General features: G+C 60.5%; 97 protein-coding genes, 2 tRNA genes and 4 pseudogenes (1 of these 103 running past the window's edge). 40 read left to right on the top strand and 63 right to left on the bottom strand.

Translation table 11 applies throughout. From position 1 onward, the window contains the following. The 3 genes from BSU04_RS47065 to BSU04_RS12960 form a co-directional block, all read right to left on the bottom strand. Positions 1-244, bottom strand: the start of a protein-coding gene (locus BSU04_RS47065) for a glycoside hydrolase family 108 protein (RefSeq protein WP_218827270.1). It extends 1889 nt beyond the left edge of the window; 244 of the gene's 2133 nt are visible here — the first part of the coding sequence; the start codon lies at positions 242-244; its stop codon lies beyond the left edge, outside the window. A gap of 303 nt (positions 245-547) precedes the next feature. Further along, positions 548-2890 carry a type VI secretion system Vgr family protein gene (locus BSU04_RS12965; protein ID WP_256982633.1) on the bottom strand — a complete coding sequence of 781 codons (2343 nt, stop codon included), beginning with the start codon at positions 2888-2890 and terminating at the stop codon, positions 548-550. Positions 2891-3199: 309 nt separating this feature from the next. Next, on the bottom strand, positions 3200-3469 hold the full coding sequence (locus BSU04_RS12960) for a hypothetical protein (RefSeq protein WP_256982628.1): 270 nt from the start codon (positions 3467-3469) through the stop codon (positions 3200-3202). A 480-nt stretch (positions 3470-3949) separates the two neighbouring features. Here BSU04_RS12960 and BSU04_RS12955 point away from each other — a divergent pair, with 480 nt between their 5' ends. The 9 genes from BSU04_RS12955 (at position 3950) to surE (ending at position 15214) form a co-directional block, all read left to right on the top strand. Beyond that, entirely contained in the window at positions 3950-5176 is a 1227-nt protein-coding gene (locus tag BSU04_RS12955; protein ID WP_089160969.1) for an MFS transporter, read from the top strand. 229 nt (positions 5177-5405) lie between these two features. After that, complete coding sequence (locus tag BSU04_RS12950) at positions 5406-6224, top strand: TetR/AcrR family transcriptional regulator (protein WP_256982626.1); 819 nt, start codon at positions 5406-5408, stop codon at positions 6222-6224. A 111-nt stretch (positions 6225-6335) separates the two neighbouring features. Then, positions 6336-8840: an acyl-CoA dehydrogenase gene (locus BSU04_RS12945; protein WP_089160967.1), complete on the top strand. Its 2505-nt coding sequence runs from the start codon at positions 6336-6338 to the stop codon at positions 8838-8840. Between the two features lie 36 nt (positions 8841-8876). Next, positions 8877-10307: a 3-oxoacyl-ACP reductase gene (locus BSU04_RS12940; RefSeq protein WP_089160966.1), complete on the top strand. Its 1431-nt coding sequence runs from the start codon at positions 8877-8879 to the stop codon at positions 10305-10307. A gap of 2 nt (positions 10308-10309) precedes the next feature. After that, on the top strand, positions 10310-11227 hold the full coding sequence (locus BSU04_RS12935; protein WP_256982624.1) for a MaoC family dehydratase: 918 nt from the start codon (positions 10310-10312) through the stop codon (positions 11225-11227). Positions 11228-11360: 133 nt separating this feature from the next. Then, positions 11361-12674: an acetyl-CoA C-acetyltransferase gene (locus BSU04_RS12930; RefSeq protein WP_089160965.1), complete on the top strand. Its 1314-nt coding sequence runs from the start codon at positions 11361-11363 to the stop codon at positions 12672-12674. A gap of 180 nt (positions 12675-12854) precedes the next feature. Next, the gene (locus tag BSU04_RS12925; RefSeq protein ID WP_256982623.1) at positions 12855-13850 is read left to right on the top strand and encodes a DUF1571 domain-containing protein; all 996 of its coding nucleotides are present in this window, start codon (positions 12855-12857) and stop codon (positions 13848-13850) included. A 196-nt stretch (positions 13851-14046) separates the two neighbouring features. Then, the gene (locus BSU04_RS12920; RefSeq protein WP_089160964.1) at positions 14047-14286 is read left to right on the top strand and encodes a hypothetical protein; all 240 of its coding nucleotides are present in this window, start codon (positions 14047-14049) and stop codon (positions 14284-14286) included. A gap of 124 nt (positions 14287-14410) precedes the next feature. Then, positions 14411-15214, top strand: a complete 804-nt coding sequence (gene surE / locus BSU04_RS12915; RefSeq protein WP_256982621.1) for a 5'/3'-nucleotidase SurE — start codon at positions 14411-14413, stop codon at positions 15212-15214. 69 nt (positions 15215-15283) lie between these two features. On the opposite strand, the gene BSU04_RS12910 is transcribed toward surE, so the two are convergent. The 13 genes from BSU04_RS12910 to BSU04_RS12850 all read right to left on the bottom strand — a co-directional run bounded on the left by BSU04_RS12910 (position 15284) and on the right by BSU04_RS12850 (position 29027). Further along, positions 15284-16675 carry a sigma 54-interacting transcriptional regulator gene (locus BSU04_RS12910; protein WP_089160962.1) on the bottom strand — a complete coding sequence of 464 codons (1392 nt, stop codon included), beginning with the start codon at positions 16673-16675 and terminating at the stop codon, positions 15284-15286. A 144-nt stretch (positions 16676-16819) separates the two neighbouring features. Then, positions 16820-18577, bottom strand: a complete 1758-nt coding sequence (locus BSU04_RS12905) for a TadG family pilus assembly protein (protein WP_089160961.1) — start codon at positions 18575-18577, stop codon at positions 16820-16822. 1 nt (position 18578) lies between these two features. Then, positions 18579-19007 carry a DUF3613 domain-containing protein gene (locus tag BSU04_RS12900; RefSeq protein ID WP_256982619.1) on the bottom strand — a complete coding sequence of 143 codons (429 nt, stop codon included), beginning with the start codon at positions 19005-19007 and terminating at the stop codon, positions 18579-18581. An 11-nt stretch (positions 19008-19018) separates the two neighbouring features. Beyond that, positions 19019-19930, bottom strand: coding sequence for a pilus assembly protein (locus BSU04_RS12895; RefSeq protein ID WP_373452826.1), 912 nt, complete (start codon positions 19928-19930; stop codon positions 19019-19021). A gap of 29 nt (positions 19931-19959) precedes the next feature. After that, complete coding sequence (locus tag BSU04_RS12890; protein ID WP_089160959.1) at positions 19960-20970, bottom strand: type II secretion system F family protein; 1011 nt, start codon at positions 20968-20970, stop codon at positions 19960-19962. Between the two features lie 2 nt (positions 20971-20972). Beyond that, on the bottom strand, positions 20973-21977 hold the full coding sequence (locus BSU04_RS12885; protein WP_089160958.1) for a type II secretion system F family protein: 1005 nt from the start codon (positions 21975-21977) through the stop codon (positions 20973-20975). Continuing rightward, positions 21970-23358, bottom strand: coding sequence for a CpaF family protein (locus BSU04_RS12880; RefSeq protein ID WP_089160957.1), 1389 nt, complete (start codon positions 23356-23358; stop codon positions 21970-21972). Before BSU04_RS12880 ends, BSU04_RS12885 begins: the two co-directional genes overlap by 8 nt. Positions 23359-23361: 3 nt before the next feature. Then, the gene (locus tag BSU04_RS12875; protein ID WP_144021215.1) at positions 23362-24765 is read right to left on the bottom strand and encodes a fimbrial protein; all 1404 of its coding nucleotides are present in this window, start codon (positions 24763-24765) and stop codon (positions 23362-23364) included. Between the two features lie 129 nt (positions 24766-24894). Then, complete coding sequence (locus BSU04_RS12870) at positions 24895-26418, bottom strand: type II and III secretion system protein family protein (RefSeq protein WP_089160955.1); 1524 nt, start codon at positions 26416-26418, stop codon at positions 24895-24897. 123 nt (positions 26419-26541) lie between these two features. Beyond that, positions 26542-27507 carry a Flp pilus assembly protein CpaB gene (gene cpaB, locus BSU04_RS12865; protein ID WP_089160979.1) on the bottom strand — a complete coding sequence of 322 codons (966 nt, stop codon included), beginning with the start codon at positions 27505-27507 and terminating at the stop codon, positions 26542-26544. A 33-nt stretch (positions 27508-27540) separates the two neighbouring features. Then, positions 27541-27960, bottom strand: coding sequence for a TadE/TadG family type IV pilus assembly protein (locus BSU04_RS12860; RefSeq protein WP_256982640.1), 420 nt, complete (start codon positions 27958-27960; stop codon positions 27541-27543). 113 nt (positions 27961-28073) lie between these two features. After that, on the bottom strand, positions 28074-28643 hold the full coding sequence (locus tag BSU04_RS12855; protein ID WP_089160953.1) for an A24 family peptidase: 570 nt from the start codon (positions 28641-28643) through the stop codon (positions 28074-28076). A 213-nt stretch (positions 28644-28856) separates the two neighbouring features. Beyond that, positions 28857-29027 (bottom strand): Flp family type IVb pilin, encoded by a 171-nt coding sequence (locus BSU04_RS12850; RefSeq protein WP_089160952.1) that lies wholly within the window; start codon positions 29025-29027, stop codon positions 28857-28859. A gap of 846 nt (positions 29028-29873) precedes the next feature. On the opposite strand from BSU04_RS12850, the gene BSU04_RS12845 reads away from it, so the two are divergent. From BSU04_RS12845 to BSU04_RS12835, 3 genes are all read left to right on the top strand, one after another. Continuing rightward, positions 29874-31751 carry a collagen-like triple helix repeat-containing protein gene (locus BSU04_RS12845; protein ID WP_089160951.1) on the top strand — a complete coding sequence of 626 codons (1878 nt, stop codon included), beginning with the start codon at positions 29874-29876 and terminating at the stop codon, positions 31749-31751. 539 nt (positions 31752-32290) lie between these two features. Beyond that, positions 32291-33994, top strand: coding sequence for a ShlB/FhaC/HecB family hemolysin secretion/activation protein (locus BSU04_RS12840; protein ID WP_089160950.1), 1704 nt, complete (start codon positions 32291-32293; stop codon positions 33992-33994). 160 nt (positions 33995-34154) lie between these two features. After that, a complete protein-coding gene (locus tag BSU04_RS12835) occupies positions 34155-34628 on the top strand; it encodes a DUF2147 domain-containing protein (protein WP_089160949.1) in 474 nt (157 codons plus the stop codon). Positions 34629-34749: 121 nt separating this feature from the next. Here BSU04_RS12835 and BSU04_RS12830 read toward each other — a convergent pair whose 3' ends face one another. The 5 genes from BSU04_RS12830 to BSU04_RS12810 form a co-directional block, all read right to left on the bottom strand. Next, positions 34750-35229: a transposase gene (locus tag BSU04_RS12830; protein ID WP_089160948.1), complete on the bottom strand. Its 480-nt coding sequence runs from the start codon at positions 35227-35229 to the stop codon at positions 34750-34752. 167 nt (positions 35230-35396) lie between these two features. Beyond that, positions 35397-36494 carry a cell division protein ZapE gene (gene zapE / locus BSU04_RS12825; protein ID WP_089160947.1) on the bottom strand — a complete coding sequence of 366 codons (1098 nt, stop codon included), beginning with the start codon at positions 36492-36494 and terminating at the stop codon, positions 35397-35399. Positions 36495-36633: 139 nt separating this feature from the next. After that, on the bottom strand, positions 36634-38064 hold the full coding sequence (gene lpdA / locus BSU04_RS12820) for a dihydrolipoyl dehydrogenase (protein WP_089160946.1): 1431 nt from the start codon (positions 38062-38064) through the stop codon (positions 36634-36636). A 135-nt stretch (positions 38065-38199) separates the two neighbouring features. Then, positions 38200-39501 (bottom strand): 2-oxoglutarate dehydrogenase complex dihydrolipoyllysine-residue succinyltransferase, encoded by a 1302-nt coding sequence (gene odhB, locus BSU04_RS12815; RefSeq protein WP_089160945.1) that lies wholly within the window; start codon positions 39499-39501, stop codon positions 38200-38202. Between the two features lie 217 nt (positions 39502-39718). Continuing rightward, positions 39719-42577, bottom strand: a complete 2859-nt coding sequence (locus BSU04_RS12810) for a 2-oxoglutarate dehydrogenase E1 component (protein ID WP_089160944.1) — start codon at positions 42575-42577, stop codon at positions 39719-39721. A gap of 409 nt (positions 42578-42986) precedes the next feature. On the opposite strand from BSU04_RS12810, the gene BSU04_RS12805 reads away from it, so the two are divergent. Continuing rightward, complete coding sequence (locus BSU04_RS12805; RefSeq protein ID WP_144021214.1) at positions 42987-44135, top strand: hypothetical protein; 1149 nt, start codon at positions 42987-42989, stop codon at positions 44133-44135. A 214-nt stretch (positions 44136-44349) separates the two neighbouring features. Here the strand turns inward: BSU04_RS12805 and BSU04_RS12800 are convergent. Then, positions 44350-44541, bottom strand: a pseudogene (locus BSU04_RS12800) (translational GTPase TypA); the annotation flags it as partial. Positions 44542-44780: 239 nt separating this feature from the next. Here BSU04_RS12800 and BSU04_RS12795 point away from each other — a divergent pair. Further along, the gene (locus tag BSU04_RS12795) at positions 44781-46754 is read left to right on the top strand and encodes a hypothetical protein (protein WP_089160942.1); all 1974 of its coding nucleotides are present in this window, start codon (positions 44781-44783) and stop codon (positions 46752-46754) included. Positions 46755-47104: 350 nt separating this feature from the next. On the opposite strand, the gene typA is transcribed toward BSU04_RS12795, so the two are convergent. Then, positions 47105-48931: a translational GTPase TypA gene (gene typA / locus BSU04_RS12790; protein ID WP_089160941.1), complete on the bottom strand. Its 1827-nt coding sequence runs from the start codon at positions 48929-48931 to the stop codon at positions 47105-47107. A gap of 425 nt (positions 48932-49356) precedes the next feature. Between typA and BSU04_RS12785 the strand changes: the two genes are divergently transcribed. The 4 genes from BSU04_RS12785 to BSU04_RS12770 all read left to right on the top strand — a co-directional run bounded on the left by BSU04_RS12785 (position 49357) and on the right by BSU04_RS12770 (position 54440). Next, positions 49357-49878 (top strand): MarR family winged helix-turn-helix transcriptional regulator, encoded by a 522-nt coding sequence (locus tag BSU04_RS12785; RefSeq protein ID WP_089160940.1) that lies wholly within the window; start codon positions 49357-49359, stop codon positions 49876-49878. A gap of 133 nt (positions 49879-50011) precedes the next feature. Further along, positions 50012-51550 (top strand): efflux transporter outer membrane subunit, encoded by a 1539-nt coding sequence (locus BSU04_RS12780; RefSeq protein WP_089160939.1) that lies wholly within the window; start codon positions 50012-50014, stop codon positions 51548-51550. A 42-nt stretch (positions 51551-51592) separates the two neighbouring features. Then, on the top strand, positions 51593-52849 hold the full coding sequence (locus tag BSU04_RS12775; protein ID WP_089160938.1) for an HlyD family secretion protein: 1257 nt from the start codon (positions 51593-51595) through the stop codon (positions 52847-52849). 31 nt (positions 52850-52880) lie between these two features. Next, entirely contained in the window at positions 52881-54440 is a 1560-nt protein-coding gene (locus BSU04_RS12770; protein ID WP_089160937.1) for a DHA2 family efflux MFS transporter permease subunit, read from the top strand. Between the two features lie 71 nt (positions 54441-54511). On the opposite strand, the gene truB is transcribed toward BSU04_RS12770, so the two are convergent. From truB to BSU04_RS12720, 9 genes are all read right to left on the bottom strand, one after another. After that, positions 54512-55441, bottom strand: a complete 930-nt coding sequence (gene truB, locus BSU04_RS12765; protein WP_089160936.1) for a tRNA pseudouridine(55) synthase TruB — start codon at positions 55439-55441, stop codon at positions 54512-54514. Positions 55442-55444: 3 nt separating this feature from the next. Beyond that, a complete protein-coding gene (gene rbfA / locus BSU04_RS12760) occupies positions 55445-55870 on the bottom strand; it encodes a 30S ribosome-binding factor RbfA (RefSeq protein WP_089160935.1) in 426 nt (141 codons plus the stop codon). 125 nt (positions 55871-55995) lie between these two features. Then, positions 55996-58995 (bottom strand): translation initiation factor IF-2, encoded by a 3000-nt coding sequence (gene infB, locus BSU04_RS12755; protein WP_089160934.1) that lies wholly within the window; start codon positions 58993-58995, stop codon positions 55996-55998. A 93-nt stretch (positions 58996-59088) separates the two neighbouring features. Next, positions 59089-60564, bottom strand: coding sequence for a transcription termination factor NusA (gene nusA, locus BSU04_RS12750; protein ID WP_089160933.1), 1476 nt, complete (start codon positions 60562-60564; stop codon positions 59089-59091). Then, a complete protein-coding gene (gene rimP / locus BSU04_RS12745; protein WP_031358953.1) occupies positions 60561-61022 on the bottom strand; it encodes a ribosome maturation factor RimP in 462 nt (153 codons plus the stop codon). Before rimP ends, nusA begins: the two co-directional genes overlap by 4 nt. A 427-nt stretch (positions 61023-61449) precedes the next feature. Next, complete coding sequence (rluB, locus tag BSU04_RS12740) at positions 61450-63411, bottom strand: 23S rRNA pseudouridine(2605) synthase RluB (protein WP_089160932.1); 1962 nt, start codon at positions 63409-63411, stop codon at positions 61450-61452. A gap of 100 nt (positions 63412-63511) precedes the next feature. After that, positions 63512-64630, bottom strand: a complete 1119-nt coding sequence (gene scpB / locus BSU04_RS47560; protein WP_256982610.1) for an SMC-Scp complex subunit ScpB — start codon at positions 64628-64630, stop codon at positions 63512-63514. A gap of 436 nt (positions 64631-65066) precedes the next feature. Then, complete coding sequence (locus tag BSU04_RS12725) at positions 65067-66392, bottom strand: pyridoxal phosphate-dependent aminotransferase (protein ID WP_089160930.1); 1326 nt, start codon at positions 66390-66392, stop codon at positions 65067-65069. Between the two features lie 215 nt (positions 66393-66607). Beyond that, the gene (locus tag BSU04_RS12720) at positions 66608-67522 is read right to left on the bottom strand and encodes a LysR family transcriptional regulator (RefSeq protein ID WP_089160929.1); all 915 of its coding nucleotides are present in this window, start codon (positions 67520-67522) and stop codon (positions 66608-66610) included. Positions 67523-67934: 412 nt separating this feature from the next. On the opposite strand from BSU04_RS12720, the pseudogene BSU04_RS12715 reads away from it, so the two are divergent. Both BSU04_RS12715 and BSU04_RS12710 read left to right on the top strand, forming a co-directional pair. Further along, positions 67935-68330 (top strand): annotated as a pseudogene (locus BSU04_RS12715) (transposase); the annotation flags it as partial. Positions 68331-68775: 445 nt separating this feature from the next. Beyond that, positions 68776-69045 (top strand): hypothetical protein, encoded by a 270-nt coding sequence (locus BSU04_RS12710; RefSeq protein WP_089160928.1) that lies wholly within the window; start codon positions 68776-68778, stop codon positions 69043-69045. A 380-nt stretch (positions 69046-69425) separates the two neighbouring features. Here the strand turns inward: BSU04_RS12710 and BSU04_RS12705 are convergent, their stop codons facing one another. Next, on the bottom strand, positions 69426-69740 hold the full coding sequence (locus tag BSU04_RS12705) for a hypothetical protein (protein ID WP_089160927.1): 315 nt from the start codon (positions 69738-69740) through the stop codon (positions 69426-69428). 376 nt (positions 69741-70116) lie between these two features. On the opposite strand from BSU04_RS12705, the gene BSU04_RS12700 reads away from it, so the two are divergent. The 3 genes from BSU04_RS12700 (at position 70117) to BSU04_RS12690 (ending at position 71778) form a co-directional block, all read left to right on the top strand. Beyond that, positions 70117-70773, top strand: a complete 657-nt coding sequence (locus BSU04_RS12700; RefSeq protein WP_306427190.1) for a YdcF family protein — start codon at positions 70117-70119, stop codon at positions 70771-70773. Between the two features lie 284 nt (positions 70774-71057). Continuing rightward, positions 71058-71297, top strand: coding sequence for a hypothetical protein (locus BSU04_RS12695; protein WP_089160925.1), 240 nt, complete (start codon positions 71058-71060; stop codon positions 71295-71297). 217 nt (positions 71298-71514) lie between these two features. Next, on the top strand, positions 71515-71778 hold the full coding sequence (locus tag BSU04_RS12690; RefSeq protein ID WP_031358965.1) for a hypothetical protein: 264 nt from the start codon (positions 71515-71517) through the stop codon (positions 71776-71778). Between the two features lie 86 nt (positions 71779-71864). Here BSU04_RS12690 and BSU04_RS12685 read toward each other — a convergent pair whose 3' ends face one another. Both BSU04_RS12685 and bamC read right to left on the bottom strand, forming a co-directional pair. After that, positions 71865-72152, bottom strand: coding sequence for a putative quinol monooxygenase (locus BSU04_RS12685; protein WP_089160924.1), 288 nt, complete (start codon positions 72150-72152; stop codon positions 71865-71867). A gap of 654 nt (positions 72153-72806) precedes the next feature. Next, entirely contained in the window at positions 72807-74018 is a 1212-nt protein-coding gene (gene bamC, locus BSU04_RS12680; RefSeq protein ID WP_089160923.1) for an outer membrane protein assembly factor BamC, read from the bottom strand. Between the two features lie 511 nt (positions 74019-74529). Here bamC and BSU04_RS12675 point away from each other — a divergent pair. Beyond that, on the top strand, positions 74530-75024 hold the full coding sequence (locus tag BSU04_RS12675) for a DUF2844 domain-containing protein (protein ID WP_089160922.1): 495 nt from the start codon (positions 74530-74532) through the stop codon (positions 75022-75024). A gap of 8 nt (positions 75025-75032) precedes the next feature. Then, on the top strand, positions 75033-76349 hold the full coding sequence (locus BSU04_RS12670; RefSeq protein WP_089160978.1) for a DUF3443 domain-containing protein: 1317 nt from the start codon (positions 75033-75035) through the stop codon (positions 76347-76349). Between the two features lie 81 nt (positions 76350-76430). On the opposite strand, the gene pcaC is transcribed toward BSU04_RS12670, so the two are convergent. The 6 genes from pcaC to BSU04_RS12640 form a co-directional block, all read right to left on the bottom strand. After that, positions 76431-76817: a 4-carboxymuconolactone decarboxylase gene (pcaC, locus tag BSU04_RS12665; protein WP_089160921.1), complete on the bottom strand. Its 387-nt coding sequence runs from the start codon at positions 76815-76817 to the stop codon at positions 76431-76433. Position 76818: 1 nt separating this feature from the next. Continuing rightward, entirely contained in the window at positions 76819-77607 is a 789-nt protein-coding gene (pcaD, locus tag BSU04_RS12660) for a 3-oxoadipate enol-lactonase (RefSeq protein ID WP_089160920.1), read from the bottom strand. Beyond that, complete coding sequence (locus tag BSU04_RS12655) at positions 77607-78992, bottom strand: 3-carboxy-cis,cis-muconate cycloisomerase (RefSeq protein WP_089160919.1); 1386 nt, start codon at positions 78990-78992, stop codon at positions 77607-77609. The genes pcaD and BSU04_RS12655 overlap by 1 nt, the downstream gene beginning before the upstream one ends. Next, complete coding sequence (gene pcaF / locus BSU04_RS12650; RefSeq protein ID WP_089160977.1) at positions 78992-80194, bottom strand: 3-oxoadipyl-CoA thiolase; 1203 nt, start codon at positions 80192-80194, stop codon at positions 78992-78994. Before pcaF ends, BSU04_RS12655 begins: the two co-directional genes overlap by 1 nt. 25 nt (positions 80195-80219) lie before the next feature. Then, positions 80220-80888, bottom strand: coding sequence for a 3-oxoacid CoA-transferase subunit B (locus tag BSU04_RS12645; protein WP_089160918.1), 669 nt, complete (start codon positions 80886-80888; stop codon positions 80220-80222). 135 nt (positions 80889-81023) lie between these two features. Beyond that, on the bottom strand, positions 81024-81728 hold the full coding sequence (locus BSU04_RS12640) for a 3-oxoacid CoA-transferase subunit A (protein ID WP_089160917.1): 705 nt from the start codon (positions 81726-81728) through the stop codon (positions 81024-81026). A gap of 236 nt (positions 81729-81964) precedes the next feature. On the opposite strand from BSU04_RS12640, the gene BSU04_RS12630 reads away from it, so the two are divergent. The 6 genes and pseudogenes from BSU04_RS12630 to BSU04_RS48515 all read left to right on the top strand — a co-directional run bounded on the left by BSU04_RS12630 (position 81965) and on the right by BSU04_RS48515 (position 86501). After that, positions 81965-82780 (top strand): IclR family transcriptional regulator, encoded by an 816-nt coding sequence (locus tag BSU04_RS12630; protein ID WP_089160915.1) that lies wholly within the window; start codon positions 81965-81967, stop codon positions 82778-82780. A gap of 38 nt (positions 82781-82818) precedes the next feature. Beyond that, the gene (locus tag BSU04_RS12625) at positions 82819-83799 is read left to right on the top strand and encodes a LysR family transcriptional regulator (RefSeq protein ID WP_089160976.1); all 981 of its coding nucleotides are present in this window, start codon (positions 82819-82821) and stop codon (positions 83797-83799) included. Positions 83800-83846: 47 nt separating this feature from the next. Beyond that, the gene (locus BSU04_RS12620) at positions 83847-84815 is read left to right on the top strand and encodes a LysR family transcriptional regulator (RefSeq protein WP_089160914.1); all 969 of its coding nucleotides are present in this window, start codon (positions 83847-83849) and stop codon (positions 84813-84815) included. A gap of 120 nt (positions 84816-84935) precedes the next feature. Next, positions 84936-85313, top strand: a complete 378-nt coding sequence (locus BSU04_RS12615; RefSeq protein WP_089160913.1) for a hypothetical protein — start codon at positions 84936-84938, stop codon at positions 85311-85313. Positions 85314-85484: 171 nt separating this feature from the next. Next, positions 85485-85561: transfer RNA gene (locus BSU04_RS12610), tRNA-Pro, on the top strand. Between the two features lie 534 nt (positions 85562-86095). Continuing rightward, a pseudogene (locus BSU04_RS48515) lies at positions 86096-86501 on the top strand (DUF2784 domain-containing protein). A gap of 435 nt (positions 86502-86936) precedes the next feature. On the opposite strand, the gene BSU04_RS12600 reads toward BSU04_RS48515, so the two are convergent. Continuing rightward, positions 86937-87713 (bottom strand): maleate cis-trans isomerase family protein, encoded by a 777-nt coding sequence (locus BSU04_RS12600; RefSeq protein ID WP_089160912.1) that lies wholly within the window; start codon positions 87711-87713, stop codon positions 86937-86939. Beyond that, positions 87710-88954: a D-amino acid dehydrogenase gene (locus tag BSU04_RS12595; protein WP_089160911.1), complete on the bottom strand. Its 1245-nt coding sequence runs from the start codon at positions 88952-88954 to the stop codon at positions 87710-87712. The genes BSU04_RS12600 and BSU04_RS12595 overlap by 4 nt, the downstream gene beginning before the upstream one ends. A 275-nt stretch (positions 88955-89229) precedes the next feature. On the opposite strand from BSU04_RS12595, the gene BSU04_RS12590 reads away from it, so the two are divergent. The 6 genes from BSU04_RS12590 (at position 89230) to BSU04_RS12565 (ending at position 95202) form a co-directional block, all read left to right on the top strand. Continuing rightward, the gene (locus BSU04_RS12590; RefSeq protein WP_089160910.1) at positions 89230-90429 is read left to right on the top strand and encodes a branched-chain amino acid ABC transporter substrate-binding protein; all 1200 of its coding nucleotides are present in this window, start codon (positions 89230-89232) and stop codon (positions 90427-90429) included. Between the two features lie 38 nt (positions 90430-90467). After that, positions 90468-91367 (top strand): branched-chain amino acid ABC transporter permease, encoded by a 900-nt coding sequence (locus BSU04_RS12585; RefSeq protein ID WP_089160909.1) that lies wholly within the window; start codon positions 90468-90470, stop codon positions 91365-91367. Between the two features lie 2 nt (positions 91368-91369). Next, complete coding sequence (locus BSU04_RS12580) at positions 91370-93178, top strand: branched-chain amino acid ABC transporter ATP-binding protein/permease (RefSeq protein WP_089160908.1); 1809 nt, start codon at positions 91370-91372, stop codon at positions 93176-93178. After that, complete coding sequence (locus BSU04_RS12575) at positions 93166-93897, top strand: ABC transporter ATP-binding protein (protein ID WP_089160907.1); 732 nt, start codon at positions 93166-93168, stop codon at positions 93895-93897. Before BSU04_RS12580 ends, BSU04_RS12575 begins: the two co-directional genes overlap by 13 nt. 43 nt (positions 93898-93940) lie before the next feature. Then, a complete protein-coding gene (locus BSU04_RS12570; RefSeq protein WP_256982595.1) occupies positions 93941-94282 on the top strand; it encodes a hypothetical protein in 342 nt (113 codons plus the stop codon). 623 nt (positions 94283-94905) lie between these two features. Next, the gene (locus BSU04_RS12565; protein WP_144021213.1) at positions 94906-95202 is read left to right on the top strand and encodes a hypothetical protein; all 297 of its coding nucleotides are present in this window, start codon (positions 94906-94908) and stop codon (positions 95200-95202) included. A gap of 125 nt (positions 95203-95327) precedes the next feature. On the opposite strand, the gene BSU04_RS12560 is transcribed toward BSU04_RS12565, so the two are convergent. The 4 genes and pseudogenes from BSU04_RS12560 to BSU04_RS12545 all read right to left on the bottom strand — a co-directional run bounded on the left by BSU04_RS12560 (position 95328) and on the right by BSU04_RS12545 (position 98377). Next, entirely contained in the window at positions 95328-95654 is a 327-nt protein-coding gene (locus tag BSU04_RS12560) for an NIPSNAP family protein (protein WP_089160905.1), read from the bottom strand. Positions 95655-95785: 131 nt separating this feature from the next. Further along, a pseudogene (locus BSU04_RS12555) lies at positions 95786-96328 on the bottom strand (MFS transporter); the annotation flags it as partial. Between the two features lie 271 nt (positions 96329-96599). After that, positions 96600-97070, bottom strand: a complete 471-nt coding sequence (locus tag BSU04_RS12550) for a VOC family protein (protein WP_089160904.1) — start codon at positions 97068-97070, stop codon at positions 96600-96602. A 182-nt stretch (positions 97071-97252) separates the two neighbouring features. Continuing rightward, positions 97253-98377, bottom strand: a complete 1125-nt coding sequence (locus tag BSU04_RS12545; RefSeq protein WP_089160903.1) for a Gfo/Idh/MocA family protein — start codon at positions 98375-98377, stop codon at positions 97253-97255. Between the two features lie 214 nt (positions 98378-98591). On the opposite strand from BSU04_RS12545, the gene BSU04_RS12540 reads away from it, so the two are divergent. Further along, positions 98592-98837: a hypothetical protein gene (locus BSU04_RS12540; RefSeq protein ID WP_089160902.1), complete on the top strand. Its 246-nt coding sequence runs from the start codon at positions 98592-98594 to the stop codon at positions 98835-98837. Positions 98838-98981: 144 nt separating this feature from the next. On the opposite strand, the gene BSU04_RS12535 is transcribed toward BSU04_RS12540, so the two are convergent. The 14 genes from BSU04_RS12535 to BSU04_RS12465 form a co-directional block, all read right to left on the bottom strand. Then, positions 98982-99371, bottom strand: coding sequence for a MerR family transcriptional regulator (locus BSU04_RS12535; protein WP_089160901.1), 390 nt, complete (start codon positions 99369-99371; stop codon positions 98982-98984). Positions 99372-99458: 87 nt separating this feature from the next. Further along, positions 99459-99869 carry an integration host factor subunit alpha gene (locus tag BSU04_RS12530; RefSeq protein ID WP_031359001.1) on the bottom strand — a complete coding sequence of 137 codons (411 nt, stop codon included), beginning with the start codon at positions 99867-99869 and terminating at the stop codon, positions 99459-99461. A 47-nt stretch (positions 99870-99916) separates the two neighbouring features. Continuing rightward, a complete protein-coding gene (gene pheT, locus BSU04_RS12525; protein WP_089160900.1) occupies positions 99917-102352 on the bottom strand; it encodes a phenylalanine--tRNA ligase subunit beta in 2436 nt (811 codons plus the stop codon). A gap of 96 nt (positions 102353-102448) precedes the next feature. Continuing rightward, complete coding sequence (gene pheS / locus BSU04_RS12520) at positions 102449-103462, bottom strand: phenylalanine--tRNA ligase subunit alpha (protein ID WP_179258303.1); 1014 nt, start codon at positions 103460-103462, stop codon at positions 102449-102451. Positions 103463-103672: 210 nt separating this feature from the next. After that, the gene (gene rplT, locus BSU04_RS12515) at positions 103673-104032 is read right to left on the bottom strand and encodes a 50S ribosomal protein L20 (protein ID WP_007585475.1); all 360 of its coding nucleotides are present in this window, start codon (positions 104030-104032) and stop codon (positions 103673-103675) included. A gap of 29 nt (positions 104033-104061) precedes the next feature. After that, positions 104062-104259 (bottom strand): 50S ribosomal protein L35, encoded by a 198-nt coding sequence (rpmI, locus tag BSU04_RS12510; protein ID WP_089160899.1) that lies wholly within the window; start codon positions 104257-104259, stop codon positions 104062-104064. Between the two features lie 223 nt (positions 104260-104482). Beyond that, positions 104483-105007 (bottom strand): translation initiation factor IF-3, encoded by a 525-nt coding sequence (infC, locus tag BSU04_RS12505; RefSeq protein ID WP_075583340.1) that lies wholly within the window; start codon positions 105005-105007, stop codon positions 104483-104485. Positions 105008-105057: 50 nt separating this feature from the next. Continuing rightward, complete coding sequence (gene thrS / locus BSU04_RS12500) at positions 105058-106965, bottom strand: threonine--tRNA ligase (protein WP_089160898.1); 1908 nt, start codon at positions 106963-106965, stop codon at positions 105058-105060. Positions 106966-107245: 280 nt separating this feature from the next. Continuing rightward, positions 107246-107322: transfer RNA gene (locus BSU04_RS12490), tRNA-Val, on the bottom strand. A 173-nt stretch (positions 107323-107495) separates the two neighbouring features. Beyond that, a complete protein-coding gene (locus BSU04_RS12485) occupies positions 107496-109730 on the bottom strand; it encodes a RelA/SpoT family protein (RefSeq protein ID WP_089160897.1) in 2235 nt (744 codons plus the stop codon). A gap of 33 nt (positions 109731-109763) precedes the next feature. Then, complete coding sequence (locus BSU04_RS12480) at positions 109764-110117, bottom strand: RidA family protein (RefSeq protein WP_089160896.1); 354 nt, start codon at positions 110115-110117, stop codon at positions 109764-109766. A 48-nt stretch (positions 110118-110165) separates the two neighbouring features. After that, entirely contained in the window at positions 110166-111083 is a 918-nt protein-coding gene (locus BSU04_RS12475) for an alpha/beta fold hydrolase (RefSeq protein WP_089160895.1), read from the bottom strand. Between the two features lie 276 nt (positions 111084-111359). Next, the gene (locus tag BSU04_RS12470) at positions 111360-112001 is read right to left on the bottom strand and encodes a CoA transferase subunit B (RefSeq protein WP_089160894.1); all 642 of its coding nucleotides are present in this window, start codon (positions 111999-112001) and stop codon (positions 111360-111362) included. 2 nt (positions 112002-112003) lie between these two features. After that, complete coding sequence (locus BSU04_RS12465) at positions 112004-112708, bottom strand: CoA transferase subunit A (RefSeq protein WP_089160893.1); 705 nt, start codon at positions 112706-112708, stop codon at positions 112004-112006. A 208-nt stretch (positions 112709-112916) separates the two neighbouring features. Here BSU04_RS12465 and BSU04_RS12460 point away from each other — a divergent pair, with 208 nt between their 5' ends. Continuing rightward, positions 112917-113462: a LuxR C-terminal-related transcriptional regulator gene (locus BSU04_RS12460; RefSeq protein ID WP_089160892.1), complete on the top strand. Its 546-nt coding sequence runs from the start codon at positions 112917-112919 to the stop codon at positions 113460-113462. On the opposite strand, the gene BSU04_RS12455 is transcribed toward BSU04_RS12460, so the two are convergent. After that, positions 113459-113938 (bottom strand): acyl-CoA thioesterase, encoded by a 480-nt coding sequence (locus tag BSU04_RS12455; RefSeq protein WP_089160891.1) that lies wholly within the window; start codon positions 113936-113938, stop codon positions 113459-113461. The genes BSU04_RS12460 and BSU04_RS12455 overlap by 4 nt on opposite strands. After that, positions 113935-114708, bottom strand: coding sequence for an SDR family oxidoreductase (locus BSU04_RS12450; RefSeq protein ID WP_089160973.1), 774 nt, complete (start codon positions 114706-114708; stop codon positions 113935-113937). Before BSU04_RS12450 ends, BSU04_RS12455 begins: the two co-directional genes overlap by 4 nt. A 214-nt stretch (positions 114709-114922) precedes the next feature. On the opposite strand from BSU04_RS12450, the gene BSU04_RS12445 reads away from it, so the two are divergent. Further along, a partial coding sequence (locus BSU04_RS12445; RefSeq protein ID WP_144021212.1) for an NAD(P)/FAD-dependent oxidoreductase occupies positions 114923-115343 on the top strand: 421 nt, incomplete at its 3' end.

Here is a 115343-nt window from a genome sequence, read left to right as displayed (position 1 = left end):
CCGTCACCTGAAACTGGGTGGTCCAGTACGCGGGCTTCTGCCGTTTAGAGTCGTTCGTATAGTCCTCGTAAGCCTGCAGATGCATATACAGGCTATAGAACGTCAGCGTTGTTCCCCTCGGAAACTCCATCGCGTGACGCACCAGCGCGAAGCCGGTGCTGTACGGCGCTGGCGCAGTCGCCTCGCTGTGGGCGCCGGAAACCTCGCTGACCGGATAGGTCTGATTGATCCGGTACGCGATCACGTGCCCGTCAGCGATGCAACGCACGCCCGCATCGAGATCCAGCGTCTGACCCGCACCGGCATCGGTCACGTGGATCCCGCCGTGCCACATCCCAGTCTTGCTTACCAGATAGGAGCCCGAGGGCTCGCGCTCAGCCAACAGTCGGTAGATATCGTGCTCGTCGGTGAATTTTGTGGACGCGTCCGATTTGCCCTGCCCCTTTCGCAGAAATGGAAAGGCGAAAGGCAGAAGCTTTACGCGCGTGTCGGCAGCTTTAGCCGCTGGCGGGGTTAGCTTCGGTGCAGTCTTCGTCGTCATGGGCGTTTATTCCGAGAACGCGAAGTTCATTGGTCCCGGCGAGTTATTCACCGGGACACTGGACCATGAGGGGAACTTGAAGCTGCCGCCGTCTGGATCATTGACGGTGAGATTGCCCTTCAATTCAATTTCCCCGGCCGGACTGCCCAGGACGATCTTGCCGCCAGCCAACTTGATGTAAGCACCCGATCCGTCGCCGAGCGTGACGCCTTTGCGCCCGGTGATCGTGACCTCGCCGTCCGAGGAACTCATCACCATGTCCTGCTGCGCCATTAGCTCCATTCCGTCTCCTTGGGCCTGAATCTGTACCTTGCCCTTTGCGGCAAATATCCGAATACCGAGCTTCGCGGCGAACAGGGAAATCGCCTCGCCCGCTGCAGCGGTGATGCGTTTGAACACGCCAATGTCAAGCCCGCCCCCCGCCGTGATGAACATCTGCTTGCGAGCGGCCAGTTGCATGTGCTGACCGCTCGCGATACCCACGCCTTCCGGCGCAGTGGCCACGATTACCGGCTTCTGCAGGCTCGTGAGCTTTTGATCGATAAGCGCGCGCTGCTGGTCGATCTCGGCCAGCCAAGCCTTCGCCGCAGTGGCCGAATCGTTCAAGGAGCGCATCAGGTCCACGGCCTGCCGAAGCGTTGTGTCTGCATCCTCCATGTCGAGTTGCTGGCCCGCCGCGTTCGGCTGCGCCTGGGCGCTCACGAGTACACCCTGGCTGCCCCGCACGGCAACGTGCCCACCGGTGCACAATTCGGCGCCTAGCCCACGCTTATTGCGCTCACCGTCGACCATATTCCCGAGATTCAGCTGACTAGCCTGGAACGGCGTCATCAGATGCACGTGCTCGTTACTTTCCCTATCTTCCATCCGCATTGTGTTTCCTGCGGCCGTGACAATAAGGTTCCGGGTATGGTTCAGGTTGTTGACCAGATCCGGATGCAGGCTGTCGTGCATTGCGCCGATAATGACGGGCCTGTTTGGATCACCCCCCGTAAAAATAATGGCGACCTCCGCCCCGTCGATCAGCGGGAAGTGGTGCCCGTAGTTATTGCCGCTGTATGGTTTAGCCAGCCGCACCGGCCGGCTTGTGCCACCCGGACTCCACTCGTCAAGGTCGAACGGCAGCTTGATCACATACAAGCCTTCCGGCGTCAAGTACGCACGCCTGTAATCCCCGGGCGAAGTGACTCGCGCCGGCAGAATGCCATTGATGACGGGCCGCTCAGCCGGGTCCACGGGCGTGCGCCAGACACGGTCAGAGGGAATCGCCGAGAACGTATTGGAGTAAGCGTGATCGCGCCCGCCGCTCGACTCCACCGACACAATAAAAAATCCATACGGCGCGTCTTCCGGGTTCCGATCAAGACGCAGCACTTCACCTGGTTCCAACCCGAACGCGTTACCCTTGCCGGTATAGGTGAGCTGCTGTGCCAGATGCGCCTCATGGCGCAGCCGCGCCAGATTCTGGCCTTCCTCCGGCGTCTCGTAGTGCTCACCCCATTGCGAATCGACCGCGTTCGTAGTCTTGTCCTCACGCGCGGCGTTGACCTCGACAAGCAGCGACACGCCTGCCTGGCGATGGTTGTAGTCGTTCAGCTGTACCGCTTCGGGCACACGCCGTGTATGCCGTTCAAGCGACTTGATGGCCTCGGCGCCGGCGCTTTCCAGCCCGGCGTCACGCCGAAACGGCACGATGCGTTGGTTGCGCGCGTACGCGTCGAGGTCGTCACCAAAGATCATGACCTCACGGTCCTTCGTATGCTCGAAGCGAAACCACATGCCAGCTTCAGCCAAGATGCGCTGGATGAACGCTATGGTGGTCTCGTGGTATTGCGTCACGTATTCGTGACGCTTGTATTGCGAGCGCAGCTTGAACGCGAAGTCAACGCCCTCGCGAAACCCCTCGTGCCGCAGCGTGGCGGTGATGATCTCCTGTGCCGACTGCTTCTGGAACAGGCGGCTCTTGACGCCGCGCGCGAGATCAGCCACGCGCGGCACGATCACGACCTTGTAGCGGGTCTGGTCGGCGGAGGTTTCGAACTGGTCGTACTCCGCGACGATGCCGTGGATGGTCAACGCTGCCGGCATGCCGCTGAATTTCTCCGCGTTCTCACCAAACATCTTGCGCAGATAGTCAGCGTTCGGATCAATCGGATCGATCGTGAACTTCGCGGGCCGACCCAACACCTGGTCCATCGCGATATCGCTGATTGAACTTGTCAGCTCAACTTCATAGCGATACAGCTGGCTTACCGCGGCGCGCCCACTGAACTTGAGCACCGAGAGCGGCGCAGGATGCGGCGCCAACTTGATCGCATAGGCCTGGGACGGCATAACCATTGATCCCATGAATACTCCCGTGAACACAAACGACATACGCCGGGGCGCATAGGTACGCGCCCCGAGAAATTTTTCATTCGGAAATCTAACCGTTTAGCAATCCATATAATATGGATCGATCCCGATCACGGATTACTGCGGACTTGCGCTCCTCGCGATGCGGCGTCCCCAGTTGTGTCATCGGACGGAACTTATGCAGTACGCATCGATTGCACATTCCAAATGCTAAAGTTCCGAAACCTCAATCCAAAATCTTTACAGCCCCGTATTAAACATTGCAGTCCTACATTAAGTCAAAGAGTCTTGACAATCTAATAGTCATAAATTGTCGCGAGAGTTCGCGAGGCCGCAGGGAGCCCCGAGCACAATTGCCCCGCTCTGTTTACCGCCTATGGCGAATCCCTGTAACACGCGCAGTTCGGTCAGAAGCCTGCGTCCGATACGATCGCCAAAGTGTCCGCAGATCGGCGCCCCGGCACCGCGTGCGAAGTACCCCGCCGCGTAGGTCCCCAGCGCCGCGATGGTGCCCGCCAGCGGATCGAGATTCGGGAAATATCTTGTTGAATACGAGCGCGGAAGCCGTGCCATAGAGCAGGAAATCGTACTGTTCGATTGCGGTGCCGAGGAAAGCCGAGATGAAGACATAGGGCCATCGGGCACGGGGAGTAGCAGACATGGGGGCTCGGCAGGTCTCGTTTCGATGCAGCCAGTATCAATTTTGACCAGTCAACACACTTGTCCGTAAGTGAACCGATGTCTTGCCCTCAGGTGAAGTTCGAACGACCTGCGCCCCTCGAATCCATTTAATACAAAAATAATTCAATTAACTTTCATTTTCTTTAATTCATCGACTCATTCGAAAGCAATCCGATTGACGCATTGCACAGAAACCGCGAAACCATACCGGGGTTAATACCAGTTTGTGTGATCGCTGCGAGCATCCAATTAAACAGCGGCGTACACTCCAACCTGCCGACACCAGCCGAGCGCCTTATTCGGCGCGGCGCAGAGAAGGCCTCGGTCACGTCGTCATGATTATTCAATTACGCGAATGGGGAGATTACGGTAATGAGCTGGACGCGAGAACAAAGAAACGTGACGATTGCGGCCTATTTAGGCTGGACACTCGATGCCTTCGATTTCTTTCTAATGGTTTTCGTATTGAAAGACATCGCCGCCGAATTCAATACGAAGATTCCGGCGGTCGCTTTAGGCATTACCCTGACGCTCGCGATGCGCCCCATAGGAGCGCTGATCTTCGGTCGTCTAGCCGACAAGTACGGCCGGCGCCCGACGCTGATGATCAACATCGCGATCTATTCGCTGCTGGAAATGCTGTCAGGCTTCTCACCGAATCTCTTGACGCTGCTCGTGTTGCGCTCGCTGTTCGGCATTGCAATGGGCGGTGAATGGGGCGTGGGCTCGGCCCTCACCATGGAAACCGTCCCGACCAAAGCACGTGGCTTTGTCTCGGGTCTCTTGCAAGCGGGTTATCCGAGCGGCTATCTGCTGGCTTCCATCGTGTTCGGCGTGGCGTATCAATATGTTGGCTGGCGCGGAATGTTCTTTATCGGCGTGGCCCCTGCGCTGCTGGTTTTATATGTGCGCGCACACGTGCCTGAATCTCCGGCATGGAAGGCCATGGAAAAACGGCCACGGCCCGGCTTGCTGAAGACGCTCAAGCAGAACTGGAAGTTGTCCATTTATGCAATTGTCTTGATGACCGCGTTTAACTTCTTCTCGCACGGCACCCAGGATCTTTACCCGACCTTCCTGCGCGAACAGCATCACTTCGATCCACACACAGTTGCGCTCATTACCATTGTCCTGAATGTCGGAGCAATCTGCGGAGGACTGTTCTTCGGATCCATGTCGGAGAAAATCGGGCGCCGCTGGGCAATTTTTATTGCCGCTTTGATCGCATTGCCGGTATTGCCGCTCTGGGCGTTCTCAAGTGGCCCGGTCGCGCTCGCCGCCGGAGCGTTCCTGATGCAGATCTCTGTTCAAGGAGCCTGGGGGGTGATCCCGGTACACCTGAATGAGATTTCGCCCGATGAGATTCGCGCCACATTCCCCGGGCTCATTTATCAGTTGGGCAATCTGCTGGCTTCGGTCAATGCCACCATGCAGGCGTCTATCGCCATCAAGAATGGCAATAACTATGGACTCGCCATGGCACTGGTCGGCGGCACGGTTGCCGTAGTGATCGCGGCGCTTATTCTCTTTAGCCGCGAACGGCGCGGTATCGACATGACCGAGTCGGCCCAGCATGTCGGGGCTGCAAGCTCGGCTTGAAGTTTTGAACCCAATGGGGACGCGTTCGCGTCCCCATTGTTTTCACTCGATTCATACCTGTTCGCTCCCTCCCCTCGCACGACCGTTCTCTTTCTAGAGAGCACGCTCCATAAAATGGCTTGTCGATAGCGCTAAAGCTTTTTATCTTGGTTAGAACACCCGTTTTAATTAAAGGCTTTACTCGATCATTCCCAGAATGTGGACCGTTTCAACGGTTCCGGAGACGCCAGTGCCTACCCGTTCCACGCTTAACCCTCCCAGTCGCGCGCCATCGCGCGCGTCCGGCGATACCAAGACTCGCTTGCTCGACGCCGCCGAAGCGATCTTCATCGACGCCGGTTACGAAGGCATGTCGATGCGGCTTATCACTGCTCGTGCCGATGCAAACCTGGCTGCCGTGAACTATCACTTCGGCGGCAAGGACGCGCTGATCCACGCGATGCTCACTCGTCGCCTCGACGGTCTCAACCAGAACCGCCTGGCCTTGCTCGAACGCTTCCAGACTTCGCTGGGTTCGCAACTCACCTGCGAGCACATCCTCGGCGCGATGTTTATCCCGGCGCTGCAGCAATCCCGTTGCCTCGACAAAAGCGGCCCTGCGTTGCTACGCCTTCTCGGCCGCGCCTACACCGATCCGTCGCCGTTCATTCGCAATTTCCTGCGCGGAATCTATGCGGATGTCGCGGAGCGCTTCTTCCGCGCGTTTCAAACCGTCCTGCCGCATTTGCCCCGCGAAGAACTTGGCTGGCGGCTGCACTTTTGCATCGGCTCTCTCAGCGGCATTCTCGCCGCGGCCGATACGAGTACCCTTATCGCCGATTTCACGCAGGGCCAGCGTCTGGAGGACTCGCAATTGATCGGCCGCCTTGCGCTGGTCATGGTGGCAGCGCTCAAAGCGCCCCTGTCTCCTCCAAACGGTGCCTGCCCCTTCGCCTCCATGTTCACTGAGCGCGAACCGGTCTCCAATAGCGCTGCAGCCTTGGCGCCGGACCCTTTGAGCGCGGGTCCGTTCGCGCACCATACCGCGTCGCAACATGCCATTGCCTGAAGTGAGGACGCACGCGCCGGGTATGTAATGTGCTGAACATTAAGCTGCCGACTCACCCCGCCTCCATGCCGTTCCCGCGCACACTATCGAACAACATCAGCAGAGGTCGTCATGACAGCCAGCTTCGTGGTCGCACTGTTTATCGTGAGCGGCGCTTTGCTGTATATGCAAGCGCCCGCTATTGCCTGGCTCGCATGGGCGGTGATCTGGGTGGCTATCGGCTGGTTCGCGGGGGTGACCGGACCGGTTGTCACAGCGCTCCTCGCGATCATCTTCGTGCTGCCCGCACTCGTACTCGCCATCAAGCCGCTGCGCCGTGCACTGCTGACCAAACCTATCTTCGACCTGTTCCGCAAGATCCTGCCCGAGATGTCGCCGACCGAGCGCGATGCAATCGAAGCCGGCACGGTCTGGTGGGATGCCGCGCTGTTCTCCGGGCGCCCGAAATGGGACACGCTCCTCGCACTCGGCGCTCCCGTGCTCACGGCGCAAGAGCGAGCGTTTATCGACACGGAATGCACGCAACTCTGCGATCTCGCGAACGACTGGGAAACGACTGCAATCTGGCAAGACTTGTCGCCGCAAACGTGGCAATTCATCAAGTCGAAGGGCTTCCTCGGCATGATCATTCCGAAGCAGTACGGGGGCAAACAATTCTCCGCCTACGCGCATTCGCAGGTCATCATGAAACTCGCCACGCGCTGCTCCGCTGCAGCGGTTTCGGTGATGGTGCCCAACTCGCTCGGCCCCGCCGAATTGCTGATGCACTACGGCACCGAAGCACAGAAGAACCACTATCTGCCGCGCCTCGCTCGCGGCGATGAAATCCCCTGCTTCGCGCTGACCAGCCCCTACGCGGGGTCTGACGCGGCGGCGATTCCCGACGTGGGCATCGTATGCAAGGGTTGGCATGAGGGCCGCGAAGTGCTCGGCTTTCGCGTGACATGGGAGAAACGCTACATCACGCTTGGGCCGATCGCGACCGTGCTGGGCCTCGCGTTCCGCGCACTCGACCCCGACCACCTGCTTGGTCCCGCCGATGAAGCCGGCATCACCTGCGCGCTCATTCCAACTACGCATCCCGGCGTGAATATCGGCCGCCGTCACTGGCCCCTGAATGCTGTGTTCCAGAACGGTCCGAACTGGGGCACCGACGTATTTATCCCCCTCGACTGGGTGATCGGCGGACGCGAACAAGTTGGCAACGGCTGGCGCATGCTGATGGAATGTCTTGCGGCGGGACGGGCCATTTCGTTGCCATCGTCGAACGTGGGCATGGCGAAGCTGGCCGTGCGCGGAACCGGCGCGTACTCGGCCGTGCGCCGGCAGTTCCGCACGGCGATCGGCAAGTTCGAAGGTGTTCAGGAAGCGCTCGGGCGCATGGGCGGCAACCTGTATGTGATGGACGCGGCACGCCGCTTGTCGGCGCAAGGCGTTGATCTTGGCGAGAAACCATCGGTGATTTCCGCGATCGCGAAGTATCACATCACCGAACGCGCGCGCAAAGTGATCAACGACGGCATGGACGTGGTCGCGGGCAAGGGCATCTGCATGGGACCATCGAATTTCCTCGCCCGCGCTTATCAACAGGTGCCCATCTCGATCACGGTGGAAGGCGCGAACATCCTCACCCGTTGCCTCATCATCTTTGGTCAGGGCGCGATCCGCTGTCATCCGTATGTGCTCAAGGAGATGACCGCTACCCGTGATGCCGATCGTGCCAAAGGCCTGCGTGATTTTGACAGCGCCTTCTTCGGACACGCGAATTTCACGGCGTCGAATGCGGTGCGCAGCTTCGTGTTCGCGTTGGGTGGCAGCGCGCTGATCCCCAAGCCCACCCGCGCCGACACGCGTCTTGTGCCCTACTATCGCGCGGCCACTCGCCTCGCCACGGCGTTCGCACTGCTCGCGGATGTATCGATGTTCGCGCTCGGTGGCGAATTGAAGCGGCGCGAACGCCTGTCGGCGAGACTCGGCGATATCCTCTCACAGCTCTACCTGATCTCGGCCACGCTCAAGCGCTTCGAAGACGATGGCCGGCCTGAAGCCGATCTTCCGCTCGTGCGCTGGGGTGTCGAAGATGCGCTGCATCAAGCGCAAACGGCCTTCGAAGGCGTACTCTCCAACTATCCGAAGCGGCTCGCCGCAGGCTTCGTGCGCGCGCTCGCGTTTCCTTTCGGCATGCCGCATCGCGTGCCGGGGGATGCGCTGGGGAGCGCTATCGCCGAGTTGATGACCACGCCCGGTGACGCACGCGAACGTCTGATTGCAGACTCGTACGCGCCGCCCGTGCATATCGATCCGCTCGGTTACGGCGAGTTGATGTTCGCGCTCAGTCCGCGTTATGCCGAGATCGAGCACAAGCTGCGCGATGCGGTCAAGGCCAGGAAGATCCCGCCGGTGCCGCAAAGCCTGCCCGATCTCGACGCGTGGGCTGCGGCCTGCGAAACGCGCGGTTTGATCGATGCGACCGAACGTCAGGTACTCTCCGACTATGCGCGCTACGGCGTGGAAGTCGTCAAGGTCGATGACTTCGGTGCGGATTTCGGTATGCTCGATGCGCTGCAGAAACGCCAGGAAGCACTGGCGAACGAGCCCGAGGAAATCCATGCGTGATCCTTCACACAAGCGTTAAACCGGATTCAGGCAGGCATGAAAGATCGCTATCTCGACTTCGTCAATTCCCCGTTCGGCGCGAGCGTCGCGCGCTCCATCGGCTTGCCTCAGCCGGAAGTATTGCGGCGGCACGCACAAGGACGCGCGGAATTCGATGGTATAGCAGCGATCGGAGCGGGCCCGTCGCCCACGCTGTTCGAGCCGCTGCTTGCTCTGTTGACTGGCCTCGGCATGACGAGCGTTGCTCACGAAAGCGCACTCGGCTGGTTGCCGGTCGCGGCAAGACATGGCGCCATGAGCGGACGCTTCGAACCGCGCTCGCCCGGCGCGGCACCGAACGATCAGGTGCAGGCGCTGATTTTCGACGCCACGGGTATCACCGACAGCACGCAACTGCATGCGCTCTACGGCTTCTTCCACGATGCCATCCGCTCGGTGGCGAAGAGCGGCCGTATCGTCGTACTCGGACGGCAGCCCCAATCGTGCACCTCGCCGCGAGCATGGACCGCGCAACGGGCGCTGGAAGGCATGACACGTTCGCTCGGCAAGGAAGCGCGCGGGGGTATCTCTTCGAATCTGATTCAGGTCGAGCCAGGCGCCGATATTGATGGGGCGCTGCGTTTCCTGCTCTCGCCGCGCTCGGCGTATGTGTCGGGGCAAGTCGTGCATATCGACACCACACCGGTCACGCAGCCCGCCGACTGGAACCAGCCGCTCGCGGGCAAACGTGCGCTCGTGACGGGCGCGGCACGCGGTATTGGTGCGGCGATCGCGCAGGTCCTCGCCGATCGTGGCGCGCACGTGATCGGACTGGATGTCCCTCAAGCACAAGACGCGCTCGACCAGACCATGCTCGCGCTGGAAGATGCATGGCCGTCGCAAGGGGCACACACGGCTATCGTCGCAGATATCGCCGCGCCCGAAGCGCCTGAGACCATCGCGGCTGCGCTGCTGGCCATGGGTGGTATCGATATCGTCGTGCACAACGCCGGCATCACGCGCGACAAGACGATCGCGAAGATGACCGAAGCCGCGTGGGACAGCGTAATCGATGTAAATCTCTCGGCGCAGGAACGCATAGACGACTTGCTGCTCGATCAGAACGTGCTGCATGCAGGCGGCCGGATCATAGCGGTATCGTCGATCAGTGGCATTGCCGGCAATCTCGGCCAGACCAACTACGCGACCTCGAAGGCCGGCGTGATCGGTCGCGTGCAAAGCATGGTGGAAGCGCTGCGCGCACGGGGCATCACGATCAATGCGGTGGCGCCCGGGTTCATTGAAACGCAGATGACCGCCCGGATTCCGCTGGGACTTCGCGAAGCCGGACGACGCATGAATTCGATGAGCCAGGGCGGCCAGCCCGTGGACGTAGCAGAGACGATCGCGTGGCTCGCCAGTCCCGCTTGCGCCGGCATAACCGGCAACGTGGTGCGCGTGTGCGGACAAAGCCTGATCGGAGCATGACCATGGGCATGCCGCTTCCGTCAGACTCGCCGTCAGGCTCGCCACGCATGCGCACGGTGATCCTGGAGTCGCTGCCGCCACCCGCGAAACTCTATGGCCGTGCGCTGCAGGGTATTTTCAAGCGCGCGGAGGGAGTGGCCGATCTACCGCCGCTGCGCCTCGTGCGCCCAAGCGTGACACTGGATCCCGAACAGATCGGCCGCTATGCGCGCGTATGCGGTTTTATCCCCGAGCAAGGCGTGCCTGTGACCTTCCCTCACGTGATGGCGTTCCCACTGCATCTGATGCTGCTCACCGATCCCGTGTTTCCATGGCCCGCGATGGGTCTCGTGCATGTATCGAACAGCGTACGCCTGCGGCGCACGCTGTACTCGGGACAGGCATTACGCATTGAAGTGGAAAGCGGCGCACTGGTGGCTCACGACAAGGGCCAGGCGTTCACGCTGCATACTCGTATCTATCGCGGCGGTGAAGCGGTCTGGGATGCGGACAGTGTGTATCTGAAGCGGGGTGTCGCGGGTCGCGGTCATGCTTCTGTTGCTCAGGCCGACACCGTGCCGCCCCCACTGGTCCGTGAAGCACGCTGGCAGCTTCCTGCACAACTCGGCCGCAATTATGCAAAAGCGTCCGGTGACTTCAACCCGATTCATCTGCACGCCCTTTCGGCGAAAGCGTTCGGCTTTCCGCGCGCCATCGCGCATGGCATGTGGACGCTCGGACGCACGCTCGCGGCGCTGCAACCGTCGAAGCAACTGGGTGCCGCTGATGTGCAGGGCGACTTCAAGTCGCCCATTCTCCTGCCCGCTGAAACCACGTTGTGGACCGCCGCTTCATCGGCGACGGAACGCGCCTTTGAAGTGCGCGATCTGGCAGGTGAGCGATTGCATCTGCGCGGCCGCTTCGAGTGGGAATTGCCATGATTCGCGCCCGCGCCATGGACGAACGCTGCGATTTGGTTGCCGTCTTATACACAATCATACGGCATCCTAAACTACCGATGCCGGCTGAAACCGATGTTGAAGCGCCCACCGTATCCCTCGACGAGACCTCATCATGACTGTGAGCGCCCTTCCCGCTGTCCGTCGCGTGGCAATCCTCGGCAGCAACCGGATTCCGTTCGCCCGCTCCAACACGGCGTACTCGACGGCATCGAACCAGGACATGCTGACGTTCGCCCTGCAAGGCCTTATTGACCGATACGACCTGCACGGCCTGCGACTCGGCGAAGTCGCGGCGGGGGCCGTGATCAAGCATTCACGCGACTTCAATCTCACTCGCGAGGCGTTGCTCTCCACCACCCTCGCCCGGGAAACGCCCGCCTACGACGTGAGCCAGGCATGCGGAACGGGTCTTGAAACCGCGATCCTGGTCGCGAACAAAATCGCGCTCGGGCAGATCGATGTGGGCATTGCAGGTGGAGTGGATACGACCTCGGACGCGCCTATTGGCGTGAACGAGCGGATGCGCAAGATCCTGCTCGAAGCGAACCGCGGCAAGTCCACGGCACAGCGCATGAGCGCGCTGGCGAAGCTGCGGCCCGCCATGTTGATCAAACCCGCGCTGCCGCGTAACAGCGAACCTCGTACCGGCCTTTCAATGGGCGAACATTGCGAGCTGATGGCCAAGCGCTGGAAAATATCGCGTGAGGCGCAGGACGAGCTTGCGCTCGACAGTCATCGAAAGCTGGCGGCAGCGTACGAGCGCGGTTTTTTCAACGACCTGATGACACCGTACAAAGGCCTTTCACACGACAACATCCTGCGGCCGGATCTCACGGCCGAGCGACTCGCCGCGCTGAAACCCGTCTTCGACCGCGACGCCGGGACGCTCACGGCCGGCAATTCCACACCGCTCACCGATGGCGCGTCGGCGGTGTTGCTGGCATCGGAGGAATGGGCGGCCGCACGAAACTTGCCCGTGCTCGCTTATCTCACGCTCTCGGCAACCGCAGCCGTCGATTTCTTCGACAAGAAAGAAGGCCTCCTGATGGCGCCCGCTTACGCCGTGCCACGGTTGCTCGAACGTGCGGGACTTGAGCTTCGCGACTTCGATTTCTACGAGATCCATGAGGCATTCGCGGCGCAGGTACTGTGCACGCTCGCGGCGTGGGAAGACGAAGAATACTGCCGCACGAAGCTAGGCCTCGACGGCCCGTTCGGGTCGATCGAGCGCAGCCGCATGAATCTCAATGGCGGATCGCTGGCAACGGGTCATCCGTTCGCGGCGACCGGAGGACGGATCGTGGGAACCCTTGCCAAGATGCTGGCGATACTGGCACGGGCGCCCGGCGACACGCGTACATACCGCGGGCTCATCTCCATCTGCGCGGCGGGCGGACAGGGGGTAGTCGCCATTCTCGAAAGTTGATGCCGGCTGGCAGGCCACGCAGGTTTGTCGCTGGAGACCATCTGAGGAATCTGAAGATAAAACGCGTCGCCTGGGAATTTCTGGCCGCGGCGACCCGTTCTAAGACAAGGAAAGGTTTTCGCCGTGAACTGCGCGACGCCAAAGCAGCCAAAGCAGAACGAATGGACCACGGAGAATTTCATGCATCGAGCACGACAGCGCCGCCCAAACCGCATGCCGATCCGCGCAAGTGCTTGGGTCCCGAGTCTGCTGGCTGCCCTCGCCCTGTCAGCCATCTCCATACCCGTGAACGCGCAGGAGGCGGCCAGCACGGCCACGGCCGCATTGCCAACGTCCGCCGCCACCTCCGCGGCCGGTCCGGCGCTCTCCGCAGGCGCCACGAGTACACCGCCGAAAACGCCAGCGGCGCAGGTCGGCAAACTTCCGCTAGATGGCCAGGTCCGCTGGCTGAGCCGCGCCGCACTGAGTGGCATGCTTGCCAACATGAGCGACGCGGCGCTCGTGTCGCTGTTCAAATCGCTTGATCCGCTGGCGCTGCCACGCTATCTGAAGAACGGCCCGAATGGTTATCCGTCGTATGAGTTCACCATGCTGCGGCGTGAGCGTATCCACGGCAACTGGCCGGATCAGGCGGATCACATGCTGGTGCGTGTGACGCGCGATCCGCTGCGGGTCTACGCAAAATGGCTGCCGGACGGCGCACACGCGGGCCAGGAGATTCTCTACGACGAAACCGCGCGCCCCAACGAAATGTACGGCCATCTGGGCGGAGTACTAAAGGTGTTTGCGCTTTGGACGTCACTCAACGGCACGCTCGCGCGCTCGCAATCCCGGCATTCTGTCCGCGATCTTGGTACCGAATACATCACCCAGCAGTTCCTGGCCGAAGGCAAGAAATTCGCCGACGCAGGGGTCACGCGCGCCAACGACATCGAAGTAAAAACGATCGATGGCGCCCGCGTGGTCACCTTCACTTACGAAACCCCTTCTGGACAGCCCGCGTTCTATGCAAAGAAAGAAATTCTTGGACTGGACCTGAGGCGGCCGTATTTCCGGACGGCAGAATCCTTCGACAACGACGGCAAGATCTTTGAAAGCATCGTGTTCCAGAACATCGCGCCCAAGACATTCGACGACGCCGCGTTCAACCCCAGGAACCCCGCTTACAATTTTTAATCTCATCAATCACAATTTTTAGCCTCGCCAATCGTCTCCATAGCAGGCGCACGCGTGGCATTTGGTCTGTTTTAAGTTTCGCCTAAGAGTTGATCGATACCCTTGCCCAACTTTATCGAAACTTCACGCGCCGCTGTAGGGTGCGATCGACGCGCTGCACGACACAAAGACAAAGCATTAACGAAAGGAGTTCGTCATGAACCTCCGCAACGCATCGGCTCCTGTGCGGGCCATCAAACGATTACTCAGCCACCATGAAATCGCCACGCTGCTGTTGCTGCTGCACGCGCCGATCGACGTGATGGCCGCGCCCCCCGACGTTGCCTCGCTGAGCGAATACGGCTACGTGGAGATGGTGACCCCGACCCCGGGCGAGTCCAAGTTCCGCCTGACCGACGACGGCAATGCCGTGCTGCGTGGGCTCGGTATCAAGTAAATCCGGCCAGGCCGCTATTCACGAACAGACCCGTTCACGCTGCCGGTTCACGCTCCACCCCGCATCGCGATCTCTGGAATAATCGATTGAGTGACGCTTTCCTTCAATCGACAGGAGATTTGCAATGCCAACTGCACTACCCGCTTCAATGCCTGGTCCCCGGCCCAGACTTGCACGCGTTCTGCTGACCAACGACGATGGTATCGACGCGCCCGGGCTTGCCGTCCTCGAAGCGGTGGCCAACGAACTCGCGGACGAAGTGTGGATCGTCGCCCCGGAGCACGACCAAAGCGGCACGTCGCATTCCATCAGCCTGCATTCGCCGCTGCGCGTGAGCGAACATGGCAAGCGCCGCTTCGGCGTGCTTGGCACCCCGGGTGATTGCGTGGTGATGGCCGTGCGGCATCTGATGCAGGACGCCCCGCCCACGCTAGTGCTGTCGGGCATCAACCGCGGCGGCAACCTGGGTGTGGAAACCATGTTTTCCGGCACGGTCGGCGCGGCCATGACGGGCTTGCTGCTCGGCTTGCCATCCATTGCATTGAGCCAGACCTTCAGTGACCGCGACAACGTGCGCTGGGATACCGCGCGCGCACTCGCGCCCGGTGTGATCCGCTCACTGCTTGCCATCGAGCATGATGCGCCGACCTGCTTCAACGTGAATTTTCCGGATATAGACGCCGCGCTGGCAGGCCCGCTCACCCCGACTCGCCAGGGTGTGGGACTGGTGGAAGGTATAGACGTCCTGCCGCAAACCGATCCGCGTGGCCTGCAATATCACTGGCTGCGTTTTCAGCGCGGACCGCGTGAGAACGCGGCCGACAGCGAGACATCGGTGGTCGCATCGGGACGCGTGTCGGTGACACCGCTGCAATTCGAACGCACCGACGAACGCACATTCGCTGTGTTGACGAAGGCACTGGCGTAGAAGTCAGACCAAGCGGACAGCGGCGAAAGCATTGGGCGCGTTGGATTCAACACTGCCGCCTACAACGTCTCAACCCACGACGCGCGTTTCAGGCTCTTCGTCGAAGATCTGGAACTTGCGCATTTTTTCCCACAGCACCTTGCGGCTAATGCCCAGGTGACTCGCCGTGTCCTGGCGCCGCCAGCCGTTCGCTTCCAACGCGGCCAGCACACGGTTACGCTCGTTCATGTCCCACTTGCTGCGATCAACCAGCACTTCGGCGCTCAGCTCAGGCGGGACTGGCTGCGAGGTGCGGGCAAGCGCGAGCAGCCGCTGCAACCGAGCGGTGTCCCACGATCCTACTTGCCGCACGGTCACGCCTATGCGCTCCGCCAGATTGCGCAACTCGCGGACGTTGCCGGGGAAATAACTGTCAGCGACAGCATCGGCCAGCCAGTACGGCAACTCGGGTAAGGTCGCGAGCTTTTCCTGCCCCACCACCTGCGCGATGAACGACTTGAACAACGCAATCTTGTCAATCGCCCCGCGTTCCTCCAGCGACGGAATTTTCAACTCGATCACCGCCAGCCGATAGTAAAGATCCGCGCGGAATTCACCGTCCTTCACCAGTTGCGGCAGGCTCTTGTGAGTCGCCGCGACCAGCCGGAAATCCACCTTGACCGGCGTGGGCGAACCAATCCGCGTGACCGCACTGTCCTCCAGCACGCGCAATAACTTGACCTGCTGATAGAGCGGCATATCGCCGATTTCATCGAGAAACAGCGTGCCGCCGTCGGCCTGCTCGAAGTAGCCTTTGTGCGCGATCACGGCGCCGGTGAACGAGCCTTTCGCGTGACCGAAGAACAGCGATTCGAACAAGCCATCAGGAATCGCGCCGCAGTTGACCGGCACGAACGGCCCCTCGGAAAAACGCTTGTGTTGCTCGTGCAGCATCTGCGCAATACGTTCCTTGCCCACACCGGTTTCGCCATGCACGAGCACACTGGTATCGCAATCAGCGAAGGTCTGCACTTCGTGCAGCAATGCCTGCATGCACTCCGCATTCGCGATCAGGGCGCTCGATTCCTGCGCTTGCTCCCCATGCGCACGCAGTTGCTGCGCAAGCTTCGCCACCATCCGGCGCAACTCGGCGCCGGTGAAATCGAGCGGCAGGATGTGCGAATAATCAGTGGGGAAAACGCTGGTGTCGCGCTCACGCGGCGCCGCACCCACCCAGATCACCGGCATGCCGCGATGCGCTTCCCAATCGCGCAACGCGAAGGCGCCCGTGTCTATCACGCTCACACTCACGATCGCGATTGCCTGGCGTTGCGCATCCTGGCCCGCGGCTATCGACATGCCGTCGGCGCGGATCACATCGACTTCGAAACTCGACATGCAGCGCACCACCTGCTCGACGATATCGGCCTTGCCTTCCCACACGTATATGTCGAGGTCATCGATTTTTGTCGCTGGTCTCATTGATCGAGTCTCATGGGTTGCATCTGTTGGCTTGGCAGCCGGTTGCGTGTGTTTATTGGTTGCGTTCGTTACGTGCGTTAGGTGCGTTACGTGCATTCGTTACATTGTTAACGGCGCCGGTTGGCCTTCGGTTCAGTCATGCAATCAATATTGAAGCTGTGACTGGCCACATGCCAGCGACAGGTCATGCACGGTGCTCACCCCGATCTGTGCACCGAGCAGTTGCAGAACAGGCATAAGGACCGTGTCCAGTGCATTAAATACAGGAGTCAGGAGAGGCAGGACGAAACTCAGTAGCGCCTGGCCAACGGGCGAGCTAATGGGAAGCGATGCCCCGAGTACGTTCAAGGTCAGCCCGTTCCCCGCGGACAGCTGCGTAGCGAAACTCGACGTCGCGTTGTACAACACGCCACCCACCTGGTTCGAGTTCGTCGTCTGATAATCATCAGTATTACCAACAATGCCATCAAAAGTCAGAGAAGAGGCACTTTTGACGACGGCGGGAAGCGATGTGGCCATCGTGATCGTGACAATGTTTGCCACATTGACAAGCTTCGCCGGCGAGCAACTGTAAGGGGCCGTCGCCGATAGGTTGGTCGGCGTTTCGCCTATGCAGACATTCGCGATGCCGGTCTGAACGCCCACCACCGAGTTGCTTGCTGACTGAGTCGAGAGGCACTGCGTGGAAACAAGCCACGCAGTGCCGGTTCCCACATAGACGTTGATTGGCAAGATCACTATCGGTGGCGAAAGAAGCCCCAACAGCCCCAACTGCAGCCCCGGCAACCCTCCGAGCGTCACCTTGAGAAACGCCCGCACCTGTGCTGTCGTGGCACTCGTGCGCCACGCGCCTGCCGGCGTCTGCCCGGCCTCGCCTATCGCCAGCACCGGAGGCTGGATAACTTGGACCTGCAATGTCGCCGTCGCCACTCCAAGGTTCAGACCCGTCGACACATTTACAGCAGACTTCCCCGCCTGTGCGATGTCGGCCGCGACGAACAACGCGTCCAGCGGGCTGATGGTTGCAGTGAGCGCGGACTGCGTATCGGCGAGGCTGACTTGCAGCAGGCCCGTTGCGCCATTCACCGCGCCTATGGGAAAGGTCTGCGAGCTGGGAATATTCGCGCTCGCGAAAGCCTGCAGCGCACCAAGTGCGAGGGACAGATTCGCATTGGCAACCCGGGTATTCTGCAACGCGGTGACCATGAGATTGACGAATTGCGCCGCGGTTACGTTCATCGCGAGCAATTGGCTCACTGTGCCCACACCCGCTGCCGTCACAAGGTCCCCGATCTTGATACGCGATTGCGCCAGCCCCGCGTAACCTAACGCCGATATCTGCGCCGTGTTGATATTCGTCCCGAGCAAGGCGTTCAGCAGACCTGTAATGACCGTCGGATCAACGTTTGCCGTCGTCGTGCCGATCGTGAATGCCCCCACGTTGACGGCTTGCGCGAGCCCGGTTGCACTGACTAGCTGCCCTGCTCCCAGGAAGAAATAAGGCACTTGCTTCGACACGGTCACCTGCACTGCGTTGCTGGGCGTAGCGTTCGCTGCATAGTAGTTCGGCCCCGCATAAAGCGTCGGGTCCCAGCGCCCGCAGGTCGTGGTAATCGAGTTGCCTGACGCCGACGCGTTAAAGCCATTCGCGCCCGCGCTGCCGAGCGCGGTAGTCGGGGCGCGCGAGCAGGCGTTGTCGACCACCTGCGCGCCCGCGTTCGCCGCCATGTCCGCCACGCTCTGCAAGACGCGTCGTTGATAAAACACACTACCTACATCGATAGCACCTAGTGCCACGACCGCCACCAGCAGCCAGAAAGCCGCCAACATGCTCGCCACGCCGCGCTGCCGTTTGGGGCCGCGCGGTGTCTGTCTGCCAGGCGATGTCGGAAAGCGTTTCATATCAGTTCGACGTTGCGCCGCCTATCGCGCCGCCGACCGTGCCCACCGACGAATCCAGATGTTCCGGAATCGGATGGTCGAAGGACTTCAGGTAACGCGCGTACGCAGCACTCGCTTCCGCACCCAGCATCGGCTGTGCCGGTGCCGCCAACTGGCCGCTTCGCTGTAACTCGAGCATGGATAGTGTGGCATCGCCAATCAGCGTCGCATGATGGGTCACAGCAACGGTTTTTACCGGAACCGCCGGTTGTGCCTGTGCGTGTGCCTGCTGCTGAATCTCTACCGCTGCCGACGATTCCTGCGACGTCAACGGTGTCTGCGTCTGCGCCGCCGCGCTGGTGGTAATCGCCACCGAGCACACCCTGGCGACCGATCCCGCAGTCAGGGCGATCATCCTGCACGACCCTCGCCTCGTCCGATATTCATTCATGGTTCTTCCCCTCACCGTGCGACCAGTTGCGGTTGTTTTCCCGACATCGCGCCGGATGGATCGATCGTCTGGGTCAGCGGCAATTGCGCGTTGAGCAAAGAATCGACCGTCTCCGGCGCGCGGGCCATAGGAACGCGCGCGTGCTCGGTTGCCGCCGCTGCGACCTCGGCCGCCCGTGCGTGCGTAGCTTGTGTCGAAGCCGCCGCAATGCGCTGCGCATCCGCACGAATCGCCTGCTGCACTTCCGGCGAAAATTTCTGCTGGGCGATCAGCCCCTGCGCCGCGGCGGCCTGACCGTCGGCTAGCAGGAACAGCGCGACGTTGCTGAGAATCTTCGGATTGTCCTGCGCCAACTCCGCGGCTTTCATCAGCGGTACCCGAGCGCCCGCCACATCGCCCAGACGCAAGCGCGCGTAACCCAGATCCGATAGTGTGAGAGCGTCGGTTGGCTGCAGGCGCGTGGCGGTATCTAACGCTTCGGAAGCCTTATCAAATTGCCCTGCCGCTCCAGCCAGCAAACCGAGACCGCGATACCCCCGCGCCGCCAGCGGCGTGTTCAGCAATTTCGTGTAGGCATGGGCGCTGCCTTGAGCCTGGCCAGTCTGGCGCAAGGCGTCGGCACGCAGGAGCGTGGTATCCGGGGTCGGACCGTACTGCTTTTCGTACGCGTCAATATGCGCAAGCGATGCATAGAACAACCCCTGCGACTGCATCCGGTCGATCAGAGCGAGATACATGCCGGGTGTATCGGGCGCGTCCTGCTTCTGCTGCGATTGCTGAAGCGCGGCTTCGCGCTCCGCCTGTATGCCGACCCCATAACCACTTTCCATCTTCGACGCGCAGCCGCCCAGGCCTGCGAAAACGGAACAGGCAAGCATCAGGACGACAGTGCACAAGCGGTTCTCGATTGCGATCAATTTCATGGCGACTCTCTTGAACGTCTCTTCAACGTCTATCTATGCATCGTGGACAGCGAATGGAACACGGCGACAAATCCCGGACCGGCTGTCATGATCAACAGCGCGGGCAGCAAGGTCACGACCATCACGCCGGTCATCTTCACAGTCAATGCGCCGGTCCGTTCACGCAACGTCGCGCGGCGCGACTCGCGCAACCGGTCGCCGAACTGGCGCAGCGGTTCCTGTACCGCGCCACCGTGTTTGTCGACCTGGACCACCAGCCGCATCACGGCATTCAGGTCGTCGCTTTCATAGCTCGTCGCGAGCCGGCTCAGCGACTGCTCACGCGTACGTCCGGTGGTGAACTGCCGGTGCGCCAGCGCCAGTTCCTGCGAGAACACCGGCAGCACAGTCGCGAAGTCGTTGATCATCACTTGCAGGGTTTGATCGAGAGACAGGCCGACGCCTTGCAGCAAACGCAGCAAGTCGACGAACATCGGTAACTCGCTCGCTACCGCGCGTTGACGCGCTTTCGCGCGGCGCCGCACGAACCACTTCGGCAACATGAACCCGAGAGCGAGCCCAGCGATCATCCACACGGCGAGCCGGGGCTCCCCGTTGAACCAGGCCAGCGCAAGCAGTAGCAGCAGCGCGGCGCAGCCAATCCGCGCCGCGAAGAAACGCGCGCGCGCGTTGGCATCGAGGAAACCGCATCGATCCAGCAATCGCCGGTCTTCAGGCGCAACCACGATTGCACCGAACGGCGTGTCCAGCCAACCCACCGCCACACGGCTGAGCACATCGGCCAAGCGCGACAGGGGGCCGCCTTTGGGCCGCCCGCGCCCCGCGTCTGCCGCATCCCGCGCGTCCATTGTCTGGCGCGTCTGCTTGCCCGATGCAATCGCACGTGCCGCCGAGCTGGCCGCGCGTTGATCGAGCGCGTGGTCGAGCGTGCGCGCGCTGCGCTGCATGCGCGCGAGGCCCGTGAATGCGAGCACGCCCAACAAAGCACAGCCCAGCGCAGCGACGAGCAGGGCAAGGGCGAACACGGTGTGAGCGGTCATGATCAATCCTTCAGGCGCGCCATGCGGTAAAGCAGGAAAGCGCCGAGAACTTGCAGCCCCAACGCCACGTACACGAGGCGCTGGCCAAATGCATCGGACCACATCGCCTGGAAGTACGACGGGTTGGAGATCATCACGAAGCCGCCCAGCAGCGCTGGCAACAGCCCGAGCACCCAGGCGGACAAACGCGTCTCGGTGGACAGCGCAATCAGTTCGCGCTCGGCCTGTTCGAGATCGCGCATCAGGGTGGCCATGCGCTCGAGCATCACGTCGGAGCGGCCGCCGTATTTCACCGAGATGCGCAGCACCGACCCGACCAGTTCCAGCTCGCGCACGCGATACACCGAGGCCGCGTGCTTGAGCGCCACATCAATTTCGATGCCCGAGCGCAACATCCGCGAGACCCGGTCGAGGCAGTCGCGCAATGGCGCGTCGCTGGTTGTCAGCGCGGCCTGGAACGCGGCGGGCACACTGTTGCCAATAGTGATGAGCCGCACGATGCCGTCGAGGAATACGGGCAACTGGCGCGAGATGCGCTGATAGCGTTTTTGTGCGCGCCATGAGAGAAATGCAAACGCGCAGAACACCCCAACGACGACGAAACACAGCGCAACCATCCAATGCGTACGTACGCCGACCCAGCACGCTCCCGGCAGGATCACTGCACCGGTGCCCAACAAAAAGGTGCGCGCACTGGAAATGCCCGCGCGGCTCATCAGATTGCCCAAGCCATAAGCCATGCGCGCCTGCAGGTGTCGCATATTCTCGCGAACGCCGCGCTGCATGGCATTCGGCGGCAAAGCGGAGGGAGCGGCAGAACGCGTGCGCTGGCTGTTCTGGGCGGGCGCCTTTCCCGATGTCGCACCCTGCACTGACGCCACGCGCCGGTCGACAAAACGGTCTGTCAGCGCGCGTTCGCGGTTCTCCTGCGCGCGCTGCCACAGCAGCAGCCCGCCAGCCGCGCACAGCAGCGCCACGACCAGGACGAGACCGATACCGCTAGACATTGAAGCCTCCCCCGGAGCGCCCGAAACCGCCGCCACCGCCGCCTCGTCCGAAGCCGTCGTTGAAGCCGTCGTTGAAGCTGTCCGCGCCCCTGTCGTTGCCAAGGGACTGGCGATACTTGGCAAGCTTCGGCGAGCTCGGATGAATGCCGAGCGAGATCCAGTTGTCCTGCTCCTCGCCGCCTTCCATGATCGGCTCGTACCGGTACAACTCCTGCGTCGCGACAATGTTGTCCGACAGCCCCGTCACTTCCGTGATCGACAAAATCCGCCGCCGCCCATTGGACAAACGCCCGATCTGCACAATGAAGTCGATGGCGTTCGCAATCTGCCGCCGCAAGCTCGACTCCGTGCCCTGGAAGCCTGCAAACCCCGCCAGCATCTCGAGCCGGTAAAGACATTCGCGTGCCGAACTCGCGTGGACAGTGCCCATCGAACCGTCGTGGCCGGTGTTCATGGCCTGCAGCATTTCCAGCACTTCGCCGCCGCGTACCTCACCCACGATGATCCTGTCCGGACGCATCCGCAGCGTATTGCGCAAGAGGTCGCGAATGGACACCACACCCGCGCCGTCAAAACCACCCGGACGGCTTTCCAGCCGCACCACGTGTGGATGATTGAGTGAGAGTTCGGCGGTGTCTTCTATCGTCACCACGCGCTCGTGCTTCGGAATAAAAAACGCGAGCGCATTGAGCAACGAGGTCTTGCCCGAACTCGTCCCGCCCGACACCAGCACGTTGCAGCGCGCAGCAACCGCCGCGTCGAGCAGCCCGCAAATCTCCTGATCGAAGGTCCCGTTCGCGAGCAGGTCGTCGGGGCGCAGGGGGTCGCGACGGAACTTTCGTATCGATACCACCGGTCCGTCGAGCGACAGCGGTTCTATCACCACGTTCACCCGGCCCCCGTCGGGCAAGCGAGCATCGACCATCGGATTGGATTCGTCCAGCCGGCGTCCGATCGGAGCGAGAATCCGCCGGACAATTCGCAGCAAATGCGCGTTGTCCGCGAAGCGCACAGGGATCTTCACCAGCATGCCGTGACGCGAGACATAGACGTCGTCGAAGCCGTTGATGAGGATGTCCTCCACGGCGGTATCCGCGAGCAGATCCTCGATCGGCCCGAAGCCCGCCAACTCTTTCGTCAGGGCCTCCGCAACCAGCCGCACTTCGCTCTCGTTCAGCGGAATGCGCCGCATCCTGACGAAGCCGTCGATCTCCAGGTCAACGAACTGCTGGATCGCCTGGCGCGACCAGCGTCCGAACTCCGCGCCCAGCTCTTCAATCCGCGTGAGCAGATGTTCATGCGCCGCGTTCTTGATGTCCTGAAACTGCTGCGTATGCGCGAACGAAGTGGCGTCGTCGGCGAACTCGATGTCTTTTGCCATCGTCTATGACCGCTTGGTGAAAGTGGGAAAGAGCCGCTTGAGGAATTGCCTTGAGCCGCTCGGCGCGTCGGCGGAATCCGCCTTGTTATGGTTCAGTGCATCCGCGTCCATGCCGTCCGGCAACGGCGCGGATGTGGACGCGACGCTGTCGGCCCCCGTCATCTTATGACCGCCGAGCCGCGCGACCAGCGGGTCCAACGCGCGCACATAAGCATCGCGCTCAGCGATATCCGCCAGCAGGCGCCCCTGGTTGACCGCGCGTCCCAGCGCCTGTGCGCGTGCAGGCAGTATCGCGAGCAACGGTAGCCCAAGCCGCTCCGCGATTTGCTCCGCGCCAAATTGCAGCGTCGGGTCGAACTTGTTCACGACCAGATGCAGCTTCTGCGGCGCATCGGCGGCCTCGCGGTCCTTGGGCAAGCGTGCGTCGACATCGTAGACACGCATGCCTTCCAGCAACTCCATGGCGGAGACGACTGACGCCACGTTCGGATCGCAGACCAGCCACACGTTGTCCGCGGCGCGCACCATCTGCGCGACGAATTCGAGGTTCGTAAAACCACCGAGATCGACGATCTGGTGATCGAAGAAAGTCCGCAGCCGGTTCACCAGATTTACCGCCGACGCGTACGACACCTCGCGCATCGCCGTGAGATCCGGTGGCAATGTGGTCACCGCCAGGCCGCTGGGATGGCGCCCGAAGGCCGTATGAACGAAGGTCTGGTCGAAGCGGCGCAGGTTGCGCACGGCATCGACGAAATTGAATTCGCTTTGTGTGTCGAGCAGCACTGAACTGTCTGCCGCGGGGATGCCCAGGTCGAGCAGCGCGAAGCTCTTCAATGCCGCCGCGCCACGTTTCTGTAACCTCACCGCCAGGTTGGCCGCCAGCGTGCTCACACCCATGCCGACGCGCGCACCTAGCAGCACCGTAATATGGCCGTGGCGGTTCGCGATGTGCTCCGTCTTCGCGGACTGGCTAGCCTGTTCAATCAATTGCTTCGCAATACGAAGTGCTTCTTCGGGTTCGCCTTCGACATCGATAAAATCGCGTACGCCGGCGCGCAATGCCGCAATCGCGCTGGCCGACTGCTGCAGGGAACCGAGTGCAACGATGGCCAAGCCCGGGAATGCATCGTGCACCGCGGTTGCCATGGCGGTTGCGCTTGCAATGCTGGCTTCGGGCGCTTCAAGCGGTGCACGGGCGAAATCGATGAACACCATCGTGGCACCCAGTGTCGATATCTTCGGCATCAACGCAACAGCGTCGAACGGCACGTGTTCGAGCGCGCCCAGCGTGCCCAGCGCGCGCTCGAGCCAGGCCCGCCGTCCCGCATCCGAGCAGACGCACAGGAACCGGACGCCCGGAGCGCGCGCTTGCACGTCAGTCAAAGATAGAACTCTTGCGTTCATCGTCGCTTTCTCCTGCCACATCAGCGCGGGCAACGCTGCCAGTACACTTCGCCGCACCCGTCGTCCCGGATGGACTTGCACGCGTCTTCACCACTTGCCTATCGCCCTCTTTGTCAGACCGGACGCCCATCATTTCGAGAATCCCGGCACCGCTTCACGCGATGCAAAACCACCAATGAACGAGCGCCACACAGGTCCGTCGCGCCGCTCGGATTGCTCGCCAGGGGTGGCTGGAAGCACCGCACCCTTCGCAATCGGCGAGACCAGGTGCGGCGTCACGATGATCACCAGCTCGCGATCGTTTTGCGAGTACTGCAGGGTCTTGAAGAACGCGCCGATGACCGGCAAATCACCGAGCATTGGCACCTTGTCGACGTTCGACGAGGTCTCGCGATCGATCAACCCGCCAATCACGAAACTTTCGCCATCACCGAGTTCGACCGTCGTGTCCGCCCGCCGCGTAGTGATCGCCGGGACCGAGATGCCGTTGATTGTCAGCGCGTGCTGGAAGTCGAGCTGGCTTGCTTCCGGTGCGACTTTCAGCGCGATCCGGTTCGCTCCGAGCACCGTTGGTGTGACCGTCAGCCCGATACCGTAGGGCTTGTAGACAATGCTGATCGTGCCGAGCGACTGCGGCACGGGTACCGGAATCTCGCCGCCGGCGAGGAAACTCGCGCTCTGTCCCGACAACGCGACGAGCGTCGGTTCGGCCAGCACGCGTGCCAGGTTGTTTGATTCAAGCAGACTGAGGTTCGCGAAGATACCGCGAGAACCCAAGTTCACGATCAGGTTGAAGGCGCTGCTGATGGGCGACGCAGAACCGACCTGTAAATTCGTGGTCGCGCCGCCTGTATACGATGTCAGCGATGAAGGCGCGAAGGTGCCGAACGCAAACGCGTTGTTCTGCTTGAACAGATTGAAGCCCGCTTCCTTCAGCACGGACTTGCTGAACTCGACCACCTTCACATCGACCTGGACAACGGGACTGGTTGCTATGGTCGATGCATCGAGGACATCGCCGTCCTTCGCACCCGCCCCATTGCCGCTCCCAGTTGCTGACGAATCGGCTGAGTTTCCGCTTTGCCCTGCCGAATCCTTGCCGGCCGATGCTGACGACGCATTGGACGAACCTGCGTTTCTCGCCACCGACTCCCTCGCTACAGCCAATGCGCGCTGATGGGACTCCATGCTTGCAGCAGACCCCGTGACCACCGCTGTGCGGCCAAGCACGTTCACCGCGGGAGTATCGTTGCCGAGCAGTTCACGGGCGGCTTGCGTGGTGACGTTGATCGTGTAGGTCCGCGGCGCGCTCTGAGCGCGCTCCCAGATCATCATCTCCGTGCGTCCCGCACTTTTCCCGACCAGCAACAAGCCGCCGTTTGCGCCGCCGCTGCCCTTGAGCCAAAGCACGTCCGCAACTCCGGGGTCACCCACGGCGACGCGCTGCAGCGTGCGTCCCATCTCGATCTGCTTCTGGGTACCGGCGACGATGTCGATGACCCGCGACGCCGCGGGGTCGCTCGCGCCTGCCGCAGGCCTGGCAGCCTTCGCACCGGCGAGCGGAACCGTCGCACATGTACATACCAGCGCGGCGAGCAATAACCGACGCGCGCCAGAGACGCTGCGTCCTCGATAAAAACCCTTGGCTTTCATGATTTTTTATAGTTTGACTGCGTACTGCGCTGTCGCCATACGGCGGCGTGGCCCCGAACTTTCCTTTGATGCTGGCTGCTGCTACTGGTCCTTCTACATTTGTTTACGGCACGGACATCACTTTCAGTACGCCACCTTTTCCCTACGGGCACCGCGAATCAACTCGAGATCATTCGACACCGCCTGGACACGCGGCGCGCGGGCCGCAGGCAGGTACGGCATGGCAGGCAACGGCGGCATGGCGGACGGGCGCGCCGGCCGCGCTGCTTGGGCACCCGCCAGCGCCTCCAGCGACAGACCCGCCGCCGCACGCGATGCACCATCGTTCGACATCCTTATCGATGCAAGCAGTGGCGCCATGGCAAGCGGCTCGGCTGTGTCTGTATCGGCGGGATTGCGCAGCGCCAGCACGAGGCGCCCCGCACCCTCCGCGAGCGTGAGTGCGTCGATATCCGCAGTGCGCACGGCCAGCACCGCCGTTCGCGCACCCGCACTGCGCGGGGTATTGGCCGCGTTCGCCGGTGCGTCCGCTGCGTCCGATGTGCCCGGAAGGGTCGCGTCACCGAAACTGAGTACACGGACCCTCGATAACAACAGCCGCGCTTGCGTCGCGCCTACTTCCGCATCCGTGCCCGGGCCGGCGGACATGTCGCGCTTGAGCATGAAGAACACGTCGACGAAGTTGCCAGGCCGCACCCGGTTGCCCACCGCGTTACCCTCGTCGACCCGCACCGCGATAGCCCGTTCGCCGGGCGCGATGGCATCGGCAAGTCCGGTGGTGAGATTGGCCTCGGAGAGCGGCGTATTGGCGGTAATCGCGACGAGCGGCACGCGCCCGACAAGCCCCGTGGCATCGGCAAACTCGCCGGCACCACGCGATGGCGCCATCCGCAAGGTCAGTGCATCCGCGTCGATTGACTTGCCGGCAGGCAGATCACGCGCCGCCACGACCACCGGAAAACTTGCCTGACCCTGCACGATTTGCGGTACCGGCGCCGCAGGACGACGCGAGAGCGACCACGCGAAAATCCCGAGCAGCACGGCGAGTACGATCAGGGAAACAGCAAGGATGCGGGTAATGTTGGCCATGATCGTCTTGATCGTTTCAAGCGTGAACAACGCTTAAAACAGGTTCTCCGGGTTCAGTTGCACCATCGCACTTGCAGTGAGACTTGCTGGCACCGGCAACCCGATCAAAGGCAGAGGAGGCACCAGCGGCCGGCTTGCGTAGTTGTAGTTGAGGGCGACGCTCACGCATTGCATCGTGGCGTCGAAGCTGCAGCCCGCATACGTCGCGGTGCACGGAGCGCTACCCGCGAGCCAGTTCACGAGACCCGTCGCCGTGGCGCAAGCCGCGCTCGCGCGCAGCGCAAGCGCGCTGGCTGCGCTGGTTGCACCTGGCTGGTAGCGCAGCGCCGCACGTGCCCCCTCCGATGCAGCCAGCGTGAGCGATTGCTGCGCGACGAAGACCATGCTGTAGGTGACGATCGCGTAGAACACGAGAAAGAAAAGCGGAAACACAATGGCGAATTCCACCGCCATGGTTCCGCGCTGCGCCCGGCGCCGAGCGTTGATCGGCTTGGTATGTGCGAGGGAATGGGCGTGATCGCGCCGGCAGGCTTCGGGCGAGACGGGACGCGCGGAATTGAGTCGGGTCATCTGGCGGCCTCGAAGACGCGCAGCGTCAGGCTTGCGATTGCGGACACGGCGAGCAACGCGGCATACGGTGTTGCGCGCCGGCCTCCGACAATAAAGGTGTACCGGGAGGGTCGTTCAGCGCCTATCGCGATGACATCGTGAGGACCGTTCTTGTATCCATTTGTATCTGATGAGGATTCCGATGAACTTTCAGCGCTCATGCGCCTCCCTGCGATCACCGCCGACGCCAACAAATACAGCGCATGAATGCCAGCCGCAATGCTGGCTACGATCCACAGCGCGGGGAGCGCGTGAAAACCGCACCATGCACCGAGCGTGGCGAACACCTTGACGTCGGCGGCGCCCATCAGGCCAATCAGATAGAACGGCAAGAGCGCTAGCACCCCGACTGTGAGACCGAGCGCAGCATCGGACAGGTCGATGTGAAACGGCGAATGGCCGCTTGCCACCAGCACGCAAGCCACCGCCAGTCCCGCAATAACGAGCCAGTTGGGTATGCGGCGCAATAGGCAATCGAATAAAACGACCGCGAGTGCCCAGCTAATGAATAACGCGGCGTTAATCATGATATGAACTCGCTTCAGCCAGGCATGCCGATCCTTTCGGCCGCTCTTTGAAGCAGTCGATTGAAGAGCATAAGTGTCACTCCTGCTAACCGCTGGTTGCCTGCGCGAAAGAACGCGACATGCTGTTATCCAGCTATAACGGCGAAAATACCGTTATAGGCACAAGCTGCCATGTGAGAAAGGGCGACACTTCACGCCAGCCGGGGCGAAACTTCAGGTTTTGCCAAGCGTGGTCGCGATGGCCGTGAACGCGGTTTGCAGCGCCGTCGTGAGCGACCCTACAGTCGCAATGAGTGCGACCGAAATAAGGCCGGCAATAATCGCGTATTCAATGGCAGTGATGCCGCGTTCGTCGTTGACGAAGCCCTTGATGAATTTAGACATGATGCTTTCCCTCGGATATTTTTAATGGCCATGTGGCAAATGATCCGGCATTTTTCTGGGTCGCCGCCAGCGGGTTCTCTCATCCCCGCGGGCGTGGCTCCGCATGCCTGCATGCGCGTCGTTGCGCGCGATTTCATTTGCCGCTTCTCTCAGGTTCCAGATGTATCGTCGATGGTGCCTCCATCAGTCAGGATGTTAAATGATGCATCCCTGAAACGATTTATAGCCGAACGCTATCTCGAAATCAACGGGTAACACGCAATAATTTCATCGGTTGTTACCCTTGATCGGTAAGGTTTGTGCCCCAACAACGGTTTGTACTCAAACACTTACCAGCGCCTGTCAATTTTTGTCGAATTAACCAAACGATGTGACGGCTAACTATCTAGTTAACGGAAGCTCTCTCATTAACTTTATGGATTTTTATCTAGTGCGTACCCTCTAGTTCATGAGCATTATTTGGCCGGCTCAATGACGGCGTCATATTGGCACCGTTCGCACTACCGTCGAATGAATACCTTGCAACGCGCGTGAGAGAGAAGCGGTGTGATCTTGAGTCACCACTCGCGTATTAAGCGTTGAGTGCGTAGCCAGACACGTAACGCGTTACGGCTTAGGGCGTAACGACTCAAGCCGCACGTTACGTTACGTGATACCTCCGCGCGGCGTCGCTGCGTTTTCTCCAGTCGTTCAGACAACCGGCAAAGTCATGCCAGGCCTTATACCGTCTGGTTAACCCGTTGGGTAGACCATGCAGTTTGCCCTTCCCGATTCAAATGGCACGCGTCCTGCAATAAGACGATGGCAGTTCTAAAAGCAAAAAACTAAATACCATCCGAGGGCGTTATGAAGACCATCCACATCCAAAGCGGCGCATTGCGCGTCACCTTTCTTACTGCGGCTATCGCGACCATGCTGACCCTTGGTGCCTGCGGCGGCTCAGGGTCAACCAGCAAACAATTAGGCAGTTCGGGATCCGGAGCAATACCGACCGTCGGCGGCACTGGCGGCGGTACAGGTAGCGCAACGGGCGGCGCCGGTGACGGCAGCGGCGGCGGGAGCACCACGGCCGGCGGCGGAACAGGCTTGGGCGGCGGCACCGACGGCAGCGGCTCCGGCACGGGTGCAGGTTCTGGCGCAGGGACGGTCGTTGCTGGCGGCGGCACGGGTGACGGAACAGGCGGAGGTACTGGCGGAGGTACTGGCGGAGGTACTGGAGGAGGTACTGGCGGGGGAACTGGCGGGGGAACTGGCGGGGGAACTGGAGGCGGAACTGGAGGTGGCACGTCGGTCACGACCCCGGTTGCCGCTGTAGCCGGCGGAGCCGGCAACGTCGTATCGGCAGCGGGCAATGCAGTGACGGGCGTAGGCACGATAGTCGGCAACGCGAACATTCCCGGCGTCAGCACCGGCACGACACAGGCGGCAGGCGGTGTCGTCTCGCATCTCGGCGACGCAGTCGATGCCCTCGGTAACGGCGTCTCGCAAGGGCTCGGCCAAATTGGTTCGAGCGCTAACCCCGTGGGCACGACGCTCGCCAGCACCGGCAACGTGGTTCAGCAGGCGGGTGCGGCTGTCAGCAGCGCCGGCAATCTCGTGACCAGTGTCGGCAGCGGCGCGCTCTCCCCGCTTGCCCCTGTGACAACGCCGTTGGGCAGCGTGGTAGACACCCTCGGCAACACCGTCACGCAAGCCGGCGGTGCGCTCGGCACAACACTTTCTACCGGCGCAGTCAGCCAGATCACGCAGCAGGTCAGCACGGCGATCACGCCGATCACCGCGCTGGCCGGCTCGCTCACGCAAACTGTCGGTTCTGCAACCGGCCTCGGAGCACCCGCCGACAACCTGCTCGCCATGCTTGGCGGCGTATTGAAGTCGACAGGCGGCACGGTGGCATCGACGGGCAACAATCCGCTCGCAACCGGTCTTGGCGGCGTTGTATCCGCTACGGGAAGCACGCTCGCGTCAGCCGGCGGTCTTGTGAACGGCACACCAGGGACCAATCCCCTCTCGCCGGTCACAGGCATTCTCTCCGGCCTGACGGGCGGCACGGGTGGGGCAGGCGGATCGAGCGGTCCTCTGGCTCCCGTCACGGGCCTGGTGAGTGGCTTGACGGGTGGTTTGACCGGCATTGGCGGCACGGGCGGCACGGGCGGCGCAGGCGGTGCGCTGGCTCCGGTCACGGGCTTGGTTAGCGGCTTGACCGGGGTTGTGGGCGGCGCGGGTGCAACACCCGGCGCAGGCCCAACTGCTCCTCTCACAAGCCTGCTAGGTAACTTGACGAACACCGTAGGCGCGGTCGCCACCGGCGTGACGACACCGGTAGCCAGCGTAGTAGGCGCCACCACAGGTGCGCTGACCAACGCGACATCAGGCGGCTCGGCAGGATCGGCGGGCAGTCCGCTGGCATCGGTCACCGGGCTTGCGGGTGGCCTGACAGGCGCCTTGACGGGCGCTGCATCAGGCACGGGTACGGGCGCAGCAAACCCGGTTGGCGGGCTGCTCGCGTCGGTCACCGGAGCGGGCGTAGGTGCAGGCGTAGGCGCGGGGACCACGACGACGAAATCGCCGTCGAGCGGTGCAACGACGACCACCACCGGCGTAGGTGTCGGGGTGGGCCTCTCGAGCACCACAGGCAGCGGCGCGGGCAGCAGCTCGCCGGGCAACCCGCTGGGCGGCGTGACCTCGCTGCTGGGCGGCCTGCTCGGTGCGCATAACAAGTAATACGAGGCGATATAAACAGCTGCCGCAACGCTTGGGCCTCGGGGCTTTTCGCCTGGAGCGATAACTCGAGGCTTACGGGTCCGTGACCCGGACCGCCCCAGGTTCGGGTTCACGGTTTGAAGCGTCCTTTCGTTACGTCCTCGCGACGAGGAGGTCGGGTACCGAAACCCCTCAATGATCCCTTTCAGTGTCTGGTCACACCTCGTCTTCCCGGCGCCGCTCTCGGCGCCGGTTTCGCATCCGGCCGGATATCTCTGCGTATATAAAAGACCCGGGTACAGAGACCCGAGACAAAACCGGACAAGCAAATAACGCAAGGACAACCGATAAAAATAGCCATGACACGCGGGGATAAACGAGAATAAATTAAGGCAGGAACCCATAAAGCCAAAGGTTATAGCCGCAAAGAGCCGTAATACAGAGATATGCAGTAGAAGCAGCACCCAGCATCAAACGATGACGAACGCAGCAGGAGCTCGGGTCATGTCGATCCGGCCTCCTCCGCAGTTCGCACGAAAAAAGCCAACGAGGGCCGTACCGTGAATATCAAAGAATGGAAATGGACGCTGCTGCTTGCGGCGGTGGCGGCGCATGCCGCCCAAGCGCAGACCAGCGGACAGGTTGCGCGGCCCGCGCTGGCGGGCAACCCACTGGACGCGTTGCCGCAGGTGAACGCGCCGCAAAAACCACCGGCCGTTACCGTCGATGTCCAGCCGCAAACTCCGCACATCCAGGAATTGCTTGCACGTCATCTGACGCCGCAAAAGATCGAGGTGGAAGGCGTAAAAGCCATTCCCTTCGATGAAGTCGCGCAACGCTTCACGCCGCTCGTAGGCAAGGACGTCACCATCGGCGAACTGATGGAGACGGCAAACGGCGTGACCGCGCTCTACAAGGAACGGGGTTACGCGCTCTCTTTCGCCTTCGTGCCCGCGCAAACCTTCGAAAACGGCGTGGTGCGCATCACGGTGGTGGAAGGTTACGTCGCCGATATCAAGATCAAGGGCGACCCCGGCACCGCTGAAAAACGCATTCGCGCGATCGCTGACCGGATTCGCGCCGACCGGCCGTTGCGGCAAGAGACCTTCGAACGTTACGTCAATGTGCTCGGCCTCACGCCCGGCGTGAAGATCGCGGCGACCGTCGCGCCGCCGCAGACCACCGACGGCGCGACCACGCTCGATCTGGACGTCGAGCGCAAGCCGTTCAATATCGCGACCGGCATCGACATGAATCATCCCGGCGTGCAGGGCATTGTGACTGCTACGGAAAACGGCCTCCTTGGCCAAGGCGAGACACTCGGTGTCGCGGCCCTGCTACCGAAGGGCCGCGACGATCAAACCTATTTCGACGTCAATGGCTCATTGCCAATAGGTACCGATGGTTTCGCCATCAAGGCCGATGCATCGCACTACTACGGACATCCTGTCGATAACCCCGGCCTGCCCTCCTACGTCGAGCGCACCGTTATCAACGACAAAGTAGGCTTGTCCGCGTCGTATCCGTTCGTGTTGAGCAATACGCGCAGCCTGATCGGCACGGTGGGCGCATACGCGTCGCACGACGAGGACCGCTACAAGAACACCATCACGGGCGCACAACTTGGCCAGCGTTCGCAGGTGCGTGTGACGACGTTGCAACTCGACTACACCGGCGTGGATACGGGCACGGTCCGGCGTGCGAGCCTGAACGTGGCGAAAGCGTTCGATGTGCTTGGGGCATCGAAGTCGGCGGACACCAATATTCCAGGAGTAGTCACAACCAACCCTGCGTCACTCACGTTCGTGCGCACGGGTGCTACGGTTTCGCAGACCAATGAATGGCCGTTCAAGATCGGCACCTCGATAGCAGCGACCGGGCAGTACAGCGCGGACTCCTTGCCGAGCTCGGAGCAGATCGCTTTTGGCGGCCAGCGCTTCGCGCTTGGTTATCAGCCGGGAGAAGTATCGGGGGATTCGGGCTGGGCCGCTTCGGCGGAAATCAACCGGCCGTTTGCGATCGGACTGGCGTTCATGAAGACATTCACGCCCTACGTTTCCGTCGATACCGCCCACACGTATCTTCACGCCGCCGGTTCGAAACCGAGCCGCCTGGCATCGATAGGCGTGGGCTTCCGGATCTCCGATGCCAAGTACTACAGCCTGGATTTATCGCTGGCGAAACCGGTTGGCGATGCCCCGGTCGAAGGGAACGGGTCGCGGAGCCCGCGCGTAAACGCGACCTTTTCCTACCAATTCAATTGACATGTGACAGATCGTAGCGAACAACCTGCCCGACTAGAGGATTTGTACAAAACGCTCCCCATGCTTTGTCGTATTCTGTCCGGCACGCGGCTCCTGAGCGGCCGGCAATAATGACAACATGCAGAACATATCAAGAGCCGTTTTACCTCAAGGAGGAAGCATGACGGGACTTACCCAACGCGCGCATCGGCATGTCGGACGCATCCTGCTTGCCGGCGCACTACTTGCGTCGGCTGCAACAAGCATGGCGCAGGCTGCTTCGCCCACGGGACTATGGCAAACCATCGACGACAAGACCGGTCAGCCCAAGGCGCTGGTGCAAATTGTCCAGGACGGCGACGGCACACTCACTGGCAAGATCCTGACCGGACTCGGCAACAACGACGATCCGAACCGCCGTTGCACGGCCTGCACGGATTCACGCAAGGACCAGTTGATGAAAGGCATGACCATCATCAACGGCATGAAATCCGACGGCGACACGTGGGACGGCGGCCAGATCCTCGATCCCGAAAATGGCAAGCTGTACAAATGCAAGATGCACCTGGACGACAGCGGACAGAAACTCGTGGTGCGCGGATATATTGGCGTGTCGCTGCTCGGACGTTCGCAAACCTGGATCAGACAGCAGTAGGAACACAGCGTCCGAGTGCATGACGCAAAAAAAACCGTCTGGAGACTCAAAGTCTCCAGACGGGGTCTTTGTACGCGAGCGATCGTCGCTCGCGTTATCTAGCCGGATATCTAGCCAGATATCAAGCCGCGTGACGCACACCGCCGCGCGGGTATTCCACCGGTCCTCCGGCCGGCGTAAGCGGCACGAGCGGCATAAGCACTGGACGTGAGTCGCCATGCATCTCGGCAGGCCGGGTGGGATCCGCCGCGCCTGCATGGGCGCCCAATCCCTCAGGCAACTCCGTTGGCACCCGCATGCGCGAGGTCATCAACGAATACAAACCTTCACTCGCCACGCCGAACAACTGCTGCATTACACGCCCAAGCACGCCGGAGTCGTGCCATGCCTTGAAGCGCCGGTGACACGTCTGATAAGACGGATATTTGCGCGGCAACGTAGACCATGAAGCGCCGCTGTACATCACCCAAAGCACGCCGTTGAGCACTGCACGGGTGTTGGCGAGCGGCCGCCCGCGCAACTCGGAACGGGGCCGCAACTCTGGCAACAAAGGCGCGACCATTTGCCATTCTTCATCGGACATATCGCGGTAAGGCTTCATGGTTCTCTCCAATCACAAGTAGGTGATTAGAAGATACCGATGCACCGGAATCCCCGGAATAAGACTTGTCCGAATCTTGAAATACGGTCCAGAGCCTTACAGCAGTAAGCCTGCGGCGAAATTATGAGTCTCGCATTGTCAACTCGGCCGTTCGGCCAACGCACTGATCAGGTCAGCGATGTGTCCACCAGGCGACGCTCCGACTCCAGATATTCCTTCGACTGCATCTCGGTGATCCGCGACACTGTGCGGGCAAACTCGTTTGCCATCGGCCCTTCCACGTACAGCTCTTCTGCGGGTACCTCGGCCGACATCAACAGCTTCACCTTGTGGTCATAGAACACGTCGATCAGCCACGTGAAACGGCGCGCCTCGGATGCATTGCGCGGTGACATCTTCGGAACCTCGGAGAGAATCACCGCATGAAAGCGGCTCGCCAGTTCGAGGTAATCGTTCTGCGAACGCGGGCCGCCGCAGAGCGTGGCGAAGTCGAACCAGACCACGCCGTCGGCTTTGCGAAGTGCCTTGAGTTCGCGTTTCTCGATGCGCAGGATCGGGCTCTCGTCCGGCACTGCGGCAAGCTTCGCGAAGTCGGCACGCAGCGCCTTGTCGGCGGTGGCGCCCAGCGGCGTGTGATACGCAGTCACTTGCGACAAAGTACGCTTACGATAGTCCGTGCCGGCATCGACATTGATCACGTCCAGCTTCGACTTGATCAGCTCGATAGCAGGCAGCAACCGGTCGCGATGCAAACCATCGGGATACAACAGGTCAGGGTCGTAATTCGACGTCATCACGAACTGCACGCCGGCGCCAAACAAGCGGTCGAGCAGACGATAAAGAATCATGGCGTCGGCAATGTCCGAGATATGAAACTCGTCGAAACAGATCAACCGGTATCGCTTCGCTACCCGTCGCGCGAGTTCATCCAGCGGATCGGCCGTGCCCTTCAACTCCTCCAGCTCGCGATGCACCTCGCGCATGAACTCGTGGAAATGCAGGCGTGTCTTGCGCTGCACCGGCACCACCGCGAAGAAACTGTCCATCAGGAAGCTTTTGCCACGCCCCACGCCGCCCCACATGTAGACGCCACGCGGCAACTCCGGATGCGAGATCAGTTTCTTGAACGCGTTCGATCGGCGCGCCTTGTACCCGACCCACTCGTCGTAGCAACGTTGCAAACGTTCGACCGCCGCCAATTGCGCTGCATCCGATTGGTAACTCCGCGTCTGCAGTTCGTTTTCGTAGTATTCGTTGACGTTCATGGTGCGAGGGTCTGGATGCCCTGAAGTGAGCCAAATGAATAAGTTAAAGAAGCCAAGGAAGCTGAAAGCCGTGGATAAAACAAAGGCGAGCGGGAAAACTCCCGCCCGCCTTCGTCTTGCTGCTCAACCCGTGCTGCAATTACATATTGAGCGCGCGTTTGTCGACGGCGAGCGCGGCTTCGCGCATCACTTCGGACAACGACGGGTGCGGATGGCAGATCCGGCCGATATCTTCCGATGCCGCCTTGAACTCCATCGCCACGACAGCTTCAGCGATCAGGTCCGACGCGTTCGCCGCAATGATGTGGCAACCGAGCAGTTCGTCGGTCTTCGCGTCCGCGATCATCTTCACAAACCCGTCCGCCTTGCCGATACCCAACGCGCGACCGTTCGCCATCATCGGGAACTGGCCGGTCTTGATCTCGCGGCCTTCGGCCTTGAGTTGTTGCTCCGTCTTGCCGACCCACGCAATTTCCGGTTCGGTGTAGATCACCCACGGAATGCAGTTGTAGTCGATATGCGGCTTCTGACCGTCGATAATCTCGGCCACCAGCACGCCTTCATCCTCAGCCTTGTGCGCGAGCATCGGGCCACGCACCACGTCGCCGATCGCATACACGTTCGGCACGCTGGTCGCGCAGTGGTCATCGACGGGAACAAAACCGCGCTCGTCCGCTTTCAGGCCGATCGCGTCCAGACCAAGGTTGTCCGTGTTCGGCACGCGGCCGATCGACACGATCAAGCGGTCGGCGTCCAGCGTCTGCGCGTTGCCGTCCTTGTCCGTGTAGGCCACCGAGACGCTCGAATCCGTCGTCTTCACTTCGCCTATCTTCACGCCGAGGTGAATGTCGAGACCTTGCTTCTTGAATTGCTTCGCAGCCTCTTTCGCCAACGAGTCATCGCACGCGCCGAGGAACGCCGGCAACGCTTCGAGCACGGTCACGTCCGCGCCGAGACGCCGCCACACCGAACCCAGTTCCAGACCGATCACGCCCGCACCGATCACAGCGAGCTTCTTCGGCACGGCGTCGAACGACAGCGCGCCTTCATTGTCCGCGACAATCTTGTTGTCGACCGCAATGCCCGGCAGATGACGCGCTTTCGATCCCGTCGCGATGATCACGTTCTTCGCCGTCACGGTTTCAGTTTCTGCCTCACCGCTCACTTCGATCTGCACGCCGGCGTCCGTCTTGCCGGTGAACTTGCCATGACCCTTCAGCCACGTGATCTTGTTCTTGCGAAACAGGAACTCGATCCCCTTCGTCATCTTCTCGACAATACCTTCCTTGCGGGCGAGCATCTTCGAGAGGTCGAGCTTCACATCGCCCACGTTGATGCCGTGATCGCCGAGGTGATGCAAAACATTTTCAAATTCTTCCGACGAAGCCAGCAACGCCTTCGACGGAATGCAGCCCACGTTAAGGCACGTGCCGCCGAGCTTCAGGTTACCGGCCGGGTTCTTCCAGCTTTCAATACACGCAACCGACTTGCCGAGTTGCGCTGCACGAATCGCCGCGATGTAACCGCCAGGGCCTGCACCAATCACGACGACATCAAATTCTTTGGACATGACTATCCTTCTCTTGTTGGATACACGGCGCGCCCGAGCCTATCGAACGCGCCATGAGTCCCAAATAAGGTTTTACTGCCAGATTTAAAGAGCTTACAGGCTCGGGCTTACAGGCTCGGGCTTGCAGGCCCGGGCTTACAGGTCCAGCAGCAAGCGAGCCGGATCTTCCAGCGCATCCTTCATGGCGACCAGCGACAACACGGCTTCGCGGCCGTCGATGATCCGGTGGTCGTAAGACAGCGCCAGATAGTTCATCGGACGAATCACGATCTGGCCGTTCTCGACCACCGCGCGTTCCTTCGTTGCGTGCACGCCCAAAATGGCCGACTGCGGCGGGTTGATAATCGGCGTGGACAACATGGAACCGAACACACCGCCGTTCGAGATCGAGAACGTACCACCCGTCATTTCTTCGATCGAGAGCTTGCCGTCGCGCGCTTTCACGCCGTATTCAGCAATCTTCTTCTCGATGTCAGCCAGGCTCAATTGATCCGCATTGCGAACGATCGGTACCACGAGACCACGCGGCGAACCCACGGCAATACCGATATCGAAGTAACCGTGATAGACAATGTCGTTGCCGTCGATCGACGCATTGACCAGCGGGTACTTCTTCAGTGCGTGGACGGCAGCCTTCACGAAGAACGACATGAAGCCAAGCTTCACACCGTGTTCCTTCTCGAACTTGTCCTTGTACTTGTTGCGCAGGTCCATCACTGGCGCCATGTTCACTTCGTTGAACGTCGTCAGGATGGCATTGGTCTGTTGCGACTCAAGCAGACGCTCGGCGATACGTGCGCGCAGACGCGACATTGGAACGCGTTGTTCCGGGCGGTCCTTCAGCCATTGATCGGCACCCGGCGCCTTCACGTCCGGCAGCGACGGCTTGGCGGCCTTGGCAGGAGCGGCCGGCTTTGCAGCGGGCGCGGAGACCGCAGCGGAAACAGCCGGCGCGCCTTGCGTGGCAGCCAGTGCGTCGCCCTTCGTGATACGGCCATCGCGGCCCGAACCCGAAACCTGGTCGTTCGACACGTTCTTCTCGGCCAGAATCTTCGCAGCCGAAGGTGACGCCGACGTGTTCGAAGCGGCAGCCGTTGCCGGTGCCGGTGCAGCTTCCTGTTGCGGTTGAGCAGCCGGTGCCGGCTGCACTTCAGCAGCGCCCGCGGCGGCAGCAACTGGTGCTGCGCCCGCTTTCGCTTCCGTATCGATCGTCGCGATCAATTCTTCGGCCGTCACTATATCGCCGTCATGCTTGATCACTTGCGCCAGCACGCCTGCAGCCGGTGCCGGCACTTCCAGCACGACTTTATCCGTTTCGACTTCGACGAGAATCTCGTCGATGGCAACTGCTTCGCCCGGCTTTTTCTTCCACGTCAGCAAAGTGCCTTCCGACACGGATTCAGAGAGCTGGGGAACCTTGACTTCTACGATAGACATTATGTTTTTTCCTGAATGTATCTGGGTACAACGTCAATTCTTGGAAAGTTCGACGCCGTCAATTCCTGGATGACCAGAACGTGTAAATGCAGCGCGTCTAACCAATCAATGGTGAGCGCTGCTTGTGCATTCCACGTTCAAAATCGAAACTCGAATCACAGGACAGCGCATGAAAAACCGGGGAGCCGCCAGCAGCGGCGCTCCCCGGTCACAGCCGTTATTTCGAGATCGTCTGCGCACCCTTCAATCGGCCAAACGCGCCTTCGATCAACGCCTTCAGCTGCTCGTAGTGCTTCGCGTAATAGCCGACTGCCGGGGATGCCGATGCCGGACGGCCGCTGTAAGCCAGCTTCTGTCCTTCACGCATGCCTTCACGCAGATGGTGCTCGACGTAGAACCAGGCGCCCTGGTTCTGCGGCTCGTCCTGTGCCCAGACCACTTCGGTCGCGTGTTCGTATTTCTTGATTTCCGCGTCGAACTGTTTGTGGGCGAACGGATACAACTGCTCGATACGGAGGATCGCGACGTCGTTCGCCTTCGCTTCGCGGCGATGCGCCACCAGGTCGTAATACACGCGACCTGAACATACGATCACGCGCTTGACCTTCTTCGGCTCAATCGTGCCATCCACTTCGCCGATGATCGGCTGGAACGAGCCCTTCGCCAGTTCCGACAGATCCGACACCGCTTCCTTGTGACGCAGCAGCGACTTCGGCGTAGCGACGATCAGCGGCTTCCTGAACAAACGGATCATCTGACGGCGCAACAGATGGAAAATCTGCGCCGGCGTGGTCGGCTGGACCACTTGCATGTTGTGATCCGCGCAAAGCTGCAGGAACCGTTCGATACGTGCCGACGAGTGCTCCGGACCCTGACCTTCATATCCGTGCGGCAAGAGCATGGTGAGACCTGACACACGGCCCCACTTCACTTCGCCCGACGAGATGAACTGGTCGATCACGACTTGCGCGCCGTTCACGAAGTCGCCGAATTGCGCTTCCCAGGCGACGAGCGTGTTCGGTTCTGCGGTCGAATAACCGTACTCGAAACCGAGCACCGCTTCTTCCGACAACACCGAGTCGATCACGGTGAACTTCGCCTGACCTTCGGCAATGTTCTGCAACGGGATGTATGTACCGTCGTTCCAGCGCTCGCGGTTTTGATCGTGCAGCACAGCGTGACGGTGCGTGAACGTGCCACGGCCCGAGTCCTGGCCCGTAAGACGCACCGCGTAACCCGATGCCACCAGCGACGCATAAGCCAGATGCTCGCCCATGCCCCAGTCGAGCTTCGCTTCACCACGGCCCATCGCGCGACGATCGTTGATCACGCGCTCGACCAGCGGATGTACCTTGAAGTTATCGGGAACCGTGGTGATGCGGTCCGCGAGACGCTTCAGTTCTGCGAGCGGCACGGCAGTGTCAGCAGCGTCCGTCCACTTGCGGTTCAGGAACGGGACCCAGTCCACCGCGTACTTGCTCTTGTAGTTCGAGAGCACCGGATCGACCGTGTGATGACCGTCATCCATTGCCTGGCGATACGCCTTCACGTAACCGTCAGCGTCTTCCGCCGTGATCACGCTCTGCTGCACCAGCTTTTCAGCGTACAGCGCGCGCGTACCCGGATGTTTCGCAATCGTCTTGTACATCAGCGGCTGCGTAACTGCCGGCGTGTCCTGCTCGTTGTGACCCAGCTTGCGGAAACAGATGATGTCGACAACCACGTCCTTATGGAACTGCATGCGGTAGTCGATAGCCAACTGCGTGCACAGCACGACCGCTTCAGGATCGTCACCGTTCACGTGCAACACCGGCGCTTCGATCATCTTCGCCACGTCCGAGCAATACAGCGTCGAGCGCGCGTCGCGCGGGTCGGACGTCGTAAAGCCGATCTGGTTGTTGATGACGATATGCAGCGTGCCGTGCGTACCGTAACCACGCGTTTGCGCGAGGTTCAGCGTTTCCATCACCACGCCCTGACCGGCAAATGCCGCGTCGCCGTGAATCTGGACCGGCAGCACTTGCAGGCCGTCCACGTCGCCGCGACGATCCATCCGTGCCTTCGCCGAGCCTTCGACCACCGGGTTCACGATTTCAAGGTGCGACGGGTTGAACGCGAGCGACAGGTGCACCGGGCCGCCGTCGGTTGAAACGTCCGACGAGAAACCCTTGTGATACTTCACGTCACCGGCCGGCAGGTCATCGACGTGCTTGCCTTCGAATTCGGCGAACAGGTCAGCCGGCATCTTGCCCAGCGTGTTCACGAGAACGTTCAGACGCCCGCGGTGAGCCATGCCGATGATGATTTCCTGCACGCCCGCAGCGCCCGCGTGACGCACGACTTCGTCCATCGACGCGATGAAGCTTTCGCCGCCTTCCAGCGAGAAACGCTTCTGACCGACGTACTTGGTGTGCAGAAAACGCTCAAGCCCTTCCGACGCCGTCAGGCGCTGAAGAATGTGCTTTTTCTTGTCGGGGGAGAAATTCGGGGTGGAGCGAATCGATTCGAGCTTCTCTTTCCACCAGCGCTTCTGTTCCGGATCGCTGATGTACATGAACTCGGCGCCGATCGTGCCACAGTATGTGTCACGCAATGCCTTCACGATCTCGCGCAGCGATGCCTGTTCGAAGCCGAAATACAGGTTCTGCGCATGGAACATCTGATCCATGTCGGCTTCAGTGAAGTCGTAGAACGCCGGTTCGAGCTCAGGAATGGCCGGGCGCTCGCGGCGCTTCAGCGGATCGAGGTTGGCCCATTGCGAGCCGAGGAAACGGTAGGCGCCAATCAGCGACTGGACGTAGACCTGCTTGCGCGCGGTCGCCAGATCACCACTGCTTTCGCGCGGCACGAAGCCGTTCGATTTCGCGCGTTGAGCGAATGATTCGACGATCGGGCCGTGGGCCACGTCGTTGTGATTCGTCCCATCCGATGCAGGTACGTTTTGCAACGCATCGAAATAGGTACGCCAGGTCTCGGGCACTGACGCGGGATTATCGAGATATGCCTCGTATTGTTCTTCGACATACGGGGCATTACCGCCGAACAAATAGGAGTTCAGCTGGGAATTCTTCATCATTTTTACGCTCACCTTTCTTCGAGTTTCTCGAGAAATAGCGGGTTACTCAACCTTCCGCAACACGGCCTGACCGTTTAGCGGATTGCGCGAATCAAGTCTGCTTGGAAGGACCTAAAACTGGCAATGCATCCACTAGCATAGCATAGATCAGTCTGTCCACGCGCTGATGGTCGCGGCCTGGAACCTTGTCCGGCAGGCTTTCCGGTCTGTTGCGAGCGTCTTTGCAGCGCTTGTTTCCGCGTGACGAGATCGCGGCCAGGCGCCAGTTCAAGAGCGTTGACTTACTCACTCAGCCGGCCAGCCGCGTTGGTCCGGTCATATCCATGCAACACCCCGCTCACGAGATTGCCCGCACACTCAATGCACGCGATCCGGTTCCGGCGTCAGCGCTCAAAAGGCGCGGATTGCCGTGAGCGCCGCGGATCAGTACGTCGTTCGTTCTATGACTCCCACAGGAACCACAATGGAACTTAGTACTCGGTACACCGCCACGTCTCTACAAACCGCGCTCCCCGCGACATCCGACGACGCCTTCCTTTCTACGAACGAGCCGCCAGTCGGGCCACGGATTTTTGCCTCAGACGGGTTCACCGACCGCTCAGGCATGACGGCAAGTAACCCGTCGTTTGTTGCGCCGCGCAATACGGTCGAGCGCTCCGCGCGCAACACTACAGAACGCTTCGCGAGCGTCGACCAGTCTCAAAGCCGGGAAAAGCGCGGCTCCGCACTCGGAAAATGCATGTCAGGGGAATTTCGGGAATGTCGCGGCGGTGGCGCTCTCAAAGACGGCGCTGAAACGTATGTGCCGTTCGATCAGAACGACCGCAAGGAGACTCGCGGCGATGAGGGAAAAGGAACCTGCCAAGGCCTCGTACGCGAGGCAATGCGTCGCATCGACCGCGCGTATGGCCAACCTCAACCGATCGATCTGACATCGGCGGTCACCGGCATGGATCACGATATGCGCACGGGCGATCGTGAGACAAAAACCGCGCTATTCGCCAAGATCAACGCGTTTCAGAGCACCCGGTCCGCGCTCGTATTTGAAAATTACATCCAGGACAAAAACACAGAATTGACTTCAGGGGGCTCGGCGTCGAGAAAAGATAGCGTGGAAAAGCTGATGCGAACCCTGAACGAGTTGCCTCAGGGCGCGCTTGCCTTCGTCGGCTTAAACATCCGACTCACCGGCGCGGCGGCCCAGGGGACTGCAGGCCACGCGTTGCTGGTCCAACGCCTCACGGATCAGGTGGATTCCAGTGGTAGCTCGATCCAGCATCGATATGCCATCTTCGACCCGAACAACGGTTCATTTAATTACAATTCGACGGAACGGATGAACACCGCGATGCGGAATTATCTGGATACTGCTTACTTGGAGATTGGCGACGTCGTCACGCCGGACCGCGTCATGACGTTTAATCCACGCAGTTCAACCGTTGGACCTACTCCGCCCGCGCCCATTCTGGTCCCGCCGGTAGTTGTACTGCCTGAGCCGCGGTTCCCAGAAGGTGGCCTCGCGGGAGGTGCGCCCAGGCCTCCTCATGATGAGCATTAGCAAAACCCCCGCAGCCGACAGATCCAAGGCGATGACCAGTTAAAGAAATCGGCATGAGCCGCTAAGTAAATGAGCCGCTAAGTAATGAAGCCGTTCCGGGCGTTCCCCGAACGGCTTCTTCGTCATGCGTGCGGCGTGAAAGTCAGGCACAGTGCTCCCAACCACGCACGCTTGCTATCCGGGCTTAACCCACCGCGCCTTCGCGGCTCACGCCTCATCGCTCGTGTTCCTTCAGGGAGCGCTTGGGCAGACGAATGGATTGCGGCGTGACATCGACCGGTTCGTCGTCGATGAGCTCAACCGAATATTCCAGCACCATCTTGCCCCACGGCACGAGGCGCATCGCTTCGTCTGTACCCGACGAACACACGTTGGTCAGCGTCTTGCCCCTGATCGGGTTGACGACGGGCTTACGCTCACCTTTTTCCGAGTGCCGGGAGGCATAGCGCATAACAGATAGTCCAGATAGCAGGCACACGGCCGCGCATATCTATTCAACACCTCGCTCGCACGATTTTCCACACACTGAAGGTACGCAATGCGGTTCCGGCGTTGGCGCCCAGCGGCGCAGATTGCCAATGCCGCTGTGTATTGGCGCGCTTGTCCGATCTCACGCCTTTTAAAACGCCCACAATGGAGCAGAAAATGGAAGTCACGACCCAATACTCGAGTGCATCCGCGCGGACCATAGCGCCAGACACGCTTGCCGACCAAGCGCCGGCCGTGAACCCTCCGCCCGCTCAGCCAAAGATTTTTCCGGAGGCCCGTACCTCTGCCCAATTCGCGCCGGAGCTGAATGACGGGTTGTCTAAACGGGATCTCGACCCGATCGGTCGCACCTCGTCTTATGTTCGGGCAAACTTGTCACACCCCAACGACACCCTCCCTAGGGAAGAGCCCGGCGTCGCGCCGGGCGCATGCGAGAAGTCGGCTTTTCGTGAATGTCGCGGCGGCGAAGCGCTCGAAGCGAACGCGTCCTCGTACGTGCGATTCGATCAATTCGACCACAAAGAGACAGCAGGCAATGACGGACGTGGAACTTGCGAAGGCATTGTCCGCGAAGCACTGCGTCGCGTTGACCGCAATTACGGACGCAAAGCATCAAATTTGCGATCGGTTGCCACCAGCATGAGGAGCGAGATGAGCAGCGGCCGCTCAGACCAGACCAACATTTACGGCCGAATCCAGGGATTCCAGAGCAATCCGGGCTCCCTGGCACTGAGGAACTACCGCGAGTCCTCGGACGCGGATCTGAATCCGTACGGCAGAACGTCGCACGCGGAGGCCACAGACGGCCTGATGGACAGCCTGTCCTTTATGTCCAGGGGCGGCCTCGCGTACATTGACATAGGCATTCGACACCGTGATGTAACCGGTCCAGCGACTAGCGGCCACGCGCTGCTGCTACAGCATCTTCCGGCGGATGGAAGGGCCGGCTCGCGGGATCGGTACACGATCTTCGACCCGAATAATGGTGCGTTCACCTATAACAGCCTGGAAAAGATGCAAAGCTCCTTGCGCGACTACATGAAGTCCGCCTATACAGAGGACGGAGACATTGCGACGCCGCACACGATCCAGTTCTTTACGCCACCCAGTTCACGGGCTTGGGCGTCACTGCCCCAAACAACAAGCGTGCCTGGCCGTGTCGACACCAATACTCTCGAGCCTCCGGAATTGAAGAATCACCGGTATGGCGGACCTGACCGCTCCCAGGCTAAGACCGGCAACCAGGACCCCAACGCTGACCGGGAAAAGCGCGGCGGCGTGCTGGGCTCGTGTGTGACATCGGAATTTCGAGAATGCCGGGGCGGCGAGGCCCTCAAAGACGGTTCGTCGGCATTTATGTCATTCGATCAAGCCACGCGCAGAGAAACCAGGGGTAAGAATGGAAGAGGAACGTGCGACGGTATCGTTCGCGAAGCAATACGTCGCATCGACCGAAATTACAGCAACAGCCCCAGAGAAACGGTTTCATCGGCAGTCCTCAGCATGATCACCGATATGAGCACGCGCGACGCAGCGAGAGAGTCTGGGGTTTTCGACTATATCGCGGGATTTCAAAATAAGGACATGGCGCTCGCACTACGGAGCTACGTTCAGTCCATAGATATGCCTTTGGATAGATTATCGCGAGAGGATAGCCTGCGCAGGCTCACGGATAACCTGAACGCGATGCCTCCGGGAGGGATGGTATTCGTGGGCATCGGCATTCAAAGCGGCGGTGCGGGGAGCCCGAGGGATGGCGGTCATGCGCTTTTGATCCAGAGGAATCCCGACGTGCCGGCTCCCGACGGAACTGCGCCCCCGCATCGTTACATGATCTTCGACCCGAACAATGGTGCGTTCCAATACGATACGGCAAGCCTTATGAACACCGCATTGCGAAATTATATGCATACGGCATATTCAGCAAATGGGTCCCTCGCTACGCCAGAGCGTGCCATTTTCTATAATCCGCCCGTTTGGGACGGTAGGCATCGGCAGCTCGCTCCAGCCATGGTCCCTCCGGCCGTTGACATGCCCGAGCCCCCGGGATTCTTGCAGCCCGCGCCTTATCCTCATGATGAGATGAAAAAACGAAGCCCGCCCCCTCCAATTCAAGGCGCAACTCCGTGACAATTTTCGGTATCAGGTTGATGGGCATGCGAGTTCGCACCGGGCGACGCGGGAGGCCGTGGTTCCGAAAGTCCGTGAACAGCAAGACGGGCGAAGTCGACGATCGTCAGCACCCTGGTGAACAGGTCTGCGCCGCGTCACCAACTGGCGACCGTTCGCTCACTTTCTCCCGACGCTCACCTCACACAGACTACGCCTCGCCCGTTGCCGTCAACAAATCAAAGAGATGTTGCCCCAACAAGATTGCGCCTAAGGTGCGCGCACATAAAAAAGCCGTTCCTGGCCATGCCCGGAACGGCTTTTCTCATGCACGCAGTATTGGTGTCAGGAACAATCTTCCCGACAATACCTCAGTCCACGGCGCCCTTACGGCTGGCGCTGCGACGTTCGTGTTCCTTCAGGTAACGCTTACGCAGACGGATGGATTGCGGCGTGACTTCGACCAGTTCGTCGTCGTCGATAAATTCAACCGCGTATTCCAGCGACATCTGGATCGGCGGCACTAGGCGCACCGCTTCGTCCGTTCCAGATGAACGCACGTTGGTCAACTGCTTGCCCTTGATCGGGTTCACGACCAGGTCGTTGTCGCGGCTATGAATGCCGATGATCATGCCTTCGTACAATGCGTCACCCGGCGACACGAACATGCGGCCGCGATCCTGCAGCTTCCACAATGCATACGCGACAGCCGCGCCGTCGTCCTGCGAAATCAGCACGCCGTTGCGACGCTCGCCAACACCGCCTTCCTTCACGGGCTGATACGAATCAAACGTGTGGCTCATCAAGCCCGTGCCGCGTGTGAGCGTCAGGAATTCCGACTGGAAGCCGATCAGTCCGCGTGCCGAAATACGATACTCGAGACGCGTACGGCCACGGCCATCCGACGCCATGTCGAGCATTTCTCCCTTGCGGCGGCCCAACTCTTCCATCACGCCGCCCTGGTTTGCATCTTCCATGTCGACAGTCAGGTTTTCGTACGGCTCGTGCTTCACGCCGTCGACTTCCGTCATCACCACGCGCGGACGCGACACGGCGAGTTCGTAACCTTCACGACGCATGTTTTCTACAAGAATGGTCAGGTGCAGTTCGCCCCGGCCCATCACTTCGAACGTGGTTTCGTCGCCGGTTTCATTCACGCGCAACGCCACGTTGTGATTCAGTTCCTTGAACAGGCGGTCGCGGATCTGACGGCTCGTGACGAACTTGCCTTCACGGCCAGCCAGCGGCGACGAGTTCACCAGGAAGTTCATGGTCAGCGTGGGTTCGTCCACGGTGATCATGGGCAGCGCTTCCGGGGTGTCAACCGCGCAAATGGTCACGCCAATGCCAATTTCTTCAATACCGTTGATCAGCACGATGTCGCCGGCTTCGGCCTCTTCGACCTGCACGCGCTCCAGGCCCTTGAACGACAGAACCTGATTGATCTTGCGGTTCAGGATCGCGCCGTCAGGACCCGTACGCACGGCGACAGCCATGCCCGGTTTGATGCGCCCGCGCGTAATCCGGCCAATGCCGATACGGCCGACATACGACGAAAAGTCGAGCGACGTGATCTGGAGCTGCAACGGCGCTTCCGGATCAGCCGGACGAACCGGAACGTGTTCCAGCACGGCGTCGAACAGCGGACGCATGTCGCCTTCGCGCACGTCCGGGTTCAGTCCGGCATAACCGTTCAGGCCCGATGCATAGACGATCGGGAAATCAAGTTGTTCTTCCGTGGCGCCCAGCTTGTCGAACAGGTCGAACGTCTGGTTGATCACCCAGTCGATCCGCGCGCCCGGCCGGTCGACCTTGTTGATCACCACAATAGGCTTGAGCCCGAGCGCCAGCGCCTTCTTCGTCACGAAGCGCGTTTGCGGCATCGGGCCTTCAACGGCGTCCACCAGCAGCAGCACGGAGTCAACCATCGACAGCACGCGCTCCACTTCGCCGCCGAAGTCGGCGTGTCCGGGGGTGTCGACGATGTTGATGTGCGTGCCTTCATACTCGACCGCGCAGTTCTTCGAAAGGATCGTAATGCCGCGTTCCTTTTCGATGTCGTTCGAGTCCATCACGCGCTCGACTACAGCCTGGTTCTCTCGGAACGTGGCCGTCTGGCGGAGCAATTGGTCGACGAGCGTAGTCTTGCCGTGGTCGACGTGGGCGATGATGGCGATATTGCGGAGGGCGCGAGTCATAGGAGGCTGAGGAGCTTGTACATACAGTTGAGCGCCGTGGGTGGGTGCAAGCAGCAGGCCGCGGGGTCAACCCTAAAAGTCAACTTATTAAGTCAACTCAGAAAGAAACCTCCACGCCCCCCGCACTCGGCGCGATGGGAACCCGAGAGTGTAACACGCCGGCGTGTCCTCTTCCTCCCTGACGTGCAATAGGACATAACCCGGAAGCGTTTTCCTATTTCAAGACGGCAGAAAACCGGCGTCAACACCTGCCGTCACGCCCCAGCGGGCCTCGTGCGAATCTCAAAATAACAACACCGTGACCACCGAATCGCCAGCAACATCGAATTAAGAAGACTCTTAACACGCCGGCCCAGGTACTTGTCGAGTCAACTATCTGATCCTATAATCTTGCACAGTCAATTATTGCAAGCGCACGAGAATCCATGAGCGACGCCCCCCAGCCGGTTCCCGAAATTGCGAACTACGAACTCAGTGAAAGCGTTGGTTATCTGCTTAGCCGCGTCCGTTCGACGTTGTGGAACAACGTCACGCAACTCACCATGGCCGATCTCGGCATCACCAGCACGCAAGCCAGCATCATGTTCATGCTGGCAAGCGGCCGGAGCCTCGCCGCCGCCGATCTGGCGCGCGAATACGGGATCGACGCGAGCGCCGTGACCCGCCTGATCGACCGCCTGGAAAAGCGCGGGCTCATTACGCGCTTGCGCAGCGAGGAAGACCGGCGGGTCGTCCGACTGGCGCTGACCGAGGAGGGCCGTGCGCTTGCCGGACAGATCCCAGCCATTTTTACGAAGGTGCTCGACCGGCTGCTAAGCGGATTTACGCCAGAGGAAGTAGGCTTCCTCAAAAGCATGCTGCGTCGAATCCTGTTGAATTCGGGCGAGCCCATGTCGGCGGCGCTGCTTGGCATGCAGGAAAAATCCGCTGGCAAATCCTCCTATTGATGTCGCGTCCCACGCCGCTAATTGATGTCCGGGCAATGACGTCACTTTCCCGTTGCCTGATCGGCATCGTAATAAAAATGAAAGAAATTAGTTGCAACGTCCATCTTTACACTTCCTATCAAAGAGCCGAGCGATGAAACTCTTTTATTCGTCCGCGCCCGCGTCCGCACCCGTCGCTGTGCGCGGCGCACTGGCTGCCGCCGTGGCAGCGTTCGCCCTTGCGGGTTGTGCGAACTACGCCGGCATCAAAAGCGACAAGCAAATCGCCCAGCCGCAAAGCGATGCGCTGCAAGCCGCGCAAAGCCTGCCGTCGCAAGGCGGCCAGTGGCCGTCGCTCGACTGGGCGAAACAGTTCGGCGATCCGCAGTTGCCGCAATTGATCGATGAAGCGCTGGCAGGCAATCCGACGATTGCACAGGCACAAGCGCGCATTGCGAAGGCGTCGTCCTATATTGAGTCGTCGCGCTCCAGCCTTTATCCGAAGGTGAACGGCTCGTATTCGTGGTCGCGCGAACTGTACTCCGGCAACGCGCTCTACCCGCCTCCATACGGCGGCTCGTGGTACAGCGAAAACAATGCGCTCGTGAGCGCGTCCTGGGATCTTGACCTGTGGGGCAAGAATCGCGCACGGCTCGATCAGGCGGTCTCGCAGGAGAAGGCCGCCGAAGCCGATATGCAGCAGGCGCGCGTGACGCTGGCCGCCTCCGTCGCGCAGACCTATAACCAGCTCGCCCTGCTCTACGCGCTGCGCGAGGTTGCCCAGCGCGAGATCGCGAACCGGTCGGACATCGGGCGCATTACGAACGGCCGCGTGCTGGCGGGCCTCGACACAAACGTGGAAAGCCGCACTGCCGAAGGCAATATTGCGACGAGCCAGACGAACCTGTCCGAACTCGACGGCCAGATCACGACCACGCGTTTTCAGTTGGGCGCATTGCTCGGCCAGGGTCCGGACCGTGGGTTGAAGATCGCCACGCCGGTGCTCAATACGAAGATCGAGGTAACGCTGCCTGACAACGTGCCCGCGGATCTGATTTCGCGCCGTCCGGATATTGTCGCGGCCCGCTGGCAAGTCGAAGCGGCGACATCGAATGTCAAGGAAGCGAAGGCCGAGTTCTTCCCAGACATCAATTTGTCGGCGGCAGCAGGTTTCGATGCGTTCGGGTGGAGCCGTTTTCTCAACTTTGGCAGCCGTCAGTTCAACGCGGGGCCAGCCATACACTTGCCGATCTTCGACGCTGGCGAATTGCGCTCGCAGTTGAAGGGCCGCTACGCGGACTTTGACCTGGACGTAGCCAATTACAACCAGACCTTGATTAACGCGCTCAACGACGTCGCCACGCAGATCGCATCGATCCGCTCGGTGGATCAGCAAACCAACGATGCCGCGCGCGCCCTCGATGCCTCGACGCATGCATATCAGCTTGCCGTGATTCGCTACAAAGCGGGTTTATCGCAGCAACTGCAAGTGCTCACCGCCGATCAGAACCGGTTGGCGAACGAGCAGACCGTGACGAATCTGCGCATGAAGCGCCGTGACCTGCAACTGGGTCTCATCAAGGCGCTAGGCGGAGGTTTCGACGCCGCGGACACGAACCTGGCCATCGACGGGCAAACGTCGAAAATCGCACCGTCGCAGACCGCGTCGACTGCGTCCAAGACAGCTAACTGAATCGACTAGCAGCAACCCAAGACAGAGAATACGGAGCCATTCATGAGCGACCCTCAACAAAACGCCGCGGCAGCGCCGGCGCCAAAAACCAACAACACCAAGCGCCGGGTGCTGATGAGCCTGATCGTGCTGGTCGTGATCATCGCGGCTATCGCTTACGGGCTGTACTACTTCCTGATCGCGCGTTTCCACCAAAGCACGGATGACGCTTACGTGAACGGCAATATCGTGCAGATCACGCCGCAAGTGGTCGGCACGGTGATCTCGGTGAACGCCGACGACACGCAAACAGTGAAGATGGGCGATCCCCTCGTCGTACTCGACCCCGCCGACTCCAAGGTCGCGCTCGATCAGGCCGAAGCGAATCTCGCGCAGACGGTGCGCCAGGTGCGCACGTTGTTCGTCAACGACAACCAGTACGCCGCGCAAGTCGCGCTGCGTCAGTCGGATCTCTCGCGTGCACAGGACGACTTGCGCCGCCGCATGACGATTGCCCAGACGGGCGCAGTCTCGGGCGAAGAAATCTCGCACGCCAAGGACGCTGTGCGCGGTGCGCAGGCATCGCTCAACGCGGCGCAACAGGAATTGCAGTCGAACCGTTCGCTGACATCGAACACGACCATCGCCAGCCATCCGAATGTGCTCGCCGCTGCCGCGAAGGTCCGCGATTCGTACATCAACTACGCACGCAACACCATGCCGGCGCCCGTGACGGGTTACGTCGCGAAGCGTTCCGTGCAGGTCGGCCAGCGCGTCTCGCCGGGTAATCCGCTGATGGCAATCGTGCCGCTGAACGGCGTATGGGTCGATGCCAACTTCAAGGAAGTGCAGCTCACGCACATGCGCATTGGCCAGCCGGTTGAACTCACCGCCGACGTGTATGGCTCCGGCGTCGTGTTCCACGGCAAGGTGATCGGCTTCTCGGCAGGCACGGGCTCGGCGTTCTCGCTGCTGCCGGCGCAAAACGCAACCGGCAACTGGATCAAGGTCGTGCAGCGTCTGCCGGTGCGGATCGGACTTGACCCGCAGGAACTTGAGAAACATCCGCTGCGCATCGGTTTGTCGATGAACGTGGACGTGACGATCAAGGACGAAAACGGCGGCCAGCTCGGCACCGCACCGAACACCGTGTACCAGACCGACGTGTTCGCCAAGTACGGTGATCAGGCCGACGCCGAGATCGCCCGCATTATCGAAGCGAACGAAGGCAGTTCGGGTACGGGTACGGGCGGCGCGCAGAAGTCGTCGAAGGAAAATGTTCAGCCCGCGTCAAAGCAAGACCTCGCCAAGCTGATGTAAGCGCTCGCACACGTTTTCCCGGAACCGTTCTATGTCTCAACCAAACGCCGTTCATCCGCCGCTAGAGGGCGCGAAACTCGTGATCGGTACGATCGCGGTGTCGCTCGCGGTGTTCATGAACGTGCTCGATACGTCGATTGCCAACGTGTCCATTCCGTCGATCTCCGGTGACCTCGGGGTAGCGGCGGATCAGGGCACGTGGGTGATCACGTCGTTCGCAGTCGCCAATGCAATCTCAGTGCCGCTGACCGGCTGGCTCACCCAGCGGTTTGGTCAGGTGCGTTTGTTCATGACGTCGATCGTGCTGTTCGTGATCGCTTCGTGGTTGTGCGGACTTGCGCCCACCCTGCCCTTTTTGCTCGCCGCGCGCGTGTTGCAGGGTGCGGTCGCCGGTCCAATGATTCCGCTTTCGCAGACCTTGCTACTCGCGAGTTATCCCAGGGCCAAGGCGCCGATGGCGCTTTCCATGTGGTCGATGACCACGCTGATCGCACCGGTCGCCGGGCCGATTCTCGGCGGCTGGATCTCGGACAATATCTCCTGGCCGTGGATTTTCTACGTCAACATTCCTGTGGGCATTGTCGCGGCCGTCGCTACGTTCATGATCTTCCGCGAGCGTGATTCCGTGATCCGCAAGGCGCCTATTGATACGGTGGGTCTCGGGCTCCTCGTGATCTGGGTCGCCTCGCTGCAGATCATGCTCGACAAGGGCAAGGATCTCGACTGGTTCAATTCCACCACCATTGTGGTGTTGACGCTGATCGCGGTGATCGCGCTGGCATTCTTCATTGTGTGGGAGCTGACGGAAGAACATCCGGTCGTCGACCTCTCGCTCTTCAAGCTGCGTAATTTCACGGGCGGAACAGTCGCGCTTGCGATCGGATATGGACTTTACTTCGGCAATCTCGTGCTGCTTCCTCTGTGGTTGCAGACCGACATTGGCTACACCGCCACCGATGCGGGGCTCGTCCTTGCGCCGGTCGGCCTGTTCGCGGTCCTGCTCTCGCCGGTGGTCGGCAAGTTCCTGCCGCGCATTGACCCGCGCAAGATCGCGACCGTCGCGTTCCTCGTGTTCGCACTCGTCTTCTGGATGCGCTCACGCTATACCACGGGCGTCGATACGTTCTCGTTGATGTTGCCGACCTTGATCCAGGGTATCGGCATGGCTGGATTTTTCATCCCACTCGTGTCCATCACGCTGTCCGGGTTGCCGGGAAGCCGGATTCCAGCGGCATCGGGGTTGTCGAACTTCGTGCGGATCATGTGCGGTGGCATCGGGACATCGATATTTTCGACGGCCTGGGACCATCGGTCGAATGTTCATCACGCGCAGCTTGTGGAGCAAGCCAATTTATATAACCCGAACTTTACCGCTTCCATGCAGCAGTTCGGCGCAGCGGGCTACAGCCCGTCTCAGGGGTACGGGCTGTTCAACAGCATGGCGACGCAGCAGGCCGCACAGTTGGGCGTGAACGATTTGTTCTATATATCGGCGGCAATTTTCGTTGCGTTGATTGCGTTGATCTGGATCACCAAGCCGGAGAAATCCGGCGGCGGGGATTCAGCGGCCGCGGCTTCGGCGGCGCATTGAAGTTTGTTTGATCTGCAAAGAAAGACGCCACGAAATTTCGTGGCGTCTTTTTGCATTGCATTGGCCGATCTTCAAGCCGCCGACACCACCAGCCGCTCCGGCGCCAACACACCTTCATCCGCTCGCGCGACACCGAGCAAACGCCGGTCATCGCGGGAATAGACACGCACGCGGTCCGCCGTCGCCGGCGCATCAAGAATATCCGATAGCTTCAGCCGCTGCCCTTGGCAGAAACGACGCGTGGCGTCGGCGTCGAGATGAACGGCCGGGAACGTCGACAACAACGCATCCACCGGTTGCAGCCAGCTATCGCGCTCGGCTGGCGCCGCTTCTGCAAGGGTGTCGAGCGTAACCGCATGCTCGAGCGTCAACGCGCCCACACCTGTGCGCCTCAGCGCAACCAGATGCGCGCCACATCCCAGCCTCTCGCCCATATCCTCGGCCAGCGTCCGCACATAAGTGCCTTTGCTGCACGTCACGCGAAACGTCACATCCGGCAACGCGCACGCGATCAAATCGAGCGCGTGAATGGTCACATTGCGCGCTTCACGCTCGACCGTCTGCCCGGCACGCGCGTACTCGTACAACGGCTTACCGTCGCGCTTGAGTGCGGAATACATCGGCGGAACTTGCGCGATCTCGCCACGGAAGTGAGCCATGGCAGCATGAATAGCGGCTTCGTCGCAGGTCACATCGCGTGTTTGCAGCGCTTCGCCCTCAGCATCGCCTGTGGTTGTGCGCACGCCGAGACGCATGGTCGCTTCGTAGGTTTTATCGGCTTCGAGCAGATCCTGCGAAAACTTGGTCGCTTCGCCAAAACACAGCGGCAGCAGACCTGTCGCGAGCGGATCAAGCGTACCGGTATGCCCGGCCTTCTTCGCAAGATAGATTTTCTTGGCACGAATCAGCGCGTCGTTGCTCGACAGTCCGAGCGGCTTGTCGAGCAGCAACACGCCATCCAGCAAACGACGCGGGATCTTCGGGCGGGTAGAACCGTTCATCGATCAGGCGCCCTTCTCGTCGTCGAGTTTGTTTTCTTCCACGTCGTCGGCTTTGTTTTCTTCTTCGTCGTCCTTCGCGCGCGTGGAATTTGCTTCGTCGATCAGCTTCGACATTTCCACCGCCCGCACCACCGTCTGGTCGTAGTGGAAATGCAGCGTCGGCACGGTATGGATATGCAGGCGCTTGAACAGCAGATTGTGCAAATGCCCCGCCGCATGGTTCAACCCGGCTTCCGTTTCCTTCGGGTCGCCGGTCAGCGTCGTGAAATACACCTTAGCGTGCGCGTAATCAGGCGTCAGTTCGACGCTCTGAAACGTCACCATACCAATGCGCGGATCTTTGACATCGCGCACCAGTTCGGAGAGATCGCGCTGGATCTGATCCGCGATCTGAACATTGCGGTTGGGTGAAGTACGTTTCTTGGCCATGATGTTTCCGTAAATTTGTATGCGCCGGACTCAGTGGTGAGCGCTCAGGGGCGTCCATCCAGGCAAATAAAAAGGGCGGAGCGGGCGTGAAGCCCCCTCCGCCCTCGAGTCCAGCGGTGAATCTTTTATAGCGTACGCGCGACTTCGGTCACTTCGAAGATCTCGAACTGATCGCCTTCCACCATGTCGTTGTAATTCTTCAGCGACATACCGCACTCGAAGCCCTGACGCACTTCCTTCGCGTCATCCTTGAAGCGCTTGAGCGAATCGATTTCGCCCGTGTGAACGACCACGTTGTTGCGCAGCACGCGCACCATCGAGTTCCGCTTGACGAAGCCTTCGGTGACCATACAACCCGCGATCGCGCCAATCTTCGGCACACGGATGATCTGGCGCACTTCCACCATACCCGTGATCACTTCGCGCTTCTCCGGCGCCAGCATGCCGGACATGGCCGCCTTAACTTCATCTACAGCGTCATAGATGATGTTGTAGTAACGAATGTCGATACCGTTCGACTCCGCCACCTTGCGTGCCTGAGCGTCGGCCCGCGTATTGAAGCCGATGATGACCGCCTTCGACGCCGTTGCCAGGTTGACGTCCGACTCGCTGATCGCGCCGACCGCGCTGTGCACGATCTGCACGCGCACTTCGTTGGTCGACAGCTTGACCAGCGACTGCACCAGCGCTTCCTGCGAACCTTGCACGTCGGCCTTGACGATCAACGGCAGGTTCTGCACGTTGCCTTCCGTCATGGACTCGAGCATGTTTTCGAGCTTCGCTGCCTGCTGCTTTGCCAGCTTGACGTCGCGGAACTTGCCTTGACGGAACAAAGCGATTTCGCGCGCCTTGCGTTCGTCCGGCAGGACCATGACTTCTTCACCAGCGCCCGGCACTTCCGACAAACCCTGAATCTCGACCGGAATCGACGGACCCGCCGACTTGATCGGCTTGCCGGTTTCATCGAGCATGGCCCGCACGCGACCGAAGGCCGAACCTGCCAGCACGATGTCGCCGCGATTCAATGTGCCCGACGTCACCAGGATGGTCGCGACCGGACCCTTGCCCTTGTCGAGCTTCGCTTCGATCACGAGACCCTTGGCAGGTGCATCGACAGGCGCCTTCAGCTCCATCACTTCAGCTTGCAGCAAAAGGTTTTCCAGCAAGCTTTCGATGCCGACACCCGTCTTCGCAGACACTTCGATGAACGGCGAATCACCACCGTATTCTTCCGGCACGACGCCTTCGGCCACCAGTTCCTGCTTCACGCGCTCAGGAGCCGCACCCGGCTTGTCGATCTTGTTGATCGCCACGACGATAGGCACGCCACCCGCCTTCGCGTGAGCGATGGCTTCCTTCGTTTGCGGCATCACGCCGTCATCGGCTGCGACCACCAGAATCACGATGTCCGTTGCCTTTGCACCGCGAGCACGCATGGCCGTAAAGGCCTCGTGACCCGGCGTGTCCAGGAACGTAATTACGCCGCGAGGCGTTTCCACGTGATAAGCGCCAATGTGCTGCGTAATCCCGCCCGCTTCGCCGGAGGCTACCTTCGCGCGGCGAATGTAATCGAGCAGCGAGGTCTTGCCGTGGTCGACGTGACCCATGACCGTGACCACCGGAGGACGCGGCAGGCGTTCGCCCACTTCTTCCTGCGTTTCGCCTTCGGACAGCAGCGCTTCCGGATCGTCCAGCTTGGCCGCAACCGCGCTGTGACCCAGTTCTTCGACGACAATCATCGCCGTTTCCTGGTCCAGCACCTGGTTGATCGTGACCATCTGGCCCAGCTTCATCATCACCTTGATGACTTCCGAAGCCTTCACCGACATCTTGTGCGCCAGATCCGCCACCGACACGGTTTCCGGCACGTGCACTTCCCGCACCACCGGTTCCGTCGGTGCCTGGAAGTTCGTCTGATCCTGATGCTTGCCACGACCCTTCGGGCCGCCGCGCCAGCCGCGGTCTACACCGCCGCTGGTGTCGCCACGCGTCTTGATACCGCGACGCTTGGCTGCATCGTCCTGCCAGCTGCTCTTGCCACCGGCCTTCTTCTTGTCCGGTCCCAATGACGGCGTGGTCGCCGCCGGTGCGCCTGCAGCCGGCTTCTTCGCCACTGCCGGGCGGGCAGGCGCAGAACCTTCCGGACGTGCCGGCTTGTGCAGCGTACCCTTGGCTTCCGCAGCCTTCGCGCCTTCCGCCGCCTTGGCGGCGACAACCGCTGCAGCGGCAGCAGCCACGGCGGCAGGCGACGGCTCAGGCGGTTTCGCCTGTTGAGCCTTGCGCGGCGTATTCATCATTTCGCGGATAGCACGCGCTTCGGCTTCAGCCGCCGCGCGGCGTTTCGCAATCTGGTCATGCTCTGCACGTGCCTTTTCGGTCGCGGCGCGCGCGGCGTCTTCCGCCTTCTTCGCAGCCTCGCGTTGAGCGGCGCGCTCGGCAGCGGCCTTCTCGTCGACCTGCGGCGCGGCAACTTCTGCCTTCACCGGTTCGTCAGCGACGTGTTCCGTCTTCGACTCCGCGCGGGAGTCCTTGCGCGCTGTAGACGCAGCACGCGAGATTTCCGCGGCTTCCGCCTGAGCGGCAGCACGCTTCGCCTCTTCTTCCTCGGCACGGCGACGCTCAGCTTCAGCAGCCGCTTCATGCGCGACCCGCTCAGCCTCTTCGCGCTCGAAGCGTTCCTGGCGCTCCTTCAACTCCAGCGCTTCTTTCTCGAGCAATTCGGCGGCGTGACGCGCCTCTTCGTCGCGACGCTGCAATTCGGCTTCGTCCACTTCGTCTTCTTCGACGTGGTTCGCACCTTCAACGACCTGTTCAACACCGCTCTGATCGCGCTGCACGAACACGCGCTTCTTGCGGACCTCGACCTGAATGGTGCGAGCTTTACCCGTAGAGTCGGACTGTTTGATTTCCGACGTATGCCGGCGGGTCAAAGTGATCTTGCGTTTGTCGGCATCGGCGGAACCGTGGGACTTCCGCAAGTGTTCGAGCAGGCGCGACTTGTCCGTCTCGGACAAGTCGTCATCCTCGCTCGCTTTCGTGACGCCAGCCGCCTGCAATTGCTCGAGCAGGACGCCCGCAGGCATTTTGAGTTCCGCGGCAAATTGGGCTACGTTGTTACTCGCCATTCATTCCTCTTGATGCAAGGACAAATTCCCTGCTGTTTGATCGGGGTCATGCGGCCTAACGGCCGCGATATGTCAGTGCGCCATGGTCATTTCTCACTGGAACCAGTGTTCACGTGCTTTCATGATCAACGCCTTAGCGGCATCCTCTTCAATACTGGTCATCTCGACCAGTTCATCCACAGCCAGCTCCGCGAGGTCGTCGCGTGTCCGGATTTGATGTTCTTCGAGCTTCGCGTACAACTCATCCGTCATACCTTCGAGGCTCTTCAGGTCGAGCGCTACACCCTCGACCTTCTCTTCATTCGCTATCGCCAACGTCAGAAGCGCATCACGAGAGCGGTTGCGCAATTCGTGAACGGTATCTTCGTCGAAGGCTTCGATTTCGAGCATTTCGTTGAGCGGCACATACGCGATCTCTTCGAGGCTGGTAAAGCCTTCGTCGATGAGAATGTCGGCCACTTCTTCATCAACGTCGAGTCGCGCCATGAACAGGCTGCGCAACGTGCCACGCTCTTCATTCTGCTTCAGCGCGGACTCGTCCGGCGTCATGATATTGATTTGCCAGCCGGTCAATTCGCTGGCAAGACGCACGTTCTGGCCGCTGCGGCCAATGGCGACCGCCAATTCGTTCTCGTCAACGACGACGTCCATCGAATGTTTCTCTTCATCGACGACGATCGACTGTACGGCAGCCGGCGCGAGCGCGCCGATCACGAACTGAGCGGGATCCTCTGACCATAGCACGATGTCGACGTTCTCGCCACCGAGCTCATTTCTCACCGCCTGGACCCGCGAACCGCGAATCCCGACGCAGGTGCCAATAGGGTCGATGCGCTTGTCGTAAGCAATCACCCCGATTTTCGCACGCACGCCAGGATCGCGCGCGGCCGCCTTGATTTCGAGCAGACCCTGCTCGATTTCCGGCACTTCCATTTCAAACAGCTTCATCAGGAACTCGGGCGCCGTGCGCGAGAGTTCGATCTGCGGACCACGCGCTGTACGGTCAACCTTCGCAATGTAGGCGCGAACCCGGTCGCCGACCCGCAGGTTTTCCTTCGGAATCAACTGGTCGCGGCGCAACAGCGCTTCCACACGACCCGATTCGACGATGAAATTGCCCTTGTCCAGACGCTTCACCGCGCCGGTCATGATCTTTTCGCCGCGTTCCAGGAAGTCGTTCAGGATCTGCTCGCGCTCAGCGTCGCGAACCTTCTGAAGAATCACCTGCTTCGCGGCCTGCGCACCAATCCGGCCGAACTCGATGGACGGAATGGGTTGCTCGATGTATTCATCGATTTGCGCGTCGGGCTTCTCTTCCTTCGCTTCGAACAGCAGGATTTCCTGGTCGGGTTCCTGCAGGCCGGCTTCGTCCGGCACCACTTTCCAGCGACGGAAGGTTTCGTGCTCGCCGCTCTCGCGATCGATTGCCACGCGGATATCCACGTCTTCCTCGAACAGCTTCTTCGTTGCCGAAGCAAGCGCTGCTTCGAGCGCTGCGTACACCACGTCCTTGTTGACGTTCTTCTCGCGCGCCAGCGCATCCGCCAGCATCAAAACTTCGCGACTCATTGTTTGCGGCTCCTAAAGTCAACTTTGGGGACGAGACGTGCTTTATCGAGGTCTGCGAGCGTGAAATCGAGCATCGCAGCGCCGCCGTCCTTCCCTTCGAATTCCAAACCGATCGACTCGCCGTCCGGGGCATGCAGGATGCCACGGTACGACTTGCGCCCGTCCAGCGGCTTCTTCAATGTGATAGTGACTTCGCTGCCTGCGAAGCGTTCGAAATCCGCCATTTTCTTGAGCGGACGATCGAGACCCGGCGACCCGACTTCGAGCCGTGAGTAATCGATATTCTCCACTTCGAACAGATACTGAAGCTGACGTGTGACTTTCTCACAGTCTTCAATCGCGATGCCGGCGGGCTGGTCGATGGAGATACGCAGCAAACCGCCTCCCGCGCGCTCGATATCGACAAGTTCGTAGCCCAGGCCCGAGACTGTGGTTTCGATGATTTCCGTCAGTTGCACAGTGAAAGACTCCAAGATGTTCGCGCGCTCCACGCCGAACACCTGCGGACCGCGCCTTGAGCTGGCGCACTTTCGTTGCCCCAAGATGCTGAACCGAACGGCCAAAAAAAAATGGGCGCAACGCCCATCCTTCTGTGCCGAGATCACATCCGGGCGGCGAAACAAACACCATGCCCAGCGACTTCGTGATTTTAGCCATTTTTCGGGATAAACGCAACCAATGCGCCCTGTATATAGCCATTTGACGGCCATTTACAAGGCAAATCGAAGGCATTCATCACGCTTTTGTCGGACTTTCCCCGAGGCTAAAGTCATCGTGCTGAATTTCATGGACGACCGAGCGGGCAATCAGATTGACCGCTCGGTCGTCCTGTTACATGCCACGCCGTCGGAACCTCTGAGGTTCGTGTCGGCGCGGCATCCAAGCTTACCGTCCGCGCGTCCGGTTGCGCGGAGCCGGGCGAGCGCCGCCGCGGCCTGCGCCGCCTGCGTTACCGCCGTTACCTTGCGCACCAGCGCCAGCCGGACCTTGACGGCCACCTTGGCCGGTGCGCTTGCCGCCGCCGTTGGCCGACCGTCCGCCTGCGCCATTGCCGCTACCCATGGCAGGTGAACCGGGCGGACGACTGCCGCGCGGGCCGCCAGCGGAGCCGCCCGGACGCGGGATCGCACGGTTGCCATTCGCTTCGCCGCCCGCGCGATTGCCGTTTGCTTCCCGGCCGCCATTGCTGCCACGCGCGCCATAACCACCGCCGCCGCTGCCGCCATTGCCCGCATAACCGCTACCCGAACCGCCACCGAATCCGCCGGGTGCGCCGCGCCGTCCGCCCGGGCCGCCAGGACCACCCGGGCCGCCGCGTGTAGGCGTCGTCTGGGCGAATCGGCCATGCGAGCTGAGCACGGGCTCACGCGTGATGATGCCCATCGAGGTTTGCAGCGGATCTGGCTGAATGCGCGGTGCAGCGCTGCGCGCGCCCCGCTCTTCGGCCGGCGCTTTCAGTCCGACCGATGCCAGGAGACCACGCACTTCGTTATCTTCGAGCTCTTCCCAACGGCCACGCTTAAGCCCCTTGGGCAACGCGATCGGGCCGTGCCGGGTACGAATCAGCCGGCTCACCATGAGGCCGGCCGCTTCGAACATGCGGCGCACTTCGCGGTTGCGGCCTTCAGCCAGAGCCACGTGATACCAATGATTCGTGCCTTCGCCGCCGCCATCGCGGATACGAAGGAAATTCGCCGGACCGTCTTCCAGCTCCACGCCGTGCAGCAGCTTCTGACGCATGCCTTCCGACAATTCGCCCACCACCCGCACCGCGTATTCACGCTCGACGCTGTAACGCGGATGCATGAACCGGTTGGCCAGGTCGCCCGATGTGGTCAGCAGCAACAACCCTTCGGTGTTGAAGTCGAGCCGTCCGACCGCAAGCCATTTAGCCGTTTTCATCGGCGGGAGGTTGTCGAAGACCGAAGGACGGCCTTCAGGATCTGCGTGACTGACGATCTCGCCCGTCGGTTTGTGATACAGCAGGATGCGCGGCGGTTTGCTCGCGAGCTTGCGCTTGACCGGCTTGCCGTTGATGCGGACCTGATCGGTCGGCATGATGCGCTGGCCGATGTGCGCCGGTTCACCATTCACCGATACCCGCCCGGCCACGATCAGCTCTTCCATGTCGCGGCGCGAGCCCATGCCCGCTTCGGCCAGCACCTTGTGCAGCTTCGGTGTGTCGTCATCCGCTTCGAGCACGCGTTTTTGTGGGGCGCTACTACGGCCACGACGCAACATGGGAGCATTCACGCTACCCGAGGTGTTGTCAGCGTCAAATGCAGGCGATGTCACATAGGCGAAGACGTCGTCCTCGGTACCTGCCGCGGCGGTTGCCGGCGCCGGCATTGCTGGTGTGGCCGAATCATCGCGGCGACCGCGCTTTTGAGCCTGTCCGGGTTGTTGAGCCTGCCGCGCCGGGCGACGGCCACCTTCACGCGGCGCCTGGCCTTCGCGAGCGCCGTCAGCCGACCCTTCACGCGCAACGCGGGGCTTGCCACCCGTTGCGGCCCGTACGCCGTCTCCATTACCCGCGCCGTTGCGCGGCCCACGTGAGCCTGCATCCTTGCGCGGCATGCGCACCTGCGCTGCGACCACGCCATCCGGGGGCGCCTCGGCGATTACACCAGCCGGCGCCGCACCGTCGGCGCCCTTCGTCTTGGCGACGGCGCGACGGCGGGCGATCAGGCTGCGAGGCCCGCGCCGCAAGCCGCGACGCGGACGGTCTTCGCCCTCGGCGGGTTCGTCGTTGCGTGTGCGTTCGCCTGCATCGGCCTGGCCATGTGCTTCATCGGCACGAACGGGGCGCTCGGATTCGGGCGAATCGCTGTCGTGGGAATGTGTCAAAACAACCTCAATTGTGTCGGGTCGCGCGCCCGTCGCAGGCGCGTCAAAAAATCCGGCCGATGGTGATTAGCAGCCGAATGAAGGTTCGGGCAAACAGGCCTCAGGCGCGGCGCGCAGTCTGGTCGTCCGGTGCGTTGAATTCGTCGGTTTCGTTTGATTCGTCCGGCGCATTCGATGCGTCGAACAGCTTCGATGCATCCGGTGTATTCGCGTTGTCAGCGCCATCGGATTCATCTGCGGCATGCGGTAATGCGTGTCGCGCAGCGTCGCTTGTCAATGCGCCGGCATCCGGCGCCACCTCGCGACGGTTAACCGCGTCGCCGGGCGTTGCTTGTAATTGATTCCGGCTGATACCCGCATCCGCTTCGAGCAGTTCCGAGCCAGTCAGGGACACCGCTTGCTGCGGTTCGAATTGCGCCGCTGCGTTCGTTTGCGCATCGGCGTTCTCCTCATTCACAGCCTCGTCATCGCCGGCTGGTGAATGCAAAAACGGTTCACCTTCCGGATGGACTGCTTCGTCCGCCATGGGTTCCTGCGAATGCAGCGGCTCAATTGCCTCATGCGTGGTCGCGTTCGGAGCATCCGGCGACAAAGCGGGTTCGCCCTTCGATTCCAGCCCTTGCGCGAGCGCGGCGCCGATTGCCGCGGCGTCGTCGCCGGGGAAATCGATCGCATGCTGCGCGAGCAACGACGCTTCCAGCTGCGCCGACGGGTTGTCGAGTGCGGGCAGTTCATCCAGCGCGCTCAAGCCCAGGTCGTCCAGAAACTGTTTGGTGGTGGCATAGAGCGCTGGCCGGCCCGGCACGTCGCGATGACCGATCACCTCGATCCAGCCGCGGTCTTCCAGTTGCTTCACGACCTGCGTGTTCACCGTAACACCACGAATTTCTTCGATGTCGCCACGCGTAACAGGCTGCCGGTAACCAATGATCGCGAGCGTTTCGAGAACGGCTCGCGAATATTTTGGCGGCTTTTCCGGGTGTAGCCGATCGAGATAGGCCCGCATTGCAGGTTTGCTCTGAAACCGCCATCCGGACGCCAGCGCCACGAGTTCCACGCCGCGTCCCGACCAATCCTGCTTCAGGGCGTCGAGCAAGGTGCGAACCGTGTCTGCTGAGATATCGTCGGCAAAAAGCTTGCGCAACTCGGCGAGTTTCAGCGGCTCCTGCGCGCAGATCAAGGCAGTCTCGAGGACGATCTTCGCCTCTTGGGTATTCATGCAGCTAGATAGGACCCTGTATGGTCTATGAACCGGTCAAGTCAGGCCGAATCGAATGACGCCGACTACTCGAACCATTCGCAACGCTCAGACTGGAAAATCGTGGACGAGGATACTGACGACGCGCTCGCCCGATTTCTGATCGGTCATATTGATTGGGAGCACGCACCGGGGGGACGCAAAACACGGGATCAGATCCTGATCGCCGAGCTTTTCCCAGCCGGACGAAGTAGCGCTTTCCAAGGCGGAAGCACGTGACTGGACGCATATTACGCAAAAACAAACGGTGCGTAAAGGTGAAACATTGGGTCGCCGCCGGACTCACGTCTGGCGGCCCTCCAGCGGCCGTCTGAAGTCGAACTCGCGGCACCCTGCCTTTGTTTTACCCCGCTCCCTTGCGGCCCGCCAACCCGCAACCGCTTACCCGCTTACATGCTTACCCGGCCAGGTGCGCTTCCATGAACGCCCGCAGCCGTGCGACCCCGGCGTCCAGGCGGGCGGTGTCGCACGCGTAGCACCAGCGCACAAACCCTTCGCCCTCGGGACCGAACGCGCTGCCAGGCGCAAGTCCCAGCGCGCTCTCGCGCACAAGCGCCTTGCACAGCTCGAGGCTGCGGTTCGCACCCGGTAGCTTGAAAAACAAATACATGGAACCGGCTGGCGCCCGCACATCGATACCCGGAATCCGCTGCAATGCCGTCACGAGGTAATCGCGGCTGGCACGCAGGTTGGCGACCAGCGCTTGCGTAAATTGCTCGCCGTCCTTCACCGCGGCGATTCCGGCCATCTGGACGAACGACGGTGCGCAAGAGGTGTTGTACTCGACCAGCTTGCCCAGATCCTCCATCAGGCGCTCGGGCGCCACGATCCAGCCGAGCCGCCAGCCCGTCATCAGCCAGGCTTTCGAGAACGAGTTCACTGCTATTACCCTTTCGTCACGAGTCGCCAGATCGAGGAACGACGGCGCGACCGCGGCGTCATCGCCGTAATAGAGGCGTTCGTAGACTTCGTCGGCGACCAGCCAGATGCCGAGCTGCCGGCACCGGTCAAGCACCGCCTGCTGATGCTCGCGTGTCATGACCCAGCCAGTCGGATTGTTCGGCGAGTTGATCATCAGCATGCGCGTGCCGGGCGTGAGAGCGGCCAGCAGCCGGTCGAGATCGAGCGTCCAGCCGTTGGTGCCATAAGTCAACGCGACCGTTTCCACCGTGGCGCCGAGAATCTTGGGAATTTCCACAAGATTCGGCCACAGCGGCGTGACCGCCACCACGCGGTCGCCAGCGCCTGCGACCAACTGCGTCGCCAGCATCAGTGCGTTGACGCCAGCGCTTGTCACGGCAATTTCGGCTGGCCGGGTGGCGCCATGCAGCTTGCCGACGTAGCCGGCAAGCGCTTCGCGCAGCGGCGCGATGCCCAGGTTGTGCGTATAGAAGGTTGCGCCGTCGGCGAGCGCACGGTTGGCGGCGTCGCGGATGAACAGCGGCGTGACCTGATCTGATTCGCCGAACCAGAAAGGCAGCACGTCCGGGACACCGAAACCCGCGTTGGCAACCTCACGAATCTGCGATGGGCGCAGCGCACGGACGGCGTCACGTGCATTCGGCGTACGTTCGCCTTCTGCATGGGCGCTTGGCTGGGCGCTTGCATGTGCGCTTGCATGTGCGCTTGCATGTGCGCTTGCATGTGTGCTTGCATGTGCGCTTGCATGTGCATTTGCCAGCGCACCAAGTTCCGAGATGACCGCCCCTTCTGACTCGCTCATTGCCGCCTCCGCCGATGGAAAGCGAAAGTCTAACGCGACACCCTCCGAAAAGCGCTGTACGGCGGCCGCGTTAGCCGTCAGGCCAGTTCTAGGGCGCGTTTCCGGCCTACCACAGGGTGTACAACGGGGCGTACTACAGGGCGTACGACAGGGAAAAGCTGGGATCGCACGAAAAAGGCCGACGAATCTATCGGCTAACCCGATCGAAAAATCGCCTAAGCCAGTTCTTCAACGCGTTTCGGCAATCCCGCAACCAACCCCCACACCGACTCGGCGGCAGGCGACAACGACCGGTCGCGCCTGCGCACCAGTTCGACGGTTCGCTCGACCCTCGGCACCAACGGCAACGCGATCAGCGACGAGTTCGCTGGCAACGGCAGGGCCAGCCACGGCAGCACGCTGATGCCGACACCCGCCTCCACCAGCCCGAACACCGTAGCGGAATGACCCAGCTCCTGCACCACGTCGGCGATAACGTGATGTTCACGCAGCACGGCATCGATAATCGGACGGCTTCCGGAAGCATGGTCCAGCATGACCAGACGTTCGCCGGACAATGCGGCCCACGGCACCTCCTGCGCCGCTGCAAGGGGATGGTCCCGTCTTACGACCGCGCAAAAAGAGTCGGTCATCACGACTTCCCCATACAGGTCGTCATTCGCGTATGGACCGATCGCCACACCGAAATCGACTTCACCAGATTTGACCTTGCGAATCACGTCGCTCTGGAGGTCGTCGCGCAAACCCAGTGAAATCAACGGAAATTCCCTGACACAGGCTGAAATGACGAGCGGCATCAGGCGGCACGCCACGGTCGGACTGGCCGCGACGATTACCCGTCCACGCCGTTGTTGACCAAGATCCCGGATTTCGCGGAGCGCTTCATCGAGGTCCGACAGCAGCCGTGAGACGCTGCCGACGAGATTTGTGCCGACGTCGGTGAGTTGCACCTCGCGGGTAGTCCGGTCGACCAGCTTCAGCCCGATTTCCCCCTCGAGCTCCCGCACGCACCGGCTCACGGCCGACTGCGTCAAGCCGATTTCATCGCCAGCCCGGCTAAAGCTTTGCAGCCTGGCGACTTCAATAAATACGCGTAACTGACGCAACGTCACGTTGAGCGCTCGACTCATACATTTCCCTCATTAATTCATCCCATAGATGCAAATTGTAGATCAAAGCGAACGAAGAAAACGGTTCCATCGGCGGCACGCTGCGGTGCAGCAAAAATGCATTCGCGCACGCAGGATGGGCTTATTGCACTTGATTGGTGATTGTCCCGATTTCATTAACTGCACTTATAGCGTCTCATACGGCCCATGCTGGCACCGCGCCAGCCTACTGCCGCGAGGCTTTCCGACCGATCAATACACGCTTGGCACGGTTCTCGCATTTACTTGCGCAGAGGTCGGCGCCATTGCAGTTTTAAACGCAAATCGTCCGTCGCAATGTCTGCTCCGACCTTACCTGGGTTCGATCTTCGAATTCCGACCAGAGTGCGCGGCGCGGGGCAGCGCACCGGGGTTAGCTTCGCTGAGGTGAAACATGATGTTCGACGATTTAAGAGATAACGAGTGGGCGCTGGTAGAGGCCTTGTTTTGCGCAGAACCGGCACGTAGCGAACGGCGCGGCCGTCCGCGCGTGGAAGCACGCGCTGTCGTCAATGCCGTGTTGTGGGTCCTGTCCACGGGCGAAGGCTGGTCGAAGTTGCCGGGGCGCTACCCGTCGCCGCCGACTTGTCGTCGACGGTTCGACGAATGGCAGGCCGACGGTACGCTCGCCGAAATCGTGAAACGGCTGGGCAACAACGGTCGTGAGGTGTCGTTGCGTGGCCGGATCGGTTCCACTGCTGCGAAACCGCCCGCACCACCGAGCCGCGACCGTTTGCGTGGCGCATTCTGGACCAATCCGGAATCATGGCGCGCGCCGGTCAAGATGGCCTGACAGCTTGGTACAACGCGGTAAGCGGCACGTTCGGGCTGTATGGTCGATCGCTGCGCGGCCCACGCTTGACGACCAGCGCTGTTCGGCTAAATTTACGCGAAGCACCCGCGCGCAGGTTTCCTGCGCTTTATCCCGGCTCCCACCGATGCATTTCCTCGAGTGACGAGCCGTCGGTCTGCGCTCGCAGGCCATTTTAGTCAGTCAAAAATCTGCCGGCAGGCGCTCGCCTTTCGTTGATCGAAAGGGAGCGCATGGCGTGCAATGTCTCCATGCACACGAACGTTGGCGCCGCGCAAACATGCGCGCCGCGAAGACTTGGTGCGTCCAGTCGGAAAACGCGGGAAACAACTCTTTACCAATATTTACAGCATCCTTTCGCGCCCTGGCATAGCTTATGAAGCTGGCTACCGGACCAATACCGGTCCGAAGGGGAGTTTCCATCATGAAACCAATGTCACTGCTGGTGTGCGGCATTGTGCTTTCATCGCTGAGTGCGGCGATTACGGTGCACGCGGAGTCGTCAGCGGGCAACTTTGCGCTGCGCGCGAATGCCGCGAATATGCAAGCCAGTCCGCAGGACTGGAGGAAAGAACCTGTGCGTGACAGCGATATGACCGAAACCGCGCCGCGCGGGGATTTGCGGGGCGATATCGCGAGTAATGCGCGGGCACGGCCGGAATCAGATCACGGAAGTCGCCCGCGTAAGCATTAAGGAGCGTCGATGCAGCAAGTCACCGGCTAAGCGCATAAAGCCGCCGACATACGTCGCATTCAAACCGTATTCAGTCGATAGAGGACCCTTCCGGGAACCCTTGCGCATCGAGCCAGTCCGACGTTATGCCATGAGCGCAGCGTGACAGTAGTAGATCCGGTACGCCCGTATCCTCGTGATACGGGCTTTTTTTGTCGGAGTTTTTCCGCTGTCGTCGTGAGTATGCAGACGAGTGCGCAGACGAGTGCGCAGATTCACAGCCTCACTCATTCGACGCTGAACTCGTCGACGAAGAAATGGCGCTACCGCGGCCGCAACCGTTTGCCCAACGCTCAAGCACCGAAGCACGAGAGCGCTTCGGCGCGGAGTTTGGAAGGTCTTTAAGCGCGCGCTTCGGCCAGGGGTTCCTGAATGACGGCCGGAAAATAAGGTGCGGCGCGGTGCAGATCCCAGTCCATCGAACGCTCGTCGCGTGAGAGACGGGAGAATTCAAGTTTGCCACGCTCGGTCACTACCGCAATGTCCACGGGGGCGTGAAAACCGGGAGCGGGTGCTACGGTGCGCTGTCGGACCAACTCCAGCAGGCCCAGGTCGCGCAGATGGCTGAAAACGTTAGGGCGCCTTGCCCACGGAACTTGACGATACTGAGCTCGCCGGAGCGCTTCTAGTACGGCTTCGTTTGAATACGTGGTCATCTCGTTATATCTTCCAGTGCAGCCGTGACGGCGCCACATGGCAGTAACTGACTGCCAGCGGCACCGACTAAACGCGGCACGCCCCGAAACCAGTCAAAATGCCGACTTCGCGGCCCCTGACCGGAACTCGCAGCCGCCGCTTGCGCTAGGTGCTGCTTATTTCTGCTTACCGCTACTTATAATTCCGAGCGCCCGTTAAACGCGCACTACACAACGCGTCCCGCAGTTCCGGCGATGCATTCTCACGAATGCGATGACCACGAAGCGGATTATCTCGAAAACCTATACGTTACCTCAAACCAAATTGGTTCTTATAACTTTATTGCTGCTTTTCTTTGCACTATTCGCAGTTTGGCGACAACGCCGGCGCGCGGTCGTGCTTGTCTGCATCGTGCTCTTCTGGGCGCTGGGCGCGGGTTGGCTTTCTGCGCCGCTGCTTCACCTTGCGCAGCGCGGGTTCGAAACAAAGTCGACGCCGCAGGACGTGCATTTCGCATCGCGAACGACTTTTATCCTGCTGGGCGGCGGTACGCGTTACGACGCCGACAAACGCCTGGTTCCAAAACGTGATGCGTTCACGCGTATTGTTGTCACAGCCGAGCTGTATCGTGAGTGTCGGCGCGCGGGCGGCGCTTGCCGTGTCATCGTAAGCGGCGGCAATCCCCAGCATCATGAACAAGCTGAAGCCGACAACTACGCACCCTTCCTGCTCGCTCGCGGCGTGAACGCAAGCGATCTCGTGCTCGAAAACGAAAGCCTCAATACATACCAGAACGCTCGCAACGTCGCGAGCATCGTGCAGCCGGAGCGCGACGGAACCCTGGTGTTGATTACCTCTGCTTATCACATGCAACGGTCGTTGCTTGCCTTCAATGTTTTTGGCCTCGACACACAAGCGTTCACCAGCAATGTGCGGCGACCCGAGGCTACATTCTTTCCCCGCTCGCACGGTTTCATCGATGCTGAAACAGCCCTGCACGAACTGGTCGGCATCGTACGCTTTCGTGTGTACCGGAGCTTGGGGCTGTATTGAATCGAATCGACTTGGCACTACGGGTCACGTGTCAAGTTCGTTACTCATCTCGAAATTCAGTACTAGAAACCAATGCGCTTCGCCGGTATTATCGCCGGCTCAGTCAATCGACTGGCCGGGCTGATGCTCTGTTAGAGTCGAACCGCAGTGTCAGCGCTGAAATGTGACGGCACTGTAACTACATGTAACGATTCGCGGGCAGGATCGGTATTTGCTACGCAGCGTGTAATGTCTCGCTAATCGGGACAGGCCAACCCGGGTTCAACGAGTCTATGGAGGTAACAATGAAGAGAATGTCCCTGGCAGTCTTGTTTTCCCTGAGTGCAATGACCAGCGCAGCGTTTGCGCAATCCGATCAGGGCGTCACGATGAGCACGGATCCGGCCAAAATCTCGGATATCGAGCAGCGCGCGCAAGACCTGCAGTCACGCCAGTCGAACATGCAGACCGACATGCCGATGCACAAAAGCACCATGCATCACAAGAAGTCGGGCATGAAGCATTCGAAAGGCACGGCCGAATAAGCGGTCGGGTTTTTACGTCGCAACGACGCGCAAACGTTAGCCTTCTGGCAAGCCGTTCTGCGACAGGTTCGCCCAAAAAAGCCGGATATGACGCACGAGGCGTTGTATCCGGCTTTTGTTCGTTAGCGACGACTTCAGGCAACGATGCGTTCATCGGCGCGGCGTATGCTACATTCCGCGTCGATAAATTGAATCGCACTCGTGTGCGGAGGATCGTATGAGCAACATCCAGCTGGATATCGAATGGACCGAAGCAGCATCACGCAAGATTGAAAAGCTGATGCCGCGTAACGCCAAGGACAAGGACGCGTATCTCGCGCTGCCACCCGTGGAGTGCCTGCCCATGGAAGGCGACGTGCTGTTTCTCGGCCCGGACGGCAAACAACAGCCGTTTATCGTGGCCGAGCGCCAGTACCATCATGACGGCGACGCCGACTGGACCATCATCCTGATCCTCGACGTACCGCACGAGACTCATTAAGGGCTGGGCTGACGGCTTAGGGCTGGTCCCGGTCTGAGGCAGTGCCGCACGGACGCACTGGCGAGCGCGTGAGCTCCACTCACTGCTCAGAGCTTTGCCACCACGTTGATTTCACCGTGTTCGATCAGGTCCGGCAGTGTTTTGCCGAGCGCCTGGATGTGCGGTGTCTCATTGTGTTGCGCCAGCGCAGCCTCGCTTAGCCAGCGCTCGAAGAACACGAATCGGCGTGGCTCCTTGATGTCGCGATGCAGGTCATATTGCAGTGCCCCTGGTTCCTTGAGCGTCGGCGCCACGATGCCCTTCAGCGCTTCCTTGAGCTTGTCTTCGTTGCCCGGTTTGGCGACGAATGTTGCGACCACGGCGATTTCCGTCATGACTTGACTCCAGATTAAAGGATTAAGCATAACGTCGACGCTGCACGCTCGCTGAAACCGCTATTGAACGGACAAGAAAAAAGCCCGCGTTCCCTTTGGGGAGCGCGGGCAAAAGCCGTCGCCCTACGAGGATAGGCGACGGGGCCATCGAGATCCGCTTGGCCAGCGGACCGCAATTCGTTAAAGAAAATTGGTGACATAGTGCGGCGTGAAGCAGGACACCGCTTCGCGCAGGCACCACGCAGATTACATGCCACAGATGCAATGTAATCCCTATGCAGTTGATTCCTATAAGCTTTCCCGCACATAAAAAAGCAGAAACAACGCCCGAACCGAACAATGTAACTACTTGCTGTAACGTGACGCCAACATCATGAAAGCTAGCTTCCTGCCTTCAGAGGTCCTTCGCCCGAAGCGTAACGCGGCGAGCGCGTCACTCGCGCGCGTTACCGCGCATTTGATTGCAAAAGGCATTTTCAAATGCTTCAACTAAACACCGACGCATAAAAAAACCCGCCTGAACTTCAGGCGGGTTAGTCGCGGATTCGTCATTGCGCGCAGTCTTTTGCAGACATTCAGCTTACTGATGCAACGTGCTGCCTCAGTCTTCTGCCTCAGTCTCCTGAACCAGTCTGCAGAATGTCTGCGATGTGTTTAATGCAACTGGTCGTCGAGCAAGCCCATGATCTGGCGCGCTTGCGGCGAGGAATCAACTTCGCCCTTGCTGTCGATGATCGACACACGCGTCTGCGTCTCCGTCAGCGCCCGCACGTTGATCTCATAGTTCTTGGCCAGCTTCTCTTTCTTCCCGTGGAACACCTGGTTCCAGAAACCCTGCTCGGCCGACGTCATGTCCTTGGGGTCGACGTATCGGACGAAATAAATACCGCGGCCACGATCACGGTCGTCGACGGTGAAGTTTGTCCGATCGAGCGCCAGACCCACGCGCAGCCAGGCACGATCGTAGGGTTCCGGCAAGTTGATCTCGACCGAGCTTGCTTCAGGGACCACGTCTTCCTTGATCGGCGTCTGCGCCGCGAGAACGGCGTTCTGGGCCGCCCTCTGCGCTGACGTAGCAGACGTGGGTGAGCTCGCTGCCGCGGCCGCAGCCATGGCAGCGTCGGTCGCGCCCGTCTGGCCGCTAGCCTGACGCGCGTCGGCCAGTGCAAGGTTCGCCATCAGGCGCTTCAGGTATTCGCCTTCCAGGGCGGGATCGTTAGGCTTGGCCTGCCACTGGCTTTGATCGTTGTTGGTTCCCGTCAGCGCTTCGCGCATGCCCTTCTGGCTGATGAACACATATGTGCCGCCGTTCGGCGCTGCCTCGAGCCGGGTGCGGTACTTGTTGCGTTCGGCTGCAACGTACGAGTTGCCTGTTGCCATTGACAGCGTATTGCGAATCAGCCCGTCAGAGATCTGCGGATGGGTTTCGTTCCAGTCGGTTTCCATCACGCCCTTGTCACGCGCGTCCACGACAAGCAGAAAGCCCTGTTCCTGCCAGAAACGACGAATCTGCGGCCAGACCTGGTCTGGCGCTTTGGTGTCGATGACCAGCCAGCGCTCCGTACCGTCACGCTGAATGTGCATGCCCGACACGGGCGGGATGACCGTAGGCGCGCTCGGCGCGGCCTTCTGCACTTGCTGGAGGTCCGAGAGCGAAGCCTGCCCGCCCTGCGGCGGCAAAGAGCGCTGATCCCCCGTTTCGTCGAGCAGATTGGGCGGGACAGCGAGGGATGCTTGTTTTGACCGGGAATCGCTCTTGTAATTGATTGCATCGGGAGACGACGTACCGCATCCGGCAACAAGGCCCCCCACCATCAAGAGGGCTGCGACCTTCAAAGCCGGCTTGTTCACACGAAAATCTGTCATGTTTGGGAAATCCTTCCGCTACGCCACGGCGTTTTCCGTGGATCAACCAAGCATTTTACCGGTCCCACGCGCCGTCGTGCAAAAACAGTGCCCCCAAGGCTGAAACGTCCTGATGACGCGCGACGACTGGAATGCGCCCGGGCCTGCAATTCTCCACCCTGGAATTTGCACGGACATCGTGTGATCAAGGAGCCGGCGGAGACGTTTTTTGCACACGTTCGCCGCATCCGTTTCCGCCACGAGCCTTCCCTTCTTTCCTCGTCCGCCGAAAGCCAACTTCAATCTCGTAAATAGCCAACCCGATCGCCACGAAGACAATTTATGACATTCATTCTTGCTTTGTCCTAGCTTAATTTTCACAACCAACACATTGTTTAATAAGCACTTTTAACTAATTTTTGAGACGCGCCCAAAGACCCCACAAGACAATTCCTATTTCTATTTATTCAAGCATTCCTATCCTAAAATTAGTTCTCAAGAACAAGAACGGCCACGAGAACGGAGTAACACCATGCCTCACGTCAAGTTTCTCACCCCTCTTCGGGCAACCGCTGCCGCGCTGGTGATTGCGGCAAGCGGACCAACGCACGCACAACTTGGCACCACCGTCGCGATCGATGCATCTGGCACATCGAGTTCGTCCACCGTAGCCGACGCCACTGCTGCGGTATTGCATCAAGCCTCGAACAGCGCGGTGCGCTGGCAGGAATCGACCGACGCCAATCAGATTCGCGTGCGCCAGTACGTGTCTTCCTCGGGACAGGTCTATGCCGTCAGTTGGGACGGGCCCGCCATGCCCGATGTCGCAGCACTGCTCGGCACCTGGTTCGACCGGTATAGGCAAGAAGCGAGCGCGGCACTACCCAATGCGAGCGGGCTGCACTCATCACGGGTGAGCGGCAGTGATCTGATGGTGGAAACCGCAGTGCGCCTGCGCGACTTCAACGGCCGTGCTTGGCTCCCCAGCGCGTTGCCGGCCGGCGTCACGGCCGCAGACATTGAATAGGGGTGACCATGCGAAACCAGACTTGCGTACTTATCGCGGCGATCGTTGCCGTTAGCGCCACAATGTCCGGCTGCGGTGGCGGCGGCAGTAATGATTCAACCAGCGCGGCCGCATCGGGGGCAAGTTCCCCGACTGCCGCCAGTGCTCCGCTGGCATCTAGCGGAGCGCCCGCTGCCGGCACGTCTGCCGCAGCACCCGCCCAACCCGCGGCAACTGCGAGCGCGCCCGCCAACACGGTCGCTCAGTCGAGCACGCCCAACGTGGTGCCCATCACCGTTGCACAAATCGCGACCGGTACTCGCAACATGCTGCAAGCCAGCGTGACGATCTGCGTTCCGGGAACAAGCACGTGCCAGACGATCGACAATATCCAGGTGGATACGGGGTCGCAGGGATTACGTATCCTTGCTTCCGCGCTCGCGCCAACTTTGGTGCTGCCCTCAGTGACGGCCAGCGCGGGTTCGACCGCGGCAAGCTGCACCGTATTCGGCTCGGGTTACACATGGGGTTCGGTGCGTACTGCCGACGTGCGTATGGCCGGCCTGGTGGCAGCGGCGACATCGATCCAGGTCATCTCGGACCCGGCTATTCCGGCCGTGCCCACGGACTGCAGTAACTCGGGCCTGCCGATGCTGACCGCCACGGCCCTGCGAAGCAACGGCATTCTCGGCGTAGGCCCGTTTCGCGCGGACTGCGGCAGCGGCTGCGCCGTGACCGCGTTGCCACGCTGGTACTACGGCTGCGCGTCGGGCGCGTGCGAAGCCGCTACGCTGCCGGTTGGACAGCAGGTGACCAATCCGATAAGCCGATTCGCCACCGACAACAATGGCGTTGTCATCGAGCTTCCGGCGGTCGCAGCTGCTGGTGCAGCGAGTGTCACCGGCACCATGACGTTCGGAATCGGCTCACAGTCGAACAATCTGCTTGGCAGCGCTCAGGTCCTCCCGAGTAACTCGATGACAGGGTTTGTTTCGACCACCTTTCAAGGGCAAACCTACGGCACGAGTTTCATCGACAGCGGATCGAACGGCCTGTTCTTCCCACTGAGTTCCGTGCCGAGGTGCGGCTTCTGGTTCTGTCCAACCACCGAGCAAAGTTTGGCTGCAACCGTTGCCGGCAACAATGGCACGACGAGCAACGTCACGTTCACGATAGGCAACGCGACGTCGCTATTCGCAAGCGGCAACTACGCGCTCAGCAATCTGGCGGGACCAGCAAGCAACTACTTCGACTGGGGCCTGCCCTTCTTCTTCGGAAGGCGCGTCTTTACCGCGATCGAAGCGAGTGCAACGCCCGCGGGCAATGGTCCTTACTATGCGTTCTAGGCCCTGAGCATCTGCCGTGGCGGCGCCTGTCGCAGAGCCGCTGCGGCGTCAGTCGAAGGCTTCGTCGCGTCAGGACGATCGCTACGCCGCGCGGTCATCCTCATCAAAGATTTTTTGTGCCAGATGGAACGCCGAATTTGCTGCCGGCACCCCACAATAAATAGCGGTCTGGAGAAGCACTTCCTTGATTTCCTCGCGCGTCACGCCATTGTTTTTCGCTGCCCGCAAATGCAGCGCGAGTTCTTCGCTGCGGTTGAGCGCGACCATCATCGAAATGGTCAGGAGGCTGCGGGTATGGCGCGGCAAACCGGGGCGGGTCCAGATGTCGCCCCATGCGTACCGCGTAATCAGGTTCTGGAATTCGGTCGTGAGATCCGTACGGTTTTCGAGCGAGCGCGTGACGTGCGCATCGCCAAGCACCTCACGGCGTACGCTCAAGCCCGCTTCGTAACGTTCGTCTTCGGTCATGTCAGGCTCCCAGGAAATCGAGCAACGTTTTCGTGTAGACGTCGGCTTGCTCAATATTCGACAAGTGCGCGGCATCGAGTTCGACATAACGCGAGCCCGCAATGTATCCGGCCAGCTCGCGCCCTTGTGCGGCAGTCGTCGACTGGTCGTGCGTGCCCGAAATCACCAGCACCGGCGCCTTGATGGTTTTCGCTTCTTCACGTGAATCGGCGTCGCGGATCGCTTCGCAATTCGACGCATAACCTTCGCCCGAGGTGTGGCGGAACACGTCGCGAATACCCGACAGCAAAAGCGGCTGCGCCGCCATAAAGCCTGCCGTGAACCAACGCGGCAAGACTGCATCGGCCAGTGCAGGCATGCCACCTTCCTCGCGGGCCTTCGCCGCCCGGGGTGTCCATACTGCGTCCGAGCCGATCAGCGCCGCCGTATTCGACAGCACCACGCGCTCGAAGCGCTCCGGGTGGCGTGCAGCGAGCGCGATGCCGGTCAGCCCGCCCATTGAAAGGCCGCAATAGTGCGCGCGCTTGATACCGAGGGTGTCGAGCAAACCAATCACGTCGCCAACGAGCTGGTCCAGCGTGTACGGACCCTTGGGCGCGTCCGAACGGCCATGACCGCGCGTGTCGTAACGCAGCACGCGATAGTGCGCTGCGAGCGCTTCGACTTGCGCAGACCACATCGACACGTCAGCGCCGAGCGAATTCGACAGCACGAGCCAAGGTGCGTCGCTGCCGGCAGTGGCGTCGACGCGATAGAAGAGTTGAATACCGTTGACGGCGGCAAAAGGCATTACGGAAGACTCCTGGATGAATGTGAACGATGCAAAAGCAGCGCGGCATCGACAAATGCGTGCGCTTGACCCACGTAGTTCGCCGGATCGAGCAGGGCTTGCAGCTGGACAAGAGAGAGGTGTTGCGTGACATGTTCATCGTTGGCGAGCACGTCGTAAAGGGTCGCGCCGGTGGCCACGGCTTGCTTCGATGCATGTTCCACGAGCGTATGCGCGTCGAGCCTGCCAATTCTGTCACCGAGCGCGAGCATCACCGCTTCGCCGAGAATCAGTCCATGCGTGAGCTCCAGATTAGCTGCGAGCCGCCCGGCGTTCACTTCGATGTTCGACACGATCGCCGTGATCTGCGCGAGTGCGCCGCCCGTCAGGCGGGCAAGATCGGGCAGCGCTTCCCATTCTGCCTGCCAGCCGCCGAGCGCGCGTTCGTGCTCCTGAACCATTCCGCTGAACACGGTCGCGACCAGATTCGGCGCACGCATGGCGGCTGTTAAAACAGCAGCGCAGCCCACGGGATTGCGCTTGTGCGGCATTGTTGATGAACCGCCCTTGCCCGCCGCAGCCGGCTCGGCCAGTTCGCCGACTTCCGTTTGCATCTGCAGCGAGATATCGCGGGCGATTTTCCCAAGCGTACCAGTCAGGATGCCGAAACATGCCGCCGCTTCCGCTATGCGATCGCGTTGGGTATGCCACGGTAACGAAGGGTGTTGCAGGCCGAGGTCATCAGCAAGCGATTGGGCGACCAGCGGCGCCTTGTCCCTCAAGCTCGCTAACGTGCCCGCCGCGCCGCCGAATTGCAGCGCAAGCACGCGCGCACGGCACTGCGCAAGACGCTCGCGATGCCGCGTCAACGCATCGAGCCATTGGGCGAATTTAAGGCCGAGCGTGATCGGCAACGCCTGCTGAAGCCAGGTCCGGCCGATTGCCGGCGTTGTACGATATTTCTCCGCCTGAAGTGCGAGCGCCTGGCACGCGTCATTCAAACCGGCGCCCAACAAATCGAACGTGGTGCGCAGTTGCAAAACCGTGCCGGTATCGATAATGTCCTGGCTCGTCGCGCCCCAATGCACGTATTTGGCGGCGTCGGCGTCCTGGCTTTTGACTGCGGCGGTCAGTTGCTTCACCAGCGGAATCGCAAGATTGCCGCCGGATGCGGCACCGGCCATCAATGCGTCAGGATCAATCAGATCAGCGTTGCAAGCAGCCACGATCGCGTCGACCGAGCCCGAAGGAATCACGCCATGCAAAGCCGATGCCCGCGCGAGCGCCGCCTCGACGTCCAGCATCGACTGGACGGTCTGACGCGCGGACCACACAGCGTTCATCTCTCGTGTCCCGCAGATCAGGTCCGTCAGTCGTCCCGTCGCCGAAAATGTCGGCTCAGACATCACACACGCTCGATGGCGATCGCAATACCCTGACCCACGCCGATACACATCGTGCAAAGCGCAAAGCGTCCACCGGTCCGATGCAACTGATACGTTGCGCTCGTCACCAGGCGCGCGCCGCTCATGCCGAGCGGATGGCCGAGCGCGATTGCGCCGCCGTTCGGATTGACGCGGGGATCGTCGTCGGCAATACCGAGCATGCGCAGCACAGCCAATCCTTGCGATGCAAACGCCTCGTTCAGTTCGATCACATCGAATTGATCGATGGTCATGCCGAGGCGCGTCATCAGCTTTTGCGACGCCGGCGCCGGCCCGATCCCCATCACGCGCGGCGGCACGCCAGCGGTCGCAATGCCCAGGACGCGCGCACGCGGCACGAGGCCGAAACGCTTGGCGCTGTCTTCATCGGCGATGAGCAAAGCTGCCGCACCGTCGTTGACACCCGACGCATTGCCCGCCGTCACCGTGCCATCCGGACGCACCACGCCCTTCAATTTCGCGAGCGCTTCCATGCTCGTTTCACGCGGATGTTCGTCCTGCGAGATCAACACCGGATCGCCCTTTTTCTGTGCGATCGACACCGGCACGATCTCTTGCGCGAGCGTTCCGTCCTTCTGCGCGCGCGACGCTTTTTGCTGGCTGCGTACAGCAAACGCGTCCTGATCTTCGCGGCTCACCTTATAGTCGGTCGCAACGTTTTCGGCCGTCTCCGGCATCGAATCCACGCCATGAAGTTTCTTCATGAGCGGGTTGATGAAACGCCAGCCGATGGTCGTATCGAAGATCTCTGCCTGACGCGAGAACGCCGTGGTCGCCTTGCCCTGCACGAACGGCGCACGGCTCATGCTTTCCACGCCGCCCGCGATCATCAGCGCCGCTTCGCCCGACTTGATCGCCCGCGCGGCCACGCCGATTGCGTCCATGCCCGATCCGCACAAGCGGTTGATCGTCGAGCCGGGCACGCCGTCGGGCAAACCGGCCAGCAGCGCCGACATGCGCGCGACATTGCGGTTGTCTTCGCCCGCCTGGTTCGCGCAACCGAAAATCAGGTCGTCGACGGCGTTCCAGTCCACGTCCTTATTGCGCTCCATCAACGCGCGCAGCGGCACGGCGCCGAGGTCGTCGGCACGAACTGAGGACAGCGCGCCGCCGTAGCGGCCGACCGGCGTGCGAATCGCGTCGCAAATGAAAGCTTCTTTCATGCCCATCTCCTTGTCTACTCCTTGATTACGCGTCGAGCGCGGTAGCCGCTTCGAGCAGTTCAAACGTCAGCGGCACCTGCGCCAGTTTCTGCAATTCGTCGAACGACAGGCCTTCGATAATTTCCCGCACCACGAACCCATTCGGCGTCACATCGAACACACCGTGATCCGTGTACACGCGATTCACGCAATTCACACCCGTCACCGGATAGGAACATTCGGGCACCAGCTTGCTCTCGCCTTGCTTCGTCAGCAGTTCCATCATCACGTAGACCTTCTTCGCGCCGATCGCCAGATCCATCGCGCCGCCGACAGCAGGAATGGCATCCGGCGCGCCGGTATGCCAGTTCGCGAGATCGCCCTTGGCCGACACCTGGAACGCGCCCAGCACGCAGATGTCGAGGTGGCCGCCGCGCATCATCGCGAACGAATCGGCGTGGTGGAAATACGCGCCGCCGGTGAGCAGCGTCACGTGTTGTTTGCCGGCGTTGATCAGTTCGTCATCTTCCGCGCCCTTCTCCGGCGCCGGGCCCATGCCGAGCAGACCGTTTTCGCTATGCAGGAAGATTTCGCGATCCGCCGCGAGATGGTTGGCGACGAGCGTCGGCACACCGATGCCCAGGTTCACGTACGCGCCTTCCTGAATGTCACGGGCGACGCGTTGCGCCATTTCGTCACGAGTCAGTTTTTTCATGTCGATGTCCTTGCTTGATGCATTCGTTGTAGCGGCTGGGCAAGAAGCTAGCCTTGGAAGCTAGCCTTGGAACCTAGCCTTGGAACCTAGCCCTCGAAATCGCCGCATGCGCTGCTTGCACAAAAGCGGCCCCATTCAAGCCGCTTTCGCCGCTGCCAGCTCTGCCGCGTGCACCGCTTGCGGCACCTCGATCACGCGCTGAACGAAGATGCCCGGCGTCACGATGTCTTCCGGGTCCAGGCCGCCGAGCGGCACAACTTGCGAGACCTGCACGATGGCTGTCTTCGCTGCCATCGCCATGATTGGGCCGAAGTTGCGGGCCGTCTTGCGATACACCAGGTTGCCCCACCGATCGCCCTTGAACGCCTTGATCAACGCGAAATCGGCGTGCAGTGGGGCTTCGAGCACGTAATGCCGGCCATCGATAAAACGCGTCTCCTTGCCTTCCGCCAGCTTCGTGCCGTATGCCGTGGGCGTAAAAAATCCGCCGATACCCGCACCCGCCGCGCGAATGCGCTCAGCAAGGTTGCCTTGCGGCACGAGTTCGAGTTCGAGTTCGCCCGCGCGATACAAGCCGTCGAACACTTGCGAATCGCTCTGCCGCGGAAACGAACAGATGATCTTGCGCACGCGTTTCGCTTTCAACAGCGCCGCGAGGCCAGTCTCGCCGTTGCCCGCGTTGTTGTTCACGATCGTCAGTTCGCGCGCGCCCTGCTCGATCAGCGCATCGATCAGTTCTGACGGCATCCCCGCCGTGCCGAAACCGCCGATCATCACGGTCGCGCCGTCCTGAACATCCTTCACCGCCGAACTCAGCGAGTCGAAAATCTTGTTGATCATGCCGTCTCTTCCTTTCACGAGTGCCGAATGCATCGAAGCCGCATTGCAACTGAATCTAAGCGCGCCGGATGACTTGATTTTGACCGGCGTCGCTTGCATTTTTAAGTTCGCTGTGCGAACATCGATTCGTTTAGCGAACAAACGTATGGTATTCCCGCATTCGTTGCGCTGTCAATGAACCTCGGGTTTGTACCGATCTGCCCGCGATTTGCTCGACTCACAGGACCAAAACAGCGATGACCACGTCCCCTGCCGAAGCCGATCACCCTGATCCGGAGACACCCTCGCGGCCCGGCGATGCTTATGTGCAATCGTTCGCGCGGGGTTTATCGGTGATTCGCTCGTTCGATGCTACGCGTCCGGCGCAAACCTTGTCGGAGGTCGCCGCCGCGTCGGGGCTGACCCGCGCCGGCGCGCGCCGCATTCTGCTCACCCTTCAGGCGCTCGGTTACGTCGACGCCGACGGCCGCCATTTCACGCTGACCGCGAAAATCCTCGACCTTGGTTTTGCCTACCTGACATCAATGCCATTCTGGAATTTAGCCGAGCCAGTAATGGAGGAACTGGTGGGCCAAGTGCACGAGAGCTGTTCGGCCGCGGTGTTGAACGGCACGGAAATCGTATATGTGCTGCGCGTGCCCACGCATAAGATCATCACGATCAACCTGTCTATCGGCAGCCGCTTGCCCGCGTTTTGCACATCGCTCGGGCGCGTGCTGCTCGCCTCACTCGACGAAGACAAACTCGACGCCGTGCTGGACGCCAGTCCGCTGGAAGCCCGCACGCCGCGCACGCTTACCGATAAAACCGCGCTGAAAGCCGCGCTGGCCGTGGTGCGCAAGCAAGGCTGGTCGATCGTCGACCAGGAACTGGAAGAAGGCCTGATTTCGATGTCCGCACCCATCCGCGACCGTCAGGGACGCGTGATCGCGGCGCTGAATATCAGCGGCAACGCGCAGCGCAAGAACGCGAAGCAGATGGTGAAGGCATTTCTCGACCCGCTGCTGGAAGCGGCCCAGCGTGTCTCTGAGATGGTCGCGAGACGAGGCTAGGCGGAGGCCGAGCGAACTATGTCGATGAAACCATGGCGATGAAACCGGGAGACCTCGCGCTACACGACCTCGATCTGAACCTGATCCCGTATCTGGTCGCGATCGAGGAGACGCGCAACGTGAGCCGCGCCGCCGAACGGCTTGGCGTGAGCCAGCCGCGTGTCAGCACGGCGCTTGGCCGATTGCGCGAGTATTTCAACGATCCTTTGTTCGTGCGGACATCGCGCGGCATGGAGCCGACGCCGCGTGCCCTTGCGCTTGTGCCCGTGGCTCGTGAGGCGCTGAACCGGATCGAGCGCGGGTTGCTCGACACCCAGCACTTCGACCCGGCGGTGACCACCGATACCTTCGCCATCGCGCTTTCAGATGTCGGTGAAATCGTGTTCTTGCCACGCCTGTTGCAGACCCTCGCGAGCGTCGCGCCACGGGCAAATCTGCGCTCTGTCTCGCTGAAACACGATCAGGTCGAGCGTGCCCTGGAAAGCGGTGACATCGATCTGGCCATCGGCTATTTTCCCGATCTCGCCGGCAACAATTTCTTCCAGCAGCGCCTCTTTTCGCATCGCTTCATCTGCCTGATGCGGCGAGATCACCCTTACTCGCGCGGCCCGCTGACGCTCGCGCAATATGTGGAATGCGGCCACGCGGTCGTGCGGGCCGAGGGACGCAGCCAGGAAGTGCTGGAAAACTTCCTTGACAAGAAACGTATCCGCCGCCGCGCCGTGCTCGAGACGCCGCACTTCATGTCCTTGCCGTTCATTCTGTCGCGCACCGACCTGATTGCGACGGTACCGCACGCCATCGGCTATGCGTACGTGGCTGAACATGCGTCCATCACGCTGGCCGAACCTCCGCTGCCCTTGCCGAACTTCGATCTGAAGCAGCATTGGCATCGCAAGTTTCACAACGATCCGCGCACCATGTGGCTGCGCGGCGTGGTCGCGTCGCTTTTCAACGATGAACTCGACGAGTGGCCCAAGCTTCCCGAACAACCTCGGCGCGACGGCAAACGCCGCTAAACTAAGCGCTTTGTTTCCTGCCAGGAAAGTGTCATGGATGCCGTGTCATGGATGCATTAACCAGTTTGCGAGTATTCCGCGATGTTGTCGAAGCCGGCAGCTTTGTCAAAGCTGCCGAGCGGCTGGATATTTCCACGGCAATGACCAGCAAGCACGTCGCCAATCTCGAGCGGCAACTGGGTGTTCGCTTGCTGAACAGGACCACGCGTCATCTGAGCCTGACGGAAGCCGGGAGTGTTTATTACGAGCAGTGCCGGGAAGCGCTGGATATTTTGCAAGCCGCAGAAGCCGCGGTCGGGTCGCAAACCGATCAGCCGCGAGGCGTGCTGAAGATCACGGCGCCGGGCTGGTTCGCGACCGCTAAGTTCGCCGATATCCTGGTTGCGTATCGGGCGCGTTATCCGGACGTACTGATCGATCTGCGGCTGGAAAACCGCTTCGTCGATCTGGTGGAAGAGGGTTATGACATGGCGTTGCGGGCAACCTCCGAACCGTCGCCTACGATGATCGTGCGACCGCTTTGCAAAGTGCCGTTCGTGCTCGTGGGTTCGCCGGACTATCTAAAGCGGCGGGGTTATCCGCAGCACCCCAGCGAGCTGGGCGAACGTCATGAGATCGTGCTGCCGACTTATACCAGTGTGGAGACGGTCGAGTTCTCCGGGCCGGATGGCGTGTTCGCGGTGAAAAACAGCGCCGTGCTCAAGACCAACGACAGCTCCATGATGCTGCAACTTGTGCGCGCTGGAATTGGCCTCGCCTACTTCCCCGAATGGATCGTGGCGCAAGAACTGGCCTCGGGCGCACTGACGCGCCTTTTCCCCGAGTACACGACGTTCGCACCGCGCGTGTACGCCGTCTACACAAGCCGCAAATACATGACGACCAAGGTGCGTACCTTCATCGATTTCATCTCGGCAGCACTCGCCGCCGATGATTCCGTCGATGGCTCCATGCCCCGTCCGATCGCGCCTGCTCGCTCGCGCGGATCCTCGCCCGTGCCTGGAAAACTAGGATAAATCGTATTCAAATCAAGTTACCGCTCGTGTGAAGATCGCGCCACTTGGCTCGTTCGATTCTCTGGAACCGACGACCGATGGCTTTTTTTTCCACTACCAAGACTACCGAGCGGGCGTGTGATGAATTTCCCCTGGTTTGCGTTGATCCTCAATTCCGTGCTGTTGGGGGCGTTTGTGTTTGTCTGCAACACGCTGAACACCGCGCGCCGTACGTCAATGTTGAACGGCGCGCTCATTTTCATTGGCTTCTGCTGCCTGGCGATGCTGCTGGATTTCACGCTGACGTTCGTTTTTGCCTCGGCCACCACGTCCGATCGTGAGCGATACATCGATCTATCATCGTTGTCCGCTTGTGGCGAACGCGCAGTGGCTTATGCAATTCCTTGCGCTGTTGCGGCTGTGATCGCTTTGAGATTTCGCTCAAGAAGTCGCAGTTCGGTCGAGCCATCAGTGACCATCCAGACGTCCGAGTACACACAGTCGGAACTGCGGTATTGAGTGCGGGCAGGGCATGCTGAGCCGAATCGCGGCGCTGCATTCCGGCATACGGCACAGTGGCGGAATGAACGCCATTTGCTCGATGGAAGAGTGAAACTGACGGGCTTTTGCTTCGAAGATGAGTCTGCAGGTTATAAAATTTAAGAGTCTCTGATATACTTTTCCTTCTTTCGGGGCGTAGCGCAGCCTGGTAGCGTACCTGCATGGGGTGCAGGGGGTCGCAAGTTCAAATCTTGTCGCCCCGACCAAGACAGCAGTAGGAAAATCAAGGACTTAGCTCTCACGGGCTAAGTCCTTTTTTCTTTGCTGCGTGCACTCCTCCACTCTGACGGAATGTGTATGAAGCAATTGGGTCATAGGCGCGCGGGACAGTCGGCAGACAGCACCGGTCGCGGTTATCAGGTCGCGGATATCAGGTCGCGGTCAAAGCGTCGATTCGAAAATCTTGCGAGAGGTCACCGGTCGGTGCTACGGCGCCGATCAAATCGCGCAGAGCGGTTAGCCGCGCTCTATCCTGAACCCGAAGTCCCGGACGCGCTAAAAAACTCTCTATATGAGTGGACCAATAGGTGCTGCGAATCAAGCGTGGACGTCGAACGAGTTCTTTTAGCGTCTTTTCCACCATGTCGATTTCTGCGCTTACCGACTTCATTGCGGTCTCCGGTCTAATAGGTAGCGCCCTGTATGACGACAAGAAATCGAAAAACTTTAGCCAAAGTGCGGCGCGAATCGCCATCGCACTTAAACCAGTCGACAGTTCGCCGCGGCGGTGTGAGGACATGATGATCTGGCTAGCCGATGCGGTGCTCGTGGTGCACGCGCTGATCGCTCTCTTCATCGTTGGCGGACTCGCGGCGATCTGGGTTGGCTCTGGCCTCGGTTGGGAATGGGTACACAGTTGGCTATTCCGACTGGCTCACCTGTTTGCGATCGGTTTAGTGTCGACCCTGTCGCTGTTGGGGTTGGCTTGCCCCCTGACTGTGCTGGAAGATTGGCTGCGTATTGGGTCGGTCGGGGGTCGGTCGGGGGTCGGTCGGCTCGGTTGAGGCGCAAGGTTTCATCCAGCGTTGGGTGAGCCGTCTGCTCTATTACGATGTGTCGACCTGGGTTTTCACTCTCGCATATCTGGTGTTTGCTCTGATGGCGCTACTGACTTGGCGCCTGGCGCCACCCCGACGACGCGAGTAACTCAAAGGCGCTTTGCCGCGCGATCCACAACGCTCCAGCCCTCCCGCCGACGATCGCGGCTGCCACGATGCGGCGCACAGCAGCCGTGCTGCAGGCGGACGCAACGCGTCGACCTGCCCGATTGCAGAGCAGACATTGATCGATGGAAGAAGCACGAAGAGAAGCGCTACGAGAAGCACCACGCGCGCCTACCGTCAAATCAGGCCCACGCCTGGATGTGGTTGACGACACCCTCGATAGCATCCAGACCCAGGCATCCTGTTCCGCCTGCCGTCCTTCGGCTTCGGCCGCTTCCCAACCTGCCATCAGGATTGCTCTTTATCCGTCATGCGTATTCGACGGCACACCGCGACGGCACACCGCGACAGCACACCGCGACGACGCACCGCTGAACATCCATCCGGCACCCTGATGCACTGTAATTCGGAACGACGATCAAAGCGCAAACAACTTCCCGCGATGAGGCTCGCGGTCTTCCACGCCTGCTAGCCGCAACGCGTGCCAGGCCATCGCGAAGTTGCTGGATATCACCGGCTTGCCGATCCTCTCTTCAAGCTCTGGAATCAGCTCGGCGATGCGCAAGCTCGTGCACGACACAAAAACAGCGTCCACGTCAGGATACTGTGCAAGGCGCTCGACGGCGGCTAGCAAGGAGGCCGCGTCTATGCGCGCCACTTCATTGTCGTTCGCATGTTCGAACGACACCATGCGCGTAATACCGACGCCGCGTGCCTCGATGTAGTCGCGCATATAGTCGTTGATCGAGCGCACATAGGGCGTCAACAGCCCGGCACGCTGAACACCTAGTGCGCTTAACGCGGCAAGCGCAGCGGTAATCGGCGTGGTGCACGCGACGCCCGGACGCGCTTCGTGGATGCACGCAAATACGTGGTCCTCGCCGATCACCATCGATGCCGACGTGCAGCCAAACGCCACGACATCGATCCGCTCCCCAGGACGTATCAGTGCGACCGCCGGCGCGATGCGCTCCTCCATTTCCGCCAGCCGTTCGGGCGTGATGTCGGGCGAGTTGAGCACGCGGCTTTCGTAGAACGCCACGCCGTCCTGCGTTAGCAGTCGGCGCCACTCGTGTTCGATCGTATGATCGGTAGCGAGCACCACGAGGCCAATGGCGGCCCGCCGACAGATGCCGTCGTCCAGCGCGAAATCGACCCTTACATACGGGTCGTCCTGCAATGGAATCGTGCTCATTTCGGTGTCATCCCTGTCATGTCGAGTTCAGGCTGGCGACCGGCCATGATGTCCACCAGCAGCTTCGCAGTGCCACACGACATCGTCCATCCCATGTGTCCGTGGCCGGTGTTCAAATACAAATTCCTGTGACGCGTGCGGCCAATCAACGGCGTCCCCTCGGGCGTCATCGGACGAAGACCTGCCCAGTACGACGGACTGTCATAGTCGGCACCATTCGGGAACAAGTCGCGTGCGGCCTGCAACATCTGCCTGAAGTCAGCGGGCGTGTGGCGAGTGTCATAACCAGCGAACTCGGCAGTCGCGGTAAAGCGCAGCCGTTGGCCAAAACGCGCCCATGCCACGAGATTGTTTTCATCGACACCGCCGAGCGTCGGCGGACGATGATTCGGCCCAATAGGAAACGTGGCGGAATAACCCTTTACCGGGTACACCGGTAGCCGATAGCCCAATGAACGCGCCACGATGGGCGACCACGAGCCGAGCGCGAGGACGAACTCGTCGCCGTGCACGAGTCCCGCCGGAGTACGCACTCCGGTCACCTGGTCGCCGGACGCCTCGATCGCGCTGATCGGAGCGTTAAATTCGAAACGGACGCCAAGGGATTCGCACACCGCCTTCAGGGCGCGGGTGAACAAGTGCGCATCGCCGCTTTCGTCAGTCGGGCAATAAATCGCGCCGGTGATCTTGTCACGCGCAGGCCCAAGCGCCGGCTCCCGCGCGACCACCTGCGCCGCATCGAGCGTTTCGAGCGGCAAACCGTTGTCCGCGAGGATCGACATGGTTTGCGTGCCTCGCGCGAACGCAGCTTCGTCGCGATAGAGATACAACAGGCCGCGGCTGATGCCGTCGTATTCCAGGTGTTCGGCCGCGGTGAGCTGCTGCAATTGACTCTGTGCGTAGCGGCAAAGCCTGACCTTGCGCGTGGTGTTCTGACGCGAGCGCTGCGCCGTGCAGTTTTGCAGGAACTGGAAGCACCAGATCCACATGCGAGGGTCTGCGTTGAGCTTGAGTCGCAGCGCCTGCCCGTCGACGAAGAGTGATTTCATCAGGATTTTCGGCGCGCGCGGAGACGCCCACGTATACGAATGTCCTGGTGCAACCAGACCGGCGTTGGCAAAGCTGGTCTCAAGCGCGACGCCTGGCTGACGATCGATCACCGTCACCTCGCGGCCCTCCTTCGCGAGGTAATAGGCGGCCGTGACGCCTGCGATTCCTCCCCCGAGCACAACGCTTTTCATGCGTAACTCCTCTGCCTATCTTTCAAACATACGATGTTCGCGACACTTTTGCATGGCCGTTTATACGCAGATACCCTATACGGCCCAAATGTGCGGCTAGACCTATCATGAAAGGAGTGCTTTCATGATAACGCGGCGATAAACACCGTAGTCAGGCGACTAATCCGGCCGGCTCTGACGTGGATGCGAACGTAAGTCTTCATTTGTTTTCTGACGCCACCGGCCAACCCGTGTGGCGGATCACCCGATCCCTTTCACAATAAGGAGTCACTAACATGATTGCTCAGAACAATGACACGTCCGGCGCTGATCGCGTCCTGCGGAAAACGACACTAGCGGCACTCTCCGCGCTGGCCGTGCTCGCCGGCATGGCCCCCAGTTTGGTGCAGGGCCAGGGCGACACGATCAAGATCGGCGTGCCTGTGCCGCTGTCGGGCAGCAGTGCCAACGCCGGAACTGACATCGTCAATGGCGCCAAGCTTGCAGCCGCCAAAATAAATTCAGCTGGCGGCGTTCTCGGCAAGCAGATCGAAATAGTGCCCGAGGACGATGCCTGCGATGCGCAAACAGCGGTGCAGGCAGCACAGAAACTGGTCGATGCAGGGGTTGTCGCGGTGGCCGGCGGTTATTGCTCCAGCGCGGCGCTACCGGAACTGACGACATTTCATCGCGCCGGGATCCCCTACGTACTGGACGCATCGACCAATCCCAAACTCACCGAAATGGGCTACGACAACGTGTTCCGCACGATCGGCCGTGACGACGAGCAGGGTCCGTTTGCAGCCAGTTTCATCAAGAACTCACTACATGCAAAGCGGGCAGCCGTGATCAACGACAACACGACCTATTCCAAAGGCCTGGCGGACAACACCGTGGAAGCGCTGAAAAAAGACGGTGTCGATGTCGTCTATGACGACGCGATCACGCCCGCTCAGATGGACTACTCGCCAACGCTGACCCGTGTCGCCGCACTCAAGCCGGACGTGATCTACTACACCGGCTATTTCTCCGAAGCGGGCTTGATAGTGAAGGAAGCGCGCCAACTCGGTCTGAAGATGACCTTGATGGGCGGGGACGCCACCAATGACCCCACGCTGATGAAAACAGCCGGCCCGGCGGCCAACGACATGATCATCACCACGGCGCCGCTGGCGCAGTTCCTGAGCGCCGCGCATGGCTATGTCGACGACTATATGAAGGCTTACGGGCAAGGCCCGGGCCCGTATTCAGTCTACGAATACGATGCCGTCGGGATCACGGCGAAAGCGATTGCGGACGCAAAATCGGCGACGCCCGCCGCGATCACGGCTGCCCTGCACAAGATCTCGAACTACGCGGGCGCGACCGGGACGATCGGCTTCAACCCGAAGGGTGACCGCAGCGTGGCGGTGTACATCACCATCATCGTTCGAGATGGCAATTTCGCGCCGTACCAGAGGCAGGACGCAAGCGGACACTGGATGACGATGAAGTAGCCGCGCGCCGCCCACCGCGCTTAAGCCATGATTAGGCCATGAGCACCTTCTTCCAGTTCGTGATCGAAGGGCTGACGATCGGCTCGTTCTATGCCCTCGTCGCCCTCGGCTACACGATGGTCTACGGGATTATCCGGCTGATCAACTTCGCTCACGGCGACTTGTTCATGGTCGGTGCGTTCATCGGCTGGACCGGTTTGACGGCGCTTGCTGCAGCGCACGTGCCGCTCGCTTTGGCGCTGATGATTACCCTCGTGGCTTCGATGGCGGTCACAGGGGCACTTGGCCTCGCGATCGAGCGAGTTGCGTACCAGCCACTGTTGCGCGCACCGCGCCTGTCGATTCTGATCACGGCACTCGGCGTCTCCCTGGCGCTTGAAAACGGCGTACTGCTGCTCTACGGCGCCGGTTTCAACACTTACCCCCACGTGCTCAGCCACGCAGGATTCGATGTCGACGGCGTGCAGATCACGTTCGCACAGATCGGCATTATCGTGGCCAGCTTCGCGTTGATGATCGCGTTGTATTTCTTCGTTTACCGTACGTTCGTCGGCACCGCGATGCGCGCGCTGGCGATCGACCAGGACGCGGCGCGTCTGATGGGCATCGATGTCGAGCGGCTGATCCAGCTGACCTTCTTCCTGGGCTCGGCGCTGGCTGCCGTCGCAGGCGTCATGGAAGGGCTTTACTACACGCAGATCAATTTCTTCATGGGTTTCGTGCTTGGGCTGCGCGCCTTCACCGCTGCGGTTCTCGGCGGCATCGGCAACATTCCGGGTGCGATGGCCGGCGGCATCCTGATCGGCCTGCTAGAGGCCTTCGGCGCCGGCTATGTCTCGTCACGGTGGACCGATGTGTTCGTGTTCGGCGTACTGATCGCCGTGCTCGTGATCAAACCGACCGGATTGTTCGGCGAACGCGTCGTCGAGAGAATGTAGCCATGAGCGCACTGCAGGCGTCATCGCGTTGGTCACGCCCTGCCGGCCTCGCGCTGCTTGCCGCTGCTGTGGCGCTGCCGGCCGTCGCCAGCAACTATATCGTCGATGTCGGCCTGACCATCGCGACCTATTCAATCCTGGGTCTCGGGCTGAACATCGTAGTAGGTTATGCAGGGCTGCTGGATCTGGGTTATGCAGCATTCTTTGCCATCGGCGCCTACACAACGGCGTTGCTGGAAACGCTGCTCCACTTCTCGTTCTGGGAAACGCTGCCTTTTAGCCTGGCGTTTGCCGGTGCCTCGGGCATTGTCATCGGCTACCCGACCCTGCGCCTGCGAAGCGACTATCTGGCGATCGTGACGCTAGGGTTCGGTGAGATCACGCGCATCGTTGCCACCAACCTGCGTATCACCGGCGGCCCGAACGGCATCTACGGCATCGATAGCCCAAGCCTGTTCGGTTACGAGATCAGCTCGCCGCGTGCGGTCTACGAACTGGGCATTGCGTTCTTCGTGCTCGTGCTCGTGTTCGCGATCCGGCTTGGCCAGTCGCGCCTCGGCCGCGCCTGGACCAGCATCCGTGAGGACGAGGACGCGGCCGAAGCCGTTGGCGTGCCGACACTGCGCGTCAAGCTGCTCGCCTACGTCATGGGCGCATTGATCGGCGGCTTCGGCGGTAGCTTGTTCGCCGCGCGCTTCGGGACCATCGACCCGACCGGCTTCACCTATCTGCAGTCCGTCACGATCCTGATCGTTGTCGTGCTCGGCGGCCGGGGCAGCATTCCTGGCGTGATCCTGGGTGCGGTCATCGTTGCCGGCCTGCCCGAAATGCTGCGTTTCCTCAACCTTTGGCGCATCTTCGCCTTTGCGATCGGCCTCGTGATCCTGATGCTGCTCCGGCCTCAAGGGCTGTGGCCGGCACCGCTGCGCCGCGTGGCGCTCCCGCACAAGGAGGCCGGCGGCGCGACAACACCGTTGCCCCGGGAGACTGTCACCGATGAAATCCTGCTCGATGTCAGCAACATGCAACGCCGCTTCGGCGGCGTACAGGCAGTCGGTGGTGTCAGTTTCACCGTGCGAAGTGGTGAAATTGTCAGCCTGATCGGCCCGAATGGCGCCGGCAAGACAACGGTGTTCAACTGCCTCACCGGCGTGATCCGCACGACCGGCGGTCAGGTTCTCTGGCGGGGCGCCTCACTGGTCGGCGGAGCGCCGCATCGCATTGTCCATCGCGGCATCGCGCGCACCTTCCAGGGCATCCGCCTGTTTGCCAACATGACGGCCATCGAGAATGTGCTGATCGGCATGGATCATCGGCTTCGGACGTGGCTCTGGGCCGAGCTGCTCGCGTGGCCCTCCGCGCGTACCGAGGCAGCGGATCATGCGGCAGAAGGCATGAGCTGGCTGGGCTTCGTCGGCCTGGGCGCACGTGCAGGCGTTCGCGCGGCCGACCTGCCCTATGGCGATCAACGCCGGCTGGAGATTGCCCGTGCCCTCGCCAGCAACCCGCGCCTGCTGCTGTTGGACGAGCCGGCGGCGGGGATGAACCCGACCGAGAAGCACGCGCTGATGGAGCTGATCCGGCGTATCCGGGATCTCGGCGTAACGGTGCTGCTGATCGAACACGACATGATGCTGGTGATGGGCGTGTCGGATCGGATTATCGTCATGGACCATGGCGTCATCATTGCCGAGGGACTGCCGTCCGAGATCCAGGCCAACCCGCGTGTGATCGACGCCTATCTCGGTACGGACGGAAAAGATGAGGCCGCCGACGATGCTGCCGGGGAGGCATCGCTATGGGACTCCTAGAAATCCGCGATCTGCATGTGAGCTATGGGAACGTAGAGGTTTTGCATGGCATATCCCTCGACGTGGGAGAAGGCGAGATCGTTGCATTGCTCGGCAGCAACGGGGCTGGAAAAACCACCACGCTACGGGCCGTTTCCGGCCTGATTCGCCCACGAGCGGGAGAGATCGTGATGGCCGGGCAGCCGCTGAATGCACTGCGGGCTCATCAGATCGTGGCGCTGGGGCTCGGTCACGTACCGGAAGGCCGACGCATGTTCGGCGCGCTGACGGTCGAGGAAAATCTGCAACTCGGCGGCTATCTGATCCGGCGCGACGCCGCCGTGATGGCGCAGCGGATGGACCGCGTCTATCAGACTTTTCCGCGGCTTGGTGAACGACGCAGTCAGTTGGCGGGGACGCTCAGCGGTGGCGAACAGCAGATGCTCGCGATTGCACGCGCCCTGATGCTGCGGCCGCGCATAATCGTACTGGACGAACCGTCCATGGGACTGGCGCCGAAACTGGTTCGCGTGATTTTCCGCATGATTGCCGACATCTGCAACGAAGGCACATCGATCCTCCTCGTCGAACAGAATGCACGTCAGGCGCTGCGCATCGCTCATCGGGCCTACGTGCTGGAAAGCGGCCGCATCGCGCTCGCCGGCGCAGCCCGGGATCTGGCGCAGGACAGCCGGGTCCGCGCCGCGTATCTCGGCGGCAGCGCAGCAACGACAAAGTGATCCGTGAATGGGCCGGAAGTCCACGATTCAAGGAGGGCGAGCCATGGGGAACAGATATGAACGCTCACGCATGTCGCGTTCGTTCACGTACAAAGGTGTCCAATACCATCCAGGAACACTGGTGGTTCTCGCCGTGCAATTGCTCTGCCTGAGTGCGTTCGCGTTTTCACCGGCCAGTGTCGATCACAACAAGTGGCTGTCTGCGGCAATCGCGTTCAGCCTGCTCTTTGGGCTGATCCTGTCGCTGGGTTTTTTTGGAACGTGGAATCAGTTCAGAGACGATATCGGCCTGTGGACGTTCCTCAACACGAACCCGGTCGAATCTGCCGTTGCGATCGCTACGGTGGGCGAAGTGCTCGCGATTTTGTTGATACCGCTAGGCTAAGGAGATGGACGCGATCGATTGTTCGCTTCATACAGATTGAACGGTGTGCCACCTGATCAATCCGCGTCTTTATACATAGTTATCCAAATCAATCAGCATGATTTTCACTCGCGAGGACATGGCAAACTTACCATCCGACTCCAGCATTCGTCGGCGCTCCTTGCGTACTTAGCGACTTTTCATCTGCCATGATATCTGTACCCTCAGTCCGTGCGCCCACCGCGCCAAACGTTTGCGCGCCCATGCCAAAACGATTTCTCTTTTCGACGAAACCGGCAGCTGAAAATTATCAGCGCGCAAAGAGAAATTTGCTGTACCGCACGCATCCAAATCCGCCCCCGCTGCGTATGAATTGATGGCTGACCGCATCGCTATATGAAGCGGCATCCATAACGTGTCCAGTCGGCGCAACGCGCTAGCAAACTATCCGTCTGGGCACACTGCTTCCAACACATATAAAAATTACCAGACAGCCGCGGATCGTTTTCATCGCCGACTGTTCTACTGAAATCGGGGTCACACACATGAGAAACAGTCAACAAAGTCGGACGCACAAAACAAGTCGGCCAGCTAACCTCAGCGCCAAATTCGACGTTCAGTTGTCGTTCGTACAAGCGATGACCGTGTCAAGGAACGCTTCGCATATTGCAAGCACGTTGTCCGCATCACGGCGTAACAACGCCCTCGCCGAAGCCATTGCTGAAGTCACGAAAGATCACGGTGATAAAGCCGTCGACGCGTTCCTGGACGCGTTGAAAGGCTGGTTCAATCAGCGCAATTATCAGGCTGCAGCCGAACTGGTCGACTACTTTCAAACGCACGGGTGCCTGCCGGAAATTGCGCAGCCCGCACCGCCGCGACGCCGGATCTCGCGTGTTACTTCGAAGGCGGATAGCGCGTGCTCGGCCAACGCCAAATGACATCGCCGCATCTGGCACCCTGGCTCGCCGCAGTGAGCCAATAAAAACGCCCGGGTATCGAATCCGATGACCGGGCGTATCGCTTCATCATTGCGACAACTCATGCTTAAAACCGTTTCAAACGATCAACGCAAAGCGGAATAAGCCGTCGGCGACAGAAAGTGATTTTCAATCCGCTCGACGATAGGCTGCTTCGCCTCGGTTTCGGCACGCTTCGCGATCCACTCGGCGTCGGCCTGGAACGCGTTCCACTTGGTTTCGCGCTCAGCCAGGCTTTCCCATTTCAGCAAGTAGGTCAGCGCGTGGTTGCTCGGACCGGCCAGCGTGGTCCAAAACCCGATGGGTTCGATTCCGTATTTCTTGAAAAAGCCGAGCGTAATGTTCGCGAACCGGTCGTTCAATGCGGGCAGACGACCCGGCGCGCAGTGATAAATACGCATTTCAACGATCATTTTTTCCTCATGGACATGGAGTAATGCAGCGATCAAATCCGCTGCGGTTGGAATTCGCCATGAGGCAATCGTACCGGCGTTTAGCGCTGCCCGCTTGTGGCCATGCAAAAATAGCCGGCCAGCTTAACGGATCAAGCTTGTTTGACGGTGACGGAATCCGTATCGAAATCCTCGGCATCGACGACATAACCCGACGGTTCCCACCGAATGGCCAGCTGCGCGATCAGCCCTGCAAGCGGCGCGACCGCGATGAGCCAGAAGACCTTGGTGCCAAGCGCGGCCGAGAGTACGGGGAACAAAATCAGCGAAACGGTAGAACTCGCGCGCATCAGCGTCTGATTGAAACCCACGCCGACACCACGCAACGACGTCGGATAACTGAGCGATGCAAACGTCATGCTGTGCGAACCCGGACCGAAGCGTTGCCCACGGAGGAAAACCGCGAGAAACCCGTTCGCAAGTGCGACCTGCGCGCCGCCCGCGGGACGGCCGGCCACCGCGAGCCCGATCAACGCCGCCAATTGGAACGCGTAGCCCAGTGCGGTCAGCTTCCACGCACCGACCTTCGGCACCGTTCGCACAGCAATCAATCCGCTCGCGAAAGCAAAACATAGATTCAACGCGAGCGAGGCGAGGATGGTAGTGAGCAACGACTGCGGCGCCACGATTGACGAGCTGCGAGACATGGGCCGCGCTACGGATGACGGGGCGCGCGAGGGCGGGCTGACGCGAACGCGACAGCGGGCTCGCGCGCAAAGGAAATGTTTGCGGGTGAAGCGAACGCGCCGGCGTGCAAAGTGGTGGCCGGAATGACGTCGCGGACCGACGCGTCAGAAGCGTCAGTCCGCGACGTCCTGCTGCCTAACGAGCTTGACTCGCCGGCAATTACGCCTGCAATTACGCCGGCAATTACGTCGGCAATTACGTCGGCAATTACGTCTGCAATTACGTCGGCATTGCCTTCGGCACGCCTTCCCGGATCTGATCCTCGGTCAGATCGCGGGTATGAGTTGCAAGCGACCAGCGATGGCCGAACGGATCTTCGATCTGGCCATAGCGGTCGCCCCAGAACATATCGGCGACGGGCATGGTGACCTTCGCACCGGCAGCGACGGCTTGCGCGAAGGCGGCATCCACGTCTTTCACATACAAATGCAGCGTGACGGGCGAGCCTTTCAGCGTCAGCGGTCCGCTATGGCCACAATTCGGGAATTCCTCAGCCAGCATCAGCGTCGAGTCCCCGATGCCCAGCATGGCGTGCATCACCGTGCCGTCCGGACCGGGTAAACGCATGTGCTCGACCGCGTTGAATGCTTTTTTGTAGAACTCGATGGCGTCGGATGCACCCTTGCAAACAAGGTGAGGTGTGATCGTATGCATCCCTTCCGGGATCGGTTTCACAGCTGAATTGGACATTGCTTGGCTCCTGGATGTGACAGGTTGACGAACTAACTGGAGAGACGGCACCGAACAGGCGCCCTCTTTCGATACGACGTGCGATCAGCCCGCAAATCGACACGTCCGGCAGACTTTTTTGTTCAAACCGGCGTTTGGTTGCCGAGGCAGGCGGCTGATAAGGCTATCCGGTGACCCCGCTGTTAATCAATGCGCACCCAGCCATTCGCCTTCGACGACGCCAGCACGGCATCCACAATCCGCGACGAGCGCCAACCGTCCTCGAACGTCGGCAAACCGTCGCGCGTTTCGCCGCGAATCACCGCGTAGGTGTCCGCCACGAACGCCTCGAAACATTGCGCATAGCCCTGCGCGTGACCTGCCGGCAAGGTGGCGAGGCGTCGCTGTTCAGCGCTTCCTCGCGACGGATCGCGCACCAGCAGCCGCGTGGAATCGCGCTGGCCGACCCACAGCCGCTCCGGATTTTCCTGATCGAAGACCAGGCTCGTCTTCGCGCCGTCGATCTCGAACCAGAGCCGGTTCTTGCGCCCCGCCGACACTTGGCTGACCGTCAGCGTTGTAAGCACGCCGTTCTTGGTGCGCAGTAAGGCACCGGCGACATCTTCCGTGCCCACCGCCTGGGTCGGGCCGCCCTTCTCTGCCGCGGTAAACGATTGCACCGACCCGGCCGGACGTTCGGCGACCGTTGTCTGCAAGGTCGCCACGACGGTATCAAAGCGCTCGCCACTGATCCATTCCACCAGATCGCACCAGTGTGACCCAATGTCCGCGAACGCCCGCGATGGACCACCCAGCGCGGCATCCACACGCCAGTTGGTGTCGTCGGCGCCCAGCAGCCAGTCCTGAAGATAACTGCCGTGGATCAGTTGCAGCGCGCCCACGCTGCCGTCCTGCACGAGCGCACGCGCTTCCCTGACCATCGGGTGATATCGATAAACGAACGGAACGGTCGCGATCCGACCCGACTTGCGCGCAGCGAGTGCCAGCGCTTCGGCCTCGTTGGCACTTGTCGCAAGCGGCTTTTCGCAAATGACGTGCTTACCAGCGTCGAGCGCAGCCATCGCGAGGGAAAAGTGGCTGGCGTTCGGCGTGCATACGTGAATCACCGAGACCGAGGGATCCGCCATCGCCTCTTGCGCCGATGCGTAACCCCGTTCGATCCCCAACCCGGCGGCCGCCTGCGCCGAGCGGTTTGCACTTGATGACGCAATGCCACGCACCGTTGCGCCGGCGAGCCGTATCGCTCGCGTGTGAACCTCGCCCATCATGCCCGCGCCGATGATCGCGACGCCCAATGTCTCCGCCATGCTGTGCTCCCTTCTCGTTTTCTCGAAGCACGATACCCACTGAGCGCAGATTGGAGCAATCAGGGGATTCGTGTCGTTACTGGTTATGTCCCCGTTTTGCGCTCTTCCGCCCCTGTTTTGCTTGTGTACACTCATGTTCCGGCGTCTTCCGGCGCGCACATATTTTCGCCGAATTTTCCCTAAAGTTTTTCCACCCGCTGCCGAAAGCCCATCTATGGACCACGAAATCAACCCGCCAGCCGACTCGAACGATCCGACCTTCCTGAGGGCGCGAGCGTTGAGTCTGAGCGTCGGCGCAATCCGGAAGGCGCAGGGGAAAAAATGCCCCGGCGATTTTCCGGTTGGCACGATTGAATGGCATGCGGTGGTTGAGGAGTTTGCAAATGATGTACTGAAGGCGATGCTTTCAGAACCGGATTTGCCGATCCTTGAATTCAAACGCGACAACGCCAGAAAATAGAGGCTCTGGACGAAGCTTAAAGCCCGTGAAACCGAGCGCACGCTCCCGCTCTGATCAAAAATGAAAAAAGGCGTCGCGGATTAATTGCGACGCCTTTTTGCTTGAGATTCTGCTTGATTCCAGCGGGGTGATTCCAGCGAATCTTCATCCCCCCAATAAATCGATCACTTGCAGAATGTCCTTACGCAATTGATCGACATCGACCGCGGCATTCACTTGGGAAACTGCACCGCTTTCCTGCGTGTCCTCGATATCGCCAGCCGAACCGTTCGGACGACCATGTGAATCGAGCCGATTGCGCGCGCCATTGATCGTGAAACCCTGTTCATAAAGCAATTCACGTATGCGGCGGATCAGCAGTACTTCGTGATGCTGATAATAGCGGCGATTGCCACGCCGCTTGACCGGCCTCAGTTGCGTGAACTCCTGTTCCCAGTAGCGCAGCACGTGCGGCTTGACGCCGCATAGCTCGCTGACCTCACCGATGGTGAAGTAGCGCTTGGCCGGAATCGGAGGCAGGACGACTTTTTCCATCGTCAATCAACCATCGTGGTGAATGTCGCGAATGGGGAAAATGTCGCTAGAAAGCGCTCGGGTAGCACAAGGCTAATGCCCGTCACTTCAGCGGCCGAAACTGTTTTCAGCACCGGCTTCGACCAGCGCTTTCAACTTCTGACTCGCATGAAACGTGACAACACGACGCGCCGCGATGGGAATGGCTTCCCCCGTTTTCGGATTACGTCCGGGACGCTGCGGTTTGTCGCGTAGCTGAAAGTTGCCAAAGCCGGATAGCTTGACACTGTCGCCGCTTTCAAGCGCGTCGCGAATGACCTCGAAAAATGCTTCCACCATGTCTTTGGCTTCGCGCTTATTCAACCCGACATGGTCAAATAGCATTTCGGCCAATTCGGCTTTTGTCAGCGTAGGCGTTTCTGCCGTTGCCGCACCGTTCGAAGTGGGAACATCTCGGATCATGGCGCTACGTTGCGCCGAAAGAAGGGCTTCGAAATCACTCGAGTTCATTTGGTTCATATCGAAAAAATGGCGTGCCGATGAAGACGGAGGGGGCCAACTGCAGGCTATCCGCGCAATCGCGCGCCATGTACTCGAGCCAAGCGTTCCACCAATGTTTTGATGGCCGTTTCGACCGTTTCGTCCTGAAGCGTCCCGCCAGTATCTTGCAACGTTACACGGAAGGCAAGGCTTTTCTCATGCGCGTCCAACCCACCGGAAGTGCTTGATTTTGGACGAAATTCGTCGAATAAAGCAACCCTGGTGACATGCTTGCAGGCGGGCTCGGAACGGGCACTTTCCAGCTCGTCTATGAGCGCCTGCACTTCTACCTTCTGGTCCACGACGATCGCAATATCACGGCGAACCGGCGGAAATTTGGATACGTCGGACGGCACCGGCAACGCGCGTTGCATCAATGCTTCAGATTCGATTTCGAACAAAACCGGTGCATGCGGCAAATCGTATTTCTGCATCCAGCGCGGGTGCAGGTCACCGATCCAGCCCACTGCCCGGCCGTCGACTTCGATCCGTGCGCTGCGTCCCGGATGCAGCGCCGGATGTTCCGCTTTCACGAAACGCGGCACGACCGGCGCGAACAGCGCTTCCACGTCGCCTTTTACGTCGAAGAAATCGACAGTGCGCGACGGTTTGGCTCCCCACTGCTCGTCGAACGCCGGACCGTAAGCCAGGCCGCCGATCATCTTCGGCTGATCGAAACCTTCAATGGCCAGTTCGCCTGCCTTGATCGCCGGATCGTGCAGGAACACACGGCCCGCTTCGAACACGCGAATCCGGTCCGCGCGCCGGTTCAGATTGTGACGCAGCACGCTGATCAGACTGCCGAACAACGTGGTGCGCATGACCGAAAGCTGGCTCGCGATCGGATTGAGCAGCCTTACAGGATTCGTGTTGCCGGCGAAATCCGCTTCCCATTCAGCATCGACGAAACTGAAATTCACCGTCTCCGCATAATCACGTGCGGCAACGGCGTGACGCAGCACGTGAATCGAACGCTTCGTCTCGTTGGTCGGACGCATCTCGCTGGTCGCAACCGGCGGACGCGCCGGAATCCTCTCGAAGCCGTAAATGCGCGCGACTTCCTCGATCAGATCTTCTTCAATCTCGATGTCGAACCGATACGGCGGCGGCGTGACCGCGAACGTGTCGCCATCGTGCGTGAACGTCAGGCCAAGTCGCGTGAAAATCTGCGCAATTTCCTCTGCACCGATAACCACCCCGATGATCCGGTTGGCCCGCGATACACGCATGCTCACCGGCTCGCGGGTCGGTACGTTGAGCGTCTGGTCGTCTACAGGACCGGCGTTACCGCCGCAAATATCGAGGATCAGTTTGGAAACACGCTCGATATGCTCGACGGTCGTCGAATAATCCACGCCGCGCTCGAAACGATGCGCCGCGTCCGTGGAAAAGTTGTACTTGCGCGCGCGGCCACGAATGCTGTCCGGCCACCAGAACGCGGCTTCCAGGTAAATGTTGGTTGTTTCGAGCGACACGGCGGTGCTGTCGCCGCCCATGATCCCGGCGAGGCTTTCGACGTGGCGATCGTCGGCGATCACACCGACGGTTTCATCGAGTTCCACCGTATTGCCGTTCAGCAGTTTGAGCGTCTCGCCCGTCTTTCCCCAGCGCACTTCAATACCGCCGTGGATCTTGTCGAGATCGAACACGTGCGTCGGCCGGCCGAGTTCAAGCATTACGTAATTCGAGATATCGACGAGCGCGGAGATGCTGCGCTGTCCCGAACGCTCGAGACGCTCGACCATCCAGTGCGGCGTTTTCGCGTGCGCGTTCACACCGCGAATCACGCGGCCAGAGAAGCGTCCGCACAGATCGGGCGCCAGAACCTTGACCGGCAATACTTCATTGATAGTGACGGCAACCGGCGGCATCTCGAGCGCATGCAACGGTGCGCCTGTGATAGCGGCGGTTTCCCGCGCCACGCCGAACACCGACAAACAATCGGCTTTGTTCGGCGTGAGCTTGATCTCGAAAACGGTGTCGTCGAGGTTGAGCGTCTGGCGAATGTCCTGGCCAATCGGGGTATCGGCGGCCAGGATCAGCAAGCCGCTGTGATCTTCCGACAGCTTCAGTTCGCGTGCCGAGCACAACATGCCCTGGCTTTCCACGCCGCGCAGCTTGGACAACTTGATCGCGAACGGCGCACCGCCCGCTTCGGCCGGCGGCAGTTCGGCGCCGACCAGTGCGACCGGCACCTTGATTCCCGGCGACACGTTCGGCGCGCCGCACACAATGGTCAGCGTCTCGCCGGTGCCGGCGTCAACCTGACACACGTTGAGCTTGTCGGCGTTTGGGTGCTTCGCCACTTCAAGCACCTGCCCGACGACGATCTTCGTGGTCGGCGGCGCGACGGGCGCGAGGCCTTCCACTTCGAGACCCGCCATGGTCAGCGCGTGCGAGAGTTCATCGGTCGAGAGCTTGGGATCGACGAAAGTTCTAAGCCAGGATTCCGGGAATTGCATGTGTGTCTAGGTTCGAAATGAGGTTCGACATAAGTCGTGTCTGCGTCTGGACGTAACTGTCCCGACAACGGCTCGCAACAACGTGCGCAACGTACGTCAGGCAAATTGCTCGAGGAAACGCAGATCGTTTTCGAAGAACAGGCGCAGGTCCTGCACGCCATAGCGCAGCATCGTCAGGCGCTCGAGGCCACTGCCGAATGCAAAGCCGATATACCGTTCCGGGTCGAGTCCCATGTTGCGGATCACGTTCGGATGAACTTGCCCCGAACCCGAGATCTCGAGCCATTTACCGGCGTTCTTGCCGTGCTCGAACATCATGTCGATTTCGGCGGACGGCTCGGTAAACGGAAAATACGACGGCCGGAAGCGCACGAGAATGTCGTCACGCTCGAAGAATTTCTTCAGGAAATCAGAGTACACGCCCTTCAGGTCGGCAAAGCTGATGTTCTCGTCGATCCACAAGCCCTCGACTTGATTGAACATTGGCGAATGCGTGGCGTCGCTATCCACCCGATACGTCCGGCCCGGCACGATCACCTTGATCGGCGGTTTGTTCATGCGCGCATAGCGCACCTGCATCGGGCTGGTGTGCGTGCGCAGCAGCAGTTGCCGGCCATCCGCATCTTTGCCGTCGATATAAAACGTGTCCTGCATCGAACGCGCCGGATGATTTTCCGGGCTGTTCAGCGCAGTGAAGTTGTACCAGTCGGTTTCGATCTCGGGGCCATCGGCCACATCGAAACCAATCGTGCTGAAAATCTGTTCCACGCGTTCCCACGTGCGCATCACCGGATGCAGGCTGCCGGCGCCGAGACCGCGGCCGGGCAACGTGACATCGATCGATTCAGAAGCCAGCCGCTGATTCAGCAACACGTCCGCCAGCGCCTGACGGCGCGCGTTCAGCGCTGCTTCCACCTGCTGCTTCACCGCATTGATGCGTGCGCCTTCAGTCTTGCGGGCTTCAGGATCGAGTTTGCCCAAGCCTTTCAGCAGATCCGTGAGCACCCCGGACTTACCAAGAAAGCGGGCCTTTTCATTTTCGAGCGTAGCCGCATCAGCGGCGTTTTCGAAGGCATTTCGCGCGTCGGCGACAATCTGGTCCAGATCCATTGATCCCATCATTTCAGCGTCAAAGTTCTTCTGATCGTTCCCGGGCCGATGTTTGCGCGACCTCAGCATCTTCGCGCTTCAACCCATCTTCACCGGCTTCACCAACAAAAACGGGGCTCGACAAGAGCCCCGTTTTTTAGTTGTTCCGCCGTCCGGTTAGAGACAACGCAGCAACGAACCACGCAGTACCGATCTTGCTAACAAGCTCGATCAGGCTGCAACGGCGGCTTTTACCTGCTTGACGATCGCAGCAAAAGCAGCCTTGTCGAACACAGCCATGTCGGCCAGCACCTTGCGGTCGAGTTCGATCGAAGCCTTCTTCAGGCCGTTGATGAACACGCTGTACGTCATGTCGTGCTGACGCACCGCCGCGTTGATACGCGTGATCCACAACGCACGGAACACACGCTTCTTGTTGCGGCGATCGCGATAGGCATATTGCCCGGCGCGCATGACCGCTTGCTTGGCGATGCGATAGACGTTATTGCGACGGCCGCGGTAACCCTTGGCCAGCTTGATAATCTTCTTGTGACGGGCCCGTGCGGTAACCCCACGTTTGACTCTAGGCATAATGCGCTCCTGTGAGTGTCAGTTAAGGGTTAAGCGAACGGCAACATTGCGCGCACGGAATTCATATCTGCATGATGAACTTCCGTGGAACCGCGCAAATGGCGTTTGACCTTGGTGGTCTTCTTGGTAAGAATGTGACGCTTGAAGGCTTGACCACGCTTGATGGTACCGCCCGGACGCACCACGAAGCGCTTTGCAGCACTCTTCTTGGTCTTCATCTTCGGCATGAAACTACTCCAGTTTATTAGATGGATATGGGTGTGCGGTCGATCCATTCAATCCTGACCCGCCCTTCGAAACCCACATACCACTTATGAGCGGGAGGCTTTTGACAGCCACCGCCTTTTCATGAGCGCCGCCATTATCCGGCGAAGCCCCGAAACCTGCTCAAACGATGCCGCGCAGACCTTAAAGCCCAAGGCCGCGCGATCCATCGAACGATTCTTTCTATTACTTCTTTTTCTTCGGGGCCATGACCATGATCATCTGGCGCCCTTCCATCTTCGGCATTTGCTCGACCTGACCGTGCTCTTCGAGATCGGTCTTCAACCGCTCGAGCACGCGCATGCCGATTTCCTGGTGAGCCATTTCCCGACCGCGAAAACGCAACGTGATTTTCGTCTTGTCGCCATCTTCGAGGAAGCGCGTGAGGTTACGCAGTTTCACGTTGTAGTCACCGTCGTCGGTGCCCGGCCGGAATTTGACTTCCTTGACCTGAACGATCTTCTGCTTGAGTTTCGCCTCGTGCTGCTTCTTGGCTTCCGAGTACTTGAACTTGCCGTAATCCATCAACCGGGCAACAGGCGGGACAGCCTGAGGCGCGATTTCGACGAGATCCACGTCCTGTTGCTCAGACATGCGGAAAGCATCGGCAAGCTTCACGATTCCTAGCGGCTCATTGTCCACTCCGACCAGGCGCAATTCAGGTGCCGTGATTTCCCCGTTGATGCGATGTGCAGACTTATCAGTAGCGATGTTACGTTTCCTCTAAAAATCTAAAAAAACTAGCCGCGCTGCGAGTGGGCTTACTTGTACGCCTGCACGTCCTGCTGCAGACGCTCAAGGAATGCATCGAGGGGCATTACGCCAGCATCGATACCGCCACGAGCACGCACGGCTACGGTTTGTGCCTCACGCTCCTTGTCCCCGACAACCAGCAAATACGGGACCTTCTGCAACGTGTGCTCTCGTATTTTATAGCTAATCTTCTCGTTGCGCAAATCGCTCTCTACTCTAAGCCCTTGTTTTTGCAACGATTGGGTCACTTGCAGTGCATATTCAGCCTGACTTTCAGCGATATTCAGGACCACAGCCTGCACCGGCGCGAGCCACGGCGGCATTGCACCAGCATGGTGCTCGATCAGAATTCCGAGAAAACGCTCCATGGAACCGACGATTGCACGGTGCAACATTACCGGTCGCTTGCGACTGTTGTCTTCTGCCACATATTCAGCGCCCAAGCGCTCCGGCAGCACCATGTCGAGCTGCAGCGTGCCGCATTGCCATGACCGGCCGAGCGCGTCCTTGATGTGGTATTCGATCTTCGGACCGTAGAACGCACCCTCGCCCGGCAATTCTTCCCACGTGAGACCGCACGCCGTCAGCGCGTCGCGCAGGCCCTGCTCCGCCCGGTCCCAGGTTTCGTCGGTACCGGCACGGGCGTCGGGACGCAGCGACAACTTGATGTCGATGTGATCGAAGCCGAAATCCTTGTAGATGCTCATCGCGAGCGTATTGAACGCAATGGACTCCTCGATGAACTGGTCTTCCGTGCAGAAAATGTGAGCGTCGTCCTGGACGAAACCACGCACGCGCATCAGGCCATGCAACGCGCCCGATGCTTCATTGCGATGACACGAGCCAAATTCCGCGTAACGCAGCGGCAGATCGCGATATGAACGCAAGCCATGGTTGAACACCTGCACATGACCAGGGCAGTTCATCGGCTTGATCGCGTAATCGCGCTTTTCCGACTCCGTCGTGAACATATTTTCACGATAGTTCTGCCAGTGACCCGACGCTTCCCACAGCGAGCGGTCCATGATCATCGGCGTCTTGATTTCGAGATAACCGACTTCGCTCAGGCGGCGGCGGATGTATTGTTCGACTTGTTGCCAGATCGCCCAGCCCTTAGGGTGCCAGAACACCATGCCCGGCGCTTCTTCCTGCAGATGGAAGAGGTCGAGTTGCTTCGCGAGCTTGCGGTGATCGCGCTTCTCGGCTTCCTCGAGCATGTGCAGATACGCTTCCTGGTCTTCCTTCTTCGTCCAGGCCGTGCCGTAGATACGCTGCAACTGTTCGTTCTTCGAGTCGCCGCGCCAGTAGGCGCCCGCGACCTTCATCAGCTTGAAGACCTTCAGCTTGCCGGTAGACGGCACGTGCGGGCCGCGGCACAGATCCGTAAAACTGCCGTGCGAGTACAGCTTGATGTCGTCCGTGGACGGGATCGATTCGATGATCTCCGCCTTATACTTTTCGCCGATGCTCTTGAAGTAGTCGACCGCTTCGCCGCGCGTCACAACTCGGCGCGACACCGGCTCGTCCTTCTTCGCGATTTCGGCCATGCGCTTTTCGATCTTCTCGAGATCTTCAGGCGTAAAGGGACGGCTGTATGCGAAGTCGTAGTAGAAGCCGTTTTCGATCACCGGGCCGATCGTCACTTGCGCATCCGGATACAGATCCTTGACCGCGTAGGCGAGCAAATGCGCCGTGGAGTGGCGAATGATGTCGAGACCGTCAGCGTCTTTTTCAGTAACGATGGCGAGCGACGCGTCATGATCGATCAGCGTGGACGTATCGACGAGCTCGCCGTCGAGCTTGCCGCCCAGCGCAGCCTTCGCGAGTCCCGCGCCAATAGATGCAGCGACTTCCGCAACCGTGACGGCGTGGTCGTACTGTCGAACCGACCCGTCGGGCAAACGTATCGAAACCATTTCGTTCTCCAAGACGCCGGCGGCCGACGCCCAATTTCATTCAACAATGCCTTGCAAACGCCAAGTCAACCGCGCGAAGGCAAAAAAAAATGCGGCCCCACATTTTGAGGGGCCGCATTCACTTTTCCTACAACTGCAAAGGCGAAAGTGGTCCTCGACTAGCGTCGCTCCGAAGTTGTTTCGGTCAACGTTCGCGGTGCCATCTTATTCATTTGCCTTTCGCGCCAAGACGCTTGCTGCAGTTTTGAAAATCCAGCGCGAACCGGATTTCCACTTTCGTTGGTAGGCTCGATTGGACTCGAACCAACGACCCCCACCATGTCAAGGTGGTGCTCTAACCAGCTGAGCTACGAGCCTGAAGAAGCGAAATTATATGGAGCGTTTTGAATCTTGGCAAGTGCTTTCATGCGATGACACTGCAGATATTCGTCGATACGTTTAAGAAGCATCGACAATGCGCTTCAAATTCAACGCCTTATCAACCCGCCAAGCGCACGAGCCGTGCATGCATTTTCTTCCTGCGTGCGACTTCAGGCCCGTCGCGACGCGCTCGTCACGCCCTGCACGTCGCTCAGCAACGAGCACGCGCGCTGAATTTGTGCGGCACTCGACACCTCGACAGTAAATTGCATGTACGCGACGTTGCGCCGACTCTGCGTCTTCACGCCGGTCACGTTCATCTTCTCGCGTGCAAAGACTTCAGAGATATCGCGCAGCAAGCCTTGCCGATCGTTCGATTCCACGGCGAGATCGACCGGATACACCGACGATCCGCGTCCACTCATTACGTCAGCGGACCACGCGGTCTCAAGCACACGTTCGGGTGAACGTTCGGCCATGCGCTGGAAGGTCGCGCAGTCGCTGCGGTGAATCGACATCCCCTTGCCACGCGTGACAAAGCCCGCGATGCGATCCGGCGGAGCCGGACGGCAACACCGCGCCAGTTGCGTCAGCAACGCGTCCACGCCGACGACCAGCACGCCGGTAGACGCGCCTTGCGCCACGCTTTGCCCGCTGCTGCGTTTCTCGAATTGCGCCGGCGCTTCGGGCTCGGGTTCCGGCGGCGGTGTATCGTGCAGCGCCTGCTCGATGTTGCGCAGGCTGAACTCTTCCTTGGCGACGACCGCGTACAGGTCTTCAGGCGTCTTGAAACCGAGCTTCGATGCCAACTGATCGAGGTTGACGGACGTCTTGCCCTCACGCTGCAGCGTCTTTTCAACAAGCGTGCGCCCGTTCGCGATATTTTCCTCGGAATCGACCGCGTTGAACCACGCGCGCACCTTTTGCCGAGCCCGTGGACTGTGCAAATAACCGAGCAACGGATTGAGCCAGTCGCGCGACGGCCCGCCCTCCTTCACCGCCACGATCTCGACCGTCTGGCCGTTCTGCAGCGGCGTGTTGAGCGGCACCATGGCCCCGTCGACACGAGCGCCGCGGCAACGGTGCCCAAGCTCGCTGTGCAGGTGATATGCGAAGTCGACGGCGGTCGAGCCTTGCGGCATGGCGATCACGCGTGCCTGCGGCGTAAGCACGTAGATGTGGTCGTCGTCGAGCGTGGCCTCGCGCAAATGCTGCCGGGGCTGTGCGCCGGGCTCATCGCCCTCGGAGACGTCTTCTTTCCACGCCAGCAGTTGGCGCAACCACGCGATCTTTTCGTCGTATTTTTCAGCGGCCGTGACTTGTCCACCGTACGCACGCACGCCGGCTTCCTTATAGCGCCAGTGGGCCGCTACGCCATATTCGGCAAAACCGTGCATTTCCTGCGTGCGGATCTGGACTTCGAATGCTCGCCCGTCGTCGCCTACCACGACGGTATGCAGCGACCGGTATCCATTCGCTTTCGGCCGTGAAATGTAGTCGTCGAACTCCCGTGGCACCGGCTGCCACAAGTTATGGACGATACCGAGCACGGTGTAGCAATCCTTGATGTCGTCGACGATCACGCGAAACGCGCGCACGTCATTCACCTCGGAAAAATCCAGCTCCTTGCCGCGCATCTTTTTCCAGATGCTGTAGATGTGCTTCGGCCGGCCGCTCACTTCCGCCCGGATATTCGCGGTGGCCAACTCCTTCTGCAAGCGTGCGATCGCGTCGGTCACATACGCTTCGCGCTCGACACGCTTTTCGTCAAGCAACTTGGCAATGCGCTTGTAGGTGGGTGGTTCCTCGAAGCGAAACGCGAGGTCCTCCAGTTCCCACTTCAATTGCCAGATGCCCAGCCGGTTCGCGAGCGGCGCGTAGATCTCGAGTGTTTCACGCGGCACGTCGGGCGAAGGCTCGAGCTTGTTCGCAGCGTAGTAGCGCAAAGACTGCAGCCGCGACGCCAGCCGGATCAACACCACGCGGATATCCTGCGCGAACGCGAGCAGCATCTTGCGCAGCGCTTCGACCTGGGCACGACGCGCCGCTTGCGCTTCACGGCCCGTTTCCGGCAACGTTGCCTGCGTGGCCCGCGAACTGACCGAACCCAGCCGCCACAGCTTGCGAACGTCCGCGACCAAGCCTTGCACTTCTGTGCCAAAACGTTCACTGATGACACGCTCGGGGTCATCAATATGCGGCGCAATTGCAAACAGCGCCGCCGCCACGATGGCTGCTGGATCGACGTTCAACGTTTGCATGATCCGCGCCGTGCCGGCAGCGTGCTCGAACAGCAACTCCCCGCTGGTCAACCGGACCTCTCCCGCGTGTTCGCGTACGAACGCGAGCGCGTCGTCGAAGGACGGCTCGGGTATCGGCGCTGGAGGAACGGCGGTATCAGGCATACGAATTAATCTGGTGCTCGAAATGTTCCCGGCTTAGCTGCGCACGGCCGCCACGATCACCACTTCCACGAGGCATGCCGGATTGGCAAGCTTCGATTCCACGGTGGCGCGCGGCGGCGCATTGCCTTCGGCAACCCACATGTCCCACGCTGCGTTCATGGCGGCGAAATTGGCCATGTCGGAGAGATAGATCTGGACCGACAACAGCTGCGTCTTGTCGCTGCCGGCCTCTTCAAGCAAACGGTCGATATGGCCAAGCACTTCGCGGGTCTGGCCCGTGATGTCCTGGTCAGTGTCTTCGGCGATCTGGCCGGCAAGATAAATGGTGCCGTTGTGGATCGCGATTTCCGAAAGACGCGCGCCAACGTGATGACGAATGACTGCCATGAGTGTTCCTGAGAGTGAATAGTCAAAAAAACCGTGCGAAGCTCAATATTATGCCTCGGACGTTTCTGTACCGAGGAAGAACTCGTACGCGATCGCAATCTGATCAGGCGCCAGAAACGCCGGCGCATGACCCACGCCCGCGATCTCCTTGGCCGTCACGGCCTGCCCGCTCGCGACCATTTTTTTGACGGTCTCGCGCGACAGCAAGTCCGAATGTTCACCCCGAACAACCAGCACCGGATGTTGGATTGCCGCCAGCGAATGCCACAGGATCGCCTCGCCGCGCGAAGCCGCATTCGCGTCCGCCGTGGCAAACGGGACCGCGATCTTCGGGTCGTACCGATACCCCCAGCGGCCCTCGCGCTCCTGCATCAACGGCGTGTTGATCGCGCGCCATTCATCGGCCGTCAGTGGCCCGAACGACGCAGCGAGCTGCGCCGCGTCGTCGATGCCCTCTTGCAGCGTGGCGAAGGTGCCTCCTCGGCCAAGATAGGCGCCGATGCGCACGAGCGCCACGGGTTCAATATGTGGCCCGACGTCGTTGAGTAGCATTTTCCGGATGGGCGAATTCGGCAGTCCAGCGAGTCCGAGGCCGATCAGCCCGCCCATGGACGTCCCAAACCAATCCACCGTTTCCACGTTCAGCCGTGCAATGAGCGCGACCATGTCACCTACGTACTGCGGCACCCCGTAATGCTTCGGATCGACCAGCCAGTCCGACAACCCTCTGCCTGCAACGTCCGGACACACCACCCGATATTCGCCAGCGAATGCCTTCGCCACCTCGTCGAAATCCCGGCCGGAGCGCGTCAGCCCATGCACGCACACGAGCACGCGCGGGTTCGCCGGATCACCCCATTCGGTATAAGCCATGCGATGCAGGCCCGACGGGCTGATGCACTGCACATGGCGCTGGCGTGGCGTGGGAACAAACGAAGGTGCAGCTTCGACGATAGACGCGGACATAAGGTTTTCCTCTGTGCGATGGCGCTGCGGTATGCGAACAACTCAACCGAAATCGATTGTAAACGCTTTGCCGGGTGCGCTTCGGCGCGATGCCGCAGCGTTAGCCCAACGGCCTGTACAAAGGCGCGATATCCACTCAAAACACGGACCACACGCCCCTTTACGACCCGCCCGGCCTCTGGCAAACGCCGCGAGGCAAAATAAAAGACCGTTCCGACTCACGTCGGAACGGTCCGTTTCAGCCGGAAAAGCAAACCGGCGCCGATGCAGAAAACCTTACTTGACGCCGCTCACATCCAACGGTGCGCCGGTTTTCTGCTGAATCTCTTCCACACTGACGCCCGGCGCCAGTTCGACGAGCTTCAGCCCCGCGTCGGTGACATCGATCACGCCAAGATCCGTAATGATGCGGTCGACCACGGCCACCCCCGTCAGCGGCAACGTACACGCTTCGAGAATCTTGTGCTGGTCGCCCTTCGCCACGTGTTCCATCAACACGATCACGCGCTTCACGCCCGCGACCAGATCCATCGCACCGCCCATGCCCTTGATCATCTTCCCGGGGATCATCCAGTTGGCCAGGTCACCCGTCTTGCTGATCTGCATGGCGCCAAGGATGGCCAGGTTCACGTGGCCTCCACGAATCATCGCGAACGAATCCGCCGACGAAAAAATCGACGATCCCGGCAGCGTGGTCACCGTTTGCTTGCCGGCGTTGATCAGGTCGGCATCGACTTCTTCTTCCGTCGGCGACGGCCCGATGCCAAGCAAGCCATTCTCCGATTGCAGCCACACCTCCATACCTTGCGGCACGAAGTTCGCCACCAGCGTGGGCAAGCCAATGCCCAGGTTCACGTAAAAGCCGTCCTGCAATTCCTTGCCCGCCCGCGCGGCCATTTGGTTCCGGTCCCATGCCATGATCAGTCTCCTTTTGCGCGCACGACGCGTTGTTCAATGCGTTTTTCCGGATGTGCGTTCAGCACGATGCGCTGCACGAAGATGCCCGGCGTGTGAATGGCGTCGGGATCGAGGGCGCCCGTTTCCACGATTTCCTCCACTTCGACCACCGTGATCTTGCCGGCCATGGCGCACATCGGATTGAAGTTGCGGGCCGTGCGGCGATAAATCAAATTGCCTGATTTATCCGCTTTCCACGCCTTCACGAGCGCCACGTCAGCGGTGAGCGAATGTTCGAGCACATAGTGGTTGTCGCCGAATTGACGCGTTTCCTTGCCGTCCGCGATCACCGTGCCATAACCCGTGTTGGTGAAGAACGCCGGAATGCCCGAACCGCCCGCGCGCAGCTTTTCGGCCAGCGTGCCTTGCGGCGTGAATTCAAGCTCGAGTTCGCCGGCCAGATACTGGCGTTCGAATTCCTTGTTTTCGCCGACGTACGACGAAATCATTTTCTTGACCTGACGGGTTTCGAGCAGCAGCCCAAGTCCGAAGCCGTCAACGCCCGCGTTGTTGCTGATGCACGTAATGCCCTGGACGCCCGTGTCGCGCAATGCCGCGATCAGCGCCTCGGGAATGCCGCACAGGCCAAAACCACCGACGGCAAACGTCTGCCCGTCCTTCACGATGCCATCGAGCGCGTCTTTCGCGCTGGGATAGACCTTGTTCATCTGTTTGTCCCTTCCTGATCTGGATGAAATCCGTTTATTTAAGCCGTCTGCGCGACCGGTTTGCATGGCGCGAGACGACTTTCTCACGTGGCAAAAGAGTACGACGCCGGATCGATCCGGCACAATACGCAAAAATACATAAGGAATTGCCGTACTGCACGGCGATGCAATAGCTAAACGCGGGCTAAACCCGACACGTGCGAGCCAAATGCGTCAACTGGATTACCAAACAGCGTTTCATCTTGCGCCAGTCGGACTGGTGTTGTCACGGGAACGGATCATCGAAGACTGCAATGAGCAGCTCTGCGCGATTTTCGGCGCGGCGCCGCAGGCTTTGCTCGGCCAATCGTTCCAGGTGCTGTATCCGTCGCCGGTGGAGTTCAAGCGGATCGGCGAGCGCATCGCCGCCTTGATGCAGCGCCGGGGCAGTTACGCCGACGACCGCATCATGAAACGCGCAAACGGAGAATTGTTCTGGTGCCACGTGACCGGGCGCTCGCTCGACCTGAGCGCGCCGCACGCAGCCGGCGTATGGACCTTCGAGGATCTGAGCGCAACCCGCCGGGTTGCCATTGAGCTCACGCCCCGCGAACGAGAAATCGCCGCGCAGCTCGTCACCGGCAAGACCAGCAAGCAGATCGGCCGCGCGCTGGATATCAGCTCGCGGACCGTCGATATCTACCGGTCGCGGCTCATGCGCAAATACGACACGGGCAACGCGACCGAGTTGCTGCAGCGGCTGCTGGGAGACTAGGCGCCTGTTTTGATGCCCACTGCGGCCGTTTCAATGGCATGGCGCAGCAGGTCGGGAATCTGCACCGATTTCGCCGCCGCGTAGTCGATCCAAACGCATTTCGCCGTGCCGCGGGCGTAGAGCGCGGTGGGGTCGTCGGCACGAAACAGCTCGAAACGCGTGTCGAAACTGCTGCGGCCCGGCGGCCCCACGAACATGCTGCCGATGACATCGCCGGGATAGTGGAGCTGCCTCAGGAATTCCATCGACGCATTCACGATCACCGGTCCCTGCCCTTCAACGTTGGCACCGGCAATGGCCAGTTGCCGGAACCACGAAATCCGCACTTCCTCCATGAAACGGAAGTAGACCGTGTTGTTCACGTGGCCGAATGCGTCCATGTCGCCCCATCGTAGCGGCATGGACAGATCAATGACGCGATGAAAACCGGCCGGCGCTGGCGTTGTTGGGCTCGCCTGCTCAAGAACCTGGCTCATAGGCCAAACCCGTCGTCGGCAGCGATCACCGAGCCGTTGATGAACTGCGATTCGTCGGCGGCAAGCAGCAGCAGCAAGCCATCCAGGTCTTCAGGCGTACCCACGCGGCGACGCGGCAGCATGGCCAGCAGCTTTTGGCCCGCCTCGCTTTTCCAGTGATGGTGATTGAGTTCGGTATCGATATAACCCGGACAAATCGCATTCACATTGATACCGTGACGGCCCCACTCCTGCGCCATCGCCTTCGTCATATGAATGACGGCGGCCTTGCTCATGGAGTAAATGCCGATCTGCGGCAAGGTCTTGAGCCCCGCCATGGACGCGATGTTGATGATCCGGTAACCCGGCTTGACCGTGCCGTTGCCGCGCATGATCATCCGTTTCGCCACTTCCTGCGCGACAAAAAACGCGCCGCGCGTGTTGGTATCGAAAACAAAGTCGAAGTCCGACGGCGTCACGTCCGTCAGCTTTTGCTGGGTGGACACACCCGAATTGTTCACGAGGATGTCGATCGTGCCGGCCTCCGTCTCCGCGTGCGCGACGGCCGCCTTGATGCTTTGGTAATCAGTCACGTCGAGCGACACGACGTGCGCCGCGCCCCCGGACGCCTCGATCTCGGCGCGCAGTTCCTTCAGGCGCTCGGTGCGCCGGCTTGCCAGCACGACCCGTGCGCCCGCCTGCGACAGCACTTGCGCAAAGCGCTTGCCAAGTCCGCTGGAGGCGCCGGTGATCAGCGCGCATTTGCCTTCCAGATTGATCGAACGGCCCATTGTTTTTCCTTGGTTGAAAGCGATTGAGATGCCCGGATTCGAACCGGCCTGACGCCGTTCGCCCCAAATAAGCATCGAATCGACACAGCCGATATGCTATCCTAAAATAATACGGTCGTGCTAATTTCAGGATCGTCGGTTGCACCCTGCGAAGGGTTCCCTGACAATACGCGATCCCCAAAAAAAGCATTCTAACGTTAGACAGGAGCATTGGATGACCCCGGAGAGTCTCATCGAGCAGTACGGTCCCCGTGAATCCATGGAGTACGACGTCGTGATCGTGGGCGGCGGTCCTGCGGGGCTATCGGCGGCTATCCGGCTGAAGCAGCTCGCGCAGGAAAAAGGCGTGGAGCTGGGTGTCTGCGTGCTGGAGAAAGGCTCCGAGATCGGTGCGCACATCCTTTCGGGCGCCGTGATGGACCCGCGGGGTTTAAGCGAATTGCTCCCCGACTGGAAGACCCAGGGCGCACCGCTCGATGTGGAAGTCACCGAGGACCGTTTCCTGTTCTTGTCGAAGGACAGCGCAAAACAGGTGCCGAACTGGCTGCTTCCGGATAACTTCAAGAACCACGGTAACTATGTCGTGAGCCTGGCGAACGTCACGCGCTGGCTGGGGCAACAGGCTGAAGCGCTGG

The sequence above is a fragment of the Caballeronia sordidicola genome (assembly GCF_002220365.1).
GTDB classification, from domain to species: domain Bacteria; phylum Pseudomonadota; class Gammaproteobacteria; order Burkholderiales; family Burkholderiaceae; genus Caballeronia; species Caballeronia sordidicola_C.
This window is presented reverse-complemented; position numbering and strand designations above follow the sequence as displayed.

Coding starts and splice junctions, on each gene's coding strand:
- pheT (WP_089160900.1), bottom strand. CDS start 102,352: ATGCAATTCCCGGAATCCTGGCTTAGAACTTTCGTCGATCCCAAGCTC.
- BSU04_RS12900 (WP_256982619.1), bottom strand. CDS start 19,007: ATGAATGAATATCGGACGAGGCGAGGGTCGTGCAGGATGATCGCCCTG.
- BSU04_RS12775 (WP_089160938.1), top strand. CDS start 51,593: ATGAGCGACCCTCAACAAAACGCCGCGGCAGCGCCGGCGCCAAAAACC.
- BSU04_RS12590 (WP_089160910.1), top strand. CDS start 89,230: ATGATTGCTCAGAACAATGACACGTCCGGCGCTGATCGCGTCCTGCGG.
- nusA (WP_089160933.1), bottom strand. CDS start 60,564: ATGAGTCGCGAAGTTTTGATGCTGGCGGATGCGCTGGCGCGCGAGAAG.
- BSU04_RS12645 (WP_089160918.1), bottom strand. CDS start 80,888: ATGAAAAAACTGACTCGTGACGAAATGGCGCAACGCGTCGCCCGTGAC.
- BSU04_RS12870 (WP_089160955.1), bottom strand. CDS start 26,418: ATGAAAGCCAAGGGTTTTTATCGAGGACGCAGCGTCTCTGGCGCGCGT.
- pcaF (WP_089160977.1), bottom strand. CDS start 80,194: ATGAAAGAAGCTTTCATTTGCGACGCGATTCGCACGCCGGTCGGCCGC.
- truB (WP_089160936.1), bottom strand. CDS start 55,441: ATGAACGGTTCTACCCGCCCGAAGATCCCGCGTCGTTTGCTGGATGGC.
- BSU04_RS12640 (WP_089160917.1), bottom strand. CDS start 81,728: ATGATCAACAAGATTTTCGACTCGCTGAGTTCGGCGGTGAAGGATGTT.
- typA (WP_089160941.1), bottom strand. CDS start 48,931: ATGACTCGCGCCCTCCGCAATATCGCCATCATCGCCCACGTCGACCAC.
- BSU04_RS12770 (WP_089160937.1), top strand. CDS start 52,881: ATGTCTCAACCAAACGCCGTTCATCCGCCGCTAGAGGGCGCGAAACTC.
- BSU04_RS12785 (WP_089160940.1), top strand. CDS start 49,357: ATGAGCGACGCCCCCCAGCCGGTTCCCGAAATTGCGAACTACGAACTC.
- odhB (WP_089160945.1), bottom strand. CDS start 39,501: ATGTCTATCGTAGAAGTCAAGGTTCCCCAGCTCTCTGAATCCGTGTCG.
- BSU04_RS12930 (WP_089160965.1), top strand. CDS start 11,361: ATGACTGTGAGCGCCCTTCCCGCTGTCCGTCGCGTGGCAATCCTCGGC.
- BSU04_RS12620 (WP_089160914.1), top strand. CDS start 83,847: ATGGATGCATTAACCAGTTTGCGAGTATTCCGCGATGTTGTCGAAGCC.
- BSU04_RS12600 (WP_089160912.1), bottom strand. CDS start 87,713: ATGAGCACGATTCCATTGCAGGACGACCCGTATGTAAGGGTCGATTTC.
- BSU04_RS12945 (WP_089160967.1), top strand. CDS start 6,336: ATGACAGCCAGCTTCGTGGTCGCACTGTTTATCGTGAGCGGCGCTTTG.
- BSU04_RS12670 (WP_089160978.1), top strand. CDS start 75,033: ATGCGAAACCAGACTTGCGTACTTATCGCGGCGATCGTTGCCGTTAGC.
- lpdA (WP_089160946.1), bottom strand. CDS start 38,064: ATGTCCAAAGAATTTGATGTCGTCGTGATTGGTGCAGGCCCTGGCGGT.
- BSU04_RS12780 (WP_089160939.1), top strand. CDS start 50,012: ATGAAACTCTTTTATTCGTCCGCGCCCGCGTCCGCACCCGTCGCTGTG.
- surE (WP_256982621.1), top strand. CDS start 14,411: ATGCCAACTGCACTACCCGCTTCAATGCCTGGTCCCCGGCCCAGACTT.
- BSU04_RS12725 (WP_089160930.1), bottom strand. CDS start 66,392: ATGAGCGAGTCAGAAGGGGCGGTCATCTCGGAACTTGGTGCGCTGGCA.
- BSU04_RS12920 (WP_089160964.1), top strand. CDS start 14,047: ATGAACCTCCGCAACGCATCGGCTCCTGTGCGGGCCATCAAACGATTA.
- BSU04_RS12810 (WP_089160944.1), bottom strand. CDS start 42,577: ATGATGAAGAATTCCCAGCTGAACTCCTATTTGTTCGGCGGTAATGCC.
- BSU04_RS12895 (WP_373452826.1), bottom strand. CDS start 19,930: ATGAAATTGATCGCAATCGAGAACCGCTTGTGCACTGTCGTCCTGATG.
- infB (WP_089160934.1), bottom strand. CDS start 58,995: ATGGCGAGTAACAACGTAGCCCAATTTGCCGCGGAACTCAAAATGCCT.
- BSU04_RS12560 (WP_089160905.1), bottom strand. CDS start 95,654: ATGATCGTTGAAATGCGTATTTATCACTGCGCGCCGGGTCGTCTGCCC.
- BSU04_RS12475 (WP_089160895.1), bottom strand. CDS start 111,083: ATGTCCGCGTCTATCGTCGAAGCTGCACCTTCGTTTGTTCCCACGCCA.
- bamC (WP_089160923.1), bottom strand. CDS start 74,018: ATGACAGATTTTCGTGTGAACAAGCCGGCTTTGAAGGTCGCAGCCCTC.
- BSU04_RS12955 (WP_089160969.1), top strand. CDS start 3,950: ATGAGCTGGACGCGAGAACAAAGAAACGTGACGATTGCGGCCTATTTA.
- pcaD (WP_089160920.1), bottom strand. CDS start 77,607: ATGCCTTTTGCCGCCGTCAACGGTATTCAACTCTTCTATCGCGTCGAC.
- BSU04_RS12675 (WP_089160922.1), top strand. CDS start 74,530: ATGCCTCACGTCAAGTTTCTCACCCCTCTTCGGGCAACCGCTGCCGCG.
- BSU04_RS12695 (WP_089160925.1), top strand. CDS start 71,058: ATGAAGAGAATGTCCCTGGCAGTCTTGTTTTCCCTGAGTGCAATGACC.
- BSU04_RS12710 (WP_089160928.1), top strand. CDS start 68,776: ATGAAACCAATGTCACTGCTGGTGTGCGGCATTGTGCTTTCATCGCTG.
- BSU04_RS12470 (WP_089160894.1), bottom strand. CDS start 112,001: ATGGCATGGGACCGGAACCAAATGGCCGCGCGGGCGGGCAAGGAATTG.
- BSU04_RS12570 (WP_256982595.1), top strand. CDS start 93,941: ATGGGGAACAGATATGAACGCTCACGCATGTCGCGTTCGTTCACGTAC.
- BSU04_RS12585 (WP_089160909.1), top strand. CDS start 90,468: ATGAGCACCTTCTTCCAGTTCGTGATCGAAGGGCTGACGATCGGCTCG.
- BSU04_RS12615 (WP_089160913.1), top strand. CDS start 84,936: ATGAATTTCCCCTGGTTTGCGTTGATCCTCAATTCCGTGCTGTTGGGG.
- rpmI (WP_089160899.1), bottom strand. CDS start 104,259: ATGCCGAAGATGAAGACCAAGAAGAGTGCTGCAAAGCGCTTCGTGGTG.
- BSU04_RS12855 (WP_089160953.1), bottom strand. CDS start 28,643: ATGATTAACGCCGCGTTATTCATTAGCTGGGCACTCGCGGTCGTTTTA.
- BSU04_RS12960 (WP_256982628.1), bottom strand. CDS start 3,469: ATGGCACGGCTTCCGCGCTCGTATTCAACAAGATATTTCCCGAATCTC.
- BSU04_RS12845 (WP_089160951.1), top strand. CDS start 29,874: ATGAAGACCATCCACATCCAAAGCGGCGCATTGCGCGTCACCTTTCTT.
- BSU04_RS12450 (WP_089160973.1), bottom strand. CDS start 114,708: ATGGGCCGTTCGATCAATCTGGAAGGCAAATGCGCGCTGATCACCGGC.
- BSU04_RS12625 (WP_089160976.1), top strand. CDS start 82,819: ATGAAACCGGGAGACCTCGCGCTACACGACCTCGATCTGAACCTGATC.
- pheS (WP_179258303.1), bottom strand. CDS start 103,462: ATGGATCTGGACCAGATTGTCGCCGACGCGCGAAATGCCTTCGAAAAC.
- scpB (WP_256982610.1), bottom strand. CDS start 64,630: ATGAATACCCAAGAGGCGAAGATCGTCCTCGAGACTGCCTTGATCTGC.
- BSU04_RS12905 (WP_089160961.1), bottom strand. CDS start 18,577: ATGAAACGCTTTCCGACATCGCCTGGCAGACAGACACCGCGCGGCCCC.
- BSU04_RS12540 (WP_089160902.1), top strand. CDS start 98,592: ATGGACCACGAAATCAACCCGCCAGCCGACTCGAACGATCCGACCTTC.
- BSU04_RS12830 (WP_089160948.1), bottom strand. CDS start 35,229: ATGAAGCCTTACCGCGATATGTCCGATGAAGAATGGCAAATGGTCGCG.
- BSU04_RS12940 (WP_089160966.1), top strand. CDS start 8,877: ATGAAAGATCGCTATCTCGACTTCGTCAATTCCCCGTTCGGCGCGAGC.
- BSU04_RS12630 (WP_089160915.1), top strand. CDS start 81,965: ATGACCACGTCCCCTGCCGAAGCCGATCACCCTGATCCGGAGACACCC.
- BSU04_RS12580 (WP_089160908.1), top strand. CDS start 91,370: ATGAGCGCACTGCAGGCGTCATCGCGTTGGTCACGCCCTGCCGGCCTC.
- BSU04_RS12535 (WP_089160901.1), bottom strand. CDS start 99,371: ATGGAAAAAGTCGTCCTGCCTCCGATTCCGGCCAAGCGCTACTTCACC.
- BSU04_RS12890 (WP_089160959.1), bottom strand. CDS start 20,970: ATGACCGCTCACACCGTGTTCGCCCTTGCCCTGCTCGTCGCTGCGCTG.
- BSU04_RS12465 (WP_089160893.1), bottom strand. CDS start 112,708: ATGAACAAGGTCTATCCCAGCGCGAAAGACGCGCTCGATGGCATCGTG.
- BSU04_RS12575 (WP_089160907.1), top strand. CDS start 93,166: ATGGGACTCCTAGAAATCCGCGATCTGCATGTGAGCTATGGGAACGTA.
- cpaB (WP_089160979.1), bottom strand. CDS start 27,507: ATGGCCAACATTACCCGCATCCTTGCTGTTTCCCTGATCGTACTCGCC.
- BSU04_RS12935 (WP_256982624.1), top strand. CDS start 10,310: ATGGGCATGCCGCTTCCGTCAGACTCGCCGTCAGGCTCGCCACGCATG.
- BSU04_RS12850 (WP_089160952.1), bottom strand. CDS start 29,027: ATGTCTAAATTCATCAAGGGCTTCGTCAACGACGAACGCGGCATCACT.
- BSU04_RS12550 (WP_089160904.1), bottom strand. CDS start 97,070: ATGTCCAATTCAGCTGTGAAACCGATCCCGGAAGGGATGCATACGATC.
- pcaC (WP_089160921.1), bottom strand. CDS start 76,817: ATGACCGAAGACGAACGTTACGAAGCGGGCTTGAGCGTACGCCGTGAG.
- BSU04_RS12705 (WP_089160927.1), bottom strand. CDS start 69,740: ATGACCACGTATTCAAACGAAGCCGTACTAGAAGCGCTCCGGCGAGCT.
- BSU04_RS12690 (WP_031358965.1), top strand. CDS start 71,515: ATGAGCAACATCCAGCTGGATATCGAATGGACCGAAGCAGCATCACGC.
- BSU04_RS12835 (WP_089160949.1), top strand. CDS start 34,155: ATGACGGGACTTACCCAACGCGCGCATCGGCATGTCGGACGCATCCTG.
- BSU04_RS12880 (WP_089160957.1), bottom strand. CDS start 23,358: ATGGCAAAAGACATCGAGTTCGCCGACGACGCCACTTCGTTCGCGCAT.
- thrS (WP_089160898.1), bottom strand. CDS start 106,965: ATGGTTTCGATACGTTTGCCCGACGGGTCGGTTCGACAGTACGACCAC.
- BSU04_RS12720 (WP_089160929.1), bottom strand. CDS start 67,522: ATGAGTCGAGCGCTCAACGTGACGTTGCGTCAGTTACGCGTATTTATT.
- BSU04_RS12885 (WP_089160958.1), bottom strand. CDS start 21,977: ATGTCTAGCGGTATCGGTCTCGTCCTGGTCGTGGCGCTGCTGTGCGCG.
- BSU04_RS12925 (WP_256982623.1), top strand. CDS start 12,855: ATGCATCGAGCACGACAGCGCCGCCCAAACCGCATGCCGATCCGCGCA.
- BSU04_RS12910 (WP_089160962.1), bottom strand. CDS start 16,675: ATGAGACCAGCGACAAAAATCGATGACCTCGACATATACGTGTGGGAA.
- BSU04_RS12545 (WP_089160903.1), bottom strand. CDS start 98,377: ATGGCGGAGACATTGGGCGTCGCGATCATCGGCGCGGGCATGATGGGC.
- BSU04_RS12460 (WP_089160892.1), top strand. CDS start 112,917: ATGCGTCAACTGGATTACCAAACAGCGTTTCATCTTGCGCCAGTCGGA.
- BSU04_RS12860 (WP_256982640.1), bottom strand. CDS start 27,960: ATGGCGGTGGAATTCGCCATTGTGTTTCCGCTTTTCTTTCTCGTGTTC.
- BSU04_RS12875 (WP_144021215.1), bottom strand. CDS start 24,765: ATGAACGCAAGAGTTCTATCTTTGACTGACGTGCAAGCGCGCGCTCCG.
- BSU04_RS12480 (WP_089160896.1), bottom strand. CDS start 110,117: ATGGCAGTCATTCGTCATCACGTTGGCGCGCGTCTTTCGGAAATCGCG.
- BSU04_RS12655 (WP_089160919.1), bottom strand. CDS start 78,992: ATGTCTGAGCCGACATTTTCGGCGACGGGACGACTGACGGACCTGATC.
- BSU04_RS12685 (WP_089160924.1), bottom strand. CDS start 72,152: ATGACGGAAATCGCCGTGGTCGCAACATTCGTCGCCAAACCGGGCAAC.
- BSU04_RS12595 (WP_089160911.1), bottom strand. CDS start 88,954: ATGAAAAGCGTTGTGCTCGGGGGAGGAATCGCAGGCGTCACGGCCGCC.
- rplT (WP_007585475.1), bottom strand. CDS start 104,032: ATGCCTAGAGTCAAACGTGGGGTTACCGCACGGGCCCGTCACAAGAAG.
- BSU04_RS12530 (WP_031359001.1), bottom strand. CDS start 99,869: ATGAACCAAATGAACTCGAGTGATTTCGAAGCCCTTCTTTCGGCGCAA.
- BSU04_RS12965 (WP_256982633.1), bottom strand. CDS start 2,890: ATGGGATCAATGGTTATGCCGTCCCAGGCCTATGCGATCAAGTTGGCG.
- BSU04_RS12455 (WP_089160891.1), bottom strand. CDS start 113,938: ATGAGCCAGGTTCTTGAGCAGGCGAGCCCAACAACGCCAGCGCCGGCC.
- zapE (WP_089160947.1), bottom strand. CDS start 36,494: ATGAACGTCAACGAATACTACGAAAACGAACTGCAGACGCGGAGTTAC.
- BSU04_RS12485 (WP_089160897.1), bottom strand. CDS start 109,730: ATGCCTGATACCGCCGTTCCTCCAGCGCCGATACCCGAGCCGTCCTTC.
- BSU04_RS12795 (WP_089160942.1), top strand. CDS start 44,781: ATGGAAGTCACGACCCAATACTCGAGTGCATCCGCGCGGACCATAGCG.
- rbfA (WP_089160935.1), bottom strand. CDS start 55,870: ATGGCCAAGAAACGTACTTCACCCAACCGCAATGTTCAGATCGCGGAT.